General features: G+C 36.8%; 110 protein-coding genes and 6 tRNA genes (2 of these 116 running past the window's edge). 52 read left to right on the forward strand and 64 right to left on the reverse strand.

The window, feature by feature from the left end; all coding sequences use genetic code 11:
• The 10 genes from bamA to ubiE form a co-directional block, all read right to left on the reverse strand.
• Window positions 1-1364: the 5' portion of an outer membrane protein assembly factor BamA gene (gene bamA, locus J1905_RS17190; protein ID WP_250318134.1), read on the reverse strand. Its footprint begins 1177 nt before the window's first position; the window shows 1364 of its 2541 coding nt (coding positions 1-1364); the start codon lies at window positions 1362-1364; its stop codon lies beyond the left edge, outside the window.
• 63 nt (window positions 1365-1427) lie between these two features.
• Window positions 1428-2168, reverse strand: a complete 741-nt coding sequence (gene uppS, locus J1905_RS17195; protein ID WP_173090924.1) for an undecaprenyl pyrophosphate synthase — start codon at window positions 2166-2168, stop codon at window positions 1428-1430.
• Between the two features lie 18 nt (window positions 2169-2186).
• Complete coding sequence (gene porG / locus J1905_RS17200) at window positions 2187-2987, reverse strand: type IX secretion system protein PorG (protein WP_214228523.1); 801 nt, start codon at window positions 2985-2987, stop codon at window positions 2187-2189.
• Window position 2988: 1 nt separating this feature from the next.
• A complete protein-coding gene (locus J1905_RS17205; protein ID WP_214228524.1) occupies window positions 2989-3870 on the reverse strand; it encodes an NAD kinase in 882 nt (293 codons plus the stop codon).
• Window positions 3871-3915: 45 nt separating this feature from the next.
• Window positions 3916-4578 (reverse strand): CBS domain-containing protein, encoded by a 663-nt coding sequence (locus tag J1905_RS17210; RefSeq protein WP_214228525.1) that lies wholly within the window; start codon window positions 4576-4578, stop codon window positions 3916-3918.
• Window positions 4578-5342, reverse strand: coding sequence for an alpha/beta fold hydrolase (locus J1905_RS17215; RefSeq protein ID WP_214228526.1), 765 nt, complete (start codon window positions 5340-5342; stop codon window positions 4578-4580). Before J1905_RS17215 ends, J1905_RS17210 begins: the two co-directional genes overlap by 1 nt.
• Window positions 5343-5452: 110 nt before the next feature.
• Window positions 5453-5899 (reverse strand): GatB/YqeY domain-containing protein, encoded by a 447-nt coding sequence (locus tag J1905_RS17220; protein WP_173090929.1) that lies wholly within the window; start codon window positions 5897-5899, stop codon window positions 5453-5455.
• A gap of 19 nt (window positions 5900-5918) precedes the next feature.
• Window positions 5919-6677: an SDR family NAD(P)-dependent oxidoreductase gene (locus tag J1905_RS17225; RefSeq protein WP_214228527.1), complete on the reverse strand. Its 759-nt coding sequence runs from the start codon at window positions 6675-6677 to the stop codon at window positions 5919-5921.
• A gap of 51 nt (window positions 6678-6728) precedes the next feature.
• A complete protein-coding gene (gene porT / locus J1905_RS17230) occupies window positions 6729-7463 on the reverse strand; it encodes a type IX secretion/gliding motility protein PorT/SprT (protein WP_214228528.1) in 735 nt (244 codons plus the stop codon).
• A complete protein-coding gene (ubiE, locus tag J1905_RS17235) occupies window positions 7460-8191 on the reverse strand; it encodes a bifunctional demethylmenaquinone methyltransferase/2-methoxy-6-polyprenyl-1,4-benzoquinol methylase UbiE (RefSeq protein WP_214228529.1) in 732 nt (243 codons plus the stop codon). Before ubiE ends, porT begins: the two co-directional genes overlap by 4 nt.
• A 52-nt stretch (window positions 8192-8243) precedes the next feature.
• Here ubiE and yihA point away from each other — a divergent pair, with 52 nt between their 5' ends.
• The 4 genes from yihA to J1905_RS17255 are packed head-to-tail and all read left to right on the forward strand — an operon-like array spanning window position 8244 to window position 13469.
• A complete protein-coding gene (gene yihA / locus J1905_RS17240) occupies window positions 8244-8864 on the forward strand; it encodes a ribosome biogenesis GTP-binding protein YihA/YsxC (protein WP_214228530.1) in 621 nt (206 codons plus the stop codon).
• Between the two features lie 9 nt (window positions 8865-8873).
• Complete coding sequence (locus J1905_RS17245) at window positions 8874-9740, forward strand: UbiA-like polyprenyltransferase (protein ID WP_214228531.1); 867 nt, start codon at window positions 8874-8876, stop codon at window positions 9738-9740.
• A gap of 2 nt (window positions 9741-9742) precedes the next feature.
• The gene (locus J1905_RS17250) at window positions 9743-11458 is read left to right on the forward strand and encodes a M3 family oligoendopeptidase (protein ID WP_214228532.1); all 1716 of its coding nucleotides are present in this window, start codon (window positions 9743-9745) and stop codon (window positions 11456-11458) included.
• Between the two features lie 55 nt (window positions 11459-11513).
• The gene (locus J1905_RS17255) at window positions 11514-13469 is read left to right on the forward strand and encodes an amino acid permease (RefSeq protein WP_214228533.1); all 1956 of its coding nucleotides are present in this window, start codon (window positions 11514-11516) and stop codon (window positions 13467-13469) included.
• A 323-nt stretch (window positions 13470-13792) separates the two neighbouring features.
• Here the strand turns inward: J1905_RS17255 and J1905_RS17260 are convergent, their stop codons facing one another.
• Window positions 13793-15745: a KUP/HAK/KT family potassium transporter gene (locus tag J1905_RS17260; RefSeq protein WP_214228534.1), complete on the reverse strand. Its 1953-nt coding sequence runs from the start codon at window positions 15743-15745 to the stop codon at window positions 13793-13795.
• A 211-nt stretch (window positions 15746-15956) separates the two neighbouring features.
• Between J1905_RS17260 and J1905_RS17265 the strand changes: the two genes are divergently transcribed.
• The 4 genes from J1905_RS17265 to bcp all read left to right on the forward strand — a co-directional run bounded on the left by J1905_RS17265 (window position 15957) and on the right by bcp (window position 19368).
• The gene (locus J1905_RS17265; protein WP_250318135.1) at window positions 15957-16478 is read left to right on the forward strand and encodes a T9SS type A sorting domain-containing protein; all 522 of its coding nucleotides are present in this window, start codon (window positions 15957-15959) and stop codon (window positions 16476-16478) included.
• An 88-nt stretch (window positions 16479-16566) separates the two neighbouring features.
• The gene (locus J1905_RS17270; RefSeq protein ID WP_214228535.1) at window positions 16567-17178 is read left to right on the forward strand and encodes a fumarylacetoacetate hydrolase family protein; all 612 of its coding nucleotides are present in this window, start codon (window positions 16567-16569) and stop codon (window positions 17176-17178) included.
• Window positions 17179-17183: 5 nt separating this feature from the next.
• Window positions 17184-18905: a M23 family metallopeptidase gene (locus J1905_RS17275; RefSeq protein WP_214228536.1), complete on the forward strand. Its 1722-nt coding sequence runs from the start codon at window positions 17184-17186 to the stop codon at window positions 18903-18905.
• Between the two features lie 4 nt (window positions 18906-18909).
• On the forward strand, window positions 18910-19368 hold the full coding sequence (gene bcp, locus J1905_RS17280; protein WP_214228537.1) for a thioredoxin-dependent thiol peroxidase: 459 nt from the start codon (window positions 18910-18912) through the stop codon (window positions 19366-19368).
• A gap of 29 nt (window positions 19369-19397) precedes the next feature.
• On the opposite strand, the gene J1905_RS17285 is transcribed toward bcp, so the two are convergent.
• From J1905_RS17285 to J1905_RS17310, 6 genes are all read right to left on the reverse strand, one after another.
• Complete coding sequence (locus J1905_RS17285) at window positions 19398-21419, reverse strand: ATP-binding protein (RefSeq protein WP_214228538.1); 2022 nt, start codon at window positions 21417-21419, stop codon at window positions 19398-19400.
• Window positions 21420-21685: 266 nt separating this feature from the next.
• Window positions 21686-22975 (reverse strand): sugar MFS transporter, encoded by a 1290-nt coding sequence (locus J1905_RS17290; RefSeq protein ID WP_250318136.1) that lies wholly within the window; start codon window positions 22973-22975, stop codon window positions 21686-21688.
• A 242-nt stretch (window positions 22976-23217) separates the two neighbouring features.
• Window positions 23218-23676, reverse strand: a complete 459-nt coding sequence (locus J1905_RS17295; protein WP_214228539.1) for a DUF4974 domain-containing protein — start codon at window positions 23674-23676, stop codon at window positions 23218-23220.
• Window positions 23666-24046, reverse strand: a complete 381-nt coding sequence (locus J1905_RS17300; protein WP_214228540.1) for a hypothetical protein — start codon at window positions 24044-24046, stop codon at window positions 23666-23668. Before J1905_RS17300 ends, J1905_RS17295 begins: the two co-directional genes overlap by 11 nt.
• A 68-nt stretch (window positions 24047-24114) precedes the next feature.
• On the reverse strand, window positions 24115-25956 hold the full coding sequence (locus tag J1905_RS17305; RefSeq protein WP_214228541.1) for an ABC transporter ATP-binding protein: 1842 nt from the start codon (window positions 25954-25956) through the stop codon (window positions 24115-24117).
• 270 nt (window positions 25957-26226) lie between these two features.
• A complete protein-coding gene (locus J1905_RS17310) occupies window positions 26227-26817 on the reverse strand; it encodes an RNA polymerase sigma factor (RefSeq protein ID WP_214228542.1) in 591 nt (196 codons plus the stop codon).
• A gap of 297 nt (window positions 26818-27114) precedes the next feature.
• Between J1905_RS17310 and J1905_RS17315 the strand changes: the two genes are divergently transcribed.
• The 6 genes from J1905_RS17315 (at window position 27115) to J1905_RS17340 (ending at window position 31860) form a co-directional block, all read left to right on the forward strand.
• Window positions 27115-27981, forward strand: a complete 867-nt coding sequence (locus tag J1905_RS17315; protein WP_350027989.1) for a transketolase — start codon at window positions 27115-27117, stop codon at window positions 27979-27981.
• Window positions 27982-28087: 106 nt separating this feature from the next.
• A complete protein-coding gene (locus J1905_RS17320) occupies window positions 28088-29047 on the forward strand; it encodes a transketolase family protein (protein WP_214228544.1) in 960 nt (319 codons plus the stop codon).
• Window positions 29048-29075: 28 nt separating this feature from the next.
• The gene (locus J1905_RS17325; RefSeq protein WP_214228545.1) at window positions 29076-29636 is read left to right on the forward strand and encodes an RNA polymerase sigma factor; all 561 of its coding nucleotides are present in this window, start codon (window positions 29076-29078) and stop codon (window positions 29634-29636) included.
• Window positions 29637-29670: 34 nt separating this feature from the next.
• Window positions 29671-30195: a hypothetical protein gene (locus J1905_RS17330; protein ID WP_214228546.1), complete on the forward strand. Its 525-nt coding sequence runs from the start codon at window positions 29671-29673 to the stop codon at window positions 30193-30195.
• Window positions 30196-30204: 9 nt separating this feature from the next.
• Entirely contained in the window at window positions 30205-30651 is a 447-nt protein-coding gene (locus J1905_RS17335; RefSeq protein ID WP_214228547.1) for a hypothetical protein, read from the forward strand.
• A gap of 15 nt (window positions 30652-30666) precedes the next feature.
• The gene (locus tag J1905_RS17340; RefSeq protein ID WP_214228548.1) at window positions 30667-31860 is read left to right on the forward strand and encodes an aspartate aminotransferase family protein; all 1194 of its coding nucleotides are present in this window, start codon (window positions 30667-30669) and stop codon (window positions 31858-31860) included.
• On the opposite strand, the gene J1905_RS17345 is transcribed toward J1905_RS17340, so the two are convergent.
• From J1905_RS17345 to J1905_RS17360, 4 genes are all read right to left on the reverse strand, one after another.
• Entirely contained in the window at window positions 31857-32777 is a 921-nt protein-coding gene (locus J1905_RS17345) for a DUF58 domain-containing protein (protein ID WP_173090955.1), read from the reverse strand. The genes J1905_RS17340 and J1905_RS17345 overlap by 4 nt on opposite strands.
• A 62-nt stretch (window positions 32778-32839) precedes the next feature.
• Window positions 32840-33160, reverse strand: coding sequence for a thioredoxin (gene trxA, locus J1905_RS17350; protein WP_214228549.1), 321 nt, complete (start codon window positions 33158-33160; stop codon window positions 32840-32842).
• Window positions 33161-33311: 151 nt separating this feature from the next.
• A complete protein-coding gene (gene dnaE, locus J1905_RS17355) occupies window positions 33312-37739 on the reverse strand; it encodes a DNA polymerase III subunit alpha (RefSeq protein WP_214228550.1) in 4428 nt (1475 codons plus the stop codon).
• Between the two features lie 94 nt (window positions 37740-37833).
• A complete protein-coding gene (locus J1905_RS17360) occupies window positions 37834-38316 on the reverse strand; it encodes a lipocalin family protein (RefSeq protein ID WP_214228551.1) in 483 nt (160 codons plus the stop codon).
• A gap of 148 nt (window positions 38317-38464) precedes the next feature.
• Between J1905_RS17360 and mdh the strand changes: the two genes are divergently transcribed.
• On the forward strand, window positions 38465-39403 hold the full coding sequence (gene mdh / locus J1905_RS17365) for a malate dehydrogenase (RefSeq protein ID WP_173090959.1): 939 nt from the start codon (window positions 38465-38467) through the stop codon (window positions 39401-39403).
• Between the two features lie 24 nt (window positions 39404-39427).
• On the forward strand, window positions 39428-39850 hold the full coding sequence (locus J1905_RS17370) for a retropepsin-like aspartic protease (RefSeq protein ID WP_214228552.1): 423 nt from the start codon (window positions 39428-39430) through the stop codon (window positions 39848-39850).
• A 439-nt stretch (window positions 39851-40289) separates the two neighbouring features.
• On the opposite strand, the gene gyrB is transcribed toward J1905_RS17370, so the two are convergent.
• A complete protein-coding gene (gene gyrB / locus J1905_RS17375; protein WP_214228553.1) occupies window positions 40290-42248 on the reverse strand; it encodes a DNA topoisomerase (ATP-hydrolyzing) subunit B in 1959 nt (652 codons plus the stop codon).
• A 215-nt stretch (window positions 42249-42463) separates the two neighbouring features.
• Here gyrB and J1905_RS17380 point away from each other — a divergent pair, with 215 nt between their 5' ends.
• From J1905_RS17380 to J1905_RS17390, 3 genes are all read left to right on the forward strand, one after another.
• Window positions 42464-43060: an OmpH/Skp family outer membrane protein gene (locus tag J1905_RS17380; protein ID WP_173090962.1), complete on the forward strand. Its 597-nt coding sequence runs from the start codon at window positions 42464-42466 to the stop codon at window positions 43058-43060.
• A gap of 66 nt (window positions 43061-43126) precedes the next feature.
• A complete protein-coding gene (locus J1905_RS17385; protein ID WP_214228554.1) occupies window positions 43127-43609 on the forward strand; it encodes a nucleoside deaminase in 483 nt (160 codons plus the stop codon).
• Window positions 43610-43674: 65 nt separating this feature from the next.
• On the forward strand, window positions 43675-44400 hold the full coding sequence (locus J1905_RS17390; protein WP_214228555.1) for an EcsC family protein: 726 nt from the start codon (window positions 43675-43677) through the stop codon (window positions 44398-44400).
• On the opposite strand, the gene J1905_RS17395 is transcribed toward J1905_RS17390, so the two are convergent.
• Window positions 44401-44802, reverse strand: a complete 402-nt coding sequence (locus J1905_RS17395) for an RNA-binding S4 domain-containing protein (protein ID WP_108206565.1) — start codon at window positions 44800-44802, stop codon at window positions 44401-44403.
• Window positions 44803-44879: 77 nt separating this feature from the next.
• On the opposite strand from J1905_RS17395, the gene J1905_RS17400 reads away from it, so the two are divergent.
• A complete protein-coding gene (locus J1905_RS17400) occupies window positions 44880-45698 on the forward strand; it encodes a 2,3,4,5-tetrahydropyridine-2,6-dicarboxylate N-succinyltransferase (protein WP_214228556.1) in 819 nt (272 codons plus the stop codon).
• A 76-nt stretch (window positions 45699-45774) separates the two neighbouring features.
• On the opposite strand, the gene J1905_RS17405 is transcribed toward J1905_RS17400, so the two are convergent.
• A complete protein-coding gene (locus tag J1905_RS17405) occupies window positions 45775-46908 on the reverse strand; it encodes a glycosyltransferase family 4 protein (protein ID WP_214228557.1) in 1134 nt (377 codons plus the stop codon).
• A gap of 97 nt (window positions 46909-47005) precedes the next feature.
• Here J1905_RS17405 and J1905_RS17410 point away from each other — a divergent pair, with 97 nt between their 5' ends.
• The 4 genes from J1905_RS17410 to miaA are packed head-to-tail and all read left to right on the forward strand — an operon-like array spanning window position 47006 to window position 50633.
• Window positions 47006-47572, forward strand: a complete 567-nt coding sequence (locus tag J1905_RS17410) for an L-threonylcarbamoyladenylate synthase (RefSeq protein WP_214228558.1) — start codon at window positions 47006-47008, stop codon at window positions 47570-47572.
• 26 nt (window positions 47573-47598) lie between these two features.
• A complete protein-coding gene (locus tag J1905_RS17415; RefSeq protein ID WP_214228559.1) occupies window positions 47599-49005 on the forward strand; it encodes a CCA tRNA nucleotidyltransferase in 1407 nt (468 codons plus the stop codon).
• A 57-nt stretch (window positions 49006-49062) separates the two neighbouring features.
• Window positions 49063-49716, forward strand: coding sequence for an IS1096 element passenger TnpR family protein (locus J1905_RS17420; RefSeq protein WP_214228560.1), 654 nt, complete (start codon window positions 49063-49065; stop codon window positions 49714-49716).
• Complete coding sequence (gene miaA, locus J1905_RS17425; protein WP_214228561.1) at window positions 49716-50633, forward strand: tRNA (adenosine(37)-N6)-dimethylallyltransferase MiaA; 918 nt, start codon at window positions 49716-49718, stop codon at window positions 50631-50633. Before J1905_RS17420 ends, miaA begins: the two co-directional genes overlap by 1 nt.
• On the opposite strand, the gene J1905_RS17430 is transcribed toward miaA, so the two are convergent.
• The 18 genes from J1905_RS17430 to rpsU all read right to left on the reverse strand — a co-directional run bounded on the left by J1905_RS17430 (window position 50630) and on the right by rpsU (window position 66008).
• Window positions 50630-50944: a DUF3467 domain-containing protein gene (locus tag J1905_RS17430; protein ID WP_048907295.1), complete on the reverse strand. Its 315-nt coding sequence runs from the start codon at window positions 50942-50944 to the stop codon at window positions 50630-50632. The genes miaA and J1905_RS17430 overlap by 4 nt on opposite strands.
• A gap of 85 nt (window positions 50945-51029) precedes the next feature.
• Window positions 51030-55316, reverse strand: a complete 4287-nt coding sequence (gene rpoC, locus J1905_RS17435; protein ID WP_214228562.1) for a DNA-directed RNA polymerase subunit beta' — start codon at window positions 55314-55316, stop codon at window positions 51030-51032.
• Between the two features lie 92 nt (window positions 55317-55408).
• Entirely contained in the window at window positions 55409-59212 is a 3804-nt protein-coding gene (rpoB, locus tag J1905_RS17440; protein ID WP_214228563.1) for a DNA-directed RNA polymerase subunit beta, read from the reverse strand.
• Between the two features lie 154 nt (window positions 59213-59366).
• Window positions 59367-59741, reverse strand: a complete 375-nt coding sequence (gene rplL, locus J1905_RS17445; RefSeq protein WP_173090973.1) for a 50S ribosomal protein L7/L12 — start codon at window positions 59739-59741, stop codon at window positions 59367-59369.
• A 63-nt stretch (window positions 59742-59804) separates the two neighbouring features.
• A complete protein-coding gene (gene rplJ, locus J1905_RS17450) occupies window positions 59805-60326 on the reverse strand; it encodes a 50S ribosomal protein L10 (RefSeq protein ID WP_173090974.1) in 522 nt (173 codons plus the stop codon).
• A gap of 2 nt (window positions 60327-60328) precedes the next feature.
• A complete protein-coding gene (gene rplA, locus J1905_RS17455) occupies window positions 60329-61027 on the reverse strand; it encodes a 50S ribosomal protein L1 (RefSeq protein WP_084291015.1) in 699 nt (232 codons plus the stop codon).
• Window positions 61028-61050: 23 nt separating this feature from the next.
• The gene (gene rplK, locus J1905_RS17460; protein WP_008243137.1) at window positions 61051-61494 is read right to left on the reverse strand and encodes a 50S ribosomal protein L11; all 444 of its coding nucleotides are present in this window, start codon (window positions 61492-61494) and stop codon (window positions 61051-61053) included.
• A 69-nt stretch (window positions 61495-61563) separates the two neighbouring features.
• Complete coding sequence (gene nusG / locus J1905_RS17465) at window positions 61564-62106, reverse strand: transcription termination/antitermination protein NusG (RefSeq protein ID WP_048907300.1); 543 nt, start codon at window positions 62104-62106, stop codon at window positions 61564-61566.
• Window positions 62107-62115: 9 nt separating this feature from the next.
• Window positions 62116-62313: a preprotein translocase subunit SecE gene (gene secE / locus J1905_RS17470; RefSeq protein ID WP_048907692.1), complete on the reverse strand. Its 198-nt coding sequence runs from the start codon at window positions 62311-62313 to the stop codon at window positions 62116-62118.
• Window positions 62314-62326: 13 nt separating this feature from the next.
• A tRNA-Trp gene (locus tag J1905_RS17475) sits at window positions 62327-62397 on the reverse strand.
• Window positions 62398-62514: 117 nt separating this feature from the next.
• The gene (tuf, locus tag J1905_RS17480; RefSeq protein ID WP_099440853.1) at window positions 62515-63702 is read right to left on the reverse strand and encodes an elongation factor Tu; all 1188 of its coding nucleotides are present in this window, start codon (window positions 63700-63702) and stop codon (window positions 62515-62517) included.
• Between the two features lie 120 nt (window positions 63703-63822).
• A tRNA-Thr gene (locus J1905_RS17485) sits at window positions 63823-63894 on the reverse strand.
• 85 nt (window positions 63895-63979) lie between these two features.
• Window positions 63980-64052: transfer RNA gene (locus tag J1905_RS17490), tRNA-Gly, on the reverse strand.
• Window positions 64053-64063: 11 nt separating this feature from the next.
• A tRNA-Tyr gene (locus J1905_RS17495) sits at window positions 64064-64146 on the reverse strand.
• Between the two features lie 8 nt (window positions 64147-64154).
• Window positions 64155-64227 (reverse strand) — tRNA-Thr (locus J1905_RS17500).
• 209 nt (window positions 64228-64436) lie between these two features.
• Complete coding sequence (gene hpf / locus J1905_RS17505) at window positions 64437-64784, reverse strand: ribosome hibernation-promoting factor, HPF/YfiA family (RefSeq protein WP_048907302.1); 348 nt, start codon at window positions 64782-64784, stop codon at window positions 64437-64439.
• 16 nt (window positions 64785-64800) lie between these two features.
• Window positions 64801-65685, reverse strand: coding sequence for a tyrosine-type recombinase/integrase (locus J1905_RS17510; protein ID WP_214228564.1), 885 nt, complete (start codon window positions 65683-65685; stop codon window positions 64801-64803).
• Window positions 65686-65813: 128 nt separating this feature from the next.
• On the reverse strand, window positions 65814-66008 hold the full coding sequence (gene rpsU, locus J1905_RS17515; RefSeq protein ID WP_008243148.1) for a 30S ribosomal protein S21: 195 nt from the start codon (window positions 66006-66008) through the stop codon (window positions 65814-65816).
• Between the two features lie 154 nt (window positions 66009-66162).
• Between rpsU and J1905_RS17520 the strand changes: the two genes are divergently transcribed.
• Window positions 66163-66534 (forward strand): hypothetical protein, encoded by a 372-nt coding sequence (locus J1905_RS17520; RefSeq protein ID WP_214228565.1) that lies wholly within the window; start codon window positions 66163-66165, stop codon window positions 66532-66534.
• A gap of 95 nt (window positions 66535-66629) precedes the next feature.
• Here J1905_RS17520 and J1905_RS17525 read toward each other — a convergent pair whose 3' ends face one another.
• Entirely contained in the window at window positions 66630-67802 is a 1173-nt protein-coding gene (locus tag J1905_RS17525; protein WP_214228566.1) for an acyl-CoA dehydrogenase family protein, read from the reverse strand.
• Between the two features lie 198 nt (window positions 67803-68000).
• Between J1905_RS17525 and J1905_RS17530 the strand changes: the two genes are divergently transcribed.
• Window positions 68001-69050, forward strand: a complete 1050-nt coding sequence (locus tag J1905_RS17530; RefSeq protein WP_214228567.1) for a DUF2238 domain-containing protein — start codon at window positions 68001-68003, stop codon at window positions 69048-69050.
• Here J1905_RS17530 and J1905_RS17535 read toward each other — a convergent pair whose 3' ends face one another.
• From J1905_RS17535 to J1905_RS17545, 3 genes are all read right to left on the reverse strand, one after another.
• Entirely contained in the window at window positions 69051-69788 is a 738-nt protein-coding gene (locus tag J1905_RS17535; RefSeq protein WP_214228568.1) for a LuxR C-terminal-related transcriptional regulator, read from the reverse strand. It abuts the gene before it with no gap.
• A 217-nt stretch (window positions 69789-70005) separates the two neighbouring features.
• Complete coding sequence (locus J1905_RS17540; protein ID WP_214228569.1) at window positions 70006-70533, reverse strand: adenine phosphoribosyltransferase; 528 nt, start codon at window positions 70531-70533, stop codon at window positions 70006-70008.
• 2 nt (window positions 70534-70535) lie between these two features.
• The gene (locus J1905_RS17545) at window positions 70536-71444 is read right to left on the reverse strand and encodes a ComEA family DNA-binding protein (protein ID WP_214228570.1); all 909 of its coding nucleotides are present in this window, start codon (window positions 71442-71444) and stop codon (window positions 70536-70538) included.
• A gap of 180 nt (window positions 71445-71624) precedes the next feature.
• Between J1905_RS17545 and J1905_RS17550 the strand changes: the two genes are divergently transcribed.
• Window positions 71625-73376, forward strand: a complete 1752-nt coding sequence (locus J1905_RS17550; protein ID WP_214228571.1) for a bifunctional lysophospholipid acyltransferase family protein/GNAT family N-acetyltransferase — start codon at window positions 71625-71627, stop codon at window positions 73374-73376.
• Window positions 73377-73598: 222 nt separating this feature from the next.
• Window positions 73599-74804, forward strand: a complete 1206-nt coding sequence (locus tag J1905_RS17555; RefSeq protein WP_214228572.1) for a hypothetical protein — start codon at window positions 73599-73601, stop codon at window positions 74802-74804.
• A 76-nt stretch (window positions 74805-74880) separates the two neighbouring features.
• Here the strand turns inward: J1905_RS17555 and J1905_RS17560 are convergent, their stop codons facing one another.
• The 9 genes from J1905_RS17560 to rpsT form a co-directional block, all read right to left on the reverse strand.
• Window positions 74881-76260 (reverse strand): beta-helix domain-containing protein, encoded by a 1380-nt coding sequence (locus tag J1905_RS17560; RefSeq protein ID WP_214228573.1) that lies wholly within the window; start codon window positions 76258-76260, stop codon window positions 74881-74883.
• A 97-nt stretch (window positions 76261-76357) separates the two neighbouring features.
• Complete coding sequence (locus J1905_RS17565; RefSeq protein ID WP_214228574.1) at window positions 76358-79156, reverse strand: TonB-dependent receptor; 2799 nt, start codon at window positions 79154-79156, stop codon at window positions 76358-76360.
• A gap of 112 nt (window positions 79157-79268) precedes the next feature.
• Window positions 79269-79769 (reverse strand): Mpo1 family 2-hydroxy fatty acid dioxygenase, encoded by a 501-nt coding sequence (locus tag J1905_RS17570; protein WP_108206541.1) that lies wholly within the window; start codon window positions 79767-79769, stop codon window positions 79269-79271.
• 102 nt (window positions 79770-79871) lie between these two features.
• On the reverse strand, window positions 79872-81425 hold the full coding sequence (gene rny / locus J1905_RS17575; protein WP_108206540.1) for a ribonuclease Y: 1554 nt from the start codon (window positions 81423-81425) through the stop codon (window positions 79872-79874).
• Between the two features lie 272 nt (window positions 81426-81697).
• Complete coding sequence (locus J1905_RS17580; RefSeq protein WP_048907316.1) at window positions 81698-81988, reverse strand: cell division protein ZapA; 291 nt, start codon at window positions 81986-81988, stop codon at window positions 81698-81700.
• 31 nt (window positions 81989-82019) lie between these two features.
• On the reverse strand, window positions 82020-82310 hold the full coding sequence (locus J1905_RS17585; RefSeq protein ID WP_108206538.1) for a hypothetical protein: 291 nt from the start codon (window positions 82308-82310) through the stop codon (window positions 82020-82022).
• Between the two features lie 52 nt (window positions 82311-82362).
• The gene (gene pheT, locus J1905_RS17590; protein WP_214228575.1) at window positions 82363-84762 is read right to left on the reverse strand and encodes a phenylalanine--tRNA ligase subunit beta; all 2400 of its coding nucleotides are present in this window, start codon (window positions 84760-84762) and stop codon (window positions 82363-82365) included.
• A gap of 125 nt (window positions 84763-84887) precedes the next feature.
• Entirely contained in the window at window positions 84888-85586 is a 699-nt protein-coding gene (gene radC, locus J1905_RS17595) for a RadC family protein (protein ID WP_214228576.1), read from the reverse strand.
• Window positions 85587-85658: 72 nt separating this feature from the next.
• Complete coding sequence (gene rpsT, locus J1905_RS17600) at window positions 85659-85913, reverse strand: 30S ribosomal protein S20 (protein ID WP_090785043.1); 255 nt, start codon at window positions 85911-85913, stop codon at window positions 85659-85661.
• Window positions 85914-86337: 424 nt separating this feature from the next.
• On the opposite strand from rpsT, the gene purN reads away from it, so the two are divergent.
• The 8 genes from purN (at window position 86338) to rodA (ending at window position 94724) form a co-directional block, all read left to right on the forward strand.
• Window positions 86338-86916, forward strand: a complete 579-nt coding sequence (gene purN / locus J1905_RS17605) for a phosphoribosylglycinamide formyltransferase (RefSeq protein ID WP_173090994.1) — start codon at window positions 86338-86340, stop codon at window positions 86914-86916.
• Between the two features lie 14 nt (window positions 86917-86930).
• Window positions 86931-87356 (forward strand): c-type cytochrome, encoded by a 426-nt coding sequence (locus J1905_RS17610; RefSeq protein ID WP_214228577.1) that lies wholly within the window; start codon window positions 86931-86933, stop codon window positions 87354-87356.
• Between the two features lie 102 nt (window positions 87357-87458).
• Window positions 87459-88985: a bifunctional phosphoribosylaminoimidazolecarboxamide formyltransferase/IMP cyclohydrolase gene (gene purH / locus J1905_RS17615; RefSeq protein ID WP_214228578.1), complete on the forward strand. Its 1527-nt coding sequence runs from the start codon at window positions 87459-87461 to the stop codon at window positions 88983-88985.
• Between the two features lie 88 nt (window positions 88986-89073).
• Window positions 89074-90096, forward strand: coding sequence for a rod shape-determining protein (locus tag J1905_RS17620; protein ID WP_048907325.1), 1023 nt, complete (start codon window positions 89074-89076; stop codon window positions 90094-90096).
• 43 nt (window positions 90097-90139) lie between these two features.
• Complete coding sequence (gene mreC, locus J1905_RS17625; protein ID WP_214228579.1) at window positions 90140-90979, forward strand: rod shape-determining protein MreC; 840 nt, start codon at window positions 90140-90142, stop codon at window positions 90977-90979.
• A gap of 82 nt (window positions 90980-91061) precedes the next feature.
• Entirely contained in the window at window positions 91062-91484 is a 423-nt protein-coding gene (locus J1905_RS17630) for a rod shape-determining protein MreD (RefSeq protein WP_350027988.1), read from the forward strand.
• Window positions 91484-93472 carry a penicillin-binding protein 2 gene (mrdA, locus tag J1905_RS17635; RefSeq protein WP_214228581.1) on the forward strand — a complete coding sequence of 663 codons (1989 nt, stop codon included), beginning with the start codon at window positions 91484-91486 and terminating at the stop codon, window positions 93470-93472. The genes J1905_RS17630 and mrdA overlap by 1 nt, the downstream gene beginning before the upstream one ends.
• On the forward strand, window positions 93450-94724 hold the full coding sequence (gene rodA, locus J1905_RS17640; RefSeq protein ID WP_214228582.1) for a rod shape-determining protein RodA: 1275 nt from the start codon (window positions 93450-93452) through the stop codon (window positions 94722-94724). Before mrdA ends, rodA begins: the two co-directional genes overlap by 23 nt.
• Window positions 94725-94727: 3 nt before the next feature.
• Here the strand turns inward: rodA and J1905_RS17645 are convergent, their stop codons facing one another.
• Window positions 94728-95774 carry a DUF8457 domain-containing protein gene (locus J1905_RS17645; protein ID WP_214228583.1) on the reverse strand — a complete coding sequence of 349 codons (1047 nt, stop codon included), beginning with the start codon at window positions 95772-95774 and terminating at the stop codon, window positions 94728-94730.
• Between the two features lie 98 nt (window positions 95775-95872).
• Here J1905_RS17645 and J1905_RS17650 point away from each other — a divergent pair, with 98 nt between their 5' ends.
• Entirely contained in the window at window positions 95873-96463 is a 591-nt protein-coding gene (locus tag J1905_RS17650) for a thymidine kinase (protein ID WP_214228584.1), read from the forward strand.
• 228 nt (window positions 96464-96691) lie between these two features.
• Here the strand turns inward: J1905_RS17650 and J1905_RS17655 are convergent, their stop codons facing one another.
• From J1905_RS17655 to J1905_RS17670, 4 genes are all read right to left on the reverse strand, one after another.
• Complete coding sequence (locus J1905_RS17655; RefSeq protein ID WP_214228585.1) at window positions 96692-97222, reverse strand: ferritin; 531 nt, start codon at window positions 97220-97222, stop codon at window positions 96692-96694.
• A 101-nt stretch (window positions 97223-97323) separates the two neighbouring features.
• Window positions 97324-97689 (reverse strand): hypothetical protein, encoded by a 366-nt coding sequence (locus J1905_RS17660; protein WP_214228586.1) that lies wholly within the window; start codon window positions 97687-97689, stop codon window positions 97324-97326.
• A gap of 137 nt (window positions 97690-97826) precedes the next feature.
• Window positions 97827-99206, reverse strand: a complete 1380-nt coding sequence (locus J1905_RS17665; protein WP_214228587.1) for an alpha-L-fucosidase — start codon at window positions 99204-99206, stop codon at window positions 97827-97829.
• A gap of 172 nt (window positions 99207-99378) precedes the next feature.
• Entirely contained in the window at window positions 99379-101715 is a 2337-nt protein-coding gene (locus tag J1905_RS17670; RefSeq protein ID WP_214228588.1) for a glycoside hydrolase family 95 protein, read from the reverse strand.
• Between the two features lie 391 nt (window positions 101716-102106).
• Here J1905_RS17670 and J1905_RS17675 point away from each other — a divergent pair, with 391 nt between their 5' ends.
• From J1905_RS17675 to J1905_RS17685, 3 genes are all read left to right on the forward strand, one after another.
• The gene (locus J1905_RS17675; protein ID WP_214228589.1) at window positions 102107-103009 is read left to right on the forward strand and encodes an AraC family transcriptional regulator; all 903 of its coding nucleotides are present in this window, start codon (window positions 102107-102109) and stop codon (window positions 103007-103009) included.
• A 209-nt stretch (window positions 103010-103218) separates the two neighbouring features.
• Window positions 103219-103291: transfer RNA gene (locus tag J1905_RS17680), tRNA-Phe, on the forward strand.
• A gap of 152 nt (window positions 103292-103443) precedes the next feature.
• Window positions 103444-104709, forward strand: a complete 1266-nt coding sequence (locus tag J1905_RS17685) for a site-specific integrase (protein WP_214228590.1) — start codon at window positions 103444-103446, stop codon at window positions 104707-104709.
• 2 nt (window positions 104710-104711) lie between these two features.
• Here J1905_RS17685 and J1905_RS17690 read toward each other — a convergent pair whose 3' ends face one another.
• Genes J1905_RS17690 through J1905_RS17705 form a run of 4 tightly spaced genes read right to left on the reverse strand, consistent with a single transcriptional unit; the run spans window position 104712 to window position 106595 of the window.
• Entirely contained in the window at window positions 104712-104942 is a 231-nt protein-coding gene (locus J1905_RS17690) for a hypothetical protein (protein WP_214228591.1), read from the reverse strand.
• A 5-nt stretch (window positions 104943-104947) separates the two neighbouring features.
• A complete protein-coding gene (locus J1905_RS17695; protein WP_214228592.1) occupies window positions 104948-105385 on the reverse strand; it encodes a helix-turn-helix domain-containing protein in 438 nt (145 codons plus the stop codon).
• Window positions 105386-105393: 8 nt separating this feature from the next.
• Entirely contained in the window at window positions 105394-105810 is a 417-nt protein-coding gene (locus J1905_RS17700; RefSeq protein WP_214228593.1) for a hypothetical protein, read from the reverse strand.
• 17 nt (window positions 105811-105827) lie between these two features.
• A complete protein-coding gene (locus J1905_RS17705; RefSeq protein ID WP_214228594.1) occupies window positions 105828-106595 on the reverse strand; it encodes a S24 family peptidase in 768 nt (255 codons plus the stop codon).
• 117 nt (window positions 106596-106712) lie between these two features.
• Between J1905_RS17705 and J1905_RS17710 the strand changes: the two genes are divergently transcribed.
• The 12 genes from J1905_RS17710 to J1905_RS17765 form a co-directional block, all read left to right on the forward strand.
• Complete coding sequence (locus J1905_RS17710; RefSeq protein ID WP_214228595.1) at window positions 106713-106952, forward strand: hypothetical protein; 240 nt, start codon at window positions 106713-106715, stop codon at window positions 106950-106952.
• A gap of 46 nt (window positions 106953-106998) precedes the next feature.
• Entirely contained in the window at window positions 106999-107244 is a 246-nt protein-coding gene (locus J1905_RS17715; protein WP_214228596.1) for a hypothetical protein, read from the forward strand.
• Window positions 107228-107533, forward strand: a complete 306-nt coding sequence (locus J1905_RS17720; protein WP_214228597.1) for a hypothetical protein — start codon at window positions 107228-107230, stop codon at window positions 107531-107533. Before J1905_RS17715 ends, J1905_RS17720 begins: the two co-directional genes overlap by 17 nt.
• Before the next feature lie 36 nt (window positions 107534-107569).
• Window positions 107570-109525 carry an AAA family ATPase gene (locus J1905_RS17725; RefSeq protein ID WP_214228598.1) on the forward strand — a complete coding sequence of 652 codons (1956 nt, stop codon included), beginning with the start codon at window positions 107570-107572 and terminating at the stop codon, window positions 109523-109525.
• A gap of 2 nt (window positions 109526-109527) precedes the next feature.
• Window positions 109528-109911: a hypothetical protein gene (locus J1905_RS17730; RefSeq protein ID WP_214228599.1), complete on the forward strand. Its 384-nt coding sequence runs from the start codon at window positions 109528-109530 to the stop codon at window positions 109909-109911.
• A 10-nt stretch (window positions 109912-109921) separates the two neighbouring features.
• The gene (locus J1905_RS17735) at window positions 109922-110842 is read left to right on the forward strand and encodes a hypothetical protein (RefSeq protein ID WP_214228600.1); all 921 of its coding nucleotides are present in this window, start codon (window positions 109922-109924) and stop codon (window positions 110840-110842) included.
• Window position 110843: 1 nt separating this feature from the next.
• The gene (locus tag J1905_RS17740; RefSeq protein WP_214228601.1) at window positions 110844-111578 is read left to right on the forward strand and encodes an MBL fold metallo-hydrolase; all 735 of its coding nucleotides are present in this window, start codon (window positions 110844-110846) and stop codon (window positions 111576-111578) included.
• Between the two features lie 10 nt (window positions 111579-111588).
• Window positions 111589-112665 (forward strand): nucleoid-associated protein, encoded by a 1077-nt coding sequence (locus J1905_RS17745; RefSeq protein WP_214228602.1) that lies wholly within the window; start codon window positions 111589-111591, stop codon window positions 112663-112665.
• Complete coding sequence (locus tag J1905_RS17750; protein WP_214228603.1) at window positions 112665-113054, forward strand: DUF7694 domain-containing protein; 390 nt, start codon at window positions 112665-112667, stop codon at window positions 113052-113054. Before J1905_RS17745 ends, J1905_RS17750 begins: the two co-directional genes overlap by 1 nt.
• 10 nt (window positions 113055-113064) lie before the next feature.
• On the forward strand, window positions 113065-113817 hold the full coding sequence (locus J1905_RS17755) for a 3'-5' exonuclease (RefSeq protein ID WP_214228604.1): 753 nt from the start codon (window positions 113065-113067) through the stop codon (window positions 113815-113817).
• Window positions 113818-113836: 19 nt separating this feature from the next.
• Window positions 113837-114256 (forward strand): hypothetical protein, encoded by a 420-nt coding sequence (locus J1905_RS17760; protein ID WP_214228605.1) that lies wholly within the window; start codon window positions 113837-113839, stop codon window positions 114254-114256.
• A 129-nt stretch (window positions 114257-114385) separates the two neighbouring features.
• On the forward strand, window positions 114386-115343 hold the beginning of the coding sequence (locus J1905_RS17765) for a DNA methyltransferase (RefSeq protein WP_214228606.1). Its footprint extends 1637 nt past the window's final position; the window shows 958 of its 2595 coding nt (coding positions 1-958); its start codon is at window positions 114386-114388; its stop codon lies off the right edge, out of view.

Consider the following 115343-nt stretch of genomic DNA (forward strand, 5'->3'; position numbering starts at 1 on the left):
TCTTCAACCGCATATTCAATATCAACAGTACCATCGGCAGGATTTGGTTTAGGAGTAGGAACCGTTTTTGATTCATCAAAGTTCCCCAATTGTCCAATCTCACGAACAGTACGGATTAACAATTCTTTAGAAAATTTCTCTCCCGGTTTAGTACGAATCTCTCTTAATACTACCCTGTCATTTGTGATGGTATTTCCTTTAAGCGTAATACGGTTATTGGTGTACTGAGGTCCTTCATAAATACGCATTTCAACATCTACTGTATCGCCGTGGATTCTGGTCTGTACAGGATCTACGTTAAAAGTCAAATAACCATCATTAAGGTAAATGCTGGAAACATCATCTCCATTTGCACTACCTCTTAATTTCTTTTCAAGCTTTTCTTCACTAAATACTTCTCCCTTTTCAATACCAAGAGCCATCTCCAGCATTTTAGTGGTATACTTAGCATTACCAGCCCATGTTATATCACCGAAATAATATTTAGGCCCTTCATAAACATCAATGTCTATACCTATCGACTTATCATTATATTGATAAATACTGTCTTTAAGAATAACGGCATCACGATAACCTCTATCTTGCATCTTAGCAACCAGGGTAACTTTATCCTCATCATATTTTTCCTTATTGAACTTACCAGATCCAAATACTTTATAAAATGCCTGTTGCTTTGTTTTCTTTAAAAACTTACGAAGCTTAGCTGATGAGAACTCTTTGTTTCCCGTAAAGTTGATCTCGTGAACCTTTACCTTGCGGCCCTTATCAACATGTACTTCTAAAATCATCCCATTTTCCAGACTAGGATCAGGTTTGGTTTTGTATTCAACAGTAGTAAAGAAGTAACCCTTTCCTAAAAGGAATTTCTTAATCGTTGCAGTTGTTGAGTTATATAGATTGTCATTGATAATAGATTTCCCGCTCTTTTCATTTAATTTCTCCATGATGTCAGTTTTTTGCGACTTACTCACTCCACTAATCTCAAATGAACTTAAACGCGGTCGTTCAACCACTTCAATATCAAAATAAACAGTATCCTCTACGATTTTAGCAATATCTAACTGCACATCATCAAACAAGCCCTGAGCCCATAAGGTTTTTATTGCATTGGCCGTTGCTTCACCTGGTAATATAATACGCTCCCCTTTTATCAATTTAGATAAAGTGATGATTACATCCTTATCAATAAAATGAGTTCCGGTAAGCGTTGTACCTCCAATAATGTACTCTTTTGGGTTAAAATAATCCAAATCCAGGCCTTTAACTTTAAAGCTTGGTGGTGCAGTATTGGACGGTCGGGTAATTTGTGCCATTGATGGTAAACCAATCAATAACAATAATATGAGTTGATATATTCTTTTCATTTACAATCTAAAAATCGATGCTAAGTTAATTTAAACACATGTTAAAAAGTGTTAAAAGTAAAATTAGTTCAATTGTTCACTAATTTTACCAAAGCGGCGTTCGCGTTTTTGATAGTCTACAATAGCCTCAAAAAGGTCTTCTCGTCTAAAGTCAGGCCATAAGGTTTCTGTAAAGTAAAGTTCTGTGTAAGCCATTTGCCATAACAGAAAATTACTAACCCTATGTTCACCGCTCGTCCTGATCATGAGTTCAGGATCTGGGATATTCACGGTGGTTAACTCAGCTGCAAAATTTTCTTCATTAATGTCTTCTATATTTATCTTTTGATCTTTAACCTTCTGTGCCAGCTTCTTAGCTGCATCTATAATTTCCCATTTTGCACTATAGCTTAATGCCAATGTTAGAGTACAGCGCGTATTATTTGCCGTTTTTTCCATAGCACTATGCAAATCCTCAATACATTTTTGAGGTAGTGAAGCTATATCACCAATTGCATTTAAACGGATATTATTCTTGTTGAGAGTAGCTGTTTCCTGATTAATTGTCGATATCAACAACTCCATCAAGGCATTAACCTCTTCGATAGGCCGATTCCAGTTTTCCGTAGAGAAAGCATAAACAGTTAAATATTTGATACCTATATCAGCGCAACCTTCAACAATGTCTTTCACAGACAGAACACCACTTTCATGTCCAAAGTGTCTGAATTTACCCTGATTTTTAGCCCATCGGCCATTTCCATCCATGATGATGGCAATGTGCTCTGGCAAACGTGTTACGTCGATTTGTTCTTTAAATCCCATTAATTTCCTGCAATATGCCTAAAATGTATAACATTTTTGGGACACAAAGGTATAAGATATGCCTATACCTACAAACATATATGTATCTCTTTTTCTAAAATCACCTCTCTGACTACCTGCAGGGCCATAACGAGTTGCCGCTGTGGGATTTGAAAGGTATTGATTAATGGGAGTAGACGGATATTTCCCACTAACATCGTCCAAATAATCAGTATAAGCGGTACGGTAACCAATTTGGCTAAATAACCCCCAATTTTCTTTTAATCTCACCTTTACCCCTACCCCATACGGAATAGTTAAACTATAATTTTTATAAGGAACTGCATCCTTACCATCTTCCTTTTCTGTTTTATATGGTCTCAGTTCAACATTATCATACTTAATGCCATTATATTCAGGATAAGTAGCTCTAGGATTATACAATACACCTCCTATACCTGTAAAAATATACGGAGAGAATATCTTCGTTCCGCCTCCTGCAAAGTATTCAAAAAAATTAAAATCAACTTGCAAGCTTACTTCATTTAGAGCCGTGCTAAAATTAAGTCCCCTATTCCGAAAATCCTGATTATCCGATTTCGTATCATCCCCTTTTATCTTGCCATAGGTATAATGAAGTCCAAAAGCCCAATATGGATTTATATTTGCTTTTACAAATGCACCGGCAGAAACACCGCTTATCTTTAGTGGTTTATTTTGATTCAAATCGCCCAAATAGCCTGCGCCTCCCACAATAGCACCCACTTCAAAAACCTGGGATTTTGCACTGATTCCACAAAGGAACATAGCAATAAAATAAACAAGTTGTTTTTTATACATTCTAATAATTCCGCGTATCTATGCCCCAAAGCAATTTATTCCTTAATGTAGTTAAGTATGTCTCATTATTAAGCCTGATTAAATTTACGTGAAAGCTAGCTTTATTCAGTATTATTTTAACAGACCTGTCTACGGTCTCTGTTCTTGAATCACAGGAAACCAAAAACTTAGAACTTCTGGCCTCAATTTCAAAGGTTAATGACACATCATCAGGGATAATTACAGGCCGTACATTTAAGTTATGGGGTGCAATAGGAGTAATTACAAAGTTCTGAGAACTAGGATAAATAATTGGCCCACCGCAGCTTAAGGAATAAGCAGTAGAACCTGTTGGAGTGGCAATAATTAAACCATCAGCCCAATAAGAGTTAACAAACTCATTATTCATGTAGGCATGGATAATCATCATGGCCGAATTGTCTCTTCTATGAATAGTTATATCATTCAGCGCGAAGTTTTCATCACCAAATAAGCCTTGCTTAGAAGCGACACTCAATAAAGTCCTTTTATCAAGTGTAAACTCTCTATTGTGCAATGCTTCAAAGGCTTTCTTTATTTCATCCTTATTAATACTTGCCAAAAAACCTAAACGGCCAAAGTTAATCCCTATTACAGGAATTCCTGAATCACGGATTAACGACAATGTATCTAATAAAGTTCCATCTCCCCCTAAACTCAGCAACACATCAGTTTCCCCTAAAAGATCATCATGAGATGTAAAAACCTGAATATTAGCAGGTAACTTTATTTTATCCTTTATATAATCAAGGTATTTATTATAAACAAGTATTGGATTTTTATAACTATCAAGGACATTAAATACTTCCTGCACATAAGGCAATACACTATTATTGAACTCTCTACCGTAAATTGCAATCTTCATTAATGTATTTTCTTTTGGCTGTTCTGAAATCTGTATAAGCTCAGGCTATACATTTAAATAATTCATAAAAGAATTAAACCTATCTTCAGTACCATTGTCGGATATGGTACTGTTAAATACTGCCTTTACCTGGTAATCATAACGTTCAAAAGAAGCTATAATCCCCGAAAGTTCAGTTTTATTAATTTTCAAAGTGACTTCCAATCTGGTAGAATCTGGAAAGGATTGTACATATGATGAAAGAATCTGAGCATTATCTGCCTCAACAATCTGAGCCATATGCGATAACGAATTGTTTCTGTTACTTATTTCCAGAACAATTATACCTCCATACTCCTTTACTGCAAAGATATTTGAGGTATACTCTAAAAGATTGTTTATTGATATCAGACCTAAATAATTCTTCTTATAATCCAATACAGGCACTACTGAGAGGTGCAACTGATTAAACAATCTTATAATGTCATAAACATGAACGTCTTCAAATACAAATGGATTTAATATGGATAGCGACAAGCTACCGATAGCCTGCTCCACATCTCTAACTTCAATTAAGTCGTCCTCTGAAACTAAACCTAGAAATTGAGTTTCGTTAACAATTGGTAAATGATACAGTTTGAACTCAGCCATCCTTTCCAAAGATTTCTGAACAGTATCAGAAGTCTTTAGCGGTGGTATTGAATTAGATATGAGTTCAGATGCAAACATTATTTAAGCAAAATTCTATTTAAAAACTTATCCAGATACTCATTAAAAACTTGCGGTCGCTCCATCATTGGCGCATGGCCACATAAATCTACCCAATTCAATTCTGAATTCGGCAAAAGTTCGTGAAATTCTTCTGCAACCTCCGGTGGTGTTACTTTATCTTGCTTACCCCAAATCAAAGAAACAGGAATTGTGATGCGCGCAAGGTCTTTAGACATATTATGACGAATAGCAGATTTTGCCAAAGCCAGAATACGAATTACCCTCGAGCGGTCATTAACACTTTTATAAACCTCATCAACCAGTTCCTTTGTTGCTGTTGCCGGATCATAGAAAGTAAATTCTACCTTTTCCTTAATGTAATCATAACTTTCTCTTCTGGGGAACGATCCTCCGAATGCATTTTCATACAACCCAGAGCTACCGGTTAACACAAGAGCCTTTACATGTTCCTGATGAGAAACGGTAAACACAAGACCAACATGACCGCCAAGTGAATTACCTATCAAAACCACTTGTCCTAGCTTTTTGAACTTAATAAATCTATGAATGTATTTAGATAAACTCTTTACCCCAAGTGTAAGTATTGGCAACTCATAAATGGGTAAAATTGGAACAATGACATGATAATTCTGCTTAAAGTGATCAATCACATCCTCCCAATTACTTAACTCGCCCATCAAACCATGAAGTAATACCAGGGTCTCACCTTTTCCAGCTTCTACAAATTTAAACCCATCTTCTTCTATTACTTCGTATCTCATATTGAATATTTTGTAAGGTATGCTACTAAGTTAGTAGACTAAAATTAAATTAATGTAATTTTAAAACATTATTTTAAGAAAAAGGCTTAATGTGCTTAATGCAGCACAATTTATGCCAATTGTGATTTTACAATCTCAGCAATTAACTTACCATCGGCTTTACCTGCAAGTTCTTGATTAGCTAAACCCATCACCTTACCCATTTCCTTTACAGAATTTGCTCCAGAGTCTTTAATAATTTGTGCAATCACAGCTTCAATTTCAGCTCTATCTAGTTGTTTAGGCATGAACTTGCTGATTACTTCAATTTCTTCTTCCTCAACAACACTAAGATCTTCTCTACCCTGTTGCTTGTAAATATCTGCTGACTCCTTACGCTGTTTAATTAGTCTTTGCAAAATCTTAAGTTCAGCTTCTTCGGTAATTTCCTCGGCCGATCCCTTTTCAGTTTTCGCCAATAACAAAGCTGCTTTAATTGCTCTTAAACCTCTAAGCTTTGCTTGGTCTTTAGCCAGCATTGCCTGTTTTATTTCCTGATCTATTGTATTAGCTATCATATGATTTTCTGTTATTATTCTATTTTCTATTTATTATAGTTCCTGTTGCCTGTGCAGTTGGCATGATCAACATGTCATTAATATTTACATGTGCAGGCCTACTCACGACAAACCATATTGCTTCGGCAATATCATTAGCAATAAGAGGTTCCAATCCGTCATAAACCTTTTTTGCTCTGCCTTCATCTCCTTTAAACCTGACTTTAGAGAATTCTGTTTCAACCATTCCAGGATTTATTGCGGTAACCTTTATGCCATGAGGAAGCAAATCAATTCTCATGCTTTTGTTTAAAGCGTCTACGGCATGTTTGGTTGCACAATATACGTTTCCATTAGGATAAACTTCTTTACCCGCTATAGAGCCAATATTCACAATATGACCTGATTTTCGTGCAGTCATCCAGTTAGAAACTATTCTGGTAGTATACAACAAACCTTTAACATTGGTATCAATCATCGTATCCCAGTCATCAACATTACCTTTATCAATTGGATCAAGCCCCTGACTCAGACCAGCATTGTTAATCAAAACATCTACTTTTTTCCATTGTGACGGTAAAATTTCCAGATGGTAGGATAAGTTTTCGTAATCCCTCACATCAGCAACTATCTTTTTAACTTCAATAGCATATTTATCTTCTAAATGCTTGGATGAATCTATTAATAATTGCTCTCTTCTGCCGAGCAAAATTAAATTATAACCCTGAGCCGCAAACAAATGCGCACAAGCAGCTCCAATACCTGAAGTTGCTCCTGTAATTAATGCAATTTTTGACATCCCTGATTTTATTGATTATTAAGCAAAGCTATAATTTTTTTGGGAGTCGCATCATTCAAAAAATAAACTGAATGTCACATGTCGCAGCATTAATTTATCAATTGGATAAGAATATCGGTTGAGTTCGGGCTTTAAAACACTATTGAAAGAGTATGACAATTTAATCTCCGGAGACATCTTAAAATACTCGAAGTAGAGGTCAAAACCCAATCCAGCTTCATACGACAAGAAGTTACGCTTGTTGTTCACCATTTTTTCGGCTGCATCCGTTATATTCGAATTATTCGTCTTTTTTTTCGATGAAATATCCACGGAGTATTTAGCGCCTCCTAATACGTAAGCCCTAAAATTATTGCGCCTATCCGATTTAATCTTTAAACCCAAAGGAAACTCAACTAATGTAGAAGATACTTTTCGTTCCACATTATCCTTAATCTCACCATAGTGATAGGTAAGTACCCTATCATTAAACACAAGTATTGGTGTAAACCTTAAATCTACGTTTTCAAGCAGACGTTTATTTACAACAAAGCCAATCCCAAATCCCGGAGACGAATCTGAAGATATTGCTGTAAGTGGATTTGGCCGTGGATCACCAGCACCAAGATCAGCTGTATAAGGCACACTCCACTCAGGTTTCTTTGAAATCTTATACTCCGATGAAAGATATTGAAATGTAAATCCAAAATGAAGATTGGTGTCATCTACTCCCCCCCCCCAATTCTGGGCTCTGGCCGACAATCCTGCTAATAAACATAAAAGAACTAAGCCTGATTTTATTTTCATTTTATACCGGTATAGATGGCGCTAATTCCAAATGTTAAGCGTCGGTCCTTAGTATTTTTAAATCCTACTTTATCCATTAAACGAATAAAATCCTCACCATCTGGAAATGCAGCAACAGACTCCGGCAAATAACAATAAGCTCTGTTATCCTTAGAGAAAATTTTCCCGAGTGTTGGTGTAACATGTTTAAAGTAAAAGTTATACCCTTGTTTAATCGGAAAGTTTCTTGGTTTAGAAAACTCCAGGATTACAATTTTGCCTCCTGGCTTTAAAACCCTGTACATATCTGCAAGTCCTTTCTCCAGATTTTCATAATTTCTTACACCAAAGGCAACAGTTATTGCATCAAAATGATCATCACTAAACTGTAATCCTTCAGAATCACCGGTCTGAACAGAAAAAACATGCTGTAAATTCCTCTCATTAATTTTCTTTCGGGCCACATCAAGCATACCTTCAGAAATATCTACACCAATAATTTTCTCTGGTGCTAAAATTTTTATTGCTTCAAAAGCAAAGTCACCTGTACCGGTAGCCACATCAAGCATAATGCGTGGTTTAATCGATTTAAGCTCTTTAATTGCCTTTTTACGCCATAAAATATCAATACCTAAGGACATAAAATGATTTAAAAAATCATAAGTTCCAGATATATTATTAAACATGCTGGCAACTTGTTCCTTCTTTGTTGCCGTTTCAGATTGGTATGGTGTGATGTTTTCGTTCATGGTACGCAGCAAAGATAAGTATTGTTGAAAACTAATTTTCTACCTTTGTAAAATGATTATAAAATCAGCAACATTTATTTGTAGTAATACAAAGGTTTCAGCACTGCCTGTTGCCAATATGCCTGAGTATGCATTTATTGGACGTTCTAACGTTGGTAAGTCCTCGTTAATTAACATGCTCGTAAATCAGCATGGATTAGCAAAAACCTCACAAAGACCAGGTAAAACACAGTTAATCAACCACTTTCTGATTAACGAAAAATGGTACATTGTGGATTTACCCGGCTACGGCTATGCCAAAGTATCCAAAAGCAGCCGTGAGAATTGGGAAAAATTCATCCGTAATTATATCACTAAACGCGAAAGCTTACAGTGTGTATTTGTTTTAATAGACAGCAGGCTTGAACCTCAAAAGATAGATTTGGAGTTTTGCTGCTGGATGGGAGAAATCCAAATCCCTTTTGCACTCGTATTTACCAAAGCAGATAAACAAGGCGCGGTAAAAACCGACAAAAATGTTTCTGCATTTAAAAAGGCATTAGGCGGGTGGTTTGAAGAAATCCCTCCATACTTTGTTACTTCAGCAGAAAAAAGTACCGGAAGAGACCAGGTTTTGAGCTTTATAGAAGAGGTAAATCATGACTTCGTAATGCCCATTTTAACCCCACAATAACGATTATTAATGAAAAAGTATTTTTCACTGGTACTATTCGCTCACTCCATTTTTGCTTTACCATTTGCACTGATAGGCTTTTTTCTGGGGGTAACTACAACCTCAAATCCATTTAACTGGTTACTGCTTGTATTGGTCCTATTATGTATGGTTTTTGCCCGTAATGCTGCAATGGCTTTTAACAGATACCTGGATAGAAATATTGACGCAAAAAATCCGCGTACTCAAATGCGCGACATCCCTGCGGGTAAAATATCTGCTAATGAAGCCCTAATATTTGTAATCATTAACTGCGTTCTTTTTATTATTACAACGGCATTCATTAACAGCCTTTGCCTTTACCTTTCGCCTGTAGCACTCTTTGTGGTACTATTTTACAGTTACACGAAAAGGTTCACCGCTTTATGCCACATGGTACTGGGATTAGGCCTTTCGCTTGCCCCTATTGGCGCTTACATTGCTGTAACCGGAGTATTTAACATTGTTCCTGTGCTTTATTCTTTCGCCGTATTGTTCTGGGTTAGTGGATTCGACATTATATACGCCCTGCAGGATGAAGATTTTGACAGAAATGAAAAATTACATTCTATCCCTGCAGCCATAGGCATCAAAAATGCCTTAAACCTTTCAATAGTACTACATGTTTTTTCTGCACTATGTGTAATCCTACCTGTAATGTTTACTACATTCAGCTGGGTATATTATGTGGGAGTAGCCTTCTTTTGCTTTATGCTAATTTATCAGCATTTACTTGTAAAGCCTAATGACATTAGTAAAGTAAATAAAGCATTTGCCACCACAAATGGATTTGCCTCTGTAATATTTGCTATCTGTTTTTTAATCGATGCCTTCTTAAGAACCAACTTTAACTTCTAAATATGATTAACCTTACCATACCTAAAAAGAAAAGAATCTATATCCCTCAAGATCTCGAGATGCAATGGGATAATCTTGAGCCAATACTTAGTGAACTTTTGGAGCGTCCTATAGAGAACGTAAATGAATTAGAGCAATGGTTAAAGGATAAAAGTGAATTAGAAGCTGCCTTAGAAGAGGATTTTGCATGGCGATACATTAAAATGAGTTGCGATACTGCAAATGAGACTTTGGTAAAAGAGTTTCAGTATTTTGCGACAGAAATTGAACCTAAAATTTCGCCAATTGCAAACCAGCTTAATCAAAAATTTAACGACAGTCCATTTATTGATGAACTGGATCATGATAAATATTTTGTTTACATAAGGGCTATCAGAAAAGCTTTAGAAATTTATCGCGAAGAAAACGTTGAGCTTTTAACTAAACTTCAAGTAACTCAGCAAAAGTACCAGGCCATTACCGGTGCAATGAGCGTGATTATCAACGAAAAAGAATATACGTTAGAACAAGCTGCCAACTTCATTAAAGATACAGATAGAGATGTAAGACAACAGGCTTGGAAAACCATACAACAACGCAGATTAGTAGATAAAGACGAATTAAACATTTTATTTGATGAGCTGATCGTTATGCGTCATCAGGTTGCTTTAAATGCAGGTTTTGAGAACTATCGCGACTATATGTTCCAGGCATTGGGCCGCTTTGATTATACCCCTCAGGATTGCTATCATTTCCATGAAGCTATTGAAAAGCAAATCGTACCTATCTTAAAGGAACAGGCAGAGAAACGAGCTGAATTGCTTGGAATTGACACCTTGAAACCATGGGACATGGACGTAAGTACCACAGGTAAAGCTGCACTGAAACCATTTAAAGATGGAAAAGATCTGGTCGACAAAAGCATTGACTGTTTTAATGCCATAGACCCTAAATTGGGTCAAATGCTTTCAATAATGAAGGCAAATAACCTTTTTGATGTGGAAAGCAGAAAAGGGAAAGCACCTGGTGGTTACAACTACCCTCTTGCAGAAACTGGAGCTCCTTTTATTTTCATGAACTCGGCCAATTCCTTAAGAGACTTAACTACTATGGTTCACGAAGGTGGCCATGCAATACATACCTTCCTTACTGCGAATCTAGAATTAAATGATTTTAAGCATTGTCCTTCTGAAGTTGCGGAACTTGCATCGATGAGCATGGAACTTATTTCTATGGACAACTGGAACATCTATTTTGATAACGAGGAAGATCTGATCCGTGCCAAAAAAGAACAACTGGCTGATGTACTAAAAACCCTACCTTGGGTTGCGGTTATAGATCAGTTTCAGCATTGGATTTATACTAATCCAGGCCACAATGCTGCCGACAGAGAAGAAGCTTTTAAACAAATATATACCCGTTTTGGTAGTGGTTTTACCAATTGGGACAGTCTGGAACATGAATTTGGTAATGTTTGGCAAAAACAACTGCATCTTTTTGAAGTTCCTTTCTATTACATTGAATATGCCATTGCGCAATTAGGAGCTATTGCAATCTGGAAAAACTACAAAGAAAATCCTGAACAGGCATTACAACAGTATTTTGCGGCATTATCATTAGGATACACCAAACCAATCAATGAAATTTATGAAACGGCCGGTATTAAATTTGATTTCAGCTTAAAATACATCGAAGAATTGGCGTCGTTTGTAAAAGATGAATTACATAAATTAGGTTAAGTTTACAACATTATATTTAAGTTTGAATATCAAAACCCGACCTAAACGCTAGTGTATGTTTGAAAAACTTTTCAGAAAAAAGTCAATAGCCAAAATATTAGAAGATGCTGAAAAAGGCTATGGCGATCATGGAGCTTCGCTTCACAAAACACTTGGCGTACGGGATTTAACGGCTTTTGGTATAGCGGCTATCATCGGAGCAGGTATTTTTAGTACCATTGGAAAAGCAAGTGCCGATGGTGGTCCGGCAGTAATTTTCTTATTTATATTTACTGCTGTAGCATGTAGTTTTGCCGCATTTGCCTATGCAGAGTTTGCCTCAATGGTTCCCGTATCCGGCAGTGCATATACTTATTCTTACGTTGCTTTTGGCGAGTTGGTGGCATGGATTATAGGCTGGTCGCTCATTATGGAATACGCTATTGGTAATATAACTGTAGCCATATCCTGGTCCGACTACTTTACAGGCCTCCTCTCCTCCATACGAATACCTGCATTCAATATAAACGGAATTCACTTGCCCGATTGGATGACTATGGACTATTTAACTGCGTACAACGGCCATAAGCATGCAGAAGCGCTTGTAAACGCGGGGAAAAGCTTTGCCAACCTGGATGACGCAACAAGAATAGCAAACAACGCCTGGATAACAGCTCCCAAAATTGGAGATTTTCATATTGTTGCAGATTTACCTGCTTTAGGCATTATCATTTTCATTACCTGGCTAGTATACAGAGGGATGAAAGAATCAAGAAACGCCAGTAATGCAATGGTTATAGTAAAGCTTACTGTGATTTTGCTTGTACTTGCTGTAGGTGTGTTTTATGTCGATACTGCAAACTGGGATCCATTTGCACCCAATGGTGTATCCGGAGTATTAAAAGGGGTATCAGCAGTTTTCTTTGCTTATATCGGCTTTGATGCTATATCTACCACAGCCGAAGAATGTAAAAATCCTCAGAGGGATTTACCCAGAGGGATGATGTGGGCAATTATCATCTGCACTGTTTTATATGTAGCAATTGCACTCGTGCTTACAGGCATAGTTAGCTACAAACTTCTTGCAGTTGGCGATCCGTTGGCATTTGTATTTGATCAGATAGATCTGAAACTAATGAGCGGTATAATAGCGGTTAGTGCTGTATTTGCAATGGCAAGTGTATTATTGGTATTTCAAATGGGACAACCAAGAATATGGATGAGCATGAGTCGTGATGGCCTATTGCCTAAATCTTTTTCCAAGATTCATCCTAAATATAAAACCCCTTCTTTTTCGACTATCGTAGTAGGTTTTGTTGTAGCCATCCCTTCTCTTTTCATGAACCTTACCATTGTAACAGATCTTTGCTCAATAGGCACACTGTTTGCATTTGTACTGGTGTGTGCCGGAGTTCTTGTATTGCAAAACAAACCTGATATTCAAAGGGGAAAATTCAGGATACCATATGTCAACTCTAAATTCATTATCCCTATTTTATTTATTGGATCATTATTTTTTGGGTTTAGCTTCTATAAAAAGGAGACTACAGCATTTATATTAAATACTCCAAGAATATATGAGCCGGTAAGTTTTATTACCTCCTTAAATGATCAGGAACTTAGTACTATTAAAAAAGAAATAGAGATTGCTCAAACTAAAGCCAACCTTATTGAGAAGAATACAGATTCAGAGGCATATTTAAATCAGCTATCTGCAGAACAATATGAACAGTTCATCAATAACTCTGAGATCACTCAGGAAAAGAAATATGAAAGTGGATGGAAATTGTTTAAACATAAAATCCCTATGTGGATTTTCTTCTTTATCTGCCTTGTAATTATCTATTACTGCATCACTAAAAACCTTTCGCTTATTCCTGTTTTAGGCTTAATGAGTTGTCTGTATATGATGTGCGAATTGGGTATTTCCAACTGGATAGGATTCGGCATCTGGCTAATTGTTGGTCTATTTGTTTATTTCCTTTATGGATTTAAACATAGTAAACTCAGATTGGCTGAAAGTAATTCTTAAAGAACAGATTGCTATCCCTGAAATAAATTCAGGATATTGATTATAAAAAGAGCCTTATCAAACTATTTGATTAAGGCTCTTTTTATAATCAAAAAACCCTAACCTGTAGAAAATATTACCCAACTACACAATATTTTCAAAATAAAAAATATTTTTTGAAAAAAAATTCCACAATTTGAGAATATATCTCTACATTTATAATAGTAAAAAACAAATAGCACTCATAGAGATGAGTACTATTTAAATTGCCCTCCTAATTATCCCTATAATTGTCTGGTTGGAAAATCGACAATAGAGGCTCCTCCCCGGAGCCTTTTTTATGATTAAACGGGAAGCCTGTTAAGTTCTATATCATCAGGAGTCACAAAGATCAACGGAACTTTTTCTACATCAACATAACTTGAATCAAGCCCAAAACTGCGTTCTTCTGATAAACTTAAACGCTTCAGTATAAAGTAATAATTCATTATTGAACGTTCATAAAAACTCAACTTTGAAAACTTCGACAAATGCTTTTCTAAAAGCACGAATCTAAAATCACCAGCAATCTTATGCTTATTCAAAGAAGTGTACTGACTGGTAATATCAACCTCACCGTTCTTTACTAATTCCTCAATCACTTTACGATACAGGAGGTTAACACTTTGTTCAACCCTAAACCCAAGCCTAAAGTCGATACGGATTAGTTTACCCGGAATCAGAAATTCAACCTTATAATCACGTGTAAATGGTTCATCAACAACATCCACATGAACCAACCAATACACATCTGCCCGCTTAGGTTCCTTCTGTATTATTGAATAAATGATTTTTGATTCTATCTCCGTTTTAAAATTAGCACTGGTAAGATATACCAATTGAGAGGAATACTTTGGAACAGAGATATCACTGCTCAGCTCACTTATGATCTCAAAATAATCTTCAATTTCAACATACTTAACAAACCTATTTTTAATTTTCCTCGCAACATACCAACACCACATTACAGTAAATAAAGCAGAACCGATCATTACAGTTACCCAACCACCATGAAAAAACTTCGCCATATTTCCAACAAGGAAAGTAAGCTCAAGCAAAACATAGATCAATAAGAAAACTGCAATCACATATATTGGAACCTTTTTACGCTTCATATAAGCTGCAATTAATATCGTTGTAGATAGGAAAGTTAGGTTTATAGCCAAACCATAAGCCCCCTCCATTGCCCCTGAGTTTTTGAATATCAGCACAACACCCATACAACCTGCCCAAAGTATCCAGTTTATCGATGGCACATAAATCTGTCCTTTTTGATTACTAGGGTAATTGATCCGAACCTTTGGCCAAAGATTTAACCTCACAGCTTCAGATATTAGAGTAAATGAGCCGGTAATCATCGCCTGACTGGCAATTACAGCCGCACAAGTTGCCAAAGCAACCATAAACAACAGATACTCAGCTGGCACTATTTCAAAAAACGGATTCAAAGTGGTATTATATTTACCATGCTGCAGCACCCAGACACCTTGCCCGAGGTAGTTAAGAATCAGCATAGTCTTTACAAAAACCCAACTTACTCTAATGTTCTTTCTGCCACAATGTCCCATATCAGAATATAGTGCTTCAGCTCCTGTTGTACATAAAAACACCCCCCCTAATATCAAAAGAGCCATTGGATTATTTACCAGGAGATTAAAGGCATAATACGGATTTAAAGCCCTAAAAATGCTTAGATCCTGGACTACAAACAACAAACCCAACAACCCTAATATGCCAAACCATAGGAACATTACGGGGCCAAATAACTTTCCAACCAAATCAGTCCCGAATTGCTGTATTACGAACAATGCAGTAATAATTGCCAAAACTATCGGAATCACCGATACATTAGGAAACTTTAATTGCAAACCTTCAATTGCAGATGTAACTGTAATACTAGGAGTAATAATACCATCAGCAAGCAGTGCACAGCCTCCAATTATCGCTGGCAATACCAACCACTTTGCATTTTTACGAACGAGAGAATACAATGAAAAAATTCCTCCTTCACCTTTGTTGTCTGCTTTCAAAGTAACCACAACATACTTCAGTGTGGTCTGCAAAGTCAAGGTCCAGATAATACAAGAAAGGGAACCAAGTACCAGATCTACATCTATTGATTGCCCACCATTAACTACAGAATTAAAAATGGCTTTTAGGGTGTAAAGTGGTGAAGTTCCAATATCCCCATACACAATTCCTAAACTTACCAATAATCCTCCGGCTGTGAGGGCGTTTAAATTCTTTTGACTAGACACTTATTTAATTTTGATTTGGTGGGTAAAATTACAGTAATTCCTATCTATATGCACAGTTTTCAGGCTTTTTTTAATCCCTTTAGACATTTTCAACATTACTATTCAGGATTCGGTAAACGTTAATACTTGTTAAATATTGTTAAATAATTTTTTATTCAACAAAATGATTGATTTTTTTGTTTTATTATTTATATTTTTGGCAGTACCAAACATGAGCACGAAACACAGAATAGCGCTTCTCTTTAATATTTCTTGCATAATTTGCCTGAGTGTTTTTGGCAGTGTTAATGTTTTTGCCCAAAGATCCGACAGTACATCCAGTGGGATCAGATCAAAAAGAATTAACAAAACCCCTCAAATCAAGGTCAACATACCAACTTATAAACCTAAATACAACTTAGGATTTATACAGTATAATGATGTGATCTCTAATGCTAAAGTTGCTCCTGCTACCCAAACTAAACAAGAGAAAATCCTTTCTGTTTTAAAAGTTTATCCTAATCCTGTTGACGATCAGGTAAATTTGATGTTAAGACTAGATCGTGAATCAAATCTTTCTGTGAAGATTATGGACTTATTAGGCAATGAGGTTGTGACTCTTTCAAATGAACGTATTTCGGCCGGCGAGCAAACCAAAAGCTACACCATTCCAAACCGTTTAAATCCTGGCATCTATTTTCTAAAAATTGTAGCAGGTTCTGAAACAGTCGTTAAACGTATTTCAGTTTTATAAGCTACATTAATCGATTTTCCTAATTGTTTCATCTGCGCAGAATGCATAATTTAGCAGCAGGTTAGTTTTTTCACAAAACATCATACAAATGAAGATAATCGCAATTGGACGCAATTACGCTGCTCATATTAAAGAGCTTAATAATCCGACACCCCAAAGTCCTGTTATATTTCTGAAGCCAGACACCGCTGTTTTAAAGGACAACAAACCTTTCTACATACCCGAATTCTCGTCAGACATCCATTATGAACTTGAAGTTGTTCTCAAAATCTGTAAAGAAGGAAAGCATATTTCCGAGAAATTTGCGCCTAACTATTACGAGGAAATGGGATTAGGAATAGATTTCACAGCCAGAGACATACAGACTCTACATAAAGAGAAGGGCCTGCCCTGGGAACTGGCAAAAGCTTTCGATAACTCTGCTGTCATTAGTACCTTTGTGCCTAAATCCCAATTCAGCGATGTCTACAACCTCGATTTTGAGTTAAAGATCAACAATGAGAACAGACAGACCGGCAATACTAAAGATATGCTGTTCCCGTTTGAAAGAATAATCTCCTTCGTATCCCAATACATCACTTTAAAAAAGGGCGACCTTATTTTTACAGGTACCCCAGAAGGTGTAGGAAAAGTAAACCCGGGAGATAAATTGGAAGCTTGGTTATCAGGTCAGCAACTACTTAATTTCGACATAAAATAGCATTAATGATTAAACTGAACTTAACACTAATACTTATTACACTCTCAGTAGTATGCTCCAAAGCCCAGCAAGTATTTAGTGGTAACAAATATCCACTTGTAGATTTTAGAGCGCCTCTTGACATTACACCACCTGCCCTGGCTGGTTCATTTGGAGAACTAAGGGCAAACCATTTTCACTCTGGCATGGACTACAGAACTAATCAGCGCGAAGGCTATCCTGTATATGCGATTGCTGATGGTTATATTTCACGCCTCCGCGTACAGAATAGTGGTTTTGGTCTTGCACTTTATATTAACCATCCAAATGGCTACACTTCAGTTTACGGACATTTACAACGCTTTAGCCCAAAAATTGCCCAACAAATAAAAACCATTCAATATCAAAAGAAAAGTTATGAGATTGACTCGTTTCCAAGCCCTACATTGATCCCGGTACACAAAGGCGACATCATTGCTTATTCAGGCAACACAGGAAGCTCTGGCGGGCCCCATCTTCATTTTGAGATCAGAGACTCTAAAACCGAGGCGACCATCAATCCGCAGCTGTTTGGATTAGAGATTCCAGATAACATACCTCCTGTACTTTATTCGATGTACGTTTATCGCTTAAACAAAAAGCCTTTTAATGAGTTTACGCCTAAACAATATTTTCAAATCACAGGTAGCCCCGGAAACTACCACCTTAATAACGTAAGCACCATCAATTTAAGTGGTGAGGTGGGATTCGGCATTGTTACTACCGACAAACACAATGGCGCATCGGGAACAAATGGCGTTTACTCCATTCAACTTGAGGTAGATGGGAAACCTGTATACACTTCAGCTCTGGAGAAATTCCAGTTTGAAAACAGCAAAGCGATCAATTCTCATATAGATTATCCGACTTACCTAAATACAAAGAGAAGTATACAAAAAAGCTTTGTAGATCTGGGTAATCCATTAACCATCTATAGCAATCTAGTTAACAATGGCAGGATAGAGTTTACAGATGGCAAACTACATCAGTTAAAATATATCGTATCAGATGCAACCGGAAATAAAAGCACCCTGTCGTTCAATGTTCAGGCAGATGATAAAGCCATAATTAATACACTTGAACCAACCACAAGCACCACATACTCCTATGCAACAGTCAATGAGTTTAACAATGCAGAAGTAAAAGTAATACTTCCAAAAGGCACTCTTTATAACGATCTCAATTTTACTTATAAAACGTTACCAAAGCCATTATCAAATGCTTTCTCTAATGTACATCAGATTCACAACCCATTAACGCCGTTGCATGTAGGATTTGAATTGTGGATAAAGGCAGACAGCTCGCTTAATAAGTATAAAGAAAAGGCACTTATTGTAAGTACTTCAAGGTCTTCCCAAGGTGGATATTTCGAAAATGGTTATGTAAAAGCTAAGCCACGTACCTTTGGCAGTTACTTTATAGCTATAGATACAGTTCCTCCAAACATTGTTCCAGTAAACATATCTGCAGGAAAAAGCATGGTCGGGATAAGCAAGATGTCATTTAAGATTAGAGATAACCTATCGGGCATTAAAAGTTTTAATGGATATATTGATGGAAAATGGGTATTGATGGAGTTTGACACAAAAACAGCTTCCCTATGGCATACATTTGACAACAGTACCGGCCCAGGAAAACATACACTGGAGATAATTGTTTCAGATATGAAAGATAACATCAAGAACTATTCAATTTCTTTTTATAAATAGCATTATGAGTGAATTAAAAGAAGGCCAAAAGGCCCCTGATTTTACCAGCAAGGATCAAGATGGCAACAATGTCTCGCTATCGCAGTTTGCAGGAAAAAAAGTTGTTTTATACTTTTATCCCAAAGACGACACCCCTGGTTGTACAGCAGAAGCATGTGATTTTAGAGATAACTATCAGGGCTTAACAGCAAAGGGAATTGTAGTTCTAGGAGTAAGTGTTGATGATGAAAAATCTCACAAAAAATTTGCCACCAAACACAGCCTACCATTTACTCTTATTGCTGATCCTGACAAGAAAATTGTTGAAGCTTATGGCGTATGGGGCGAGAAAAACATGTATGGTAAAAAATATATGGGGACCAACAGAACGACATTCCTTATTGATGAAAGTGGTGTTATTTCTCATATCATCAAAAAAGTTGACACCAAGAATTCGACTGCACAGGTTTTAGAATTACTTTAAAATATTACTTGAGCGCATACCCAGCAACATTAAACCGTTGATTTGGGTATGTCCTCGGCGTAATTTTCCGCCTCATTGCCAGAACGTTTTCTCTTAACAAGAGACTGTATTTTCGCATTAAGGTCTTCAGGTTTGAAAGGTTTAGAAATATAATCATTCATACCAATCGCCATACACTTCTCTAATTCGCCCTGTATTGTATGTGCCGTCATTGCTACTATCGGAATATCGGCTTTATCCGAATTCATGCGACGAATAAATTTTGTTGCTTCATACCCATCCATTTCAGGCATCTGCAAGTCCATCAAAATAATATCGAAATCCTCATTTTTATATTTCTCAATGGCAATTTTTCCATTTTGGGATATTACTGTTTCGTACCCCCTCTTTTGCAGCACTTTAATAACCAGGAGTTGGTTAATAGGATTATCCTCAACAATCAACACCTTGATCCCTTTTCCAGATTCTTCAGAGGTATCATGAATAGATATATTTTCGTAACCCTTCTGGGCCTCATTTAATTTAACAAAAGGCATCCTAAAATAAAACTCCGACCCCCTTCCCGGAGTACTTTCAAGAAATATTTTGCCATTTTGCAATTCAACCAAACGTTTCACCATACTTAGGCCTAATCCTACACCGCCAAATTTGCGTGAAGCACTGTTAGTCGCCTGTTCAAACAATTCAAATATCTTTTGTTGTTTTTCTTGTGGAATCCCAATTCCAGTATCCTTAATTCTAAATTCAACAACTACAACATCCTCATTTTCTTCAATGGTATCAGCAGAAATAACAACCTCGCCCTTTTCAGTAAATTTTATAGCATTAGAAACTAAGTTTACAAAAATCTGGGAAAGCCTAATAGAATCTCCTATAAAAACCTTCGGAACTCTTTCTGCTATAGAATAGTTTAATTCAATCTTCTTAAGTTTAGCATTAGACTCCACATAAAGGCAAGCATCCTTAATCACATCTCTAACCTTAATAGGTTGCTTCATGAAATCTACCTCTCCATTCTTAAGTCCTGAAAAATCAAGAATATCATTAAGTATCCTCATTAAATGATCTGCAGATTTTATAATCATCTCAATTGCCACAAGATGTTCTTTATCTGTCAATGAGTCCTTTATATAATTTGCAAAACCTTGAATACCGTTCATCGGAGTCCTTATTTCATGACTCATGTTCACCAAAAATATATGCTTGGCCTTATCGGATGACTCCGCCCGCTCTCTTTCAGTTACCAGCTTAGCTTCTGTAAGTTTTGTCTCAGCCACATTGTGTTCAAGCGCATCTGTCATTTCATTAAATACAGTAGCTACGCGTCCTATTTCGTCATTAGCAAAAACCTTGACACGAGTTTCCAGTTTACCTTTCTTAACTAATTCAGCCCCCTCAACAATAACATCCAACCCTCTTTTAATGCTTCTGTTTATAGATATCGCAATTACAATGCTGGTTGTACCGATAGTTATAGAAAGAGCAAGCACAAGTCTTAAAACTACTCCTTCCAGCCATCTCGCACCCTCGCCTAGTGTATATGAAAAATCATCCTCTAAAGCAGTAAGCTCAGTATTAAGCCTTTCAATTTCATCTAATAAAAATGAAATTTTCGCATTATCCTTTGTTGGGGCATTAATCAGAGTATGAAGCTGAAGCCCAATTCCCATGAGTTCATCCAAAACAGGTTCGGCCTTTTGCCATGCTACAAAGGCTTTATTAAGATGGTAAACCTTACTAAATCTCCTCGTTAGACCTATCATATTATCAATATCATCAGGATGATTTCTACCTTGCAAAAATCCATCCCTTACCACATCTAAATCAGGATTTGGTTTTCCCATTTCAATTCTGGCCATTTTATCACCAAATGGAACCTTCAGAAATTCATTAAAAGCCTGATAATTTTTTTCATTGTAGGTATAACCATATTCCCTTAAATTCAGAATGGCATCTTTTTGAGCCTTAGACCACAGCCCCTCTCCTCCAACATAAGATCTTACTGCAGATAATGTAGTAATTGAAAACCATAAAGTACACAACTCTACCATGACCAAAAAAGTTATAATGCCAATGGTAAAATATAACTTCCTGGAAATTGATATATTATTGAGCTTCTTTCGTAAGGAAGAAATAAGCATAAATGAAGCTTTTGTTAAAATGCAAAACCCTATTACTTACATTTTTTCTAAAAATAATCGTTTTAGCTCAAACAAGGCACCTATTTACCTTGTTCATTTTGTTCAACTCTAGCCAGCAAAAATCAAGGGGTGACTCTATTCGAATCACCCCTTGATACCAATATTTTATCTAAGAATTAACCTCTTGATTTAACTTTATGCCCGGACACTGCAAAATAAACAATATATGAGTAAGCTGGGATCATTGCATATAAAAATGCATGTTGGAAATCTATGTGTAATTCATCTTTCATATAGCCATACACCAAAGGCCAAATCGCCCCCCCTGCAATGCCCATGATCATAATGGCCGAGCCCGTTTTTGTAAACTTGCCCAGACCTTTAATGCCTAGTGGAAAAATAGCTGGCCACAATAATGAATTGGCCAAACCTAACAGTGCAACAAACCAAAAGGAAATTACTCCAGTGGTAAACACTGAAAGAAGAGTAAATAAAATACCTACGCTGGTACAAACCCTAAGCGCAGCTTGTTGGCTTATAAATCTTGGGATAGTAATGATACCAATTAAATAGCCTACAAGCATAAATCCTAAAGTAAATGCAGTGGCATTATCTCTGAATACCTGAGGCACTGTACCCAGTTCCCTGGCATAAGTTCCAATAATATCTCCTGCCATTACTTCTACGGCTACACAAAAGAAAATCGCTAGTGATCCCAAAAACAAATGCGGAAAACTAAATATTGTCTTTTTTGAGGGATTCATTACTTTTTCTGAGACTTCTTCCTCCTCCATATTCACTTCAGGGAGGCTCACAAACTTAAGCCCTATCGCAAACAATGCAAGCATAATTGCCAATGCTATATATGGTACATGAAGTTGATCTAATAACTCATTTAAAATGGTTTGTTTTTCTACTTCTGATGCCGCTTGTGCCAATCTTGCTTCGGCTGCATTTGCACCTTTCAAAAGTAGACTACCGAGCACAATCGGTGCGATCATCCCTGCTGCTTTATTACAGAAACCAGCTATTGCTATACGCTGCGCAGCACTCTCAATTGGCCCGATGATACTTAGATAAGGATTCACCGCAGTTTGTAACAAAGCCATTCCAGAACCCTGTACGAAAATTGCCGTTAAAAATAAAATGTAACTGCTTTTTTCCGCGGCCGGAATAAACAATAAAGACCCTACTCCTAAAACCACCACACTAAGTACTAAACCATTGTGAAAGCCGATTTTTTTAAGCATCCAGGAACTGGGAATTGCCAGGAAAAAATAAGCAATATAAGACGCAAAAGTTACAAGAAATGCTTGTAAGTCGCTATCCAGATCAAATGCTTTTTTTGCGAACGGAATTAGAGAGCCGTTAGCCCAGGTTATAAAGCCTAAGATGAAATAAAATGCACAGCATATCACCATTGTAAATACTGGTGTTCTTTTTTCTTGTTGAATTTGATTAGTCATAATTAAAAATCAGGTTTGTTTAGGTTATTTTAGTGCTTTTGTTTTTTTTCTTAAAAATAAATCAGTTTTACTTTCTAAAAATAGAAAAATATACCACAAGTTACTAACCTGAGGCATTTATTAAACCAAAGTATGCTATTTACAATTAATATTCGCGCACTATTTTTGCGCAAACGTTTGTGTATCCTATCAATTACCCTATTAAAAAAGAAAATGGTCTGGTATCAAGAATGAGATTCTTACTATTGTCGGGATTGAACTAAAATTCGCCTTCCCTCAACCTTAAATTTAGCAGGTCCGGTTCTTTCAAGTTTGTTCAATAGTGAGGCGATGTCACTAAATCTCGAAATCGAACCAGTACATAATTTTTTACCTATATTACTATCTGCATAAACTACATCTACATTATACCAATGTGCAATTTTACGCATAAGAGATTCAAGTGTTTCACCATCAAAGACAAAAAAACCTTCTTTCCAGATTATACCTTCATCAGGAGTTTGCCCAAAAATCATACTCATCTTATTACCAACTAATGATTGTTGAGTTGCATTAAGAACCATTGTCTGAGTAAAGTTTTTTTCCTTGGCAGAGACATCAGACATTGTTGCAGTTAGATCTTTGTTGTTATCAGAAGCAATATCTTTTAAAATCAATGCACTTAATTTAATGTCATTTTTAAGTGCACTTTCATTCTTCAAATAAAAAAAAAAATCCAATTGAAAGTGTAAGCAAAACAATCACAGTTGCAGCGTATTTCAAAGACTCGTAATTCTGCTTCTCTTCAACTTCAGGCTTTGGGGGGACGTAAACGTCATCCTCTACCCTGACACGCTCACCATACTTCTCCATAAAGTTTGCAAATGCCGATGAGGCACTGGTAAAACCTCTCATTTCCATTAGTTCACCTTGCCTATATGCTGGATCTGTAAGCTGATCAAAAAGGATTTTGTTGGATTCGCTTTCTGATATCCAAATATCCAAATCCCTTTTATCAATCGCATTCAGCTCTCCCCTAATCTGTTTACCAATTAGAGTTACTATTTTTTTTTTGTGCTCTTGTGATTGCATTCTTTTCGATTGATGCTATTATTACGATATGAATCTTAAATCGTACCAATCAAATAGAAAATATTTTTCTATCTATATCCCATTGCCTGTAAATCAAACAACTCGGCATACCTACCTTTTTTAAGAATCAGTTCTTCGTGACTGCCAATTTCTATTAATTGACCCTTTTCAAGTACAAGTATCCGATCAGCCATACGCACTGTAGAGAATCGGTGAGAGATCAGCACAGCAGATTTTCCTTTTGTTAGTTCAGCAAAACGTTGAAAAACTTCATACTCGGCCCTGGCATCCAATGCTGCAGTGGGTTCATCAAGAATCAGAAGCTGAGCATCCTTCATATAAGCTCTGGCCAAGGCTACTTTTTGCCATTCCCCACCAGAAAGCTCTATACCTTGCGAAAAACGTTTACCTAACATTTGGTCATAATGAAGCGGCAATTTTTCTGCAAGTACATCTGCTAAACTTTGCTTTGCCGAAGCTTCTATTAATACTCTGTTATACTGCTCCTGTATATTTCCTACCGCAATATTCTGCGCAAATGTCATTTGGTAACGCAGATAATCCTGAAATATAATGCCAACATTCATCCGCAGCTCATCGAGGTCGTAGTCTTTTAAGTCAGTACCATCAAGTAATATTCTTCCTTCTGTTGGATCATAAAGTCTTGCCAGCAGCTTAACAAGTGTAGTTTTACCCGAACCATTCTCCCCTACAAGGGCCAGTTTCTCACCTGGATGAAGTGTAAAACTTAAATAACGGTTTGCCCAACGTTCGGAATGAGCATATTGAAACCCAACATTTTCAAAGGTAAAACCCTGCCTTATTGGATTAGGAAAGGATTTTGCATTGGCACGTTTTCTGATTTTAGGCTCAATCTCAAAAAACTCAAAGAAATCACTAAGGTAAATTGCACCTTGAGAAACGGCAGTAAAACGTAACAAAACTCCTTCTATCAAACTCCTCATCTGTCTGAATGAGCCAGCCAGAAAGGTGAGTTCACCAATTGTAATGTTGCCGTTGATGGTTCTATAAATTATATAAACATAGGCAAGATAATATCCTGTACTACCTAAAAAAGCAAAAAAAGTTCCCCATACAGAACGCTGTAATGACAACTGTTTGTTCTCATTATAAAATCTTTCTGACAATGCTCTAAAACGACTTATAATGAAACTCGAAAGGTTAAACACCTTAACCTCCTTTGCCGTTTCATCACTAGCACCAAGGTAACGAACATAGTCAAGCTCTCTCCTTTCTGGTGTTCTCTTTCTGGAGAGTGCATAGCTTTGATCATTAAAATAAGATTCCCCCAAAAATGCAGGAAGAATAGTAACCAACAATACAACAATAAGCCATGGATTAAATGCTACCAGTCCCACTGCAAGAAACCCCATCGTAATCAAATCCTGAATCTGACTCATTACCTGCGATAACAATACTGTTCGCCCAACAGTTTGTTGTCTTGCCCGTTCAAGCTTATCGTAAAAAACTGAATCCTCAAATTGATCCAAATCCAAGGTAGCGGCATGTTTCATAATCCTTACGGAGGTATAATTTGAAAACAAGTCACCAAGTAAACCGTCCATCAAATTAATGGCGCGACTTAAAACATCAGTTAAAATTGCTAATCCAAATTCCAAAACTACCAATCTCCATAAATAGTCATGAGCATGTGCTGCATCAGCATTACTCAACAAAACTACCTCATCAATAATATGCTTACCTACCCACAAAATGGCGAGGGGCATAATTGACCTGGCAATCCGCAGTGCAAAGTTACAGATCGTCATCCACTTGCTCGTTTGCCATACCAGCTTAAAAAACTCTGGCAGGTTTTTAAACGCAGCAATGCGTTCCTTAAAGGTTAAAGATTTTACGTTTGTATCAGCAAATGCTTTATTAGGATTCAAAAGGCTTTAATTTTGTCCTAAATTAGGAAAAAGACACTTAAAGGTTCTTCTTACACTAGAAAATTCTCATAAATAATAAACTTAATATCCATAACCCATATGACTCTGATATCATCAATTTCCTACAGATCTGGATCAAAGACGACTCTATTTCTCAAAACGAAACACCAAAATCAATACGTTTCGATACAAACAAAAACATTAATCAAAAAGTAAAGACCATAAATAAAGACACACTATTTTGTTTAGAGTTATTTAGCTAAAGGCTATCTAACTCACTAAAAGCGCCATAAACAACACAAAAAACTCCAGAGGAATCCTACCGCGAAGAATAGAAACACCGCGGGTTTTCTGATTCTTAACCGTTTGAACAGAAAGGCCAAGTTTTTCGGCAATCTCCTCATTCCGTAATCCATCAATATAGCTCATAGAAACGATTCTACTACATTGGTTGGGCAAATTCTCAATTTCTAAATAGATCTCTCTAAATACCTCAGAGCGAATCATTTCATAAACAAAGTCAGGTTCCTGATCTCCAACCTTTACAACAAATTTCAGTTGCCTTTCCTTTGCATGCAAATTCTTACTCAAATGATCCATACAAATACGCTTTGTTGCCATATAGAGATATGACCTTAAGTGTTCAGCACAACTGATGTGATGGTTACAGTTCCAAAGCTTCTCAAAAACCTCCTCAACAATATCCTCAGCTTCCTGTGAATCGTATACATACTTATTAGCGAAATAGCATAAGGAAGAAAAATACTGTTTAAACACTTGCCCAAAAGCTCGCTCGTTTCCTTCACCGAGTTTCACAAAAAGATCCGTCTCACTCCAATATTTTAATTGATTGGTATGCATCTATTTCTTTGTTTGGTAAGCGCTTACCATAAATATAAACAAATATTTTCTAAATGTTAAAAATTTATTTTTTAATTTTCGTAATAGTTTAATTATACAACCTCTCAGTTTAGACCAACAAAAACATTTTAGTAGTCATCAAAAAGCCGATTTTACTTGTTGTTTTTTAGGTTGTGTGTCTTTTAATATTCCTTTTTATTATTATCTGAGGACTTTTTAAAATATAAGCGTTAATATTGGGATATTTATTTTAACTGTGCACATGAATGCTTGCACAGTTTTAGCTAAGTTTGTCATATTAATCAACAACCCCAATTAATGAAACATACAATCAATGAATTAGAAGATATTGCTTCTCAGGTAAGAAGGGATATTGTTAGAATGGTACATGCCTGCCAATCTGGTCACCCAGGAGGATCATTAGGCTGTGCAGATTTCTTTACTGCACTGTATTTTGAGGTAATGAACCACTCTACTGATTTTACAATGGATGGAAAAGGAGAAGATTTATTTTTCCTATCTAACGGACACATTTCACCGGTTTTTTATAGTGTTCTTGCCAGATCTGGATACTTTGATATTAGCGAACTAGCTACTTTCAGAAAATTAAACTCAAGGTTACAAGGTCACCCAACAACCCACGAAGGACTTCCGGGCATTAGAATTGCCTCAGGATCTCTAGGTCAGGGAATGTCTGTTGCTATTGGTGCAGCCCAGGCTAAAAAGCTTAATAAAGATCATTCAACTGTATATGTTTTACTTGGAGACGGTGAATTACAGGAAGGTCAAAACTGGGAAGCCATTATGTATGCTCCTCATAATAAGGTAGACAACCTGATTGCATCAATTGATTATAACGGACAACAAATTGATGGTCCTACTGAAAAAGTATTATCTCTTGAAAACCTACAAGCCAAATTTGAGGCTTTTGGATGGCATGTGATTAACTCTGATGGTAACGACATGGATTCAATTGTTAAAGCATTACATTATGCTAAAACATTAACAGGAAAAGGTAAGCCAATTTTGAATTTAATGAGTACTCAAATGGGTGCTGGTGTTGATTTCATGATGGGATCGCATAAATGGCATGGTGTTGCTCCAAATGACGAGCAACTTGCTACTGCCCTTGCTCAATTACCAAGTACCTTAAAAGATTATTAATAATGAAAACCTGCCTAGCACGCTTGAACACCATTAATTAAAAATAGAAAACTCGTGAAAACCTGCGTAGCAAGCTTGAACACAGTTAATTAAAAATAGAAAACTCGTGAAAAAATATACATACACTGAAAAAAAAGATACCCGCTCTGGTTTTGGAGCAGGATTACTTGAAGCAGGTAAAAAAAATCCTGAAGTAGTTGCACTTTGCGCAGACTTAGTGGGCTCTTTAAAAATGGATGCCTTTATTAAAGAATTCCCTGAACGCTTTTTCCAGATTGGTATTGCTGAAGCAAACATGATTGGTATTGCAGCTGGATTAACCATCGGTGGTAAAATTCCGTTTACCGGAACTTTCGCTAACTTTTCAACAGGAAGAGTTTACGATCAGATTCGTCAATCAGTAGCTTACTCTGATAAAAACGTAAAAATCTGTGCTTCTCACGCTGGTTTAACCCTTGGAGAAGATGGTGCAACTCACCAAATCCTTGAAGATATAGGTTTAATGAAAATGCTTCCTGGCATGACTGTAATTAATCCTTGTGATTATAACCAAACTAAGGCAGCTACTATTGCTATTGCTGAGCATCATGGCCCGGTTTACCTGCGCTTTGGTCGCCCGGTAATCCCTGTATTTACTGATCCTGATCAGAAATTCGAGATTGGTAAGGCATGGATGGTAAACGAAGGTACTGATGTAACCATTATTGCTACCGGACATATGGTTTGGAAAGCAATTGAAGCTGGCGAAAAACTAGCAGAGATGGGCATCGATGCTGAAATTATTAATATCCATACCATTAAACCTTTGGATGAAGAAGCAGTCCTAAAATCTGTAAAGAAAACAGGATGTGTGGTTACTTGCGAAGAGCACAATAAATTTGGTGGATTAGGTGAAAGCGTTGCAAGATTACTTTCAACTGAATTGCCAACTCCTCAGGAATTTGTTGCTGTTAACGACAGCTTCGGAGAAAGTGGCACTCCAGATCAATTAATGACTAAATACGGATTAGATTCAATAAATATTATTGAAGCAGCTCAAAAAGTAATTAAAAGAGCAAAAAAATAATAGTATCTATCCAACCAAAATATAATAGATGAAGCAGGTTGAAGATTCAGAGATTTTAGAAAAGTTCGCTAACACAAAAACTCGTAATGAAGCCTTTAACCTGCTTTTAAATAAATACCAACAAAAAATATACTGGCACATCCGCCGTATGGTAATAGATCACGACGATGCGGATGATCTTGTACAGGATGTTTTTGTTAAGGTTTGGAAAAACCTTGAATCTTTTCGCAGCGACGCTCAGCTTTATACCTGGATCTACAGGATTGCGACCAATGAGTGTATCACTTTCCTCAATAAAAAGAAACAAAGAAACAACACCCCATTAGATGAGGTATCAGACGAACTATCGGAAACACTGGTAGCTTCATCCTATTTTAATGGAGATAAAATACAGCTAAAACTACAGCAGGCACTCCTAACCTTACCCGAAAAACAAAGACTTATATTTAATATGAAATACTTTGATGAACTTAAATATGAAGAAATTTCGGAAATAACAGGAACCAGCGTAGGCGCTTTAAAAGCCTCTTTTCACATAGCAGTAAAAAAAATTGAAACTTTTATGCTAAATGAAGACATTACCTTTTAAACCTTTTGGCAATTAATGCATCAATACATTTGTAATGAAACAAGATTTTGAAAACGATGAATGGATGAAGGGACTTCGGGAAACCGGATTTACTACCCCTGCACATTATTTTGATGAATTGAGCCAAAGCATCAATGCCCGAATTAGTGCAGAAAAATTCAAAACCGTTATTCAAAATGACGGACATACAGTTCCGGATAATTACTTTGAAAAACTGCAAGCCAACATTTTAGCTAAAACTACCGCAGAAACAGACCAGATAGCAAAGCCTAAGGTGGTTCGTTTATGGAACTCTAGTCTGCTAAAATATGCTACTGCAGCCTGCTTTTTACTTGTAACTGGCTTAGGGCTATATTTCAACCAGCAAAACCCAGTTCAACAAACTGCCTATACAGATTTAGCAACAGACCAAATGTTATACGACATTGACGAGCAAGTTATTATAGATCATATTAGTAGTGCTGATATTACACAACCTAAATCAACAGCTGCAGATACCGACTTAGAAAACTATATACTAACTAATTATTCTCAAAACGAGCTTGCAACAAGTTTATAATTTATAGAAATGAAAAATTTAACCATTATAGCGCTCCTTTTTATATTTCCCCTTCTTGCAATGGCACAAAGACCAGATAACAGGAAACGTGAAGAGATTGAGTCTTATAAAATTGCTTATTTAACACAGAAACTGGAGCTATCAACTGAAGAAGCGAAGATCTTTTGGCCTATCTATAACGACTATCAAAAAGAGCTATCTGAACTGCGTAAAGAGCGTGGACAAAAAATGATCAGCTTTAAAAAGATGCCTGAAATTGACGAAATGTCTGACAGTGAAGTGCAAGCTTTGATCGTTAATGATTTTGACTTTAAACAAAAAGACCTGAACCTTGACAAAAAATATTATGCAAAACTAAAGTCAAGCTTACCGATTAAGGTTATAGGAAAATACTATAGAGCTCAGGAAACCTTTAAAAGAGAGTTGTTATCAAGATACCGTAATAACAAGCCTTAATTCTTACCTTTGTGTATGCTTACACAACGTCAGTTATTTCTTCAACATAACGCTCAAACAACATTAGAACCTCTTCTTTTAGAATTCAATAAGGCCAGCGGAATGTATCTTTATGATACTGAGGGCAAAAAATATATGGATTTAATAGCAGGCATTGGCGTTAGCAATGTTGGTCATTGCCACCCTGCCGTTGTAGAAGCAGTAAAAAATCAGGCAGAAAGCTATATGCACATTATGGTCTATGGTGAGTTTGTTCAAAGTCCACAAGTGAATTTTGCGAAAGCCCTTGCCGATGTTTTACCATCAAATTTAAACTGTACCTATTTTGTAAACTCAGGAGCCGAAGCTGTTGAAGGTGCAATGAAGCTGGCAAAACGTTATACTCAGCGTACCGAGATCATTTCCTGCAATAATTCTTACCATGGCAGCACTCAAGGTGCATTAAGTTTAATGGGTAACGAAGAGTTTAAACAGGCTTATCGTCCCCTGCTACCTCATATTAAATTTATTGAATACAATTCGTTACCTGATCTGGATTTGATCACTACAAATACCGCAGCTGTATTTGTTGAAACCATACAGGGAGAAGCAGGGATTAGAGTTGCCAATAAGGCATATTTTAAAGCGCTCAGAGAGAAATGTACTGCCACAGGCACATTGTTAGTGCTCGACGAAATACAATGCGGATTTGGGCGCACAGGCAAGCTATTTGGCTTTCAACATTTCGACATTGTACCAGATATCCTATTGTTAGCCAAAGGCATTGGAGGCGGTATGCCAATTGGTGCATTTATAACTTCAAAAGAAATTATGATTGCGCTGGCAACCAACCCGATACTTGGCCATATTACAACCTTTGGCGGTCACCCGGTTAGCTGCGCAGCAGGCTTAGCAACATTGCAAACAATTGTTAATGAAAACATAGTTGATGGCGTAACAGAAAAAGGAGAACTGTTTAAAAAATTACTCGTACATCCTGCAATAAAAGAAGTACGTGGTAAAGGATTAATGATTGCAATTGAATTTGAAAACTTTGAAACCAACAAAAAGATCATTGATGCGTGTATTGCCGATGGCGTAATAAGCGACTGGTTTTTACATTGCAGTAATTCAATGCGTGTAGCACCACCACTAATCATCAGCAATGAAGAAATAGAATACGCTTGTTCTGTTATTTTAAAGAATGTTGAGCTGGTAACAAAAGCTTAGCTCATCTTTTGTCGTTTAATCAGATAAGCTTGCAATATCGGATAAAATCCTGCTGAAATATCAGCATCGATCATGTCTATTTTATACTGTGTACACTTAAGTTGTATGGCTTGCCTATAATGACTCATTTTTGAGAGATAAGCCTCTTTTACTTTGGATGAATGTGCTTTAAGCTTTGCCCCTGTCTCCATATCAACAAACTCATAAGGACGATTTTCAAAGTTAAAATCTACTTCCTTTGATTTGTCGGTAACATTAAAAATAATCACCTCGTGCTTATTAAACTTTAAGTGCTGCAAGGCAGAAAACAAAGCTTCAGTATCATTCTCATCCTGCATGGTATTTAGCATATCGCTAAAAATAACTACCAACGACCGCTTATGAATCAATTCAGCAATTTGATGCAACGCCTGCTCTACATTGGTTTTTACATCCATCTTTTGAGATTTCAATATCCCCTCCAGATGGGTAAATAAATATTTTTGATGTGTAGTAGTAGATTTTGCGGGAGTATTTAACAGCAGATGATCCGTAAAAAGACTAAGCCCAAATGCATCTCGCTGCCGTTTTAATAAATAAATCAAGGCGGCTGTAGCCTGTATAGCAAAATTGAGCTTATTGTATTCGTTTACCGGAAAAAACATAGACGAAGAAACATCTATAATGAATTGGCAACGAAGGTTGGTTTCCTCTTCGTACCTTTTACTGAACAACTTATCTGTTCTGGCATACAGTTTCCAGTCAATATTTTTAACACTATCACCAACATTGTAAAGCCTGTGTTCGGCAAATTCAACGGAGAAGCCATGAAACGGACTTTTATGAAGACCGGTAATAAAGCCCTCTACCACCTGTCGGGCAAGAAGCTCTAAATTACTGTTAAAGTGTAAGGCTTGTTCATCAAATGGCGACTGCATAGTGTAAATATAAAAAAAGCGTTCATAAGTTATGAACGCTTTTTAAACTAGTGTATTTTGAATTACACTAATTGCTTATCTAATTTCTGCGCTAATACAGATTTTGGAACTGCACCAACTTGCTTATCGACAACCTGACCGTCTTTAAAATACAACAATGCAGGAATGTTGCGGATTCCGAATTGAGTTGAGATCTGTGGGTTGTTATCTACGTTAACTTTACCAACGATTGCTTTTCCTTCGTATTCTTTTGCTATCTCATCTACTGATGGTCCAACCATGCGACATGGACCACACCATTCTGCCCAAAAATCAACCAAAACGGGTTTATCTGATTTTAATACAAGTTCTTCGAAGTTTGCATCTGTAATTTCCAAAGCCATAATTCTTATTTTAATTTTATTTATTTTTCCTATTGAAATCAACTGTTAACAGCCTGTAGCATAAACTCTGTGAGTATAAATTTACAGGTATTGTTGATGCAAAGATATAATCAATTGTAGTGCCATCAACTTTACTAATGCCAAAATGACATTAGTTCAACTTAGGGTGAACATCCAAACTCTTCAATTGATCTAAAAAATGATTGCTAGGATTGATTTTAACTGACTTAGAAGGCATTTTAATGTTCACATTCTGCTCCCTATCATAAATCTCAAAAAGTAACTGGCAATTTTGCTGATCAGTATTGGCCTTGTTGTCTTCTAATATCGCATTAATTTGAGTCATAAAGTCATCATCTATCCGCTCAAGTGGTACCTGGATGGTTACGGACTTAGCCAATTTATCTCTTAATTCCGAAAGTAGGTTAATAGAAGTGATCTTAAACTCCCAATCGCCCTCTTTTCTAAATCTTTCTCCAACCCTTCCGCGAATTTGTAAATAATAACCATCAGTTAGAAACTGTTTAAACTTAATGAAGTCATCACCAAATAAAGCAAGTTCACAAGTATCCTCATAATCTTCAAAAACCATGGTTCCAAAAGGTTTTCCAGTTTTAGTCATTCTTTGCGCTGCCACCACTACCAAACCACCTACAACCAGTTCTCGGTTTTTTATTCCCTCAAACTCAGCAAGCACCTCTTCATTGGTATCTCCGGTTCTTATCTTGTTAACAATAGAAAGATGTCTAACCTTTTGCTGGCAAAATTCATTTAATTCTAAGCGGTAATTATCTAAAGGGTGGCCACTCAGAAAAATCCCGATAGCATCCTTTTCAAACTTTAAACGATCAATTAAGGTCCATTCCGGAGCAACCGGAAGTGATGGTTCCGAAATCATATCGGCCACTGAACCTCCAAATAGAGATGATTGCGATGAGGATTCGTTATTCGCAAAATCATTGGCAAATTTGATAAGCTTCTCTATTCCGTTCATCTTATCATTAATACCTACAAAGAAATACTGCGCACGGTGATAGCCAAAGCCATCAAATGCACCACTATAAACAAAACTCTCATATGCTTTTTTGTTTACAGTACGCGTATTAGACCTTTTAGCAAAATCATGAACGTCTTTATACATTCCATTAGCATTTCGGTCTTCAATAATACTTTCTACAGCTTTATCACCTACCCCCTTAATACCAGACAATCCGAAACGGATTTCGCCCTGAGGATTTACGGAGAACTTAATACCTGATTCATTAACATCCGGACCAAGTACCGGAACTCCCATTTGCTTACACTCTTCCATAAAAAAGGCAACCTGCTTAATGTCACTCATGTTGTTCGAAAGTACAGCAGCCATGTATTCAGCAGGATAATGTGCTTTTAAATAAGCAGTCTGGTAGGCAATCCAGGCGTAACAGGTAGAGTGAGATTTGTTGAAGGCATAAGATGCAAAAGCTTCCCAATCTTTCCATATTTTTTCAAGTGTGGTAGGATCATGTCCCTTTTCTGCTGCCTGAGCAACAAATTTAGGTTTCATCTTATCCAGCACTTCCTTTTGCTTTTTACCCATTGCCTTACGCAAAACGTCGGCCTCACCCTTGGTAAAACCGGCAAGCTTTTGCGACAGCAGCATCACCTGCTCCTGGTATACAGTAATACCGTAAGTTTCCTTTAAATACTCTTCGCAGGCATCAAGGTCATACTGAATTTCTTCCTCGCCATTTTTACGGCGAACAAAACTTGGAATGTACTCCAATGGTCCCGGGCGATAAAGTGCATTCATGGCAATTAAGTCACCAAAAACCGTAGGTTTTAGCTCCTTCATGTATTTCTGCATTCCGTTACTCTCGTACTGGAAAATACCTATCGTTTCCCCTCTTTGGAAAAGTTCGTATGTCTTTTCATCATCAATCGGAAAACTATCAGGATCAAGCTCTACACCATGCCCAAGTTTTACAAGCTTAACAGTATCCTTAATAAGAGTTAATGTTTTTAACCCTAAAAAGTCCATTTTTAGCAATCCCGCACTTTCTACAACAGAGTTATCAAACTGCGTTACATACAGATCAGAATCCTTAGCTACAGAAACAGGAACGAAATTCGTAATGTCATCGGGCGTAATAATTACCCCACAGGCATGTATACCTGTGTTACGTAATGAACCTTCCAAAATCTGCGCCTGCAGGATGGTTTCGGCACTTAGATCCTTAGCCCCTGATAAAGCTTTTAGCTCTAAAACCTTTTCGTATTCATCAGCCCTTAAGGCCTCTTTTAATGTCTTTTCATCAAGATTAAAAATCTTGGCCAGCTTCATATTAGGAATAAGCTTGGCTATTTTATCAGCTTCAAAAAGTGGCAAATCTAATACACGGGCGGTATCTCTGATAGAAGATTTTGCCGCCATGGTACCATAAGTAATGATTTGCGCAACTTGATTTGAACCATATTTTTTGATTACATAATCCATTACCCTTCCACGACCCTCGTCGTCAAAGTCGATATCAATATCGGGCATGGAAACACGATCCGGATTTAGGAAACGCTCAAAAAGGAGGTCGTACTTAATCGGATCTATATTGGTAATCCATAAACAATACGCAACTACCGATCCCGCAGCAGATCCACGGCCTGGTCCTACCGAAACATCCAGATTCCTGGCTTCGGCAATAAAATCCTGCACAATAAGGAAATAGCCGGGATAACCAGTTTTTTCGATGGTTTGCAACTCGAAATCCAGTCGTTCAGTAATTTCCGGTGTAAGCTCTCCGTAACGTTTCTTAGCCCCTACATAAGTAAGATGACGAAGAAATTTATTCTCTCCGCGTTTACCACCATCTTCCTCATCCTCTACAACTAAAAACTCTTCCGGAATATCGAACTTAGGTAAGAGTACCTCACGTGCAAGTTTGTAGATTTCAATTTTATCTACAATGGTTTGTATGTTTAAAATAGCTTCAGGGACATCGGCAAAAAGCGCCTTCATCTCATCAGCAGATTTGAAGTAGTATTCCTGATTAGGCAAACCATAGCGGAAACCACGGCCGCTACCTATTTGAGTAGCTTGTTTCTCGCCATCTTTTACACAAAGTAAAATATCGTGCGCGTTTGCATCTTTTTTACCAATATAATAAGTGTTATTGGTTGCCACCATTTTAACCTCATGCTTGCGCGCCAACGAAATCAAAGAAATATTTACGATGTTCTCATCATCCTGATTGTGGCGCATCAGCTCGATATAAAAATCATCGCCAAATTGTTCTTTCCACCACACCAAAGCCTCTTCAGCCTGGCGCTCTCCGATGTTCAGCAATTTACTGGAAATCTCTCCGTAGAGGTTTCCAGATAGTACAATGATGTCTTCTTTATATTGTTCAATAACTGCCCTATCTATCCTTGGAACATAGTAAAATCCTTTTGTATAGGCAATGGACGACATTTTTGCAAGGTTGTGATAGCCGTTTTTATTTTTTGCCAGCAACACAATCTGATAACCATTGTCCTTGCGTTTTTTATCCTCATGGTTATCACAAACAAAAAACTCGCACCCTACAATCGGCTTTAAAATTACGTCTGTAGGTTCTTCTCCCTTTTCTATTGCAGCGGCATTTTTAGCCTCAACCCCTTTATTGTGATTAAGTACTTGAGCAACAAAATGGAATGCCCCCATCATATTCGCATGATCGGTCATTGCAACAGCAGGCATTTTCTCGGCCGCAGCCGCCTTTATCAGCGCGGGTATATTAATAGTCGACTGTAGAACAGAAAACTGTGTGTGGTTATGCAAATGCGCAAATGCGGCATTTTTCAGTTCTTGTTTATTGCTGGCAAGCTCCTGTTTAGAGGGACCACCACTTGTTTTTTGCAGCCTTTTTCTGATATCATCAGAGGCTGACTTAAGGTTGATGTGTGTTAAACCAATTCGGTTTATTACTCCCGGATTCTTTTCTTTAAAAAGACGAAGATAGCTTTGATCTGTCTGTAATTGTTCAGGTCTGAAAGCATCAATTTTAAGCAACTGAAAAAAGCAACGTGTAGTTGCCTCCACATCCGCAGTAGCATTGTGCGCCTCCGAAAATGGCTCTCCAAAAAGGTATTGATGAAGCTCAGTTAAATTAGGCAATTTAAACCTGCCTCCCCTACCACCCGGAAGGCGTAATAACTCGGCAGTAGTTTCAGTACAGGTATCCAAAACAGGCATTTGTGCCATAGGGCTTTCCACTCCCATCCGGTGAAATTCGCAACCCATGATATTAACATCGAAACCTATGTTTTGGCCTACAATGAATTTCGCTTTAGAAAGCGCAATGTTAAATTTCTCTAAAACTTCTTGCAATCCAATCCCTTGCTCCTGAGCAAGCTCAGTAGAGATACCATGAATACGCTCTGCATCATACGGAATATTAAATCCGTCTGGATTTACAAGATAATCTTGATTTTCGATCAGGTTACCTAACTCATCATGTAACTGCCATGCAATTTGGATACACCTGGGCCAATTATCTGTATCAGTAATTGGGGCATTCCAATTGCGTGGTAAACCTGTAGTTTCGGTATCAAAAATCAAATACATATTGTAATTAAATTACTCGTTTTGGAAATCAAAAATGGAAGTCCAAAAATACGTATTTTTTGCCTGTGATGTAAGGTGTTTCTAAATTTAAAGGTCAGGCTAGTGCTGTTTCATCAGATGAAACAATGTGATGTTCCTGAGAGACAAGCTTTGAGGTGTCGTAACCACGTTGCTCACATCTGTTAATAATTCCGGTAAGCAATTTATCCGAAAGCACAGGCTTGCGTGACAGGACAGAAAGATGTCTGTACTTAGGATGGCCAACCACGGCATATGAGTAATCGTCGGCTAATTCTATCACCCAATAATCAACCTTAAACGGCCACACGTATTGCGCCTTTAGCGTAGCATTATTGCTACCTCTGGTTACAAACAGTTTAGACCGGGTGTACCTTTGTTCATTAGTTCCAACCACTTTGTAAGTAGTAAAAACTGCATAGTAACCATCCGGATGAATAACATATGTTTCTGTGGTTTGATACCAGTCTTTATCCATTATAGTAGGTATCGAACATATAGAATACCACTTGCCTGCATAAGACATTATATCAACCTTTTGTACTGGTACATTTTCCATAAGCTCCCCTAATTTTTCGCCCTATCAGCAAATGTAAATTCTTTATCATAAAACCAGCAATAAAGAATAAAGTTTTAAAAACCATTTTTTAAACTCATGTATTTTTCTAACTTCGAAGGGAAGGTAACATATGTAAAAAACTAAATTTATGAAGATAACGGTTGTAGGTGCAGGTGCCGTTGGCGCTACCTGTGCAGATAATATTGCCAGAAAAGAATTAGCTGAAGAGTTAATTTTACTGGACATTAAAGAAGGTTTTGCAGAAGGCAAGGCAATTGATATGATGCAAACGGCCGCTTTATTAGGCTTCGACACTAAAATTACCGGTGTTACCAACGATTATGCCAGTACTGCAGGATCTGAAGTTGTGGTCATCACCTCGGGCCTACCCCGTAAACCAGGCATGACCCGTGAAGAGCTAATTGGCATTAACGCCGGCATTGTAAAAGGTGTTGCCGAAAATATCTTAAAACACTCGCCTGACACCATCATTATCGTAGTTTCCAATCCAATGGATACCATGAATTATCTGGCTTTAAAATCAACAGGCCTACCTAAAAACCGCGTATTAGGAATGGGTGGAGCACTAGATTCATCCAGATTTAAATATTACCTTAGTCAGGAATTAGGCTGCTCTCCAGCTGATTTGAACGCTGTTGTTATTGGTGGCCATGGAGACACCACCATGATTCCTTTAATTAACCACGCTACATGGAATAGTATTCCTGTTACTCAATTCTTATCTAAAGAACAGCAGGAAAAAGTTGTTGCCAGCACGATGGTTGGGGGCGCTACTTTAACTAAACTGATTGGCACATCGGCATGGTACGCACCAGGAGCAGGAACTGCTGCAATGGTTGAAAGTATTGTGCGCGACCAGAAAAAACTAATTTCATCGGGAGTGTATTTAGATGGCGAATATGGCCAAAAAGATATTTCGTTAGTTGTTCCGGTAATTATTGGCAAAAATGGCGCTGAAAAAATACTGGACATTAAATTAAGTGATACTGAACAAGATACATTTAACAAAAGTGCTGATGCTGTTCGTAATATGAACGCAGTGCTTCATGAAATGAAACTCGTTTAAACGAGGGTATATAGAATAGTTTAAATGAGACCAATCTCAATACCCTTAATTCTAATAAGCTTACAAGACGACGGTTTCCACCTATTGGTGGAAATTGTTGTTTTTGGACAAAAGTTATTTGCCGTGGTTGATACCGGCGCTTCCAGATCCGTTTTTGACAAAACTTTCCTAAAAGATCACCTTAAAGAACTGGAGCATAGCGAAGAAACTCAAGCTACAACATTATTTTCTACCTCAAGCACTTTGCAGGCTGTAATACCAGCTATAAAGATAGGCAGTCTGGCATTGAAGAACTATGAAACTGTTGCCTTGGATTTGGAAGCTGTAAACCAAGCATACGAAGGTCTTGGGCACCCACCCATCATAGGCATTATCGGTAGTGATCTGTTATTGAAATATCAGGCGGTCATCAACTACAAAAAAATGAAACTCTATCTTTATAAATAGATTTACCAAACTAAGAAAATCAATTTTTTGCATTTTTTTTTGATCCGAAGTCTGCATCGGCTCTTCGACGGCTTTTGTACGGACCTCGTTCGACTATGGTCGAACGAGGTCCGAACAAGGTGCGTTTAAACGTGGTACGAGGGACGACTATGTTTTAGGTTGCAATTCGAATTTTTTCCAAGTCCGAAGCTAAAACAAGCCCAATTTTATTGAGTTGCAAAACCAATTTAATTCAAACATCAATTAGATACTATTGATGTTTGAATTAAACTTACATAAAAATACAAATACTAATTAACAAAAACCAATCTATCATTGGTAATTTATTTTGCCTGGCAGCTTGTTCGGCATTAATAGGATGATGACAAGGTAAACATGTCACAAAAAAAGAGGTCTGAAAAACAGACCTCTTTAATTTATATTCTTGAATGCATAATGACTAAGCATCAATCTTAGCATATTTTGCATTTCTTTCGATAAATTCTCTCCTTGGAGCAACATCATCGCCCATAAGCATAGAGAAGGTATGATCGCACTCTGCAGCATTTTCAATTGTAGCTTGCATCAGTGTACGTGTTGCAGGGTTTAAGGTAGTATCCCACAATTGTTCTGCGTTCATCTCACCCAAACCTTTATAGCGTTGAATATGTACGCTTTCTTCTTTACCAGCACCTTTTAAACGCTGTACAGCAGCATCACGTTGCTTATCGTTCCAGCAATATTCAAACTCTTTACCTTTTTTAACCTGATACAACGGTGGCGCAGCAATGTAAACATAACCGGCCTCAATTAACGCCTTCATATACCTAAAGAAGAAGGTAAGAATCAAGGTAGTAATGTGAGATCCGTCGATATCAGCATCCGTCATGATTACGATTTTATGATAACGAAGTTTTGTAAGATTTAAAGCTTTGTCATCCTCAGGTGTTCCAATACTTACACCAAGAGCGGTAAACATATTCTTGATCTCGTCATTTTCGTAGATCTTATGTTCCATTGCTTTTTCAACGTTCAGGATCTTACCTTTTAGAGGAAGGATGGCCTGAAAGTTACGATCTCTACCTTGTTTAGCAGTTCCACCTGCGGAGTCTCCCTCCACCAGGTATAATTCGCATTTTTCCGGATCACTATCTGAACAATCGGCAAGTTTACCAGGAAGGCCTGAACCTCCCATAACACTCTTACGCTGCACCATTTCGCGAGCTTTACGCGCCGCAGCACGAGCAGTAGCCGCAAGAATTACTTTATTAACGATTGACTTTGCTTCTCTAGGATATTCTTCAAGGTAAATACCAAGTGCCTCACCTACAGCAATATCAACCGCACCCATAACCTCAGAGTTACCAAGCTTAGTTTTAGTTTGACCCTCAAACTGAGGCTCCTGAACTTTCACTGAAATTACTGCGGTTAAACCTTCTCTAAAGTCATCGCCTGTGATTTCAAATTTAACCCCTTTAAGCAATCCTGATTTATCAGCGTAAGCTTTAAGTGTTCTGGTTAAACCTCTTCTGAAACCGGCAATGTGTGTACCACCCTCATGTGTATTGATGTTGTTTACATAAGAGTGAACGTTTTCTGCATAACTGTCGTTGTATTGCAAAGCAAGCTCAACAGGAATGCCGTTTTTAATTCCTTCAACATAAATTGGCTCAGCAATTAATGATGGACGGTTACCGTCAAGGAATTGAACAAATTCTTTTAATCCACCTTCAGAATGGAAAAGTTCTGTACGGAAAGTTCCGTCGTTATTTACTTCACGTTCGTCTGTAAGTGTTAATTTGATGCCCTTGTTTAAGAAAGACAACTCTCTTAATCTCGAAGCTAAAGTATCATAACGATACTCTGTAGTTTGGGTAAATATGGTAGCATCCGGCGTAAAGGTTACAATTGTACCACGTTTATCGGTTTCGCCGATAGATTTTACTTCGTATAATGGTTTACCAATGTTGTACTCCTGAACCCAGATTTTTCCTTCTCTGTGTACTTCTGCTCTTAAGTGAGTTGATAATGCGTTAACGCAACTTACCCCCACACCGTGTAAACCACCAGAAACTTTGTAGGTATCTTTATCGAATTTACCACCGGCGTGTAGTACCGTCATTACGATTTCTAGTGCCGATTTTTGTTCTTTCGTGTTAATTCCTGTTGGAATACCACGTCCGTTATCTTCAACTCTTATCGAGTTATCTTCAAGAATATTTACATAAATGGTATCGGCGTGTCCTGCCAATGCCTCATCAATCGAGTTATCTACAACCTCATACACCAGGTGATGTAAACCTTTAACTCCTGTATCGCCTATATACATCGAAGGGCGCTTACGCACCGCTTCTAAACCTTCTAAAACCTGTATATTATCTGCCGAATAATTTGAATTAGGATCCTTTTCTTCGCTCATATATTTAAATAAAACAATTAGACTCAAATTTAACCATTTATGGCCAATTAACGGCAAATGTGGATAACTATTTGACTTAAAACTGAGGAAAAACATCCGAAAAAAAACAGTTCTTTAGGATACTAAATTTGAAATTTTATATTTGTTGAAATTTATCACTCAGGAATGGGCAGGAGGATAGGTTTATAACCCAGAAAAAAACAAATTAAATACTAATGAAAACAAAAACAACATTAGGCAGTATTGCTACTGCTGTAGCCATAGTTTCTTTAATGGCATCTTGTCAAAATAAAGATGAAAAGACTGGTACAGCTGCAAAATCGGAACCAGCTACTGTTTCAAATAACGAGAAGATTGTTTATGTGAACTCTGATTCATTACTAACAAAATATCAGTATTTTAAGGACATTAAGGTAAAATTAGAAGCAAAATCTAAAACAGCTCAAGCTGATCTTGGATCTAAACAACAAGCTTTTCAACGTGAGGTTGCTGCTTACCAACAACAGGCAAATACTTTGCCAGCTGACCAAAGAGCTGCTACTGAAGAAAGACTTGCGCGTAAACAACAAGAATTACAAGCGTATCAGCAAAATGCAGGTGCTGCACTTCAAACTGAACAAGCTGCTGAAAACGAAAAACTTTACGACAAAGTTGCTGATTACCTAAAAGGTTATGCAAAAAAGAAAGGCTTTAAAATGGTGTTAACTTATTCTAAAGGTAACAGCGCTATTTTATTTGCTGACGAAAGTTTAGATGTAACCAGCGAAGTGATTGTTGGATTAAATGATACTTACAAACCAGCTGCAAAATAATGCAGGTTTAATAAACATATCAAATGCCCCGATAATTCGGGGCATTTTTTTTGCACCCCAAATAACATGGACAAATTAAAAGAACACGAGAAATTCATGAAGCTGGCGATTCAGCTTTCTGAAGAAAATGTTTTAGATAAAATGGGCGCTCCATTTGGTGCCGTAGTTGTAAAAGATGGAAAAGTTATTGCAAAAAGTGCCAACATGGTTATAGCCGACAACGACCCTACTGCACATGCAGAGGTTGCTGCCATAAGACTGGCTTGCAAGAAACTGAAAACATTTGATTTGAGCGGTTGTGTAATCTACACCAGCTGCGAACCATGCCCTATGTGCCTCAGCGCTGTTTATTGGGCTAGTATCGATACCATTTACTACGCAAACACCAAAATAGACGCTGCTGATATTGGTTTTAGCGATAAGTTCATTTATGATGAAATGCATAAATCGATGGCAGATAGAGTGCTCCCTTTTAAGCAAATGATGAGAGATGACGCACAAAGAGCTTTTAAACTTTGGAACAAATCTGCAGAGAAAACAGAATACTAGCCATTTCTGTAACTTGTAGCTCCTTTATAGCGTCTTATATCTAATCAAGCAATTAAACACTCAGAATGGATAGTTACAGACAAAAAGTAGAGATTGAACTGGAATTTTGGAAGAGAGATATCCTAAAAAAGCCGTCTGTTTTGAACAAGGTTACCGATGGTATCCAGAAAAAGATAAACGGTTATATTCCTGATAAGGTTCATGATGCCATTACTGCAGCCATTAAGGGTATGACAAGGGCTGTTCTTTATGGCTCTACGTACACTACCTCATCTACCCCTCCTGAAGAAATGAGCTTGATTCATCGGGAGGCACTTGTGCGCGAAAAAATAGACAGCTACTCTAAAACCGGTGCTGCAGAGGGTGGGATAACCGGGGCAGGTGGCTTTTTAATGAGCATGGCTGATTTTCCAATACTTGTAGGTATAAAAATGAAAATGCTCTTTGAAATTGCGGCCTTGTACGGTGTTGACGTGAAAGACTTTAGGGAACGTTTATACATTCTTTATATTTTTCAACTCGCTTTTTCTAGTAAAGAAGGTGCTCAAAAGGTGTTTGTGCACATGCAGGATTGGGATGAAAAGCTTCATATACTTCCTGAAAACTCTGATAATTTCGATTGGAAAACATTTCAGCAGGAATATCGAGATTATATTGATATTGCTAAACTAGCGCAATTATTACCTGTAGTTGGCGCTGCAGTTGGCGCCGTTGCCAATTATCAGTTAATTAAAAAGCTTGGAAAAACGGCTACCCAGGCTTATCGGATGCGTTTGAAAAAAGTGGAATAGTTATTCCTCTTCTTCAAATAACCCACCAATCAGATCGTCGGTTTCGCGTCTGTCTTTTTTAGTTGGCCTTCCGGTTCCCCTGTCTCTTTTTAAAGCCGGAGCATGAAACATAGATTTGAATCCATGTGTTTCCTCAAGAGGAGTAATGTCCTTGTATTTAGTTACGGCAATTTTAGATTCTACTCTATTGTACAAAAGCTCAACAACTTCTATTACTTTTTTTTCTATCCCTCTTGATACCTGATAAACTTCGCCGGGCTTAACGATGGCAGATGGCTTAAGATTTTGGCCATTAAATTTAACACGACCAGCCTTGCAGGCCTCTGTAGCTAAACTTCTGGTCTTAAATAATCTTATTGCCCACAAGTACTTGTCAATACGTAATTTTTCCTTTTCAGTCATAAAAAATCAAAAATACACAAGAAAACAATGCTCAATACATAAAATTCATTTATTTTGTCAAAAATTAAACAAACAACATGATAGCAGAATTAAAAAAGTTAGTAGAAGCCGCTTGGGAAGATAGAACTTTATTAGAATATACGGAACATTGTGAGGCAATTGAAACCGTAGTTATGCAGTTAGATAAAGGTGAATTGCGCGTTGCTGAGCCTATTCTAAATTCATGGGGTGTAAATGAATGGATCAAAAAAGCTGTTATTCTTTACTTCCCCATCAGACAGATGAAAGTAAGTGAGTCAGGGCCTTTTGTGTTTCATGATAAAATGAAACTAAAAACCAATTATAAAGACCTTGGAGTAAGAGTAGTACCTGGTGCGAGTGCTCGTTATGGTGCTTTCCTTGCTAAAGGTGTTATCATGATGCCTTCTTATGTAAACATTGGTGCTTACGTAGATGAAGGTACAATGGTTGATACTTGGGCTACCGTTGGTTCATGTGCGCAAATTGGAAAACATGTTCACTTAAGTGGTGGTGTTGGTATTGGTGGTGTTCTTGAACCTATCCAGGCTGCTCCGGTAATCATCGAAGACAACTGCTTCTTAGGCTCAAGAGCTATCGTAGTTGAAGGTGTTCGTGTTGAAAAAGAAGCTGTGTTAGGTGCTAACGTAGTGTTAACCGCTTCAACAAAAATTATTGACGTTACTGGAAGTAGTCCTGTTGAATACAAAGGTATTGTTCCTGCTCGTTCGGTAGTTATTCCTGGTAGCTATGCAAAACAATTCCCTGCTGGCGAATACCACGTTCCATGTGCATTGATTATTGGTAAACGTAAAGAATCTACAGATAAAAAGACTTCACTTAATGATGCATTAAGAGAAAACAACGTTGCTGTATAAGGTGTAAAAACTTTTATCAGTATAGATTTAGAGAGAGCCTGATCATTTTATGATACAGGCTCTTTTTATTTACTTGTTACCGAGTTTTCATTACTGTTTGGTAAGTTTTCATTACCTGTGCTGCACAATTCTTATTGCTAAATTTTTCTGCATGCACAAATCCTTTTTGGATCATCGCTTGCACATCCGCCCCTCCTTTTAGCACCGTCAACATGCTATTGGCAATTTCTTCTGGCTTATCTGGATTAACATAAAATGCAGCATCTCCTCCTGCCTCTGGTAAACAGCTAACAGAAGACGTAATAACCGGTACACCTACACTTAACGCCTCAAGTACTGGAATACCAAATCCCTCGAAATAAGAGGGGTATATTAACGCCTCCGACAAGCTATATATTGCAGGCAAATCTGCCGAATTAACATCTTTTAGAAAGGTGATTTTATTACTGAGGTTGTTCTTTAAGATGAAATTATCGATCTCGCTTTTGTATTTACCACTCCCCTTTCCAATCACGACTAAGTTAACTTCGTTATCCTTTTCTAACAGTTGAACCGCCTTGCAGATATTCAGCAGATTTTTCCTTTCAATAATTGACCCAACTGAAAGGAAAAACTTGGAAGGTAAACTAAACTTGGCAGCAGTTAATTCTTTCTGTTCTTTAGATATTGATGGATTAAAACTACTATCGCAACTTTGGTAACATACATCTATCTTATTAGGATCTGTTTGGTAGAAATCGACAATATCCTTTTTGGTTTGCTCGCTAATGGCAATTATTCGGTCGGCATACTGACAGGCGTGTCTGAACTTTCTTTGATATAATTTAACATCCAAAGGATTATATTGCTCCGGATAATGTTCAAAAATTAAATCGTGAATGGTTACAACAGATCTAATGTTAGTTCGATGAATATTCACGGGGATTTCATGGCTTAACCCATGAAAAAGTTCTATATCAAGATCAATAAGATCCTTTGTCATCCATTTACTTCTCCATAAAGAGGAGAGCTTACGGGAGAAAAATCCCTTTGGTAGAACCTCATGAATATTCTTGCCATCTAAAGAATACTGCTTTGAAGGCTTTGGATTGAGCATAAAATATTCGTTGTCAGGAAAAAACCGGGCAAGATCCAACACCAGTGTTCTACTATAATTTCCTAACCCTGTATTGTTATGATAGGCTCTCTTTGCATCGAAGGCAATTCTCATATCACATTTAAAATTGAGGCGAAATATACAACAAATTAAAAACTGAGCCTCAACAAAAACGAATTTTGCCTACTTTTATAGGCTAAACAAACTCTATATGTTAAACGATCAGATTAGACAAGCGCTCGCTGTACTTAAAGATGGTGGTGTAATTCTTTATCCTACCGATACTGTATGGGGATTAGGCTGCGATGCTACTAATGAACAAGCTGTAGAAAAAATTAATGCCATTAAAGGTCGTAGTAGTGATAAAAGTTTTATCATTTTATTGGATACTGATGCTAAACTGCAAAGTTATGTTACCGAAATCCCCGAGGTTGCCTATGATTTAATTGAATACACTGAAAACCCTTTGACTATTATTTTTTCGGGAGCAAAGAACCTCGCAAAAAATGTAATTAATGTTGATGGAAGTGTAGGAATTAGGGTTGTTAAGCATGATTTCTGCGAGCAATTGATATATCGTTTTCGTAAACCCATCACCTCTACCTCTGCTAATTTATCTGGCCAGGCTACTCCAAAAACCTTTGATGAGATAAGTGATGAAATTAAAGATGCCGTTGACTATGTTGTAGACTGGGAGCAGGACTTAAACATTGATAAAAAACCATCAACTATAATGAAATTAGCACCTGGAGGACAGTTTTCCTTTATTAGAAGGTAAGTTTTACTACTTTTGCAAACTCAGCAATGGAAAAACACCTACAACATCCTGTTTTTAAAGTTCTGGCAGGTATAGCTGCTAAACACAACATTGAAGCCTATGTTATTGGCGGATATGTGCGAGATATTTTCTTGAAAAGACCATCAAAAGACATCGACATTGTTGTACTTGGCAATGGAATTACTTTTGCGGAACTAGTAGGTGCGCAACTTAAAACAAAAGTGGCTGTTTTCAAGAATTTTGGAACAGCAATGCTTAAGTTTCAGGATTTGGAAATTGAATTTGTAGGCGCAAGGAAAGAGTCATATCGTGCGGATTCGCGCAAGCCAATAGTTGAAAATGGCACAATTGAAGATGATCAGCTTAGACGCGATTTTACCATAAATGCGTTGGCTATTTCTTTAAATAAAGACAATTACGGAAGTCTGGTTGATCCTTTTAACGGAACAGAAGATCTTACAAATAAATTAATGAGGACTCCACTAGACCCGGAGCTTACTTTTTCTGATGACCCTTTGCGCATGATGCGCGCCGTTCGTTTTGCCAGTCAGCTTAGTTTTACTATTGACGAAGCGGCAATAAACGCAATCAAAAAACAAAAAGAAAGAATCAGTATCGTTTCAAAAGAACGCATCACTGATGAACTTAATAAAATCATTTTATCCTCCCTACCTTCTGTGGGCTTCAAGTATTTATTTGATACTGGCTTACTGCACTTGATTTTCCCACAAATGGCCAATTTATATGGCGTGGATATAATTAACGGGAAAGGGCATAAAGATAATTTTTATCATACCTTACAGGTATTAGATAATATTTGCACAGTAACCGATGACCTTTGGTTACGTTGGGCCGCTATTCTGCATGATATTGCCAAACCGGCAACAAAACGTTTTGAAGAAGGTCATGGCTGGACTTTTCATGGTCATGAGGATAAAGGTGCAAGAATGGTTCCTCAAATTTTTGCTCAACTTAAACTTCCTCTTAACGAAAAGATGAAGTATGTTCAAAAACTTGTTCAGTTACACCTTCGCCCTATTGTATTGGCGCAAGAAGTAGTAACTGATTCGGCAGTTAGACGTTTATTATTTGATGCCGGAGAGGATATCGAAAGTTTGATGTTACTATGCAATGCCGATGTAACCACCAAAAACGAATACAAGGTAAAAAAATACAGAAACAACTTTGAACTGGTAAAACAGAAGCTCAAAGATGTTGAAGAACGTGACAAAATCAGAAACTGGCAACCACCAATTACAGGAAATGACATTATGCAGGTATTTGGTTTGGGGGCAGGAAAAGAAGTAGGCATTATCAAAAATGCCATTCGTGAGGCCATTTTGGAGGGAGAAATAACAAATTCCTATGATGAAGCGTTACAGTTTATGCTCGAAAAAGCAAAAGAACTGGGCCTTTTACCAGTAACTCGTTAATACAATTATATAAAGTATATTTTATTTTTTAATTTTATAGCTAGAAAATAAGCTCAAATGGCAATTTATAGATTTAGAATAAGTTTCGAAGATTTCGATGAAGTAGTAAGGGAAATAGATATTAAATCGACCCAAACATTTGAAGATTTACATAAAGCAGTTCACCGTTCAACCGGTTACTCTGCCGAAAAATCTTCGTCCTTTTATGTGAGTACAGATAATTGGATAAAAGGTGATGAAATAGCTTATTTACCAAATCAGCGCAAAATAGACAGAGGTGTTGCTTTAATGGAAAACTCCAAACTGAGTAGCTTCATTGAAGATCCACACCAAAAATTCTATTATATATATAATTTTGATCGCCCTTTTGATTTTCATGTTGAACTGATAAAGATCATACTGGAAACTGATCCTAACATCGAATATCCTTACCTGGTTAAAAGTACAGGTGAAGCTCCCAAAATTATTGAAAAAAATAATTTTGGCTCGGTTGCTGTATCCTCAAATCCTGTTTCAACAGATTTCGATTTCTTAAATGAAATGGATTTTGTACCGGAAGACACGGACGAACTTGAAGCAATGGGTGGCAGAGGTATCAATACTGAAGAAAAAGGTGAGGATGCTGAAGAGGAATCAGAAGATGAATCAGATGAATTCTCTGATAATGACAATTACGAAGACGAAGAATACAATAGTAAAGAAGATTACTAATGCCGAATATGGCATCAGCTAAGACTTTAATTGTTATTGTAGGCCCAACGGCAATAGGGAAAACTGCTTTAGCTATCGAGATAGCAAAGCAGTTTTCTACTGAAATTATTTCCGCAGATTCCAGACAATTCTTTAAAGAAATGGAAATTGGTACTGCTAAACCTTCTACTGAAGAGTTAGCTGCCGCCCCACATCATTTTATTAATTCCCACAGTGTAAAAACACTATTCAGTACCGGCGACTTTGAAGTGCAGGCTCTTAAACTAATGGATGAATTGTTTAAAAAACATGATCTTTTAGTTATGGTTGGCGGTTCTGGTCTCTATATCGATGCCATTTGTAAAGGTCTTGATGATCTTCCTAACACAGATATCAACATTCGAGAACAGCTAAATGAGCAGCTTGCATCACAGGGAATTGAATCTATAAAAACTCAACTGAGCGAGAATGATCCTGAATATTATGCAAAAGTAGATCAGGCCAATCCTCAGCGAATGATAAGAGGACTGGAGTTTTTTCTATCCACAGGAATGAAACTATCTTCTTTCCTTACTAATAGTAGAAAAAAAAGACCTTTCAACATTATTAAGATTGGTTTAAATACAGACCGCGCTGTACTTTACAATAGAATTAACCTAAGAGTTGACCAGATGATGGATCTGGGCTTACTAGATGAAGTAAAGTCACTACAGGACTATAGAAGCTACAACGCCCTAAATACAGTGGGTTATTCGGAGCTTTTTGCTTATCTGGATGGAGAAATAGACTTGGAACAAGCTGTTGATAAGATCAAACAAAATACGCGTCGCTTTGCTAAAAGGCAATTGACTTGGTTTAGAAGAGATGACACCACCACCTGGTTTGAGCCAAACCACACTGATGAAGTCATCACTTACATTAAACAGGCTTTAACTTAAGCTTGGGCGGTTGGCCCACCAAAGTTCATAGGGAAACCCGGAGGCTCCTCCTGAGTCTTAATACGTCCGTTTATAGCTTCATATTTTTCTATATTATCCTGCATTGCTGCCAATAATCTTTTTGCATGTTCCGGGGTAAGAATAATACGCGACTTTACTCTTGCTTTAGGTACACCAGGCATTACTCTAATAAAGTCAAGTACAAATTCTGTATTTGAATGGGTAATAATAGCCAAATTAGAAAATATGCCCTCTGCAATCTCTTCAGAAAGTTCTATGTTAAGTTGGTTTTCGTTGTTTTGTTCTTCCATATAACAAACTTAGATATTTTTTATAGTAAAAAAAAAGTCCCCCGACTTTTAAAGAAGGGGGACTTTTAGAAAGATTTATTTAAAATTAAGCTCCTATTTCTTCTTGTTTCGAAGCTAATAATTTATCGTATTCTTCTTGAGAACCAACAATGATACGCTCATATCCACGTACACCTGTACCTGAAGGGATTAAGTGTCCAACGATTACGTTTTCTTTCAATCCAAGCATACTGTCACGTTTACCAGCAATAGCTGCTTCGTTAAGTACTTTTGTTGTTTCCTGGAACGATGCTGCAGAGATGAATGATTTCGTACCTAATGATGCACGTGTAATACCTTGCAATACTGAACTCGCAGTTGCAGGTCTTGCATCACGAACTTCAATTTGTTTCAAATCTTTACGTTTCAATTGAGAATTTTCATCTCTTAATTTACGTAAAGAAAGAATTTGACCAGGTTTTACTGTGTTTGAATCACCAGCTTCTACTACAACCTTTTTGTCATAGATCTCATCATTCTCAATCATAAAGTCCCAACGATCCACAGAGTTGTTCTCTAAGAAACTGGTATCACCTGGATCTTCGATATGTACTTTCTGCATCATTTGGTGTACAATAACCTCGAAGTGTTTATCGTTGATTTTTACACCTTGTAAACGGTAAACCTCTTGGATACCATTAACAAGATATTCTTGTACAGCCGCAGGGCCTTTAATTGCTAAAATATCAGCAGGTGAGATAGATCCATCAGATAATGGCATACCAGCTTTCACAAAGTCATTATCCTGTACCAGGATGTGTTTAGACAATGGAACAAGGTATTTTTTAACTTCTCCGTCTTTAGATTCGATAGTCATCTCACGATTACCACGTTTCACACCACCTAAAGTTACCACACCATCAATTTCAGTTACTACAGCTGGGTTAGATGGATTACGTGCTTCGAATAACTCAGTTACACGTGGTAAACCACCCGTAATATCCCTTGTTTTTCCAGTTGCACGAGGTATCTTAACTAAGATCTGACCAGTTTTAACTGCATCCCCTTCGTCAATAGCAATGTGAGCACCTACAGGAATGTTATATCCTCTGATTAGTTCACCTTTTTTATCTACAACTCTTACTGAAGGGTTTTTAGTTTTATCACGTGTATCTATAATTACTTTTTCACGGTGACCAGTTTGCTCATCTGATTCTTCACGGAAGGTTACACCTTCAATAATTGCATCAAATTCGATTTTACCGGCAAATTCCGAGATAATTACAGCATTATATGGATCCCACGAACAAATTCTATCTCCTTTAGTGATTTTAGCCCCATCCTCAACGTACAAGAATGCACCGTAAGGAATGTTGCTGGTCATGATAATCTTATTTGTTTCCGGCTCAACAATTTTAAACTCTCCTGAACGGCCTAAAACAATTTGTTTTACTCCATCTTCAGTATCGTTCTCAACTGTACGAACATTTTCAAATTCGATCACACCATCAAACTTTGCAACAATCTGAGATTCAGCAGCAATGTTCGATGCAGTACCACCCACGTGGAATGTACGTAGTGTTAACTGTGTACCCGGCTCACCGATTGACTGTGCAGCAATTACACCAACAGCCTCACCTTTTTGAACACGTTTACCAGTAGCTAAGTTACGTCCATAACAAAGGGCACAAACACCTCTTTGATTTTCGCAAGTTAATACAGAACGAATTTCAACACCATCAAGAGGAGACTCTTCAATTGTTTTAGCAATTTCTTCAGTAATATCTTGTCCGGCTCCTACTAATAATGCTCCATCCAATGGATTGAACACATCGTGTAGAGATATACGTCCTAAAATTCTGTCATATAATGGCTCAACGATATCTTCATTGTCTTTCAACGCAGTAGTAAACATACCTCTCAATGTACCGCAATCCTCAGAATTAACGATCATATCCTGTGCCACATCATGTAAACGACGTGTCAAGTAACCAGCATCGGCAGTTTTCAACGCCGTATCCGCCAAACCTTTACGAGCACCGTGAGTAGAGATAAAGTATTCTAGTACCGATAATCCTTCTTTAAAGTTAGATAAGATCGGGTTTTCAATAATCTCACCACCAGAACCTGATTTTTGAGGTTTCGCCATCAAACCACGCATACCGCACAACTGACGAATCTGCTCTTTCGAACCACGTGCACCAGAATCCAACATCATATAAACAGAGTTAAATCCTTGGTTATCGTTTGATAACTGATTCATCACGAATGATGTTAAACGGTTATTGATACGAGTCCAGATATCGATAATTTGGTTGTAACGCTCGTTGTTGGTAATGAATCCCATATTATAGTTATTCCTTACCTCTTCAACTTCTGCGGAAGCTTGTTGTAATAAAGTATGTTTTTCAACAGGAATATTTACGTCTTGTAAATTAAACGATAAACCTCCTCTGAATGCCATTTGGAAACCTAATTCTTTAATGTCATCAAGGAATCTTGATGCACGAGCCATACCTGTGATTTTAACAACCTCACCGATAATATCTCTTAAAGATTTTTTAGTTAACAATTCATTGATGTAACCAACTTCTTCAGGAACCATTTGATTAAATAGTACACGTCCAACAGTTGTGTCAGTCAATTTATTAACTATAGTTCCATCCTCAATTTTAACATTTACTTTAACTTTAATAAATGCGTGAAGATCAATTTGTTTCTCATTGTAAGCAATGATAACCTCTTCTGGAGAATAGAATATAGAGTCTTGTCCTTTAACTACACGTCCTTCGTCAGTTCTACGGCCTTTAGTAATATAATAAAGACCCAAAACCATATCCTGTGAAGGTACAGTAATAGGAGTACCGTTTGCAGGGTTTAGAATGTTGTGTGCAGCAAGCATCAATACTTGTGCTTCTAAGATTGCGGCGTGTCCTAATGGTAAGTGTACTGCCATCTGGTCACCGTCAAAATCCGCGTTAAATGCGGTACAAACTAACGGGTGTAATTGAATTGCTTTACCTTCAACCAATTTAGGTTGGAAAGATTGTATACCCAATCTGTGCAACGTAGGTGCACGATTCAGTAATACAGGGTGTCCTTTTAAAACATTCTCAAGAATATCCCAAACTAATGGGTCTTTTCTATCTACAATTTTCTTAGCAGATTTTACTGTTTTAACGATACCTCTTTCTATCATCTTGCGGATGATAAATGGTTTAAATAGCTCAGCAGCCATATCCTTAGGTAAACCGCATTCGTGTAATTTAAGGTTAGGACCTACAACAATTACAGAACGAGCAGAATAATCCACACGTTTACCTAATAAATTCTGACGGAAACGACCTTGTTTACCTTTCAGGATATCTGAAAGAGATTTTAAAGCACGGTTACCTTCAGTTTTTACAGCATTTACTTTACGTGAGTTATCAAATAACGAATCAACCGCTTCTTGTAACATACGTTTTTCGTTACGTAAAATTACTTCTGGAGCTTTGATCTCGATCAAACGCTTCAAACGGTTGTTACGGATAATTACACGACGGTAAAGGTCATTTAAATCTGAAGTCGCAAAACGACCACCCTCTAGAGGTACTAATGGACGCAATTCTGGTGGAATAACCGGAACGATCTTAATGATCATCCACTCTGGATTATTCTCAATACGTGATCTTGAACCACGGAATGCCTCAACAACTTGTAAACGTTTTAATGCTTCGTTTTTACGTTGTTGTGAAGTCTCATTAGCAGCCTGGTGACGTAAGTTATAAGATAAAGTATCTAAATCAATACGTTTTAACAAATCTTCTAATGCTTCCGCACCCATTTTGGCTACGAATTTATTAGGATCTTTGTCATCCAGATATTGGTTCTCTTTAGGTAATTTATCAAGAATATCTAAATATTCTTCCTCAGTAAGGAAATCCATGTACTGAATACCTTCTTCAGCCATTAAACCTGGTTGAATTACTACATAACGCTCGTAGTAAATAATCAGATCTAATCTTTTAGTAGGCAAACCTAATAAGTAACCGATTTTATTTGGCAATGAACGGAAATACCAGATATGCGCAACAGGAACTACCAGGTTGATATGTCCCATACGCTCTCTACGTACTTTCTTTTCAGTTACCTCAACACCACAACGGTCGCAAACAATACCTTTATAACGGATACGTTTGTATTTACCACAATGACATTCGTAATCTTTTACAGGACCAAAAATACGCTCGCAAAACAAACCATCACGCTCAGGTTTGTAGGTACGATAATTGATAGTCTCAGGTTTCAACACCTCACCACTTGAGCGCTCTAAAATAGCCTCAGGCGATGCCAAACTAATGGTGATCGATGTGAAATTGCTTTTTAATTTATTATCCTTTTTGTAAGACATAGCTCTTTTGTTTTAGTAGCTAGTAATTAGTAGTTAGTAATTAGAATTTGGCGCTTCGCTTATCTAATTACTAACTGCTTAATACTATATACTTAGTCTAACGTAATATCTAAACCTAATCCACGTAACTCATGTACCAATACATTGAATGATTCTGGTACACCCGGTGTAGGAAGGTTTTCGCCTTTTACAATCGCTTCGTAAGTTTTAGCTCTACCGATAACATCATCTGACTTAACAGTTAATATCTCTTGTAGAATGTTGGCTGCACCAAATGCTTCCAATGCCCAAACCTCCATCTCACCAAAACGCTGACCACCAAACTGAGCTTTACCACCCAATGGTTGTTGTGTAATTAATGAGTATGGTCCGATAGAACGAGCGTGCATCTTATCATCAACCATGTGTCCTAGTTTCAACATGTAGATAATACCTACAGTTGTTGGCTGATCAAATTTCTCACCTGTTAAACCGTTATTTAAGTAAGTTCTTCCAGAAGCAGGTAATCCAGCTTTAGCGATCCAGTCTTCAACCTCATTGTGCTTAGCACCATCAAAGATTGGAGTTGCAAATTTAACACCCAATTCTTTACCGGCCCATGCCAATACAGTTTCGTAGATCTGACCAAGGTTCATACGTGAAGGTACACCCAGTGGGTTCAACACAATATCAACAGGAGTCCCATCTTCTAAGAATGGCATATCTTCATCACGTACAATACGAGCTACAATACCCTTATTACCGTGACGACCAGCCATCTTATCACCTACTTTTAACTTACGCTTTTTAGCTACATAAACCTTAGCCATCTGAACAATACCTGAAGGCAGCTCATCACCCACACTAATCGCAAACTTATCACGTTTGTAAGCACCAAGCTCTTCGTTTACACGAATACCATAGTTGTGCAATAACAATTTGATCTGCTCATTCTTGTCGTCATCAGTAGTCCATTTGTATGGATTAATGTGCGCGTATTCTAAATCAGCTAAACTTTTTTGAGTAAACTTAGCTCCTTTAGGGAATAATAATTCCTTATAAACGTTGTACACACCTTGAGATGTTTTACCGTTTACAATCTGGAATAATTTATCTACAAGCTCATTCTTAAGATTTGTTGTAGCAAGGTCGTATCTCTTGTCTAATTTCTCTATTGCTGATTTCTCTTCAGCTTTAGTAGTTTTCTTAGCCCTTGAGAACAACTTAGTATCAATTACCACACCTTTAATAGATGGAGGTGTTTTTAATGATGCATCTTTAACATCACCAGCTTTATCTCCAAATATTGCACGTAATAATTTCTCTTCCGGCGAAGGATCAGATTCTCCTTTAGGAGTGATCTTACCAATAAGAATATCACCTTCTTTAACTTCAGCACCAATACGGATAATACCGTTCTCATCTAAATCTTTAGTAGCTTCTTCAGAAACGTTAGGGATATCTGGTGTTAATTCCTCTTCTCCACGTTTTGTATCACGCACTTCTAATTCAAACTCTTCAATGTGTAATGAAGTAAAGATATCTTCACGAACAATACGCTCGTTAATTACGATCGCATCCTCAAAGTTATATCCTTGCCAAGGCATGAAAGCAACTTTTAAGTTTCTTCCTAATGCCAATTCACCATTTTCAGTAGCATAACCTTCACAAAGTACTTGTCCTTTTACAACTTTCTGACCTTTCTTAACGATTGGTTTCAAGTTAATACAAGTATTCTGATTGGTTTTCTTGAATTTGATTAATTTATAAGTTTTGCTATCACCTTCAAACGATACTAAACGATCTCCATCGTTTCTTACATATTTAATAGTGATCTCATTTGCATCAACATATTCAACAACACCATCACCTTCAGCATTGATTAATGTTCTTGAATCGCGGGCTACGCGACCTTCTAAACCTGTACCAACGATAGGAGCCTCAGGACGTAACAATGGTACGGCCTGGCGTTGCATGTTCGATCCCATCAAAGCCCTGTTCGCATCATCATGCTCAAGGAAAGGAATCAACGAAGCAGCGATCGAAGTAATCTGATTAGGTGCTACGTCCATTAAGTCTAATTTCTCAGGCTCAATAATCGGGAAGTCACCCTCGTAACGCGCTTTTACACGTGAAGTAGTGAAATTACCTTTATCATCATACTCGGCGTTTGCCTGAGCAATTGTTTTACCATCTTCATCCTCAGCAGAAAGGTAAATAACTGGTTCGTCTACAGACACAACACCATTATCTACTTTTTTATAAGGAGTTTCAATGAAACCTAAGTTGTTTATTTTCGCATGAACACAAAGAGACGAGATCAAACCGATGTTTGGTCCCTCTGGAGTTTCAATTGTACATAAACGACCGTAGTGAGTATAGTGAACGTCACGTACCTCGAAACCGGCACGCTCACGTGAAAGACCACCTGGGCCTAAGGCTGACAAACGACGTTTGTGCGTAATCTCTGCCAAAGGATTTGTCTGGTCCATGAACTGAGACAACTGGTTAGTACCAAAGAATGAATTAATAACCGACGATAAAGTACGGGCATTAATTAAGTCTGTTGGAGTAAATACCTCGTTGTCACGAATGTTCATACGCTCGCGGATAGTACGCGCCATACGTGCTAAACCAACACCAAATTGAGCGTACAATTGCTCACCTACTGTACGAACACGACGATTCGACAAGTGATCAATATCATCCACTTCTTCTTTAGAGTTGATCAATTTGATCAGATATTTAACAATAGCAATAATATCAGCTTTTGTTAAAACCTTTACGTGATCAGGAGTATCCATTTTCAACTTACGGTTGATACGGTATCTACCTACATCACCTAGATCATAACGTTTATCCGAGAAGAACAAACGCTCAATAATACCTCTTGCAGTTTCCTCATCAGGTGGTTCTGCATTACGCAAAGCACGATAGATGTTTTCAACAGCCTCTTTCTCAGAGTTAGAAGTATCTTTTTGTAAAGTATTATATATAATGGTATAATCAGCCTGGCTTGCACCATCATCTTTAGATAAGATAATAGTTTTAACACCAGCATCAATGATCATATCAATATGGTCATCTTCTAAAACGGTATCCCTATCTAAGATCACTTCATTACGATCTATAGAAACTACCTCACCAGTATCTTCATCAACAAAATCCTCAACCCATTTTCTTAATACTCTTGCAGCAAGTTTACGACCGATATATTTCTTCAAACCTGATTTGCTAACCTTAACCTCATCAGCTAAGTCAAACAATTCAAGGATGTCTTTATCAGAATCATAACCAATAGCACGCAATAAGGTGGTAACCGGGAACTTTTTCTTACGATCAATGTAAGCATACATAACGTTATTTACGTCAGTAGCAAACTCAATCCAAGATCCTTTGAAAGGAATTACACGGGCAGAATAAAGCTTAGTTCCGTTAGTGTGGCGGCTTTGACCGAAGAACACACCCGGAGACCTGTGTAACTGAGAAACAATTACACGCTCTGCGCCGTTAATCACAAAAGTACCTTTAGGAGTCATATAAGGTATGGTTCCTAAATATACATCTTGAATGATGGTTTCAAAATCTTCGTGTTCAGCATCATTACAAGAAAGCTTAAGCTTTGCTTTTAATGGAACACTATAAGTTAACCCACGGTCAATACACTCAGGTATATCATAACGCGGTGGGTCAATAAAATAATCAAGGAACTCAAGAACAAAAATGTTTCTTGAATCAGTGATTGGGAAATTTTCAGCAAACACCTTAAATAAACCCTCAGTGTGACGGTTATCCGAAGTTGTCTCTATCTGAAAAAATTCTCTGAATGATTGCAACTGCACATCTAGAAAATCTGGGTAATCTATGATATGCTTACTACGTGCAAAATTTACTCTTTGGTCGACTTTATTTGCCAATGGACTAAAGTTAATTTACTTTAAGAATAAACTATTTGTTTGGTTAGCCGTTAAACAATTCCACCAACCAAACAAGATGAAATGTTTATAAACAGGTATAGACTCCGACTATACAGTCGGAGTCTATGGTTAAAGTTATATTAAAATTAAGTGATTACTTAATTTCAACTACAGCTCCAGCTTCTTCTAATTGAGTTTTCAAAGCATTAGCTTCGTCTTTAGAAACACCAGCTTTTAATTCTTTTGGTGCACCGTCAACTAAGTCTTTAGCTTCTTTCAAACCTAAACCAGTTAAGTCTTTTACCAATTTAACTACTGCTAATTTAGAACCACCAGCTTCTTTCAATATAACATCAAAAGTTGATTTTTCTTCAGCCGCAGGAGCAGCATCACCAGCAGGACCTGCAACAGCAACTGCAGCAGCAGCTGGTTCAATACCATACTCGTCTTTTAAGATTTGAGCTAATTCGTTAACTTCTTTAACTGTTAAGTTTACCAATTGCTCAGCAAACGCTTTTAAATCTGCCATTTTTATAGATTTTAAAAATTTACGTAATAATAATTTATTTAATATGAACTTTTAAGGTGTTCCTTAACCTTCTCTTTCTTGAAGAGTTTTAACAATTCCTGCAATTTTGTTACCGCCAGACTGTAATGCCGAAATAACGTTTTTAGCTGGTGATTGTAATAATCCAATGATGTCTCCGATAAGCTCTTCTCTTGATTTCAAGCTTACTAAAGTATCAAGTTGGTTATCACCAATAAATACTGTTGAATCGATATATGCAGCTTTTAGCTGAGGTTTATCAGTTCCTTTTCTCAAGGCTTTGATCAGCTTAGCTGGACCGTTACCTACTGTTGAGAATAATAATGCTGATTGGCCTTTTAGCGCAACAAAGATCTCTGATGCATCACCTTCTAATCCTTCAATCGCTTTTCTGATTAAAGTATTTTTAGCTACTTGCATTTCGATCCCGCTTTCGAAACATTTACGACGGATACCGTTAATTTTCTCAACAGATAAGCTTGATGTATCGGCAATATAAAAATTACCGTATTCCTGCATCTTCACTTGAAGAGCCGAAACGACTTCGTGTTTTTCTTCTCTGTTCATAATTAGATCCCCGCTACTGATTTAGTTTCGATTGCAATTCCAGGACTCATAGTTGAAGAAACATGAATGCTCTTAAAATAAGTTCCTTTTGCAGCAGATGGTTTTAATTTAGAAATTACTTGAAGAACTTCTAAAGCATTTTCATATATTTTCTCTGCTGGGAATGATACTTTTCCTACTGAAGCGTGTATAATACCACTTTTGTCAACTTTAAAATCAATCTTACCGCCTTTTACGTCAGTTACTGCTTTACCAACTTCGTTAGTTACAGTACCTGATTTAGGGTTTGGCATAAGGTTACGTGGACCTAAAACGCGGCCCAGTTTACCTACTTTTGCCATACAAGCAGGAGTAGTGATAATAATGTCAACATCAGTCCATCCACCTTCAATCTTGGCTACATATTCGTCTAAACCTACAAAATCTGCGCCAGCCGCTTTAGCCTCTTCTTCCTTATCAGGAGTACAAAGAACTAAAACACGTACAGTTTTACCTGTACCGTGTGGTAAAGTTGCAATACCACGTACCATTTGATTGGCTTTACGTGGATCTACACCTAAACTAACATCGATATCAACCGATGCATCAAATTTAGTAGTAGTTATTTCTTTAACCAAAGCAGCCGCATCCTTTAAAGAATACGTTTTACCAGATTCTAGTTTAGCATGTGCCTTTTTTTGATTTTTTGTTAATTTAGCCACTGTTGTAAACTGTTTTTTGTTAATTAATTTGTCCAAGGTGCATCACCACTAACGGTGATTCCCATACTGCGTGCTGTACCGGCAACCATACTCATCGCCGATTCGATAGTGAAAGCATTTAAATCAGTCATTTTATCTTCAGCAATTGACTTAACCTGATCCCAAGTCACCGAACCAACTTTCTTACGGTTGGGCTCAGCAGAACCACTCTGTAATTTAGTAGCATCCTTTAACTGGATAGCAACCGGAGGGGTTTTGATGATAAATTCGAAAGACTTGTCAGCATAAACAGTAATTACAACTGGTAATACTTTACCGGGCTTATCTTGAGTACGAGCATTGAATTGTTTGCAAAACTCCATGATGTTCACCCCCTTAGCACCTAAAGCAGGTCCTACTGGTGGCGACGGATTTGCAGCTCCACCCTTGATCTGTAATTTAACAAGTGCACTGACTTCTTTTGCCATTTTCTGTTTTGTTAATTTGTAATACTCAATGTTAAAATGTTGGAAGCATGTAACATTTAAGATCTTTATCTATTCTTTTTCTACTTGCATATAGTTAAGCTCTAATGGAGTTTTTCTTCCAAAGATTTTAACCATAACTTTTAATTTCTTTTTCTCTTCGTTAACCTCTTCAATAACGCCAGTAAAACCGTTAAACGGTCCATCCATTACTTTCACGTTCTCTCCAACATAATAAGCTACGTTCATGATTTCGCTTTGTTGGCTCATCTCATCAACTTTACCTAAAATACGGTTAACTTCCGCCTGGCGCATAGGAACAGGATTTCCACCTTTATCTCCCAAGAAACCAATAACGCTATTAACATTCTTAATTATATGTTCTAATTCACCATCTAAAATAGCTTCAATTAAAACATAGCCTGGATAAAAGTTGCGTTCTTTTGCAATCTTTTTTCCATCTTTCATTTGATAATATTTTTCCATCGGTATTAATACCTGTGGAACCAAATGCGAAAAGCCTAAACGGCTAATTTCAGAATCAATATACTGTTTTACTTTCTTCTCTTTTCCACTAACGGCCCTAACCACATACCATTTCAACTGATCGTTCATTTAGCTATATTAATTAGAAAGTGATTTATAAAAAGTATCCAAAACGAATGTAGAACCCTTATCCATTGCAAAGACAACACATGCAATAATAAGCGAAGCTACTAAAACCAACACTGCAGAATTTTGCAATTCCCCCCATGTAGGCCAAGTAACCTTCTGGGTCATTTCTTCATATGATTCTTTAACAAATTGAACTACTTTAGCCATAATTAATGTTTTGCACGGGAACAAGGATTCGAACCCTGATCAAAGGTTTTGGAGACCTCTATTCTACCGTTGAACTATTCCCGTGTATAATTTACGCTTTTCCGAGCGAATTGATTTTGGTATTAGAACAAAGTACTTAGGCAATCAAAGCCCAAGTACTTTGCTTTATAAATTTGTTCTGTATCTATAGATACTTAAGAACTATTTTACTATTTCAGTTACCTGACCAGCACCTACTGTTCTACCACCTTCACGGATAGCGAAACGTAGACCTTTTTCCATTGCGATTGCGTTGATCAATTTAACATTGATAGTAACGTTATCACCTGGCATAACCATTTCAGTTCCTTCAGCTAGTGTAATCTCACCAGTAACGTCTGTAGTACGGAAATAGAATTGTGGACGGTATTTGTTAAAGAATGGAGTGTGACGTCCACCTTCTGCTTTTGATAATACATAGATCTCAGCTTTGAAATCAGTGTGAGGAGTTACAGAACCTGGTTTACAGATAACCATACCACGACGGATATCAGTTTTCTCAATACCACGTAACAATAAACCTACGTTATCACCTGCTTCACCATAATCAAGGATCTTACGGAACATCTCAACACCTGTTACAGTTGATTTAAGATTTTCTGCACCCATACCTAAGATCTCAACTGGATCTCCAGAGTTGATTACACCACGCTCAATACGACCAGTTGCTACAGTACCACGACCAGTGATCGAGAATACATCTTCAACAGGCATTAAGAATGGAAGATCAGTTAAACGTGGAGGAATTGGAATATAGCTATCAACAGCATCCATTAATTCCATGATTTTAGCTACCCATTTTGGATCTCCGTTCAAACCACCAAGAGCTGAACCTTGAATAACAGGAATATCATCACCAGGGAATTCATAGAATGATAACAATTCACGAACTTCCATCTCTACTAATTCTAACAATTCAGGATCGTCAACCATATCCACTTTATTCATGAATACTACCAACGAAGGAACACCTACCTGACGAGCCAATAGAATGTGCTCACGAGTTTGTGGCATCGGACCATCTGTAGCAGCTACAACAATGATAGCTCCATCCATTTGTGCGGCACCAGTAACCATGTTCTTCACATAATCCGCGTGACCTGGACAGTCAACGTGTGCATAGTGACGGTTACCTGTTGAATACTCAACGTGTGCTGTATTAATGGTGATACCTCTTTCTTTTTCCTCAGGAGCTGAGTCAATTGAATCAAATGAACGCGCCTCAGATAAACCAGCATCAGATAACACTTTAGTGATAGCTGCTGTTAAGGTTGTTTTACCGTGGTCAACGTGACCGATTGTGCCGATGTTTAAGTGCGGCTTGCTGCGGTCAAACTTTTCTTTTGCCATGTTTTTATACTTATTAGTAGGTTATAACTTTTTATTTATTTATTGTTTTGATACAATTCAATACAAAAAACCTTGTTCACTCTGTGTTTAAACAGATTCAACAAAGCCTATTTACTTTTGAGCCAAAGATGGGACTTGAACCCACGACCTCTTCCTTACCAAGGAAGTGCTCTACCGCTGAGCTACTTCGGCTTTTAATCTCTAGCAGCTTATTATTTAATCCCGTTAAGAATCAATTCCACAATCTCTGCCGACTGCCCACCTTTTTCCATTTAAGAGCGGAAGACGAGGTTCGAACTCGCGACCTATAGCTTGGAAGGCTATCGCTCTACCAACTGAGCTACTTCCGCTTCTTTTATTGTGGGGAGAGAAGGATTCGAACCTTCGAAGTCTTGCGACAACAGAGTTACAGTCTGTCCCATTTGGCCACTCTGGTATCTCCCCAAAAAAAGAGCCTCCTATCGGGATCGAACCAATGACCTACTGATTACAAGTCAGTTGCTCTACCAGCTGAGCTAAGGAGGCTTATATCATGTGCTGCTTATAAATGAAGCAACAAATTTTATAATATTAATCTTTCATAGAACATTCCATTTTAGTTGTTGAGGTAACGCCCTCTCTGAAATGGAATGCAAATCTACAAGAATAATTGATAGACGCAAAATTTATTTTAAAAAAAAATTGGCGAAAGTAACTTCGCCAATTCAATATAAAAAAAATGCTAAAATATGTCCTTAATAATCAGATACTTCATTCGCATTTAAAATTGCCTTATGTTCACTTAATTTTATTCGCGTCTTGTCTTTATGTTTGGTAATTTGCTTTCTTAACGACTCAATTGCTAAATCTGTAGCTTCCTCAAATGATTTACATTGTTCTTTTGCGAACATTGTTCCGCCCGGTACGATCAATTTAATCTCACTTATTTTATTAGCCTCATCATCTACATTCTCTAATTTTAAATAAACTTCGCCACTTATAATCTGATCAAAAAACTGATCTAGCTTATCTACTTTTTTCTGAATGAAATCTAATAACTTCTGGTCTGCATTGAAATGGATCGATTGAACTGTAATTTTCATATTTTCCTCCTCTTTTTTATGCCTTTGGATGGGCTTGTTTATATATTGATTTTAATCTTTCTACTGAATTATGAGTATAAACCTGGGTAGCAGCCAAACTTGCATGCCCTAACAACTCTTTTATCGCATTTAAATCCGCTCCTCTGTTCAACAGACTGGTAGCATAAGAATGACGCAACACATGCGGGCTTTTCTTATCCTGCGTTGAAATGAAACTTAAATAACGCTGAACTATTCGGTATATCAATGTAGGATATGCATCCGCTCCTTTATCTGTAACGAATAAGCCCCCCGTTTTGTTATCAAAATTTTGTAATGTTTTTAGCTCAATATAAGCTCTTAACTGATCCTCAAGTAGTTTGCCTACCGGAACTATCCGTTCTTTATTTCTTTTACCTAAAACCCTGATGGTTGATTCATAAAAATTAATATCAGACTCTTTTAATGACAACAATTCTGCAAGTCGCATTCCGGTTCCAAACAATGTTTCAATAACCAGTCTGTCTCTTACAGACGAGAAGCTTCCATCAAAAAATTCTTCAGAATCAAGTAAAACATCCAGTTTCTGATCATCAACAAATACAGGAAGTCGTTTAGGAACTTTAGGGGCCTTAACAAGAGCCATAGGACTCGATCGGATAATTTGCACCCGGACAAGATATTTATAGAAGCTACGTAATGTAGAAAGCTTCCTGCCTATTGAATTCTCACTAATACCTTCCTCCATTAGCCAAACCATAAAATTCCTTACATGAATGTATTCTACAACCATAAGTTCTATTTCAAATGTTTGGGACATAAAATCTCTAAACTGAATCAGATCGGTTCGGTAGGATTGTACGGTATGTGGAGAATATCGCTTCTCGTGCTGGAGATATGTTAGAAATTGTTCAACAGTCATAGAAACTATTTGTATTGCTCGATAGAGTGAATATACAAAACATTATCTTAACAATTCCTTTTTATTTGAACAAAAAAAAGCCATCAAAAATTGATGGCTTTTAATACTATTATAGTAAACTATAAGAACTATATTGTTCCTTCTAGTTGCATATTTTGCTTATAAATAGCGTGTTTAACTAACGTACGACGTGCTACAGATTTTTTCTCGTAAGCTTGGCGGCTACGCAATTCTCTTAACACACCTGTTTTTTCAAATTTCTTTTTGAAACGTTTTAACGCTTTATCTAGTGATTCACCGTCTTTAATATTAATGATAATCATAACGTAAAATACCTCCTCTCGTTGTTTTTAGGACTGCAAAGATAGGTATTTCCTTTGATAATCAAAACAGTATGTTTAATATATTAATAATATTGTTCTTAAAAACACACAGTAGACTTTTTATGTTTATTTTTAATAACAAATTAAATCTAATATGAAATCTAAAAAGCTGCTGTTTATTACTTTAGCCATACTAATCATTATCCTGCCTGGGTTCATTTATTATCGTTACTACTTTGTATTTGGCGATGGCGTTAAAGCCGGCGAATTAAATTATGTAGTAAGAAAAGGCTATATGTTTAAAACCTACGAAGGTAAATTGATCCAATCAGGGATCCGCTCAAAACAAACCGGAAATATCCAATCTAACGAATTTGAATTTTCTGTTGAAGATAAGGCTATTGCCGAAAAAATGATGATGAATAGTGGAAAGACGTTTGAGTTGCACTATAAAGAATATATCAGCACACTTCCATGGAGAGGCTACAGCACTTTTGTTGTTGATCGTATTATATCAATAAAGTAATCCATTATAAAGCAAAAATCCGGCATAATTAATTATGCCGGATTAATTGGTTTTATATTTGGTTAGAATATTCTCAGTTATTTAGTTACACTAATCTAATGTTTTAAAACTTCTCTTGCAATAACTATTTTCTGAATTTCTGAAGTTCCCTCTCCTATTGTGCATAATTTGCTGTCTCTATAAAATTTTTCAACCGGAAAATCCTTAGTATATCCATAGCCACCAAAAATCTGCACAGCCTCAGTTGAAGTTCTCACAGCAACTTCCGAAGCAAAATATTTAGCCATTGCAGATTCTTTAGTCATAGGTAAGCCTCGGTTCTTTAAATCAGCTGCCTGCCTAATTAATAACTCAGCCGCTTCAATCTCAGTAGCCATATCAGCTAATTTAAAACTAATCCCCTGAAAACTTGCTATTGGCTGGCCAAACTGATGACGCTGTTTTGCATAAGCAACTGCTGCCTCATAAGCCCCCTTTGCAATACCAAGAGCCAAAGCCGCTATAGAAATTCTTCCCCCATCCAGAACTTTCATTGCTTGCTTAAAACCTTCTCCTATATTTCCTAAAAGATTTTCCTTTGGGATACGACAGTTGTCGAATATCATTTCAGTGGTTTCAGAAGCCCTCATTCCAAGCTTGTTCTCTTTTTTTCCTGCCGCAAACCCTGGGGTTCCTCTTTCTACAACAAAAGCAGAAATTCCATTAGAATCACCTTTCTCTCCCGTTCTGGCCATAACAACAGCCAGATCTCCACTTTTACCATGTGTAATCCAATTTTTAGATCCATTAAGAACATACTCATCTCCATCAAAAGTAGCAACGGTCATCATTCTTAAAGCGTCAGAGCCAGTATTTGCTTCTGTTAGTCCCCATGCGCCTATCCATTCCGCGGTTGCTAACTTAGGTAGCCACCTTCTTTTTTGTTCCTCATTGGCAAAAGCAAGGATATGCCCTGTGCATAAAGAATTATGGGCTGCCAAAGAAAGACCTATAGAACCGCAGACCTTTGATATCCCTACAATTACATCGACGTATTCCTGATATCCAAAACCAGAACCGCCATATATCTCTGGCACCAAAACTCCCATTAACCCCAATTCTCCAAGTTTCTTAAAAACTTCTATGGGAAAATGTTGCACTTCATCCCATTCCATTACGTTTGCACGAATATTCTTTTCAGCAAAATCATCTACCATCTTTCTTATCATTTCCTGATTTTCTGAGACACCAAAGTTATATCCCACAGAATTATCCATTGTTTCTAACATAATTTACCGATTGAATCCGGACAATTATAAACAAATAAAACAACAGGAACGCAAGTTCCAAACTTGTAAAATAGTAGAACGAAATGGTATTTAGTTCATTAACCTTACCTCTTGATTTTAAGTCAGTCAAATACGTAGAAAACTTTTTTTATTTTTTTTTAGCTTTACCACTTTAGAATTATCTAATTAAAGCATCTCATGAAGTTTATTACGATTAAAGACCTTATAGCTCAATTAAAAAATGACCTTATAGGTAAGGATTCCTATAGAGGAGTAACCCTAACCTATTCCTGGCTGGCAAACCAATTTGGCCACTTTTCTCTTGGGTTTATCCCCACTATTCTTATTTATAAAGTTTTGGAATCAAAAACGAAACTCTCTCATCCAGAACTTTGGGCAGCTTTCGGAGTTTGGGGGGCCTGGATTCTATTTGAACTGTTTAATTTCCTTTGGCCATTGCTATTTAAAAAAGAATCAAAACGAAAAGCACTTGGAGCTGGTAAATACACATTCCAACCCGCCTGGATAAATGTTACTTTTGATACCTTAACAGATCTGATCTACTTCGGCATAGGCGCTTTCGCTGCTAGCCTAACCTGCAAACCTAATGATGGTATGGTTATAGGGCTTATTGTGCTAATCCTATTAGTTACCTACCCATTCTATTATTGGTACACAACCAAAATGTTCCTTCAAAATGCTGACTACCCTTTTCAATTACGATTAAGCCAATGGAATCAGCAAATCAAAGAAGAAAACAAAGCTGCTATATTAAATTTCCTTAATCATAATGAACCCGGCAAGCACATGTTACTATTTGGTTCAAGAGGTAGCGGAAAAACGATGCTGTCTGTTGGCATTGCAACTGAATCATCCATTAAAAATAACAGTTGCAGTTATGTAACTGCCGTAAAACTACTTTGCTTATTTTATGAGAATGAGGATAATCCACCTATTACTAAACCAGGAGCATGGTCGTGGAGAAACTCTTCCTTACTAGTCATTGACGATATAAACCCTGGCGGGCATGTTGAAGGAGATATACTAAGTGCAAAGCAATTCTATAATATCCTTAACAACCTTGCATGTGGCGAATTAAATAAAAAAGCCATTAAAGAAAAAAGCATCATTTGGGTTATGGGTAACGAAGACCCAACAAGACATGCAGAAGAACGCTGGGAAACTTTATTGGAAAACATAGGAATAGAAAAATCAAATATTACAACCGTAAACCTGGATATAGTTTAATTAAGGAAGTATATTGTTATCATATGCAAAACTAACCAGGTGAGTTAAGCTCTTCACATCAAATCGTTTATACAGAGGGATTATTCTTTTTTCAATTGCCGAATGTGAAACACCAAGTTCATAAGCAATCTCCTTAAAAGAATACCCTTTTGCAACCAATGAAAGAGCTTCCTTCTCTTTATTTGATATTGCCAAATGATAAAATAAGATCTTATTTAACTCCTCCTCAAACTTTTCCTTATCAGGGCCATAAGCCGCATACCTCATTATTTTCCCAAAGATTAGGCTTCGGTTAATTTGGAAACGACCTATTATAGATTCGATTTTACCATTTTCGGAGCTAAAAACGCCCACCCTTGCTGAAATAGGAACTTCACTCCCATTTTTATGGATCTTTTTGAGTTCAATAGTAAAACTATATTTTTCCAGATCCTTTGTTTTGTTGTGAATAAACTTGAGTGCTTTATCATTAAGATCATGCGAAAAAGGAGCAAATTCTGGAGCCGACATATTAACTATCGCCAGCATATTTATCTCATCATCTTTATAACCAACGACCTCTTCCCAACCGCTGGCAAAAATCATTCTGTTCTCTTTAAACGAATAGATATAGATGGCTTCTTCCGCAAATCTGGGAATTGTTTTTTCAAAGAATAACGATTTCTCGCTCTTCAGATCGGTGGGAACATCAGTAATAAAGTTCCTCGAATAGTCACCAAAATTCCCTTTCGTTTTCATTTTATATCCGTTTAGAGAGTTCTTCTAATTAAAACCTGCGTATTTACTCAGTTGATTGCAAGCAGAAGTACTACTAATTTTGCAACAAGTTTAAAAAAAATACCGCTCATTTCATCATCTTCCTTTCACTTTTCTATTCTCCTTCTAAAACTAGTTGCACTTCCTTTACTAATGTTGGATTTTTTTCAAACTAGTAATTTATAATGCATTAACCTGATTAATACGAAGCCAAAGAAAAAACCTCATTCCCATATGGTTTTAATCGCTCCCTACCATTCAAAAAATCCAGGGAAATAATAAAAGAATAAGCTGCGACAGTTGCTTCCATTTGCATAACTAATTTAGACGCAGCAACCACTGTTCCTCCTGTCGCCAATAAATCATCGTGTACCAAAACTTTCTGTCCTTTAAGCAAGGCATCCTGATGGCACTCTATCATAGCACTACCATATTCAAGATCGTAAGATTGTTGTATAGTTTTATAAGGAAGCTTCCCTGCTTTCCTGATTGGGATAAAAGGTACATTTAGCAACTGCGCCAATGATGGACCAAATAAAAAACCCCGGCTTTCTATCCCTGCAACCACATCAATATCCACATTAAAAAGCTGTTCGGCCAAAGCGACCGTAATATCCTTGCATAAGCCTGGATCTTTTAATATCGGCGTAATGTCTTTAAAAATGATACCCGGCTTTGGAAAATCATTTACATCACGTACACTTTGTTTTATTCTCGATTCAATCATGATTAAAAAGTAAGGTAAGGAGCCAAACGTTCAATCATATCCTGACTAAAGATGGCGACCTTATTTAAGTCAGCAATATTACTATAATTTCCGTGTTGTTTTCTATACTCAATTATAGCATTTACTTGCTTATACCTTATATAAGGATGTCCTTTGAAATCTTCCAGTTTTGCAGTATTGATATTGATCTTTTTTAATTCCTTAGCATTTACAGAAATCTGGTTCTTAACCTCTTCAAACTTTGCAGAATCCAGTCCAAACACCTCAAGCAATTGCTCCTTTTTATAAAATCCGCCAACCCGTTCTCTATACTTTATTATCCTTTTGGCAAAACTTGCACCAATACCCCTTATCTGAATAAGAGTTACACTGTCAGCCCCATTTATTTCAACTATTTTTACTTTGGGAACAACACCATCGGCCTTTCCGTTAAAACTGTCCCCATGTTTTATCCCCTTTCCAATATCACTACTTTCAATTCGCACATAAGGATATAGCTTGGCGTACATCTTTTCATTAATAGTGTACATCTTCTGTACATCCTCTGCTTTCTTAAACCTCCCTCCTTTTGCTAAATATTTTAAAATAGCTGCCGATTGTTTAAATGACAGACCAAGCCTCTGCCATTCATCAGCATTAATAGTATTGGGATCAAACAAAAACAACGAATGCTTAACTTCATGTTTAACACGATGCTTTAAATTGACCTTCCCAAAAGCAGTAGTCTTTTTAATAGGTAACGATAGCCTTTTAATTGCCAAATGCTCAATCTCTGAATTATCTTCTTCGGGATTTACATAATCATATATATAGGGAATAGCGCTAATCATCAGTATTAGTACTATTAAAACCATAAGGCCATTGAATTCACGTTTACTGAAATCAAAATAAGCATTCAACAACTTTCTCATTGCCTAATCTATATCAGATTATTTTAAATAACCACCTGTTAAAGTTTTAGTCAGTAAAGCCTTTTTAAATTATTACCTATTCCTTACAGTGAATCCCTTTATATTTCAGGTTGTCCGCGATGATTAAAAATATAAATCTTACTTTTGAGGTTGGATAATGTTTCACAAACCGGAATTTAAATGAAGATCATAACTACCCAAGAGTTTGCAAAAGCTACCAAAATAGATAAGCTGGGCGTACCCGGACTTGCTGCTTTACTCATGGAGATGATGAAACTCAATGACATCAACAAAGTTTTTTCACAGAATGAACACTTTAATGGTTTAGAATTTGTCGACAAAATTCTAGAAACTATTGGCGTTAGTATTGATTTTGATGAAGACGACCTTAAAAACATTCCTAAAACCGGAGGTTTTATTGCGATTGCAAACCATCCCTATGGTGGTGTTGAAGGACTTGCTCTGGTAAAATTACTATGTACTGTAAGGCCAGAGGCAAAAGTAATGGTAAACTTCATACTTAAAAAGATTCCTAACCTAAGTGAATTCTTTGTAGCAGTAAACCCATTCGAAAATGTTCAGCATTCATCGAGTATCAGTGGTTTAAAGGCTACTTTCGACTTACTTCAAAGTGGGACACCTATAGGAATATTTCCAGCGGGTGAAGTTTCTACATTTAGTTTAGACAAGCAGGAAATTACAGATAGAATATGGCATCCGGTAGTTGGTAAATTAATTGCCAGAGCTAAATTACCTGTAGTACCTATTTATTTCCATGGCAACAACGGAGTTCTATTTAATATCCTGAGCTTTATTCATCCAACATTAAGAACAGCTAAACTACCTTCAGAATTTTTAAACAAACAAGGTTTAAAAATAAAAGTAAGAATTGGCAAGCCTATCAATATAGAAGATGTCTCTTATAGAAATAACACCAATAAGCTACTTGATTTCCTTAGAGCCCGCACCTATGCTCTTGGAACAGGCTTAGAGCAAGAGAAGAAACTATTTAACCCCATCAATCTTTTTAAGATAAAGAAAAAGCCTGAAGAAGTTATAGCAGAAACTGATCGAAATAAAATAGTAGAAGAAGTTGATCAACTTGAAAACTTTAGGGTATGGCAAGAAAAGAATTATGAGGTCTATATAGCTCCTACTGTTGCCATACCGAATATTTTAAGAGAGATTGGACGCTTAAGAGAAATTACTTTTAGAGAAGTTGGTGAAGGAACCAATAAAAAGATTGATCTAGACAACTACGACATTTATTATAATCACCTTTTCATCTGGGATAAGGAAAAACAAAATATTGTAGGTGCTTATCGTATCGGAAAAGGTGATGAGATTTTAAACACAATGGGCAGACGAGGTTTTTACCTTTCTGAACTCTTCAAAATCAAAGAACCTTTTTACCCAATCCTAAGAAGAGGAATTGAACTTGGAAGATCATGGATAAGAAAAGAATATCAGCAGAAGCCACTTCCACTTTTCTTGTTGTGGAAAGGTATTTTAAAATACTTGCTCGATAATCCACACTATCGTTACATGTTTGGCCCTGTAAGTATCAGCAATAATTTCTCTAAATTCTCTAAGTCGTTAATCGTAGATTATATTACTAAGAATCACTTTGATTATGAGCTAGCACATTATGTAAAGCCTAAAAATAAGTTTAAAGCAGATCTTTCTGCAATTGATAAGGATCTATTAATTGAAAGCAGCGATTCACTAAAAGATTTAGATAGTTTAATATCCGATATTGAAAACTCTCACATTAAGATACCGGTATTACTTAGACAGTACATGAATCTTAACGCCAAGATCATCTGTTTCAATATTGATCCCAAATTTTCTGATTGTCTTGATGGTTTTCTTGTTGTAGATATGCAGAATATCCCACCTGAAATGCTGGAGAAGATTGGTAAGAATTTTTAATTAAAAAAGCCCTGACATCCATCGGGGCTTTTTTAATCAACTAAACCTAAACGTATATAAATACTAACCAAATATTTATGCCACAAAAGTACTGGCATAATGTTAAGTGTCTGTTAACTGTCGGTTACTATATAATTTTATGCAGACAAAAACTTAATATACAATCACTGTTAATTCTGCGTATATTTAATGTTACCATAATATTAATTAATCCACAGAGCTATGGGCCGTTTGCTAAAAATATTCGGTACACTAATTTTACTTCTGGCTACGAACATTGTATATAGTCAAAACGCTAGTTACAATATTAGCTTCGAGTTCTATAATGATACCTTCAATCTTGAAGTTGATTCCTCTATCATCCTAAATACCCCTACAGAGCTTTCGGAGCAGTATATTAAGTCAAGCTACAATAAGGTAAATGCAGGCAAATACGCGTCTATGATAAAAGCTCTTACTACCTACAAAGAGAAACATCAGCTAAACGACTGGCTTTATTATCAACTGATCAGAAAAATAGCCCAACAGATTAGTCCTAAAAAGGATAATTATGAGCGTTATACCTTTTACAAATGGTTTCTTTTAGGTAAATCAGGCTACGATGCAAGACTTACCATTGCCGACAATCGAATCATATTTTATGTTTTTAACGATGAGGATATTTCTGACATACCCTTCATCATGTTTAAAAACAAAAAATACATGTGTCTAAACCATCACGATTATGCTTATGCCGACCTTAATAAGGTCCCTCCTCATGATATGATCAGCATTCCCGAAGCTAAGGAGGCATTTTCATACAAAGTAACCAGAATGCCTGATTTCAAGCCTGAAGACTATTATGAAAAACAACTCCAGTTTAGCTATAAACATAAAACCTACCATTTCAACATTAAGCTAAATCCTGATGTAGAATCTATTTTTGCCAACTATCCGGTAGTTGACTTTGAATCCTATTTTAACATCCCTTTAAGTAAAGAAACTTATGGTTCATTAATCCCACTGCTCAAAAAGAATGTGAGTGGGATGAAACAAAAGAAAGGCATTGACTACCTAATGCGTTTTACCAGATACGCATTTCTTTATGAGAACGACGAAGAGAATTTTGGAAAAGAAAAACGGCTCTCTCCTGAAGAGACACTATTTTCTAAGTATAGCGATTGCGATGATAGGGCCGCCTTGTTTTTTTATCTTGTAAAAGAGATATACGATGTCCCAATGATTGCCTTGTTATATCCAACCCATATAACGATGGCAGTTCAGTTTGATACCCCTATAGGAGGTGATCCTATAGTCTATAAAGGCAGAACCTACTCTATTTGTGAGCCTACACCACAGAGAGAAAACTTAAATATTGGACAAATGTCCTCTGAGTTAAAGAAGGTACCATATCAGGTAGTCTATGCTTATGAACCAAAGAAAAAGTAATCTAAGTAATCCCATATAACAGAAAAGCCTGTAAGCAATTGCTTACAGGCTTTTCTGTTATATTAAGAATCTTTAATTAAAATGTAGCACCTGCTGATGCACTAGAACCTGCTTTCAACAAGAAGTTTGGTGAAGTAAAACTAAAAGGATCTACTAATAGAGCTGCTGCTGCAGTTTGATCGATTATAGTGTTACCTTTAGAAGTAAGATATGCTTTTAATAAATCAGCATTCGCAAAAGAAGGAACAGTACCATCGGCAACCACATCTTTACCTGCTGTGAATGATTGATAAATATTATTTTTGATTAATGATGAACCATCAGTCAATGCATCTCCGGTTTCTTTATCACGGATATCAATTCCATATCTGAATCCGATAAATAAAGAGTTCGCAAGAATCATTTTAGAACCTTTTCTCCATAAGTTAGCATATTCATGTTTATTATTAGCTTCGGTTCCAGGGCCAATTATAGTCATGTTAGAAATAACAGGACGTGTTCTTGGGCTAACTGTAAAATCACCAGCAGAGTTATCAGACTCAATTCCATTAGATTGACCTGCCACATCTGATAATGATGGATCTCTTTGCGCTACAAGAAATTGTAATTTACCTGAAAAGCCGTTATCAAAATCGAAAACATCATCAACATTCGCAAAAGAAACAAGGTGTTTGGCATTTACCGTTCCGCCAAACCATTCAAATGAATCATCACCTGAATATGATATTTGCACATAATCAATAGTAGTACCTGAACCCACAGATCCTAAAGTTAATCCATTAATCTCATTATCTTTAGCAAAAGCGATACCTGGAAATTCAATACGTACATATTTTAATGAGCCTGAGTTATCAGCGGCGTCAGTACCTCCATGGTTACCTTCAGGAAGTGTTAAACCACCTTCAATAACACCTGTACCAGCTGGAAGGTTATTTGGCGCTTTACCCAAAAGGATAACACCACCCCAATCACCAGGAGCACGCTCACCAACAGCAAGGTTAGAAGTAAATATAACTGGTTTATCTGCTGTACCTTCAGCTACTAGTTTGGCTCCACGGGTTACTACTAATGTACCTTTTGAAACTTTATCTCCTCTGATTACTGTACCCGCTGGAATAGTTAATGTTACACCCTCTTTTACATATACAAATCCAGATAGTTTGTAGACTTTAGTTGCATCCAGTGTAGTATTTGCAGAGATAGTACCTTTCAATTCTTCTGTTGCGGTTCCATAAACTGTAGTTTTAGGATTATAATTTGTCCATTTAGTGGTCCAATCTGTAGTACCAAAAGCACCTCTGTAAGCTACTTTATCAAAAAATGAATCTGCTAAAGATTCATTAGAATCTGTTGGAGGTGGATCTACTGGTCCAGTGCTATCTTTTTTACAGCTAGAAACCACTGTAGCTCCTGCAATTAAAACAGCTAATAAGCTTAAATTTAAATTGTTTTTCATTTCTTCTTTATTATTTGTTCAAATTTATACCTGTCAGATTAACCCATTATTAAATAAGGATTAACAATGACCTCTATATATGTTAATTAATTGTTACCTATTTAATAGTATATGAAAGGCTTAATGAAACTGTCGATCCAAAACGATCTGCAATATTGATGTGATCTGTATTTTTATCAAAAGCGGCATTAGGCTCCGAACCTTTTGGTTTTTGATAATAAATAGCTTTATTGTTTAAGATATCACTATAGTTAAGTTTAACCTCAGCTCTTGATTTTGCAAATTTTTGTGAAAGTTGTAAATCAAGTACATTTCTAGGATTCTCATAGATATCCGGGTCACGTACGTTTCCAACAACCCAAATACGTTTACCTATTCTGTTAAATAATAAGGTTACACTTGAAGGGTTTTCAGTTTTTGAAGTATACTGTAAGCCAGCATTTATCAAGTAAGGCGACTGCCCTTGCATCGGTCTCTTTCCAGTTGAATTAACAGTTGTAGGTACTTTTACTTCAGATTTAATATATGAAGCATTTGCATTAAATGTGAAATTACTAAACTGATCTCCTATAAACCCTAATGTCTTTCTGAACTCAGCTTCTATACCATATAATGTAGCAGATTCGGCGTTAAAATAACCAAAGGATCTTCCTGAAGCAGCTGGATCAAGCTGTTGCTCAATAGGAGAATCAAAATGTTTAAAAAATGCAGATGCGGTGAATGCTTCTCCAGAAGCAGGATATAAAGCATAGCCTAAATCTACATTTGTTGTTTTAGATTGTCTAAGCTTAGGTTCACCAAACACGTTAACATTTTTATTGAAATCATAGAAAGAGAACGGAGCAATTTCTCTAAACTCCGGTCTACCTACAGTTTGAGAAGCTGACAAACGAACACTGGCTTTCTCAGTAAGATTATAAATTAAGTTTGCTGAAGGAAGTACATTTAAATAGGTTGTATCTACCTTTAATGCTCTTGAGGAGTTATCAGTACTATTCAATTTTTGGCTAAAAGATTCTATTCTCGCTCCTATACCTAATCTTAATTTTTCAGTTAGGTAACCATCAAACATCACATAACCTGCATTAAGAAGTGAGTTCGCATCATACTTATCAGATCCATTTGTACCTTCGTCAATAATGAATCCACCCGGGCCTATATTCTTAGAATCGAAGATTTGATCCTGAGGTAATTTTAATAGATCATTGTTAAACCCTGTTGCACTTTGTATAAAGCCAATGTTTCTGGCACTAAAATCTCTCTGTCTATATTGACCGAAATAACCTAGTTTAATTTTATTGTTATCTCTAAACCACTTTACAGGAATAGTTAAATCAGCTGAACCACCATAACTATTCTCATTTAATAAAGAAGAGAAGTTTCCCCCAAATCCGGCTGAGGCACTACCTGATGAAGGTATACTTGCCATTAAGATACCATCGCCAGAATCAGTATATTCCATTCTTTTATAACCTGGCTCTTTTCTATCAATATTTGAAAAATTCAGCCCCCAATCTAACTTAATTTTACTTACTGAAGATAGCAAATGATTACCAGTTAGCTGACTTGACAGTAATGAACGTTGTAATAAATAATCACCGGTTCTGCTAAACCCACTTCCACTTTCATCAATCCCTTCACGTAAAATAAACTGACTTTCAAGAACTCTATTATATAAGTTTTTTAAAGCAATTTTATTTGTGCCCCATGAGTACGCAAAATTTGCCAGGCCACCAATATTCGTATTATAATTATATGCATTATCATGATACTTATCTCCCACATTCTGACCAGTATAAGCAATTTGATCACTTTCTTTTAAGCGTTCATCATATCTGTAAGTTAAAGATAATATGGTTCCGAACTTACTGTCGTTTTTAAATACTTTGCTTGTTCCGTAATTAGCCTGGAAGTTTGGCCCTAACGTTGAAGTTATCTTATTATATCCCCAATTATTAGAGAATTGCTTTGATAATGCAAATCGCTCTGCTTCTGGTTTAGCAATGTAGTCAGTTCTTGATGGGAAAGCTGCCGGAATATCCCGTCTCTTATCATAAAAACCGAATATCTCATTCCCACTCTTCTGTGGAGCCAGGAAATCCTTAAATGCCGATTGAGTATTATACGAAGTTCCTAACGAAAGATTTAAGAATCTGCTGTCTGGAAAATCTTTAGTAGTAATCTGAACAACACCACCTGAAAAATCTGCCGGCATATCTGCTGATGCCGTTTTATTAATAACAATAGCGTCTATTAGGTTAGAAGGGATAATATCAAAAGAGAATGCTTTTTTATCAACCTCAGTATTCGGTAAGATAGAGTTATTTAGCATGGCAGAATTATACCTGTCTGATAATCCACGAACAATAATATACTTATTATCCTGAATACTAGCTCCACTTACTCTTTTTAATACTTCTGAAGTATTTTTATCTGGACTCTTTTTGATAAGTTCTGCAGATATACCACTAGAAATACTAATACTTGATTTCTGGTTAGCATATAAAGTATTTATAGATTCTTTATTAACATTAGCAGTAATGACAACCTCATTAAGACTCTGATCATTAGAATCGTCCATAATAAGGTCAAGCACGGTTGAACTGTTTGCCTTTACCTCTACATCAGAAATACTTTTAGATGTATAGCCAATATAAGATGCTTCAATTGTATATTTTCCTGGTGCAATGCCTCCGATTAGATATCTTCCTTCTACATCTGTACCTGCGCCTTTTGTTGTACCTGCAATCTTAACCGTAACACCAATAAGTGTCTCACCGGTTTTTTTATCAGATACCTTTCCTGAAATTTTGCCTGTTTGTGCAAATACTGCTGTGCCGATAATTACAAATAAGGCTGTAATTATTGCCTTTTTAAGATTTAGTTGTGATTTCAATTTGCCGTATATTAATTTTCAGCAAAGCTATTACCACAATGTTAGGTATATGTTAGATGTAAATTACCATTCGTTTATCAGAATGTTAACTCTATGTTAAGTGCTATTAGGCTCAGTATCTTAGCCCAACTTTTTTACAAATAAAGTGCAATAACCAAATTGGGCCGATTAATAGGAACTTAACATCATCTAAAAATGAAGGCTTCTTTCCTTCAATTTTATGCCCTATAAACTGTCCTATCCATGCAACCACAAAGATTACCAAGCATACAAGCCACAATGCAGGGCCACCACTTGCTTCCAGTTTTTCCAATTGAACAATCCCCATGCTCATACCAAAAATAAGCAACAACATAAGGTATGACAATACAGGTGAAAGCTTTAAATAGTAATAGATAGAAAATGCGATCAGGAAAGAAGCCCAGTTCAAGTAACCATTATACTTACCTAGAAACTCTAAATGCGGAAAAGGAATTGCCCACACTAAACCCAATAAACTAAATACAATTAGCGGAACACATATCCAGTGAATAATTTCATTTGAAGGGTTTTGATGACTCTCTGCATATTTATCAAAAAGGACATCCACTGCACTTCTTTGTTCCGTTTTCATATTGTTATAAGTTTACTGAGTAAAAATAAAAAAAGCGACAGAATAAACCGTCGCTTTTATGAAATATTAATAACCTACAACAATCGCGTAGGCTTGTTTATACTATTTTGCAAAAGAAACCGATCTGGTTTCCCTGATCACGGTTACTTTTATCTGACCTGGATAAGTCATTTCAGTCTGAATACGATTCGAAATATCAGCTGCTAATAACTCAGCTTGTTGATCAGTAACTCTTTCACTTTCAACTACAACTCTAAGCTCTCTACCTGCCTGAATTGCAAATGTTTTCTCTACACCTGGATAAGAAAGAGCAAGCTCTTCTAATTCTTTTAATCGCTTAATATAGCTTTCAACAACCTCGCGTCTTGCACCAGGACGTGCGCCAGATATTGCATCACAAGCCTGAACAATTGGAGATATCATTGAAGTCATTTCTATCTCGTCGTGGTGAGCTCCGATAGCGTTGCAAATTTCTGGATGCTCTTTATACTTTTCAGCCAATTGCATACCCAAAATAGCGTGAGGTAATTCCGGATTGTCATCAGGTACTTTACCTATATCATGCAATAGACCTGCGCGCTTAGCCATTTTAGCATTTAAACCAAGTTCTGCAGCCATAGTAGCACAGAAATTAGCAACCTCACGTGAGTGATGTAATAAGTTTTGTCCGTAAGATGAACGGTAACGCATACGACCAACCATTCTGATCAACTCAGGGTGTAAACCATGAATACCTAAATCAATTACAGTACGCTCTCCAATCTCTACAATCTCATCCTCAATCTGTTTCTTTGTTTTAGCAACTACCTCTTCAATACGGGCAGGGTGAATCCTACCATCCGTAACCAAACGGTGTAATGCCAAACGTGCAATTTCTCTTCTTACCGGATCAAATCCTGATAAGATGATTGCTTCCGGAGTATCATCAACAATAATCTCAATACCTGTAGCAGCTTCTAAGGCACGAATGTTACGGCCTTCACGTCCAATAACACGTCCTTTAATTTCATCACTTTCAATATGAAAAACAGAAACTGTATTCTCTATCGCAGCCTCAACAGCAGTACGTTGTATGGTCTGTATAACTACTTTCTTTGCTTCTTTTGTTGCAGTTAGCTTAGCCTCATCAACAATATCCTTAACCTGGATCATTGCCTGAGTACGCGCTTCCTGCTTCATAGTTTCAACCAACTGGCTTTTTGCTTCATCAGCACTTAAACCTGCAATAGTTTCTAATTGCTTTACATGTTGATTTTTTAACAACTCAACCTCTTCCTGTTTCTTTACTGCAATTTCAGTTTGTTTCTCCAGGTTCTTTTTGTGGTTGTCCAGCTCTTGGTCTTTGCGGTTAGCATTTTCAAGTTTCTGGTTTAAAGACTGCTCTTTTTGCTTTAATGTATTCTCGCGTTGGTTGATCTGATTGTTTTTTGTATTTACTTCCTGCTCGTGTTCAGATTTCATTTGCAGAAACTTCTCTTTTGCTTCTAGTAACCTGTCTTTCTTTAAGATCTCGGCATTACTTTCTGCATCTTTAAGTATTTTCTTCACTTTGCTCTGAACTGCAATCTCCTGCTTTTTAAGCAAGCTACGCAGCAGGTATCTGCCTATCAAAATGCCGAGTACTAAGCCGGCAAGTACGTATCCCAATATTTCCATTCTATTTTTCTATATAAAACAGCCTACACATGATGTATCGCTGTTAAAAATTGTTTAAAAAAAAGCCGCAACTAACTTTATTAAGTCCCAAAGTTTTAAAAACCTCAACGAATTATAATTAGGATTTAAGTCATTTTCAGGTACATAAATGCAAATGAAATACACCTTCTTAATCCTATAAATATTGAAGTGTTAAGTTTTAAAAATAATGAAACTCAAAAACCTAGCTACGGCTAATATCTTTGTTATCTTAACTAATATAAAGAACGATCTTATTTTGAGAAAAAATCATTTAATAAACTATCCAGTTCTTCCACCTTCTCGGTCACAGCAGTATCCTGATCCTGAACCTTGTTTTCTACCCTCAATACTGCGGTTGCATAATGCAGTACTGCCATAGAAAGCAAATCCTGTTTATCGCGAACGGCATAATTTTCCTGATAGTCCTTTATGCGCTCGTTAATAATCTTGGCTGCTCGCCTTACAATTTCTTCCTCCTCCGTATTAACCTTTAAGGGATAGATACGATCGGAAATAGTTATTTTTATAGAGATTTCTCCCATTTCTTAGCTTTGTTTCACTTTCAAGTATTGCTTATTTTTTAAGTAATACAACACACTTGTCTATTTCACGCACAAAATCGTTAATTTTTTGCTTTATATCAAGTGTCTTTTCACTTGTGCCATCAATACTTTTAGCAAGCTTCAAAACTCTAAGCTTTTCTTCGAGCTCATTGTTCTTAACTTTCGAGGTATCAAGGGCAACTTTTACTGATTGGTTTTCAAGCTTTAATAAATCATTTTCCTCTTGCAAAGCATTACAAAGCTCTATTAAACGAGTTGTTTTTTGTAATACTGAATTTAACTGATCTGCTACAGAAGACATTCTACTAAAGTTGATTTTTATTTAAAATTTTTATTTCTCGGAAAATACCAATCTATTTTCTGATTTCTGCTTTCGCTGTTTGCGCTAAGTTAGATATAATCTTTTGCATAACGGAATCAATCTGTTTATCAGTTAGTGTTTGCTCTTCATCTTGAAGTGTAAAATTAAGTGCATAAGACTTTTTACCGGCCGGCAATTTATCTCCAACGTAAACATCAAACACCTGTACATTCTTAATCAGTTTCCGCTCTGTTTTGAATGCAATGGTCTTTAAATCATCAAAAGTAACGTTTGTATCTACCAGCATCGATAAATCTCTCCTTACTGACGGATACTTTGAAACCTCTTTATTTATAATTTTATTCTTCCTAACAATATCTAAAAGTTGTGCCCAATCAAAATCGGCATAATAAACATCTTTATCAATATCTGCTTTCTTTTTATCTGCAGCAGTTACCCCTCCAAAGGTTACAATTGCCTTTTCACCTCTAAAGTATTTTAAACCAAAAACAAAATTTTCATCTTTAACCTCTTCAGTTTGATAGTTAGTTATGCCTAAACGACCTATAACTGCATCAACTGCCGCTTTTAAATTGTAAAAACTTACCGGAGAAGCTTTATGATTCCATTGCTCAGATTGATTAGAACCCGACAATAAGATCAATAAACGCGGACGCTCTACATATTTCTCATTTATCAAATGGTAAGTTTTACCAAATTCATAAAACTTAATATCTGCAGTTTTCCTGTTTAGGTTATAAGCAACGCTCTCCAAGGCAGGCAAAAGCAACTCCTGGCGCATTACATTTAAATCTGAACTTAATGGGTTTAAAATCTGTACTGCTTGCTCCGGCAACTTTGAGTATGCTCCCTTTGTTAATGAATTACACCAAATCTCTAAAAACCCATTGGCAGTTAACATATCAGCAATAACATGCTGTGTTTGCTCTCTATCTGGTTTAGCGCTATAAGATAATGACGCATTTATTTTACTTGGAATTTCAATGTTGTTGTAACCATAAATCCTTAAAACCTCCTCGGTAATATCACATTCACGGGTTACATCAACTTTAAAGCTAGGTACTTTTAAATCCAAACCTTCGGCTGTCTCTTTAGTTACCTCGATACCTAATGCTGTAATTATGCTTTTAATTTCTTCAGCAGGAATATTAGCTCCAATCAGCTTATTGATGTTTTGATAGCTCACTTCAACATCAAAAGGCTTTATCGGATTAGCATAAATATCTGAAATCGAAGATGCAATTTCTCCACCTGCCAATTCCTGAATTAATAAAGCTGCACGTCTTAAAGCAAAAGTTGTAATCTCTGGATCTGCACCACGTTCATATCTAAACGAAGCATCAGTTTTTAAACCATGGCGTTTAGAAGTTTTACGTACAGCTACTGAATCAAAATAAGCACTTTCAAGGAATACATTTTTGGTATCCTCAGTTATTCCTGAAGTTTTACCTCCAAAAACACCTGCAATACACATTGGCCCTTCTGCATTACAAATCATCAAATCGTCAGCAGAAAGCTTACGCTCAACTCCATCAAGAGTTACAAAAGGCGTTCCTTCTGCACATTTCTTAACAAACACCTGAGCTCCTTTTATTTGATCCGCATCAAAAGCATGAAGAGGCAAACCCAAATCATGTAAAACATAATTCGTTATATCAACAATGTTATTGATTGGTCTAATGCCTATTACTTTTAATTTATCCTGAAGCCAATCCGGAGAAGTTTTAACAGTAATACCACTTATGGTAACACTGCTATAACGTGGGCAAGCATCAGTATCTTCAACCTTAACATCTATTTTAAGGTTTTCATTATTAATTTTAAAACCAGAAACATCAGGCATCTGAATACTGGCACGAAAATAAGCAGCTAAATCTCTGGCTACGCCTAAATGCGATGTAGCATCTGCCCTATTAGGGGTTAAACCGATCTCAAAAAGATAATCATCTTCTAATTTAAAATATACGTTAGCTGCAATGCCAATTTCGGTATCAGCTGGCAAAACAAGAATTCCATCATGAGACACGCCCAAACCAATCTCATCTTCAGCACAGATCATCCCTTCGGATACCTCGCCTCTTATTTTTGATTTGTTAATTTTGAAAGGCTCCCCTTCATTAGGATAAACAGTTGTACCAACAGTAGCAACTATAACCTTTTGTCCTTGAGCTACGTTTGGAGCACCACAAACGATCTGCAAAACATCTGGCCCACCAACATCAACTGTTGTTACACGAAGACGATCTGCATTAGGATGTTGTACACAAGTTAATACATGACCTACAACCAATCCTTCCAAACCACCAGCGACAGGCTGTACAGTTTCTAAGCTTTCCACTTCCAATCCTATATTGGTTAATATAAGAGAAAGTTCCTGAGGTGTTTTATCCGTTTGTATGAATTGTTTAAGCCAATTGTATGATATTTTCATTATGTGGTATCTAGTATGAAATACTGGGGAAAATGCAAAGATAATATTTAAAGGGGAATGCTAAAAGGGAAATACCATTAATGCACGCCTCCTAAGCCTAACAAAATTAGGAAGGGATAAGAACATCAGATTAAGCCCTCATCACCAAAACTGTAATAAGCCCTATCTGTTAAAATAAGATGATCTAACACTTGTAAGTCAAGCATTTTCCCACCCTCAACTAACTTTTTGGTAATATTTATATCTTGTCCACTTGGCTTTAAATTTCCAGAAGGGTGATTGTGAGCAAGAATAATAAAAGCGGCATTATGCTCGATTGCGGTTTTAAAAATAATTTTCGGATCAGCTACAGTACCTGCTAAACCTCCTTTACTAATCAGCTGCTTTCCGATGACACGATTTGCCTGATTCAGAATCAAAATCCAAAACTCCTCATGATTCAAATCGGCAAAAACCGGAAGCAGCACTTCAAAAGCATCCTTTGATGAAGTTATACTAATCACTTCAGTCGCAGCACTATCCTTTCGTCTTCTACCCAATTCCAAAGCTGCAATAATAGCTATTGCCTTAGCTTCTCCAATACCCTTAAATTGCGAAAGGCTTTTTACAGAAACTTTACCCAGAGCATCCAGATCGTTTTCATACTCAGCAAGTATTCGTTTACTTAAATCAACTGCGCTCTCATTTCGATTCCCAGAACCAATTAAAATAGCAATAAGCTCAGCATCTGTCAAATGCCTGCGACCATTCAATAACAACTTCTCGCGGGGCCTGTCTGCCTCTGCCCATAATTTTATACCTAGTTTTGGTTGGTATGGTTTCATTGAATCGCTTTTTTGAACATAAAAAAAGGGATATGCAATGCATATCCCTTTTACAATATTGTAAAGCTATATTTATTTTAAGCCATTAACAAACTTAGTTAACTTAGATTTGTTGTTAGCTGCTTTATTTTTGTGAATAACGCTCTTTTTGGCTAAACGATCTAACATAGAAATTACTTTAGGAAGTAATTCTAGTCCTGTTTTTTTATCTTCAGCACCACGCAGTCTTTTGATAAACGTACGAGTTGTTTTTGCTTGATATCTATTACGTAAACGTTTAGTTGCGTTTGCTCTAATTCTCTTTAATGAAGATTTATGATTTGCCATTTTTTGTTATTAAAATATTTTATGTTGAGACCAGCTCTTTTTAATTCTTCTTATTTTTCGGACTGCAAATATAGAACTAATGTTTTTAAAATACAAAATCAGAACATAAATATTTTTTATTAATCTTCTCCAACATAAATACTTGTCATTACTATATCGTTAGCTCAACGTTAAAACAACACTCTTTTTGCGCACCTTCTGCATGGCTTTAGCGCAGCCAATGCGCAAAAAAGGACTTTTCTCCGCAGAAAGTACGCAGGAGCTACGCATAAGGTGCGCAAAAGCCCCTATGCAAAACACTACCAATATTCAAAAAACTCCTATTAAAAAGCTTTCAATAAAGGCTTAAAATGCTATTTTTGGACATAATAATTACATTACTACCTTTGAAAAAGAATAGATAGCCTCAATTTAATATTGCCCAATGAAAAAACGTATAGCCATATTTGCCTCAGGGTCAGGATCTAATGCTCAAAAACTAATGGAGCATTTTAAAAGCAATCCGGAAGTAGAAATTGCATTGGTGCTAACAAACAATCCTGATGCCTATGTATTGCAACGTGCAGACAACTTTGAAATTCCCTCACATATTTTCGACAGGAATGAATTTTATCAAACAGACAACATAATCGATCTGTTAAAAAATCTCGATATCGATCTTATTGTATTAGCTGGGTTTTTATGGCTAATCCCTAAAAATTTAATTAATGAATACCCGGGACGCATTGTAAACATACACCCTGCTATCTTACCTAAGTTTGGAGGAAAAGGAATGTATGGCGACAATGTACACAATGCTGTTATGGCCGCCAAAGAAACCGAAGGTGGCATAACCATACATTACGTTGATGAAAATTACGACGAAGGTGAATACATTTATCAGGCAAAATATCGAATTGATAAAGATGATAATCTGGAAATGATCAAATTCAAAGGTCAACAATTGGAACACCTACACTACCCACGCATCGTTGACAGTATTATTAAAAAAATAAAAAAATAATCATCTACAACTTTATGCTTCAGATTGGCTGGATAAGGAAACTGTATCGTATGTACGGTTGCAGCTTATTTTTAATAATTGCTTGTCTGGCGGCCTGTAGTAATCCCGAAGTCAAAACAACGCCACAAAAAATAGACTATATCCGGGCAATACCCGGAAAAAATGACTCGATACCTGTTGCAATAGCTCAAAAAGGAGAAGTACTCATTGCTTATTCAGATTGTTACACTTGCCATAAGGAGGATAGAAAATCAATAGGTCCGGCTTTTAAAGATATAGCCAAAAGATATCCGGTTCAGCGTGTATTCATTGATATGCTTGCTCAAAAGGTAATTAGTGGCGGTAAAGGAGCCTGGGGAAGTGCCACGATGAGCGACCATCCAAAAGTACCGATTGAGGATGCTAAAGTAATGGTTAGCTACATTTTATCTTTAAAATGAATACCATGAAAATAAAAAGGGCATCTCAGTTTACAACGCAACAAATAACCATTTGACATTAAAAGAAAAATAGGTACTTTTGCGGCTCAAAATTTTTCTCTAATGAGTCAATCTATAAAGATCAAAAACGCTTTAATTTCAGTTTATTACAAAGATGGTTTAGAGCCTTTAGTTCGCCTTCTGGCAAAACAAGGTGTTCAATTGTTTTCTACCGGAGGTACAGAACAATTTATTAAAGATTTAAATTTACCTGTTACCGCAGTTGAAGACCTTACCGGTTATCCTTCAATTTTAGGTGGACGAGTTAAAACTTTACACCCTAAAGTTTTTGGTGGTATTTTAAACCGCAGAGCTTTAAGTTCGGATCAGGAGCAAATTACTCAGTATGAGATTCCAGAAATTGACCTTGTTATTGTTGACTTATATCCTTTCGAAGAAACACTAAAAGCTGGTGGTACTGAAGAAGAAATTATTGAGAAAATAGACATCGGTGGTATCTCTCTAATCAGAGCTGCTGCTAAAAACTTTAATGATGTAGTAATTCTTGCTTCTAAAGATGATTATTCAACTTTACAAGAGCAACTAGAAAATCAAGACGGAGAAACTACTTTAGCTCAACGTAAAGCATACGCTAAAAAAGCATTCCATACTTCTTCTAACTACGATACTGCAATCTTCAATTATTTCAACACTGAAGAGCCACTTAACGTATTTAAACAGAGCATTAGTAAAGCACAAGTTTTAAGATATGGTGAAAACCCACATCAACAAGGTGTATTTTATGGCGATTTAGATGCAATGTTCACCAAATTAAATGGTAAAGAACTTTCGTACAACAACCTTGTGGATGTTGATGCAGCTGTCGCTTTAATTGATGAATTTGAAGCACCCACATTTGCTATCTTAAAACATACAAACGCTTGTGGCGTAGCTTCAAGGGCCAATCTTTTAGATGCATGGAACGTAGCTTTAGCTTGCGATCCGGTTTCGGCTTTTGGTGGTGTATTAATTGCCAACAGAGAAATTGACCTTGCTACTGCAACAGAAATTAACAAATTGTTTTTTGAAGTATTGATCGCTCCTTCTTATCAAGCTGAAGCAGTTGAACTTTTCCGTGCTAAAAAGAATAGGGTAATTTTACAACGTAACGATGTGGAATTAAGCCAAAAACAATTCAAAACTTTATTAAACGGAGTTATTGAGCAAGATAAAGATTTAGTTATTGAAGGTCCTGATCAGATGACCACTGTAACAGAAAAAGCACCTACTTCTCAAGAGTTAATCGACTTACATTTTGCAAATAAAATTGTAAAACATACCAAATCAAACACTATTGTTTTTGTTAAAAACGACCAGTTGTTGTCTAGTGGTGTTGGTCAAACTTCAAGAGTTGATGCATTAAAACAAGCAATTGTTAAGGCTGAGGCTTTCAATTTCGACTTAAAAGGTTCGGTTATGGCTTCTGATGCGTTTTTCCCATTCCCTGATTGCGTAGAAATAGCAGCTGAAGCTGGTATCGCTGCAGTTTTACAACCAGGTGGCTCTATTAAAGATGCCGATTCTATAAATATGGCCAATGAAAAAGGTATTGCAATGGTAACTACTGGTGTCAGACATTTCAAACACTAACTTTATTTGTCTCTCAATACAATAAAAAGACGTAGTTTTACATTACTATAGTACATAGAATTTTTAATACTTAAATTATCACCTATAAATGGGTCTATTTAACTGGTTTACACAAGAGGTTGCTATCGATTTAGGTACAGCAAACACCTTGATTATACATAATGACAAAGTAGTAGTTGATGAACCTTCAATCGTTGCTTTTGACAGACAAACAAATAAAATTATAGCGATTGGTAGGCAGGCCATGCAAATGGAGGGTAAAACCCATGATAATATCAGAACAGTAAGACCACTAAAAGATGGTGTTATTGCTGATTTCAATGCTGCTGAAGCCATGATCAAAGGCATGATCCGCATGTTAAATGGTGGTAAAGGCTGGATGTTCCCTTCGTTAAGAATGGTAATTTGTATCCCTTCTGGTATTACCGAGGTTGAAAAACGTGCGGTAAGAGATTCTGCAGAAATTGCAGGTGCCAAAGAAGTTTACCTGATCCATGAGCCTATGGCTGCTGCTGTCGGTATTGGTATCGACGTAGAGGAACCAATGGGTAACATGATCATTGACATAGGTGGTGGTACTACAGAGATTGCGGTAATCGCTTTATCTGGTATTGTATGCGACCAGTCTATACGCGTAGCGGGAGATAACTTTGACTCTGATATTGTTAACTATATCCGTCGCCAGCACAACATTATGATTGGTGATCGTACTGCTGAAAAAATTAAAATTGAAGTAGGTGCAGCTTTGCCTGAGTTGCAAGATCCACCTGCTGATTTTGCTGTGCAAGGAAGAGATTTGATGACAGGTGTTCCTAAACAAATCACCGTTTCTTATACCGAGATTGCACACTGTTTAGATAAATCTATTTCGAAAATCGAAGAAGCTATTCTTAAAGCTTTAGAGATTACCCCACCAGAACTTTCTGCTGATATTTACCAAACTGGTATCTATTTAACAGGTGGTGGTGCATTACTTCGTGGTTTAGATAAACGTGTAGCTGCTAAAACGAAATTGCCGGTTCACGTTGCAGAAGATCCTCTTCGTGCAGTTGTACGTGGTACAGGTATCGCCTTAAAAAACATTGGCGGTTTCAAATTTTTAATGCAATAATTAAATGAAGATAAACTAAGGGCTTCCCTCTTATATTTAGAATATGCGTAACCTTTGGATTTTTATAAGCAGATATAACGCATTTTTCTTCTTCATCATATTCTTTACTATAGGAGTTGTTCTTACTGTAAGAAACAACTCCTATCAACGTAGCGTAACCATCAACTCAACCAATAAAATTGTGGGTGATGTTTACAACAACCTTAATGTGTTTAAAAAATACATGAACCTGGGTTCTGTAAATGATAGCCTGGCAGTAGAGAATGCGAAACTGAAGACGGAGATACTTGCCCTTAAAAATATAGACACGGCTAAGGATGTCTTAGTAAAAGACACGGCCGGAGTACCTCAATACACTTACCTTTCGGCCAGAGTTATCAAAAACTCTATTACAAACCGAAATAATTTCATCACTATTAACCGTGGTAAAGCTGACGGTATTGAAACCAATATGCCGGTTATTTCTCCAGGAAAAGGTGTTGTAGGTTTTGTACAGGATGTTTCAGACCATTTGGCAACTGTACGGTCTTTATTGCATAAAGACACTCACATCAGTGTAAGTCTTAAAAGGAACAATGCAGTTGGTTCATTGGTATGGGGAGATAGAAACTCTGATTACAGAAAGGCTTATATTAAGGAGATACCAAATCACTTTAAAATAAACCTGAAAGATACTGTAGTTACATCAGGTTTCTCATTTTTCCCATCAGGTATTCCTGTTGGTACAGTTAGCAATACTGGTATTTCCACCGGAGATAACTTTATGACCATAGAAATCAATCTGTTTAATGATTTTAGCACCTTACAATACGTTTACATCATTAAAAATAAACTAGCAAAGGAACAAACAGAATTAGAAGCGAAATTACCCAATGAGCAGTAGATTAGTATTAACAAACATAGTTAGGTGGTTCATACTACTTTTATTTCAAATCCTAATTCTTAGGAATTTGAGTTTCTACAATATGGCAACTCCTTTTGTTTACATATTATTTTTGTTATTGCTCCCATTTGGGATTCCTAATCTGTTACTTTATATAATCGCTTTTGCTACCGGTTTAACTCTTGATGCATTTTATGATACATTAGGAGTCCATACCGCAGCTTGTGTAACTTTAGTTTTTGTAAGAATCCTTTTTATCTCAGTAACTGTAAGTAGAGACGGTTTTGATGAACCGGAACCTACTCTTGGGAATATGGGAATCAAATGGTTCCTCCTGTATGCCTTTTTATGCACATTTGCACATCATATTGTGCTGTTCTTTTTAGAAACATTTAGACTAACGGAATTTTCATACACCCTACTCAAGTGTCTTTTAAGTGGTGTTTTCACACTTTTTCTTGTTACCTTAATTGAGTTTATATTTTATAACAGAAAGGTACGCTGATGGATAATCTGTTTAACCGAAAATACATTGTACAGGGATTATTTATTGTTGTTTCACTAATATTACTTGGTACACTTTTTTATATACAGGTATTTAGTGATAAATATTTCCTTTCTGCCGAGAGTAATGTATTACGTAAACTCTACACTTTCCCTGCTCGTGGGGTCATTTTAGATAGACACGAAAAAATTCTTGTGCAAAATGAGCCTGTATACGATTTGATGGTTATTCCAAATGATGTAAAAGAATTTGACACCCTTGAACTTTGTAAGATTATCGACATCGATACAGTAAAGTTTAGAAAGAACTTCAAGAAGGCTTTAAATCAATCCAGATATCAACCAAGCATATTTGAGAAACAACTTTCAGTAAGCATTTACCAATCTTTATCTGAAAAACTATATCGTTTTCCAGGTTTCTTTGTACAAAGCAGAACAATAAGACAATATCCGGATAGTATAGCCAGTCACTTTTTAGGTTATATAAAAGAAGTAAGTCCAACTGACATTGAACGCTCTGAAGGCTATTACAGACCTGGAGATTACATTGGAAAATCAGGAGTTGAAAAATCTTATGAAACCGCATTAAGGGGTGAAAGAGGTGTGGTTAACATGCTTTACGACGCACACAATGTGCCAAAAGGAAGTTATGCTGAGGGTAAATTTGATACTTCGGCAGTATCCGGAGAACAGCTGATATCTTCACTTGATATAAGAATTCAAAAATTAGGCGAAGAATTGCTAAAAAATAAAGTAGGCAGTATTGTAGCAATAGAACCTGCAACAGGTGAAGTACTCGCATTTGTGAGTAGTCCGGGTTATGACCCCAACTTAATGGTGGGTAGACAACAGGGAAATAACTACATGGACTTACTTAAAAGCCCAAACCGTGCACTTAATATCCGTCCTATTCAAGGTTATTACTCACCAGGGTCTTCCTTTAAACCATTAGATGCGCTAATTGGATTACAGGAAGGGGTTATTGATGAGAACACCACATTTAACTGCCCCGGCTATTTCAAGGTTGGAAATCACACAACTAAATGTGAACACGTTGACGGAGATATTGCACTAAGAAAAGGTCTGGCCAGATCATGCAATACTTACGCTTGTTATGTATTTCAGAAATTATTAACACAGAAAAAGTTTAATAGGAATCAAAAAGTAGCCTATGATTACTGGCAAAAGAAAGTAAAACTATGGGGTCTTGGAGACACTCTTGGTATAGATTTGCCGGGAGAACGTAGAGGCAGACTATATGATGCGGCTTACTATTCAAAGAAATACAGCAAGTACTGGGGCTATTCAACCGTTATTTCACTGGCTATTGGGCAAGGAGAGATGGATGCTACACCACTACAAATGGCAAATATTATGGCTGCCATAGCTAATAAGGGTTATTATATAAAACCGCACCTGGTAAAATCTATTGGGAAAAACCATGTTATTAAAAAGGAGTTTGTAAAGAAAAACTATGTTGGCGTTGATGCACGCCATTTTGGGCCGGTAATAGATGGGATGCAAGACGCTGTAAATGCACCATGGGGTACAGCTGTGGCTTCTAGAATTGATGGGATTATTATGTGTGGTAAAACGGGTACGGTACAAAATCCACGTGGTAAAAACCACTCTGTGTTTATCGGATTTGCTCCTCGTGATAATCCAAAAATAGCCATTGCAGTTATAGTAGAGAATGCAGGTTTTGGTGGTACATATGCTGCACCAATTGCAAGTTATATTACAGAAAAGTATCTTAAAGATAGTATAGCTCCTAACAGAAGAGATAGAGTAGAGTGGATGAAGAGACAGATAATACTTCCTGCTCCTCCAAAACCGAAAGTAAAGCCTAAGGCTGCCATTTTAGATTCTGCTGGTAAAGCAGATTCTCTAAAAAAAAGCATCAATAGTGCTGAGCCTAAAAAAACGACAGATTTACCCAACATAAAAAATCCAACCCTAATAAAAAATGAGCACTCAGCAAAGCAATAGATTTTTCTTTAATGTGGATTGGATTACTATTCTAATCTATATTGCTTTGTGTACAGTCGGCTACGTAAACATTTATGCTTCGGTACCTTCACATAGCAGTGCAGATTCTTCTATGTTTAATTTTGGAAGCAATTATGGTAAACAGCTGATCTATGTTATTGCAGGTTTAGTTCTTGGCTTTTCAATTTTGTTATTGGATGCCAAATTCTTTAGTGTCTTCTCTCCCATTGTTTATGGTGTTACGGTACTACTACTCATCATAGTTTTGATTGTCGGTCGAAATGTTGGAGGAAATCAGGCCTGGATATCTTTAGGGGGCGGCTTCAGGCTACAACCCTCCGAGTTTGCGAAGTTCGGAACAGCACTACTGCTGGCAAGGTATATTAGTAGCTTCAGTCCTAAGTTCAGAGATTTAAAATCAATAGCGTTTGCGGCCTTAATTATGGGGATTCCCCTCATTCTTATTATGTTACAGCCAGACGCCGGATCAGCTTTAGTTTTCCTGGCGTTTATGTTTCCAATGTATAGAGAAGGGCTATCGGGTTATTTCTTATTGATCTTTTTAGGGATGATCGTTTTGTTTGTGGCAGATTTCCTTGTTCCACTACAAATATTAATCCCCATTATTCTTGCAATTGGAGGCATCTTTGTTTATCAAAACAAACGAAAACAGAAGGTAATGTTTTCCGCTATCATTGTAACAATAGTTGCCATTGCTTATTTGTTTGTTGTAAGGATAGCTTATGAAAAAGTTCTAAAACCTCACCAACGCACACGTATTGAGTTAATTTTGGGACTAAAAATTGACCCCAAAGGAGTTGGTTATAACGTTATACAATCTAAAATCGCGATTGGTTCAGGTCAGCTAACGGGCCGGGGCTTTTTGCAGGGTACACAAACAAAATACGGTTATGTACCGGCACAAAGTACAGATTTTATATTCTCAACAATTGGAGAGGAATGGGGCTTTGTAGGTTGCTTTGTAGTAATTGGCCTGTACTTATTTCTACTACTCCGTTTAATAAACCTTGCAGAACGACAGCGATCCACTTTCTCCAGAGTATATGGCTATTGCGTGGCCAGCATTCTGTTCTTCCACGTATTTATAAATATCGGTATGGCAATAGGCATTGTGCCTGTAATTGGAATACCGCTACCTTTTATCAGTTATGGTGGATCTTCGCTTTGGAGTTTTACAATATTGCTGTTTATCTTCCTGAAGCTGGATTCAAATAGAATGGGCTTTATCTAAAGTCTACGAAAAACGCTGATTTAGCAATTCATAGAACTTATCAACAGTAGTCTGTTTTGCGTCCCAGTTATTTTTCTCTGCATAATTATTTTTCAAGAATGTGTCGGCCGTTTTAAGGTCCGGCATTTTATTGATCAGATCTATTGCTTCGGAATAGGCCAGGTTATAACCATTAAACAAATCCTTAATGTATAGCAGTTTCTCATTAAGGGTTATTCCCTTTTTAAGATCAGTTATTGCAGGCTTATTACTTTCTAAATTCAGGTTAAGAGAGTTATTATTACTCTTACCGGCCAGAATATCGTTTATGGTTGGCTTAAGATTACTTACAGGCTCTTGTTGCACAGGCTCTGGAATACTTTCAACTACAATTATTTTAACAGGCTCAGGAGCCTTAAAAAGCGTAGGCTGCGGAACAGGTATTGGAGCCGGTTCAGGAGCTTTTACTTCTTCCTGAATTTGAACTATAGGTTCTTGCTTATAAACAATTGGCTCAGGGATCGGTTGAGGCTCAGGTATAGCTTGAGGAACATAAACAGGTTCAACTACTGGTTCTGGAGTTACTTGTGCTACAACTTGCTGCTCAGAAGCCTCAATCTGAGCTTTACGCTCCATTAATCTTTGTTTTTCGGCAATAATGCGTTCTTCCTCTGCGCTTAATGGTCTGTCAAAAATACTATCAACAGACTTTTCCTCAAAATCAAACTTATCGCTTGATGAGGTATCATTCAAAATAAATTCAAAAGACGGTCTACGGTAATCAACTTCTTCTACTTCTTCCTCAACAACTACAACATTTTGCGGAACCACAGGCTCAGCTATTTCTGAAACTGTTTCTAAAGTATGTTCAGGTAATTCCTTTACAGGTTTACTGTTATTTAGTTTTCTTACAATTTGAACATGATCCGACAAGAAATTGGCATTCGCCAGAAACAACTCCAGCTCTAATTCATTAAGTTGTTCAGGATTTTGGGCTAAAAACTCGTACTGATCTTGAAGTTCGTTTAGTATTTGTCCGATTTTTTTGAAAATATCACCTTGGTTCATCATAGTTTAATAACGGAAGAATTGACTTTTTATGTTGGTAACTTGCCATTCAAAAGTAATACAAAATTTCGATATTAGCAGGCTATAAGTACTACAATACGATGTTATTCAGCGAACAAAATTACAGAAGAGGGGAGTTTTGCGGTAGCATAGAGGTAATTTGCGGCTCTATGTTTTCGGGTAAAACGGAAGAATTACTAAGGAGATTAAGAAGAGCTCAAATTGCTAAGCTGAATGTAGAAATTTTTAAACCTAAAACAGATACCAGATATGATGAAAATGCTGTGGTATCTCATGATTTAAATTCAATTCAATCAACACCCGTCGAAACATCATCAGCAATTTTGCTTTTAGATGCCAACACTCAGGTAGTTGGTATTGATGAAGCTCAATTTTTTGATGAAAACCTTCCTGAAGTTTGCAACAAACTTGCTCAAAAAGGAATCAGAGTTATTGTGGCCGGTTTAGACATGGATTTTCAAGGCAAACCTTTCGGGCCTATCCCTGCTTTGATGGCGATTGCCGAATTGGTAACTAAAGTAAATGCAGTTTGTGTACGTTGCGGTAGTCCGGCCATGTACTCTTTCCGCACGGTCGCCGGCGAATCAAAAATATTACTAGGTGAAAAAGACAGTTACGAGCCCCGTTGCAGGCGCTGTTATCATTTACCCGACAATGTAAGCTTAAATTAAAACTAGTAGAATAAAGCCAAAGCTAGGCTAAAGGGCAATTTTTACATCGCTTCCCTCTAAGGTATTTCTCACAGCAGTCTTTTTTCTTTTTATCTTTTTTATCCTGCTTAGATTTTTTTTTGTCTTTGTTTTTCTTTGACATGGCCTATATATCTATAACAAAAAAAGGCACATACTGTTTTACCAGTATGTACCTTTAATATACCAGGGTAAACTGGCTAAATTAGATTAAGCTTCTCCTTCGTATTTGATCTGACCAACATGTTTGTCAATCTGCCATCTTCCGGTTCCTTCTTCTCCGATTACATCAAACAATTCAACAGCGCGACGAGCTTTATATTCTTCTTCTCTTTGTTCTCTAAAGAACCAGTTTAAGAACTCAAGAGTTATATAATCCTGTTCTTTATGGCAACGAGCAGCTATGCTTTTAATAGACTGAGTTACATTAATTTCCTGATCCAAAGCTTCTTCAAAAACCTCACGGAAAGAATTATATTCAATTTTGATATTTGTGACATCAGGAGAAATTGCTGTTCCACCCATATCTAAAACATATTTATAGAATTTAAGCTGATGCATTCTTTCTTCTTCTGCCTGCTTGAAAAAATAATCTGCAGAAAAATCGTATCCATTGCGACTACACCATGAGGCCATCGAAAGATAAATAGCTGATGAGTGGGCTTCTTTTTTAATTTGCTGGTTTATAAGTGTCTCTACATCTGATGAGAGTAAGCACTTTGCGCGAATGATATCTTTCATAATTACTATCGTTTAATTGATATTGTAACATCAAAATTAATGCAATAAATTAAGAAAAGATAATATTAGAGTAATATGGAAAGATTCTAATTCTAAGTTAATCAGGCAACTATACGATGCAAACGATCAAATATGATGTGATTAAGCTCTAACATTACGAACGTGCCCTGCAGGAGCTCTTTTAAAGCAATAATTTCTAAAATAGAAAGCACATAGCAATGATCACATGCGCAGATAAAGATGATTTCAAGATCAGGGGCTTTAGTACTATTTAAAAGCAAGTCTTCAATATCGATGTGATAAACTGCTTTTTTAAGTTTAAGTAAGTTACGATAATCGAAACGGGCAAGTTTACCGGCAAAATCTATATACCAGCAATTCTCACTGTCTGATTGATAAATGGCACCATTCTTAGTATTAAATACTTCTGTAAAATTTATTGAAGGTAGTACAATTAAATCCTGCATGTTCACATTAAACTCTTGATATTACAAAGGTTGTTATTATTTAGAATTAATCCAAATCGTTTAACGATTTATTTCAAAAAAAGGAGATAACTATAAAAAGTCATCTCCTTTTTCAATCAGATTGAGAGCTAATTAGTTTATTCTAAAATCAATTCAATAACCGGAACTGCAACATTTGGCTTTTGAACAGGAAGGTTCAAGATCACATCTCCTTCTTTAGTAGTTTCGGTAGTATGACTACCTTCTTGTGTTGGTGAGTAAAACTTCACCTCAGAACCATCATTAAGTAACTGAGCGTACTTGAATTTGCCTTTATACCCTTCGAGGTGTAATGATTTAAATGGCCATTGCATCAGGTGTATATATAATCTTTTGCGTTCAGGATTGTAAGTAAGGAAACAATTCTGAGGAATTTTAAATGAATCAGGCGCTTGTGTACAGCCATATATCGAGCGACTATGTTCTTTCATCCACTCTCCCATCCCTTCCAGTCTTTCATTGGCTCTTTCATCAAACTCACCTCTTGCAGTAGGCCCAACGTTTAACAATAAGTTACCTCCTTTACTAACAGTTTCAATAAGCATCGCAATTAACTGAGGAACGCTTTTCCATGAGTTCTCATCTCTATGATAACCCCATGATCCAGAAAATGTCTGACAGGTTTCCCATGGCACTTTTTCTCCATTTACCTTTATCCATTCACGTGGCATAAACTGCTCAGGTGTTTTAATGTCCCATCCCCAATCTGTATTGTCTAAATCCAAACGGTCGTTTACAATGATGTTTGGCTGCAGTTTACGTACAAGTTTCAATAGGTTTTCTGAATCCCATTCAGCATGACCTTTACCCGGATAAGAAAAATCAGCGAACAAAACGTCTATCTGCCCATACTGAGTAAGCAATTCAGTTAACTGGTTTTTCATAAAGGCCTGATACTTCTTCATGTCTCTGCCTTTATTTGCTGCCTCGCGCTCTGCTTGTCCTGTTGGCGTTGGCGGATGAGTAGCATCAAACTCAAAATCAGGATGATGCCAATCTATCAAAGAATAATAGAAACCAACTTTTATGCCTTCTGCTCTAAAGGCCTCAACCATTGGTTTAATCAGGTCTTTTCCTATTGGTGTGTTTGTAGCTTTGTAATCAGAGTATTTCGTATCCCAAAGGCTAAACCCTTCATGGTGTTTTGTAGTAATTACAAAATATTTCATACCGGCTTTTTTAGCCATTGCAGCCCACTGCTTAGGGTTATAAAGATCTGGTTCAAAAATGTTAAAGTACTTCTGATACTCTTCATCAGAAATCTTTTCATAAAGCTTTACCCATTCGTGGCGTGCAGGTACAGAATAAAGTCCCCAATGGATAAACATTCCAAATCGGGCGTCTGTCCACCACTTCATTCGTTTAACTTTCTGTTCTTTGGTTTCTGTTGCCCAGGCGGGGCGCGTTTGCGCACTAGCGATATTTGATTGAGAAATCATCAAAATCACTAAAGCTACTACAAGTCTTAAGGTTTTCATTAGAGTGTTTGGTTTTTTAAAGATCAAAAATCATCATAAGCAGCTCTTTAAAAGCTTCACTCATGATGATTTCGCGGTTAGGTTTTATTTGCGTCTCGGTTAACCCAAAGAAAGGATGATTTACCTATAAAAAACTTTACCCAATTGCCTAAATATTAAGCGATTTTGACATTTATAGTTTAGCAGCCATTACCTCATTTATCTTTCCATTTACTTTAACTTTTACCTTTTTTGGATTTCCCGACTTAATGCGATAGTTGGTAATCTTACCATCTTTCCAGTTCATATCCACAGTAAAATTGCCTCTTGCTCTTAAACCTTTAACTGACCCATAGGCCTTCCATGCGTCAGGCACGGCCGGTAAAAGATCAATAAATCCATCATGACTTTGTATCAGCATCTCAGCAATCCCTGCAGCTGCACCAAAGTTTCCATCAATTTGAAAAGGAGGGCCTGCAGAAAGCATATTAGGGTATACACCGCCACCAGCGCCATAATTGATGTCAGTTCTAAGTGTAGGCTTTAAAATCTCTTTAAACAGCTTAAATGCACGATTTCCATCATGTAATCTTGCCCAGAATAATAATTTATAAGCAATAGTCCAGCTAGGTCCATCATCACCCCTAACTTCTAGTGTTTTTTTCGCAGCCTCAGCCAATTCAGGCGTTGAAAGCGGAGTAATTAAATTGGCGGGATACAAACCATACAAGTGTGAAATATGACGATGTTGTAAGTCCGTTTCTTTATAATCCTCAATCCATTCCTGAATCCTTCCATCTTTACTGATTACACCTGCTGGAGGCACTGACTTCAATTTCTCTTGCAGCTCATTTCTCAATTCCGCATCTACATTTAAAAGTTTAGAGGCAGTTATCACATTGGTAAACAATTCCCGAACAATCTGATTGTCGATAGTTGGCCCCATAGATATGCTCGCTGTTTTACCATTTGGGAGATAAAAAGTATTTTCTGGTGATACTGAAGGAGAGGTAACCAACCATCCTGTTTTAGGATCCTTTATCAATACACTTTTATAGAATTTTGCTGATCCTTTTAAAACAGGATAAATACTTTTTAAGTAATTAACATCCTGACTAAAAGCATAATGATCCCACAGATTATTACACAACCAGCCTGAGCCTGCATTTGTTGCTCCCCACGAAGCACTTTCTCCTGGCTCTGTAAAACCCCAAACGTTTGTAATCACATGCGCAATCCAACCTTCAGCATTATAATACGCTTTTGCTGTTTTTTCTCCTGGCTTCACCAGACTTTTAACAAGTTCCGCGAGTGGCAAATTCAACTCAGAGAGATTAGACACCTCAACAGGCCAGTGGTTCATTTGAACATTCACATCTAAATGATAATCACCATTCCATGGTGTATTAATTTGGTTTGCCCATAATCCCTGAAGATTCGGTGGAAGCAACCCTACTCTGGTGCTACTGATACTTAAATACCTGCCAAATTGAAAAAACAGTGCTGGCAAAGATTTATCGTCAGCAAAATTCTTGTAAAAAAGATCCAATCTTTTGTTGGTTGGAAGCTTTGCAGATTGTCCCTCTCCTAAATCAATGCTTACCCTTTTAAACAGCCTAGTATAGCTTGCAATGTGCTTGCTTTTTTGAAGTTCATAAGGAGTTTTTAAAGCAGTAGACAACAGTTGCTTTGTTTTTTCTTTAAATGGAAATCCTTTAAAATCTGTTGCGGCCGAAACATAAATTATTAGTTCAGTAGCATTTTTTACAACCAGGGCATTGTTATCCGCGGTAACTTTTCCTCCTTTTAGCTTCGTGTTAACCCTTGCCTGATATTGCATTCCTTTTCCGTCGGTTCCATTATCCAACTGTCCATACATTTGCAATTCAGTTCCTTCAGTTTTTACTGTAGATTTTTCTGGTCTGCTTAGAGATATCCTACAATTTAGTTGCCCCGGTTTATCTGCTGTTATCTTAATCACATCAACATCACCTCCAAAGCTTGTAAAATACTCTCTCTTATAATTTACACCGTTTACTTTAAAGCTGCAGTTAGCAATTGCTTTATCCAGAGATAATTCTCTATGATATGCCTCAGCAACTACTTCATCAGGCTTTAATTTCCCATAAGTAAAATCAATTTCTAAATCTCCTAATACCTGATACTTACCCCATTGGGCACCCCCAGAACCAGGTCCTTTACAAACAAAATCCTTATTTACAAGATCCTGAGCTTCATCATTTTTTCCTTGAAGTATCAGCTCTCTAATTTTAGGTAAGCTTTTATATGCTTCGTAATTATTTGCATCCTGAGGTCCGCCCGACCAAAGTGTAATGTCATTTAATACGATCTTCTCTTTGGATACTCCCCCATCAGGCGTCATACCTAACCTTCCATTGCCAAGAGGCAGGGTCTCTTCCCACATTTTGGCAGGTTTATCGTACCATAATTTTGATGCTTTTTGCTGGGCTCTAATACCTAAAGTGGCTGAAGCCAACAAAAAAAGTGATAATAATAGTTTTCTAGTCATTTGTGTGGTTATACTTGGTTATCATTTAATTCCTAAATTATGGAGGAGGCATCCTTAATTAATCGAATTATCTCTCATCAGGTTACTAAATGTGAAGGTAAAAATACCTTACGTTGATTTCTTTTAAAATGCACAAACTTTAAAAAAGGATGGATTAAACTATCTCACCGTCCTTTGAAAAAACTTACACCGCAAACAAAAATAGAACCTATTCAGAGCTAAAAAAATAGTATAAACATTCATCAACATGAATTATACACTTACCAACAATATCTTTATCTACAAAAAAAGCAATGACTAACATATATTTACAAAATAAGAATGTTCAATTCAATCAAACAACAAAACTCTACTAAGCAGAATAATTCTTATACTTGTTTTACACAAGCGTATGAACGAGAAAAAAATACAGGATGGATTTGAAGGTGAGAAATACATCTGCATCCCAGAATCTGCATGGAAAAGTACCATCAAGGGAAACCCTGTAATGAACCAGTTGTATGTTACCTATATTGGATACTTCCCCAAAGCCGCCTACCATTACAGAGAGCGGATGGATGGTTGCAGCGACAATATTCTGATCTATTGTACCAGAGGAAAGGGGTGGTTTGTAATAAACAACAAACGCTTAGAAGTTGGTCCAAATGAGTATATCATCATACCTGCCACAAAAGCGCCCATGAGTTACGGTGCAGATATAAATGACCCATGGACAATACATTGGGTACATTTTAGCGGAAAAGATATCGATTCTTTCAATAAAGGCTTTAACATTAACCTCTATGATGGCGCGCAACAGATTTTACTAAATGAAAAAGGTATTCAGATTTGGGAATCGATGTATCAGAATTTAGAACTCGGCTACAGTAAGGAAAATTTAACCAACACAAATCTGTGTTTGTATCATCTGCTGGCAACTTTTCTTTATCCTGACAAACATAGCAATGTTAAGGTACAGGATGAGAAGAACATGATAAAGGAAACTGTAGCCTATATGAAAAACAGCTTAAGTGAAAAATTAACGGTCGAAGATTTTGCAAGTAAAAGCGGGTTATCTACTTCACATTTTTCTAAAATGTTTAAAAAATCGACAGGGATGTCTCCAATGGACTATCTAATTCACTTAAAACTGCAGCGAGCTTGTGTGCAACTCTACAATTCAGAAACCAAAGTAAAGGACATTGCTATTATGCTTGGATATGATGACCCTTTTCACTTTTCGAGGTTATTCAAAAAAAATATGCGCATCTCTCCAAATCAATACCGCGCTAACAGAAGGAAAAAGCTTGGATAACGAGCAATTTTTGAAGTGAATCAAAGAAATTTCAAAAAAAATAAAAATAGTTTAGGTGGACCTTTTCGTGATTTTACGAAAGCATAAAATTTATATAAAAATTAAACTCACAGATAATCAGCGACTAACGCACTAAATTCAAACTATTTTAAAAAAAGATTTTGTGATCCAAAAAAAGACACTACATTTGCAATCCCAAAGGGGAAGTAGGTACGGTAGCTCAGTCGGTAGAGCAATGGACTGAAAATCCATGTGTCGCCGGTTCGATCCCGGCCCATACCACTAGCCTCCAGAGACATCTGGAGGCTTTTTTTATGCCTAAAAAGCCGAAAAACCTAACATTTCCCTAAATAATCAAAAAATACTCCGTTCATTTGTACAGCAATTATTGCACATGTTTGTTGTAAAAAATTTAGAAAATATTTAGGAACCGAATGGCGACCGTAAATCCAGTAGTTTTAAAAGAGGATAAAAAAACAGATGGAACTTGGAATGTAAAGATACGACTTAACCATTTAGGAAAGTCCAGATACATCAAGACAGCTGTTTTCGTTTACAAAGCTCAACTCGATAAAAAGTACAGAATCAAAGATCAAACAGTACTTGACTCTTTGCATCATACTTTAAAAAAATACAGGGATGCAATTTCAGAGAATTCATGGACGATAGAAGCCATGGATGTTGAAGAAATAAAGGAAATGCTAATGGCATCCAACACCAAAGATCCAGATGTTGATTTTCTAAGTTTTTCAAGAGATTATATCAAGAAGCTCAAAGCTGCTGGCAAGGATGGCACAGCAGGCCCATTAGATACAGTTTACCGATCTCTAGTCGATTATTTCAAGACAACCACCCTACCAGTCACAAAGATTAACTCAATATTCTTGCGGGACTTTGAGGAGTACTTAAGAAGTCCTAGAATTATAGCTCGACTTAACCAAGGAAAAATAAAGGAGTATAATAAGCCAGGCTTAGGTGATGGTGGCATTCATAACAAAATGAGAGATCTCAGAACTCTTTTCAATGAGGCTAGAAATAAATACAACGACGAACAAACCGGAATAATCAAGATCAAACATTATCCATTTAAAAAATATAAAGTTGGTCAGGCTCCACGGACCAAAAAAAGAAATTTGGAAATTGACAAGATTAAACTGATTTGCGGAGCTGTAGTAAAGCTAGGATCTAGGCAAGAACTGGCTCGCGATATATTTAATTTTTCCTTTTGTATGTTAGGAATAAATGCAGCTGATGTTTATTACTTAGCGGCTAAATCAGATTCGAATCCAGATAGGATCGAGTACAATAGAAAAAAGACTAAAGGCAGAAGAAATGATGATGCTTTTATTAGCGTAAAGCTTATTGAAGATGCTAGGTATTTTTATTCAAAGTACATCAAAACTGGCGTACTTCGCAAAAGATATTCAAGCCACATACATTTAGATAGAGCCATCAATGTCGGTTTAAAAGAAATAGGATTAAGACCGGAAATAAATGTACCGGAACTAGGTTATTATTATGCCAGGTACTCTGTTGGATCACTTGCTCGTAATTCGTGTGGATTCTCCAAGGATGATATTGGAGAAGCACTAAACCATCTTGACGAAGACCACAAAGTAACTGACATATACATAGACTTTGACTGGAGCATTCTTGACAGGGTACAATCTGCGGTTGTTAGCTTACTGTATAAAGATTAAAATTAATGGCCAGTGATCAACCAACTAGCCGATGCTCCGTAGTCCTCAACAAGTATTTTTAACCAAGACATCTGAAACTCTCTTTGTGGTTCATTCTTCAACCTCACAAAGTTTCTTCTGGAGATATCATATTTTGTGCAGAATCCATAATACGTAGTCTCACCTTTAGCTACAATTTCATCTAATTTTTGAAAGAATCTTTTATTGATTTCTTGAGATACTTCGTTTTGCATATTATTTAATGATGTTCAAGTTGAGTTTTAGAAAATTGATCCTTCTGGTAAAGACTGGTCCATCGATCAATCTGATCAGAGGTAAAGGAAACCTTTTTAAGTCCTGAAGCTGCATCTTTATAATCCGCTCTTTCTACCTCCAACATATATGGAATAAATTTCTCCAGATCCAGTAATTGCCTAATATTTGAATAAAGACTGTCAGTGATATCTGTTATGTAACTTTTATCAATAGCTGATCCTTTGCCAGTAACCAACCATCTCGCATCTATATCCTCAAACTCATCTAATATCCGTTTCACCGGCTCTATCCCTACACTCCCACCTTCAGTAATCAACTTGCTTACATATTGCTGTGACCAAGACATTCTTTCTGCAAAGGTCTTTTGAGAGCCACCATCTTTGATGTTAATAATATGAGCTATTCTTTGATTGATTGACATAATACCCTTTAATATTTATTTGTCCACTCTTGGTAATACCCAGTTTTCGCTGTACTAAAAGCCATCACATTTCCTTGAGAATCACTATCTGCATTTACTGAAATCCTCCTATAAGTATACGTCTTAAATTTATTGTGCAATGGAGATTGAGTTATCTGAATAACAATAATATATTCTCCAGGCTCCATGTATTCACTGTATTGAGAAGTGTACGAACCAGAATGCGGTGGATTAGATTTAAAAAAAGCTTCAACTGTATTCTCGTCCTTAATGACATCAGACCTATCCGACTTAATAAAGGCAATGTTAGAATTAACCTTATTATCATCTAAATATGCTGTTGCGTTAATCATATAATTAGCTTTTTCTTTTTTGCAAGAGAATAAGGACGTTATTAGTATTAGAATTAATAGTTGTTTTTTCATTCGTGTTTTTTATAAGATCACCGTGCTAGTGATACATTAACTATATTAAATATTTGCTTTACTTCATCAAGTTGAAGATCGAAATCCGGATAATTCTCTTTATCTGGATTTAGCGACCTACATGTAATATAACCCTGAATCGTATCATGGTGAATAATACGCTTAGTAACAATACCTTCAGTTTGATGCACAATTACATAGTCTTTAAATCGGTGAGTATGAAATTTTGAAGTCCAATGATGATGCTGAATCTCTCTTCCAGTCACTATACTTCCATCTGGAATACTTTCCTTGGTATTATCATCCATACTATCCCCTACTACTTCAAATGCTCTGTATTGTCCCCTGTGGTATTTTGTCACTACTATTGTATGCTTAGGTAATTCTTCTATATATTCTGGATCTGAGTAACCGGATAAATAACCGGCATATGCATACTCACTTACGAGCGGCATTATCATATTGTATTGTCCTTCCCCTAACTTTATAAAAGGGGTATCTCCTGGCTCGATCGGGTATTGGACCTCACCAATGTCTTTGGTGTTCTCAATCTTAGGCACAAAAAGCATTTCCCCCTCATCAAAATCAAACCACTTTCTATTAATACCTAAATTATCTTCTAGCTTTTGTCCGAATGTTTTTGGTACATTTTTTTTACCCGTCATTATCTCTGACATATATCCGGACGACATCTTTATCGCTTTTGCTAATCCAAGATCATTCTTAAGATCAAGCTCTTTGATGATTAATTTTATTTTATCGAGTTGTAATTTATTTTTTTCCACTGATTATCAATAGTTTGAATGATTTATTCTCTATTTTGAGAGAAATATTTTGCAATATTAGCATTTGAGAGTTATATTTGTTCATATTATTTAATACAGCAATTATAAGAATATAGTATGAAAGCAACAACTATTCAGTTAACAAAAGAGGCAATAGAGGCGGTAAAGAAGAGCCTTGTTGCAAAAAACAGGTTACAATTCGAACTAAAGAAAAGTTACCCAACTATTCAGAAATGGCTGGCAGAAAACAACATTCACTTAACTACAGCACAAGCCCTTACGATCATTTCAGAATCTACAGGCATCGCAAAGGACGACCTACTAGAGCAGGTATTCGCTAGTGAAATAGCTCAATAGAAAAAAATAAACTAATTAGTTTACTAAAACATAAAATCGCAGCAACATGATTTTTAGTCGTAACAACACTTCTGGTATGCAGCAACATACACCAGAAAAATTAAAAACGGTAGTGGTTACCTATCCTCACAGACGGGATGAACACGGATATCCATTGATGAGAATCCGGTTTGTGAGGAGTACCGCAGAACCTGACTTTAGATACACAAGCTTCAACGCATGGTGTATGAGAGTTAGAAGAGAGGTAATGACATTTGTAAAAGCTGGGGGTGCAGATGGTGGTACAGATTGATTTATACAAACTTGAAGGCTTACTACAGGATGCTGCAAATCTTGGTGCTACCAAAGCCCTTACAGATGCAGGTGTTTTAAAGCCCTACTTATCTAAAGCAGAAGCATACAGAATATACAGCAGGAGGCTTATTGATCGATGGCTGAAAGAAAACCTATTAATTCCTGAAAAGGATGGTGATGGTGGTGCAAAAATAAGATTAAGCAGGGTTAGGCTTGAAGTACTGGCCCGAACCTCAAATCGTGTTTCTTGGTTCAAGAACTTTAGAACAGATCAATTTCATAAATAATCAGCAACAATTATAAATTATTTAATCGCAACAACAATGAATGTAAAACTTTTAAAACTCATCATTACGAATTTCAAAGGGATTAAAAGTCTTGTAATAGACTTTAATCAACAAACTGAAATTTATGGTGCCAATGAAGCTGGTAAAACTTCTGTAGTGGATGCATTTACCTGGCTATTTTTCGGCAAAGACAGTCAAGACCGTAAAGACTTCAATATTAAAAACACTCTTAAGACAGACTTTAACAAACAAGATCACTCTGTTGAGGCTGTTATTGATGTTGACGGTATACAAAGCTCATTGAAAAGGATATTCAGAGAGAAATGGCAAAAGAAAAGAGGTGAAAAAGTACCTGAATTCACCGGTCATGAACAGGATTTCTTATGGAATGAGGTCCCTATGAATGCTACCGAATTTCAGAGTAAAGTTTCAAGTATAATAGATGAAACTGTTTTCAAACTAGTGACCAACCCGCTTTATTTCAACTCATTAAATTGGTCCAAAAGAAGGGATTTTCTATACAAGTTGGCTGGAAACATCACTGATGATCAGATTGCTGCTGGCAATCCTGAATTCATTAAGCTTCTTAAATCATTAAATGGCCAAGATATCGAAGATTATAAAAAAGTAATTGCTGGTAAAAAGAAGCCAATTAAAGATACTTTGGAGCAGATTCCTACTCGTATTGACGAGACATTAAGGAGAATACCTGAAGAAAAGGATTTCGCTACTATTGAAGTAAGTATCAATCAATATAGCCAGCAGATTACCGAAATAGATGCTCAAATAAATGATAAATCTAGATCATACAATAAGCAGAATGAGGTTATTCAGGCTCGTCAAAGAGAAATTTTCAACCTTAAAAACAAGCTTTCTGCAATCGAATCAGAAGTAAAATCTCAGATTCAAACCAATCAGAATAACGTTGCAAACAAAAGAAAGGAAATTCAAGAAAATGTATCTCGAATTGAAGCGGATATAAAATCAAAGTCACTTCTTTTAGAATCAAGGAAGAAAGCAAAGGAAGATTTGGCCCTACGAACTGAAAATTTGAGATCCCTTTTCAATGCAACAAATTCAAAAGAGCTGGTTTTTGGTGATAATGAATTTTGCTGTCCAGCATGCAACAGAGAGTTCGAGGCCACTGATATTGAAGCAAAAAAAGCAGAAATGCGTAAGAGGTTCAATACTGATAAGACCCTTTCATTGAATGAGATCAACAGAAAAGGGGCTGAACTGGTATCTGAAACAAAGGAGTGTGATGATATGATCAAGACTTTAGAAACCACCATCGCTGCCTTAAATTCAGATCTTGTAAAAGCAAAAGATGATTTAGAGCACTTTGAGGTAAATACAACCGGATCAGATGTATTAGCAAACAATCAGTTTGAAGTTGTAATAAAAGACCATCAAGAGCATGTATCGATTTCTGAATCAATAAAACAGTTGGAATCTATTCCCAATGAAGTGAAAGACCTTGATGTTTCCGATTTAAGAAATCAGAAAAATGAGATTTCTCAAAACATTGATTCCCTTAAAAGAGAATTGAATGACCGTGAGGTAATAAAAAATGATAGGGAAAGGATTTCACAATTGGAAAACGAACAATCCAACTTATCACAGCAATTGGCCGATCTGGAAAACATTGAATTTGTTATTGATGATTTCAATAAATCAAAAATTGATATTGTTGAAACTAGAATTAATGGTCTATTCAAGTTCGTAACCTTCAAAATGTTCAGTAAAAACATTAACGGTGGTTTAGAAGAAACATGCCAAACAGTCTATAAAGGTGTTCCTTTCTCTGATCTGAACACAGCTGGCAAAGCATGGGCTGGTATTGACATTATCAACACACTTTCAAAACATTATTCTTTCTATGCTCCAATCTTCTTGGATAATAGAGAAAGCGTGACCAATATCCCTGAAACGGATTCACAAGTGATTAGCTTCATTGTATCGCCTTCGGACAAGTATTTAAGAGTCGCTTAGCCATGGAGATTACAGGAGGAAAATGGACAGTTGGGAAATATCCAGGAGTGGTAGTTACTAGCCAAAGAACAAAATATTATACTGAGGATATCGAGCGTGGAGACTGGGAAAAACAAGAAGTAGAATATTACGGGGGTTATATTCTTGCAGAATCAATATTCAACCCCGATGATGCGAAACTGATGGCTTTATCACCTGCACTTCTCCAAGCACTTAATGAAATTGTGATTATAGCCAAATCCAGCAACCCGTACCTAAACAAGGATTTTTTAATCCTATGCATAGCAAATAAAGTAATGGAAAAACTTTGTCCCAATCCTAACCTACTACCAGAGTTTTCAGAAAGCACCATTAATAGAATAAAAACACTAATAAATAAATCGTAACAGCAACATTATGACAAACATCGTTAAACACAGCAGCAACACAAATAACCTAACGGTTTTCAATCCATTTGATCGTGAACAAGCATCAATCATGAAAGAAATGGCCTTAGATATGGCCTATTCTGACTTAGTGCCGGATATGTATCGATTCAAAGAAACCGATCCTGACAAAATGGCTATAGCTGAAAGAAAAGCTGTAGCCAATTGCATGATTGCAATGAATATGGCCCTTAGAATGGGCGCTGAACCATTAATGGTTATGCAGAATATGTACATAGTACAAGGCCGACCATCATGGTCATCAAAGTTTCTAATTGCCACGGTAAATACTTGCGGTCGCTTTACTCCTATGCAATACAAAATTGAAAACAAAGGAAAGATCGGGGTATTAAAAGCAACTCGTGCAGTTTGGAAACTATTACCTGGTGAAAGCCAAAAAAGAAAGGTGATGGAGTCTTATGATGAAACCGCTTATAAGGATATGGATGATATCACCTGCGTCGCATATGCAACCGACTTGGCATCAGGTAAAGAACTAATTAGCTCAGTAGTATCTATTAAAATGGCCTGTTTGGAGGGATGGTATGACAAAGACGGATCGAAATGGAAAACTATGCCAGAAAAGATGTTAAGATATCGTGCAGCTTCCTTTTGGACAAATGAATATGCACCCGAGATATCAATGGGCATGAGAACTGAAGAAGAAATACAGGACATAGTTGATACTGAATATGTTGATGTCACTAATCAAAAGGTATCAGATAACGTTCAATCAACCATTGATCAAAACGCCAACACCAAGACTGTAGACTTCGATGATAAGGAACCAGAAGCAGCTGATGAAAATAAATCCGCTATTCAGCCATCTGAAAAGTTTGACCAGTCAGAGCAAAAAAAAGAGGATTCACCTGAAGTAAAGATGAATTTCTAACATGCAGTTAAAGGTAGTTAGTTCCGGTTCTATTGGTAATGCTTATATCGTTTACAACGACAATGAAGCATTATTAATAGAATGCGGAGTAAAGTTTAAGGACATAAAACAGGCTTTAAAATTCGATTTAACAAAGGTGGTGGGGTGTATTGTCTCACACAGCCATAAGGATCATTGTATTGGAGCAAAAGACTTAGTTAATGCAGGTATAGATCTTTATAGCTTACCTGAAACATCCGAAACATTTGGATTCAAAAGCCACCGCTTAAAGGCTATTGATGCATCGAAATCTTTTAATGTTGGTTCGTTTAGAGTTAAGGCATTCCCGCTTAATCATGATGTTCCTTGTGTAGGATTCATGATTGAACATACAGAAACTGGTAGATTTTGCTTTATCACGGATACATATTTCTGTGAATACAAGATACCAGGAATGCATAATGTGATTATTGAGGCTAATTATTGCCAATCAATACTTGATCAGAAAGTGGCAGCTGGTGCAACTCCAGATTTTTTAAGAAACCGAGTATTGAGATCACATATGAGCCTTGCTACATGCAAAGGATTTCTGCAAGCAAATGACCTTAAATCAGTAAATAACATTGTCCTTATTCACCTTTCAGACAGCAATAGCCATGCTGAAAGGTTCAAAAACGAGGTAACGGAACTAACTGCAAAAAACGTTCACATAGCCTCAAAAGGCTTAGATATTAATTTCAATAAAACACCTTTTTAATCATAAAGTTATGATATCATTTTTTGAAGCAACAATATTGATGCTTTCGGTGCATCGGGTTGGCAATAAATCACAAGACGAGTTCTACGTACTTTCTGAACACCCAGTTGATTTAAAAAATCAACAATTAAGCAATATTTTACAAAGCTATTTTCTTAGACATTTTGAAGGCGTAAATGAGAGGTACAACTTTTATCATCCTAATAACGACTTATCTCTAAACGAACTTTATCATTTCAGCTCTGAAATATTTGATGATGCAAAATCATTTATTGACGGTGGCGCTACTTTCCATGATAAAAGCAAGGATATAGCCAAATTCCTATATGACGTAGCCACTCACCCAAAGATTAAATCTGGAGAACTGTATGTGGCATATTTCGAAAATGTTCAAATCGATGGCGAACTACTAGATGCAATTGGTATTTTCAAGACTGAGAATAAAGAAACATATCTTAAGGTTAGCCCTTCAAACGATGCTTTCGATCTAAGTTTTGAGCAGGATGCAATAAATATCGATAAACTTGATAAGGGCTGTTTAATTTTTAATTCTGACAAATCAAACGGTTTTAAGATTGCAGTACTCGACAGAACTAATAAAGGTGTCGAAGCTCTTTACTGGAAAGATGAGTTTCTTCGTATTCAGATTCAGAATAACGAATACTCAACTACTTCAAACATGATCAACCTGTGTAGAAGCTTTATTGCTGATAAACTTGATGATCATTTCGATATGTCAGCTGCTGACAAGTCCGACCTTCTGAATAAGAGCTTAAAGTACTTTAAGGAAAAGGAATCATTCGATATGGATGAGTATTCAAACGAAGTAATTAATAATGCCGGTGCTATAGATGTATTCAAAGAATACAAATCCATCTACAACGAGGACTTTGATGCAAACATTCCTGATTGTTTCAATATATCGGATGCAGCTGTTAAAAAAACAGGTCGGGTCCTAAAGAGTGTAATCAAGCTAGACAAAAACTTTCAGATCCATGTACACGGCAACAAAGATCTTATTGAAAAGGGTTACGATGATGACAAAGGTTTGAACTTCTATAAAGTTTATTTCAGGGAGGAAGAGTAATGAGAGCATCAAGACAAAGAAGCGCGCTTGCTTCACGATTGTTAAAAGAAAAGGAAACAAAGTTTGCTCCTTTAGATCTGCAGAAAGCAGATTACGTTCCACCTGGAATGACTAAAGCCTTTAAGAACAACAGGTACACCGTAATGATTTACGAAAACCAAGCTACTACTGCCGGCTTTGCAACAAGAGTAATGGTTCAAAATCATTTCAACAAACCGATAGAGAATCACTGGTCCGAAATGAACAGAATCAAAAACGAAATCTTCGGTGAGGAAACAGTGGCCATTGAATATTATCCGCAAAAAAGCAAGCTGTTAGACACCCATAATATTTATTGGATGTGGATTTACCCTGTTAATGTACTACCAGTACCCATTATTAACCTTTAAAGCACCAATTATGAAACTAAAACTTACCCGTCCCCTAGCCTTCTTTGATATCGAAGCTACAGGACTTAAAACAGATACCGATCGAATTATTGAATTAGCATTTGTAAAGGTTCATCCTGATTATACCCTAGAGTCAAAAACGTGGCTTATAAACCCACAAATGCCAATACCTGCAAAGTCAACAGCAATACATGGAATAACCGATCAGGATGTTGTTGGTTGCCCGACTTTCAGTCAGGTAGCTGAAGAAATATGGTCATTTATTTCCAACTGCGATTTTGCAGGATATAATGCAATCCGGTTTGATGTACCAATGTTATTCTTTGAGTTCCTTAGAATCGGAAAATATTGGGATTACTCTCAATTTTCAATAGTAGATCCTGGCAACATCTTTAAACGAAAAGAGGAAAGAACACTGGCAGCAGCTGTAAAATTCTTTTGTGGTTATGATTTGGAAAATGCACACAGTGCTGAAGCAGATATCAATGCCACCGTAGATGTATTGTTAGGGCAATTTGATATGTATCCTGATTTACCAACAGATCTTAAAGCGCTTAGTCTTTACAGCAATCATGATAAGGAAATACTGGATCTATCTGGAAAGTTTACACTTGATGATGATGGTGATATAGTTTTCAATTTCGGCCAATACAAAGGCAATAAGGCAAAACAAGATCTAGGTTATGTGTCTTGGATGTACAGCAAAGACTTTGCGCCTGATACAATGAAGATATGTGAAAAGCTTCTAGGAATCAATCAATAAACACCTTAAAAACACTATCATGGCAGATTCAAATGACATTCAACACTCAATTTTAGATATGCAATCTAAACGTTCTAAGTTGGGTATTAAAAAACAGCAGATCCAAGCTAAAATCAATGAAAAAAAGCAAATGCTTCAATACGTTAAGGAGGGTGAGACCTATGATGAACTTGTTGCAGCTAAACGGGAACTTGTTTCCGAAAGCCACGAAATTGACGCACAACTAAGTCAGTTAAAGCAAGACATTAAGAAACGTCAACTGCTGAAAGATGAAGTTAAGGCGAATGAAACGCCAAATACCTTGCCTGTTAAAAGTGAATTAACCGTGCAACGGGACTATTATCTAAAATTTGCCGGTGATAAAACAAGAGTTTCAAGCATGAGGGCTATGGCTGCTGAATTTGCGGAATCACTGACTAAAATCATTAAAAAGATCTAATCAACAGAAATCAAAAACGGTATCAGCAACTACCGTTCAAGATAATTAATCAATTACTAACCCACGGGAGGGGTAAAAAAAAGCTTTGATCAGCGTCAGTAGCCCCTCCTTAACCAATCGCAACAACGAATGGAAAAGGATTATCAAGAATTTTTAAAAGGTAAGGTACGCCTTGCTCAAAGTACTGGGTTTTCCATTACGGATGAGGAAATAAACCCAGCACTAAAACCACATAACAGACTTATGGTAAAGTGGATGGTGGAGGGTGGTCGAAGGGCCTGTTTTGCTTCATTCGGACTACACAAAACCGTAACTCAACTGGAAGTCATAAGGATTACCTTAACAAAAATAGGTGGTCGAGGATTGATCATTGCCCCACTAGGCGTAAGAGCAGAATTCATAAGGGATGCAGTACAACTTCTAAAATGGGAAACTCCACCTAAGTTCATCAGAAGAATTGAAGAGGCTGAAGAAACCGGAATTTACTTAACCAATTACGAAACCATAAGAGACGGTAAGTTAGACCCTCGCTTATTCAGTGTGGCATCACTGGATGAAGCATCTGTGCTTCGAGGCCTTGGTGGTTCCAAAACCTTCAGAGAGTTCATGAGGCTATTCACAGGTGATGCTGGTCCCAATGGAGACAGGCGCGGTACTGATGTGGTACCTTACCGTTTTGTTGCTACAGCAACACCATCACCAAACGAATACATTGAGTTATTGGCTTATGCCGACTTTCTAGGTGTGATGGATGTATCACAAGCTAAAACGCGATTCTTTAAGCGTGATAGCACTAAAGCTGACAACCTGAAGATCTATCAACACAAAGAAGAAGAGTTTTGGATGTGGGTTGCCAGCTGGGCACTATTCGTTTCAAAGCCTTCTGATCTTACAGGTGATGATAATGATGATAAAGGATACATTTTACCACCATTAGAAGTAAGGTGGCATGAAATACCTTCCGATCATTCAAAAGCTGGTGTTGAACGTAATGGTCAATATAAAGCATTTGCAGAAACAGCGATCGGATTAGAAGGATCAGCAAAAGAAAAGCAATTAAGCTTAGTGAACCGTATACACAAAATGT

The organism is Pedobacter sp. B4-66, from assembly GCF_018492665.1.
Taxonomy (GTDB): domain Bacteria; phylum Bacteroidota; class Bacteroidia; order Sphingobacteriales; family Sphingobacteriaceae; genus Pedobacter.

Bases quoted from the DNA above. Each gene is read 5' to 3' on its own strand.
- tuf (WP_099440853.1), bottom strand. From the start codon at position 63,702: ATGGCAAAAGAAAAGTTTGACCGCAGCAAGCCGCACTTAAACATCGGC.
- J1905_RS17655 (WP_214228585.1), bottom strand. From the start codon at position 97,222: ATGAAAGATATCATTCGCGCAAAGTGCTTACTCTCATCAGATGTAGAG.
- J1905_RS17415 (WP_214228559.1), top strand. From the start codon at position 47,599: ATGGAAAAACACCTACAACATCCTGTTTTTAAAGTTCTGGCAGGTATA.
- J1905_RS17400 (WP_214228556.1), top strand. From the start codon at position 44,880: ATGATAGCAGAATTAAAAAAGTTAGTAGAAGCCGCTTGGGAAGATAGA.
- J1905_RS17555 (WP_214228572.1), top strand. From the start codon at position 73,599: ATGGGCCGTTTGCTAAAAATATTCGGTACACTAATTTTACTTCTGGCT.
- pheT (WP_214228575.1), bottom strand. From the start codon at position 84,762: ATGAAAATATCATACAATTGGCTTAAACAATTCATACAAACGGATAAA.
- gyrB (WP_214228553.1), bottom strand. From the start codon at position 42,248: ATGAGCGAAGAAAAGGATCCTAATTCAAATTATTCGGCAGATAATATA.
- J1905_RS17380 (WP_173090962.1), top strand. From the start codon at position 42,464: ATGAAAACAAAAACAACATTAGGCAGTATTGCTACTGCTGTAGCCATA.
- J1905_RS17610 (WP_214228577.1), top strand. From the start codon at position 86,931: ATGCTTCAGATTGGCTGGATAAGGAAACTGTATCGTATGTACGGTTGC.
- trxA (WP_214228549.1), bottom strand. From the start codon at position 33,160: ATGGCTTTGGAAATTACAGATGCAAACTTCGAAGAACTTGTATTAAAA.
- mrdA (WP_214228581.1), top strand. From the start codon at position 91,484: ATGGATAATCTGTTTAACCGAAAATACATTGTACAGGGATTATTTATT.
- J1905_RS17385 (WP_214228554.1), top strand. From the start codon at position 43,127: ATGGACAAATTAAAAGAACACGAGAAATTCATGAAGCTGGCGATTCAG.
- J1905_RS17245 (WP_214228531.1), top strand. From the start codon at position 8,874: ATGAAAAAGTATTTTTCACTGGTACTATTCGCTCACTCCATTTTTGCT.
- J1905_RS17210 (WP_214228525.1), bottom strand. From the start codon at position 4,578: ATGTTTGCATCTGAACTCATATCTAATTCAATACCACCGCTAAAGACT.
- yihA (WP_214228530.1), top strand. From the start codon at position 8,244: ATGATTATAAAATCAGCAACATTTATTTGTAGTAATACAAAGGTTTCA.
- J1905_RS17410 (WP_214228558.1), top strand. From the start codon at position 47,006: ATGTTAAACGATCAGATTAGACAAGCGCTCGCTGTACTTAAAGATGGT.
- J1905_RS17630 (WP_350027988.1), top strand. From the start codon at position 91,062: ATGGCAACTCCTTTTGTTTACATATTATTTTTGTTATTGCTCCCATTT.
- J1905_RS17215 (WP_214228526.1), bottom strand. From the start codon at position 5,342: ATGAGATACGAAGTAATAGAAGAAGATGGGTTTAAATTTGTAGAAGCT.
- J1905_RS17405 (WP_214228557.1), bottom strand. From the start codon at position 46,908: ATGAGAATTGCCTTCGATGCAAAGAGAGCCTATCATAACAATACAGGG.
- J1905_RS17330 (WP_214228546.1), top strand. From the start codon at position 29,671: ATGAAACAAGATTTTGAAAACGATGAATGGATGAAGGGACTTCGGGAA.
- J1905_RS17325 (WP_214228545.1), top strand. From the start codon at position 29,076: ATGAAGCAGGTTGAAGATTCAGAGATTTTAGAAAAGTTCGCTAACACA.
- nusG (WP_048907300.1), bottom strand. From the start codon at position 62,106: ATGAACGATCAGTTGAAATGGTATGTGGTTAGGGCCGTTAGTGGAAAA.
- J1905_RS17370 (WP_214228552.1), top strand. From the start codon at position 39,428: ATGAGACCAATCTCAATACCCTTAATTCTAATAAGCTTACAAGACGAC.
- J1905_RS17300 (WP_214228540.1), bottom strand. From the start codon at position 24,046: ATGCAATCACAAGAGCACAAAAAAAAAATAGTAACTCTAATTGGTAAA.
- J1905_RS17760 (WP_214228605.1), top strand. From the start codon at position 113,837: ATGGCAGATTCAAATGACATTCAACACTCAATTTTAGATATGCAATCT.
- J1905_RS17530 (WP_214228567.1), top strand. From the start codon at position 68,001: ATGAAGTTTATTACGATTAAAGACCTTATAGCTCAATTAAAAAATGAC.
- purH (WP_214228578.1), top strand. From the start codon at position 87,459: ATGAGTCAATCTATAAAGATCAAAAACGCTTTAATTTCAGTTTATTAC.
- J1905_RS17675 (WP_214228589.1), top strand. From the start codon at position 102,107: ATGAACGAGAAAAAAATACAGGATGGATTTGAAGGTGAGAAATACATC.
- rpsU (WP_008243148.1), bottom strand. From the start codon at position 66,008: ATGATTATCATTAATATTAAAGACGGTGAATCACTAGATAAAGCGTTA.
- J1905_RS17255 (WP_214228533.1), top strand. From the start codon at position 11,514: ATGTTTGAAAAACTTTTCAGAAAAAAGTCAATAGCCAAAATATTAGAA.
- J1905_RS17720 (WP_214228597.1), top strand. From the start codon at position 107,228: ATGGTGGTACAGATTGATTTATACAAACTTGAAGGCTTACTACAGGAT.
- rpoC (WP_214228562.1), bottom strand. From the start codon at position 55,316: ATGTCTTACAAAAAGGATAATAAATTAAAAAGCAATTTCACATCGATC.
- J1905_RS17700 (WP_214228593.1), bottom strand. From the start codon at position 105,810: ATGAAAAAACAACTATTAATTCTAATACTAATAACGTCCTTATTCTCT.
- J1905_RS17620 (WP_048907325.1), top strand. From the start codon at position 89,074: ATGGGTCTATTTAACTGGTTTACACAAGAGGTTGCTATCGATTTAGGT.
- J1905_RS17390 (WP_214228555.1), top strand. From the start codon at position 43,675: ATGGATAGTTACAGACAAAAAGTAGAGATTGAACTGGAATTTTGGAAG.
- ubiE (WP_214228529.1), bottom strand. From the start codon at position 8,191: ATGAACGAAAACATCACACCATACCAATCTGAAACGGCAACAAAGAAG.
- J1905_RS17220 (WP_173090929.1), bottom strand. From the start codon at position 5,899: ATGATAGCTAATACAATAGATCAGGAAATAAAACAGGCAATGCTGGCT.
- J1905_RS17550 (WP_214228571.1), top strand. From the start codon at position 71,625: ATGAAGATCATAACTACCCAAGAGTTTGCAAAAGCTACCAAAATAGAT.
- J1905_RS17755 (WP_214228604.1), top strand. From the start codon at position 113,065: ATGAAACTAAAACTTACCCGTCCCCTAGCCTTCTTTGATATCGAAGCT.
- J1905_RS17570 (WP_108206541.1), bottom strand. From the start codon at position 79,769: ATGAAAACGGAACAAAGAAGTGCAGTGGATGTCCTTTTTGATAAATAT.
- J1905_RS17335 (WP_214228547.1), top strand. From the start codon at position 30,205: ATGAAAAATTTAACCATTATAGCGCTCCTTTTTATATTTCCCCTTCTT.
- J1905_RS17735 (WP_214228600.1), top strand. From the start codon at position 109,922: ATGACAAACATCGTTAAACACAGCAGCAACACAAATAACCTAACGGTT.
- J1905_RS17730 (WP_214228599.1), top strand. From the start codon at position 109,528: ATGGAGATTACAGGAGGAAAATGGACAGTTGGGAAATATCCAGGAGTG.
- J1905_RS17430 (WP_048907295.1), bottom strand. From the start codon at position 50,944: ATGGAAGAACAAAACAACGAAAACCAACTTAACATAGAACTTTCTGAA.
- J1905_RS17685 (WP_214228590.1), top strand. From the start codon at position 103,444: ATGGCGACCGTAAATCCAGTAGTTTTAAAAGAGGATAAAAAAACAGAT.
- J1905_RS17250 (WP_214228532.1), top strand. From the start codon at position 9,743: ATGATTAACCTTACCATACCTAAAAAGAAAAGAATCTATATCCCTCAA.
- porT (WP_214228528.1), bottom strand. From the start codon at position 7,463: ATGAAAATAAAATCAGGCTTAGTTCTTTTATGTTTATTAGCAGGATTG.
- J1905_RS17270 (WP_214228535.1), top strand. From the start codon at position 16,567: ATGAAGATAATCGCAATTGGACGCAATTACGCTGCTCATATTAAAGAG.
- miaA (WP_214228561.1), top strand. From the start codon at position 49,716: ATGCCGAATATGGCATCAGCTAAGACTTTAATTGTTATTGTAGGCCCA.
- J1905_RS17525 (WP_214228566.1), bottom strand. From the start codon at position 67,802: ATGTTAGAAACAATGGATAATTCTGTGGGATATAACTTTGGTGTCTCA.
- J1905_RS17725 (WP_214228598.1), top strand. From the start codon at position 107,570: ATGAATGTAAAACTTTTAAAACTCATCATTACGAATTTCAAAGGGATT.
- J1905_RS17690 (WP_214228591.1), bottom strand. From the start codon at position 104,942: ATGCAAAACGAAGTATCTCAAGAAATCAATAAAAGATTCTTTCAAAAA.
- bcp (WP_214228537.1), top strand. From the start codon at position 18,910: ATGAGTGAATTAAAAGAAGGCCAAAAGGCCCCTGATTTTACCAGCAAG.
- J1905_RS17660 (WP_214228586.1), bottom strand. From the start codon at position 97,689: ATGCAGGATTTAATTGTACTACCTTCAATAAATTTTACAGAAGTATTT.
- J1905_RS17535 (WP_214228568.1), bottom strand. From the start codon at position 69,788: ATGAAAACGAAAGGGAATTTTGGTGACTATTCGAGGAACTTTATTACT.
- rpsT (WP_090785043.1), bottom strand. From the start codon at position 85,913: ATGGCAAATCATAAATCTTCATTAAAGAGAATTAGAGCAAACGCAACT.
- rplL (WP_173090973.1), bottom strand. From the start codon at position 59,741: ATGGCAGATTTAAAAGCGTTTGCTGAGCAATTGGTAAACTTAACAGTT.
- purN (WP_173090994.1), top strand. From the start codon at position 86,338: ATGAAAAAACGTATAGCCATATTTGCCTCAGGGTCAGGATCTAATGCT.
- secE (WP_048907692.1), bottom strand. From the start codon at position 62,313: ATGGCTAAAGTAGTTCAATTTGTTAAAGAATCATATGAAGAAATGACC.
- rplK (WP_008243137.1), bottom strand. From the start codon at position 61,494: ATGGCAAAAGAAGTCAGTGCACTTGTTAAATTACAGATCAAGGGTGGA.
- J1905_RS17750 (WP_214228603.1), top strand. From the start codon at position 112,665: ATGAGAGCATCAAGACAAAGAAGCGCGCTTGCTTCACGATTGTTAAAA.
- J1905_RS17275 (WP_214228536.1), top strand. From the start codon at position 17,184: ATGATTAAACTGAACTTAACACTAATACTTATTACACTCTCAGTAGTA.
- J1905_RS17420 (WP_214228560.1), top strand. From the start codon at position 49,063: ATGGCAATTTATAGATTTAGAATAAGTTTCGAAGATTTCGATGAAGTA.
- J1905_RS17290 (WP_250318136.1), bottom strand. From the start codon at position 22,975: ATGACTAATCAAATTCAACAAGAAAAAAGAACACCAGTATTTACAATG.
- mdh (WP_173090959.1), top strand. From the start codon at position 38,465: ATGAAGATAACGGTTGTAGGTGCAGGTGCCGTTGGCGCTACCTGTGCA.
- J1905_RS17645 (WP_214228583.1), bottom strand. From the start codon at position 95,774: ATGATGAACCAAGGTGATATTTTCAAAAAAATCGGACAAATACTAAAC.
- J1905_RS17580 (WP_048907316.1), bottom strand. From the start codon at position 81,988: ATGGGAGAAATCTCTATAAAAATAACTATTTCCGATCGTATCTATCCC.
- J1905_RS17715 (WP_214228596.1), top strand. From the start codon at position 106,999: ATGATTTTTAGTCGTAACAACACTTCTGGTATGCAGCAACATACACCA.
- J1905_RS17545 (WP_214228570.1), bottom strand. From the start codon at position 71,444: ATGAGAAAGTTGTTGAATGCTTATTTTGATTTCAGTAAACGTGAATTC.
- uppS (WP_173090924.1), bottom strand. From the start codon at position 2,168: ATGGGATTTAAAGAACAAATCGACGTAACACGTTTGCCAGAGCACATT.
- dnaE (WP_214228550.1), bottom strand. From the start codon at position 37,739: ATGTATTTGATTTTTGATACCGAAACTACAGGTTTACCACGCAATTGG.
- J1905_RS17585 (WP_108206538.1), bottom strand. From the start codon at position 82,310: ATGTCTTCTGTAGCAGATCAGTTAAATTCAGTATTACAAAAAACAACT.
- rny (WP_108206540.1), bottom strand. From the start codon at position 81,425: ATGGAAATATTGGGATACGTACTTGCCGGCTTAGTACTCGGCATTTTG.
- J1905_RS17510 (WP_214228564.1), bottom strand. From the start codon at position 65,685: ATGACTGTTGAACAATTTCTAACATATCTCCAGCACGAGAAGCGATAT.
- J1905_RS17695 (WP_214228592.1), bottom strand. From the start codon at position 105,385: ATGTCAATCAATCAAAGAATAGCTCATATTATTAACATCAAAGATGGT.
- J1905_RS17560 (WP_214228573.1), bottom strand. From the start codon at position 76,260: ATGAAAAACAATTTAAATTTAAGCTTATTAGCTGTTTTAATTGCAGGA.
- J1905_RS17310 (WP_214228542.1), bottom strand. From the start codon at position 26,817: ATGCATACCAATCAATTAAAATATTGGAGTGAGACGGATCTTTTTGTG.
- J1905_RS17340 (WP_214228548.1), top strand. From the start codon at position 30,667: ATGCTTACACAACGTCAGTTATTTCTTCAACATAACGCTCAAACAACA.
- J1905_RS17225 (WP_214228527.1), bottom strand. From the start codon at position 6,677: ATGTCAAAAATTGCATTAATTACAGGAGCAACTTCAGGTATTGGAGCT.
- J1905_RS17345 (WP_173090955.1), bottom strand. From the start codon at position 32,777: ATGCAGTCGCCATTTGATGAACAAGCCTTACACTTTAACAGTAATTTA.
- J1905_RS17710 (WP_214228595.1), top strand. From the start codon at position 106,713: ATGAAAGCAACAACTATTCAGTTAACAAAAGAGGCAATAGAGGCGGTA.
- mreC (WP_214228579.1), top strand. From the start codon at position 90,140: ATGCGTAACCTTTGGATTTTTATAAGCAGATATAACGCATTTTTCTTC.
- J1905_RS17395 (WP_108206565.1), bottom strand. From the start codon at position 44,802: ATGACTGAAAAGGAAAAATTACGTATTGACAAGTACTTGTGGGCAATA.
- J1905_RS17665 (WP_214228587.1), bottom strand. From the start codon at position 99,206: ATGAAAACCTTAAGACTTGTAGTAGCTTTAGTGATTTTGATGATTTCT.
- J1905_RS17205 (WP_214228524.1), bottom strand. From the start codon at position 3,870: ATGAAGATTGCAATTTACGGTAGAGAGTTCAATAATAGTGTATTGCCT.
- J1905_RS17670 (WP_214228588.1), bottom strand. From the start codon at position 101,715: ATGACTAGAAAACTATTATTATCACTTTTTTTGTTGGCTTCAGCCACT.
- J1905_RS17360 (WP_214228551.1), bottom strand. From the start codon at position 38,316: ATGGAAAATGTACCAGTACAAAAGGTTGATATAATGTCTTATGCAGGC.
- J1905_RS17745 (WP_214228602.1), top strand. From the start codon at position 111,589: ATGATATCATTTTTTGAAGCAACAATATTGATGCTTTCGGTGCATCGG.
- J1905_RS17520 (WP_214228565.1), top strand. From the start codon at position 66,163: ATGAAATCTAAAAAGCTGCTGTTTATTACTTTAGCCATACTAATCATT.
- J1905_RS17265 (WP_250318135.1), top strand. From the start codon at position 15,957: ATGAGCACGAAACACAGAATAGCGCTTCTCTTTAATATTTCTTGCATA.
- rodA (WP_214228582.1), top strand. From the start codon at position 93,450: ATGAGCACTCAGCAAAGCAATAGATTTTTCTTTAATGTGGATTGGATT.
- J1905_RS17650 (WP_214228584.1), top strand. From the start codon at position 95,873: ATGTTATTCAGCGAACAAAATTACAGAAGAGGGGAGTTTTGCGGTAGC.
- J1905_RS17740 (WP_214228601.1), top strand. From the start codon at position 110,844: ATGCAGTTAAAGGTAGTTAGTTCCGGTTCTATTGGTAATGCTTATATC.
- J1905_RS17285 (WP_214228538.1), bottom strand. From the start codon at position 21,419: ATGGTAGAGTTGTGTACTTTATGGTTTTCAATTACTACATTATCTGCA.
- rplJ (WP_173090974.1), bottom strand. From the start codon at position 60,326: ATGAACAGAGAAGAAAAACACGAAGTCGTTTCGGCTCTTCAAGTGAAG.
- porG (WP_214228523.1), bottom strand. From the start codon at position 2,987: ATGTATAAAAAACAACTTGTTTATTTTATTGCTATGTTCCTTTGTGGA.
- hpf (WP_048907302.1), bottom strand. From the start codon at position 64,784: ATGAAAATTACAGTTCAATCGATCCATTTCAATGCAGACCAGAAGTTA.
- radC (WP_214228576.1), bottom strand. From the start codon at position 85,586: ATGAAACCATACCAACCAAAACTAGGTATAAAATTATGGGCAGAGGCA.
- J1905_RS17540 (WP_214228569.1), bottom strand. From the start codon at position 70,533: ATGATTGAATCGAGAATAAAACAAAGTGTACGTGATGTAAATGATTTT.